This window comes from Pseudoalteromonas sp. PPB1, assembly GCF_015356275.1.
In the GTDB taxonomy this organism is placed as follows: Bacteria; Pseudomonadota; Gammaproteobacteria; order Enterobacterales; family Alteromonadaceae; genus Pseudoalteromonas; species Pseudoalteromonas rubra_D.
The window spans coordinates 173,015-288,357 of record NZ_JACEQV010000002.1 but is presented as its reverse complement, the minus strand read 5'-3'; the positions used below and the strand labels follow the sequence as shown (position 1 = coordinate 288,357).

General features: G+C 47.8%; 104 protein-coding genes and 1 other RNA gene (2 of these 105 running past the window's edge). 82 read left to right on the top strand and 23 right to left on the bottom strand.

Features of this window, described 5'->3' with window-relative positions; all coding sequences use genetic code 11:
• Nucleotides 1–269, bottom strand: partial view of a cytidylyltransferase domain-containing protein gene (locus tag IY568_RS03595; protein WP_125563847.1) — the start only. Its footprint begins 457 nt before the window's first position; the window shows 269 of its 726 coding nt (coding positions 1–269); it begins with the start codon at nucleotides 267–269; the stop codon falls past the left edge of the window.
• Between the two features lie 185 nt (nucleotides 270–454).
• On the opposite strand from IY568_RS03595, the gene pseI reads away from it, so the two are divergent.
• Genes pseI through IY568_RS03575 form a run of 4 tightly spaced genes read left to right on the top strand, consistent with a single transcriptional unit; the run spans nucleotide 455 to nucleotide 4,848 of the window.
• Nucleotides 455–1,495 (top strand): pseudaminic acid synthase, encoded by a 1,041-nt coding sequence (pseI, locus tag IY568_RS03590; protein ID WP_194866797.1) that lies wholly within the window; start codon nucleotides 455–457, stop codon nucleotides 1,493–1,495.
• Nucleotides 1,492–1,743: a phosphopantetheine-binding protein gene (locus tag IY568_RS03585; protein WP_125563843.1), complete on the top strand. Its 252-nt coding sequence runs from the start codon at nucleotides 1,492–1,494 to the stop codon at nucleotides 1,741–1,743. The genes pseI and IY568_RS03585 overlap by 4 nt, the downstream gene beginning before the upstream one ends.
• The gene (locus IY568_RS03580; protein ID WP_194866796.1) at nucleotides 1,740–3,320 is read left to right on the top strand and encodes a pseudaminic acid biosynthesis protein PseG; all 1,581 of its coding nucleotides are present in this window, start codon (nucleotides 1,740–1,742) and stop codon (nucleotides 3,318–3,320) included. The genes IY568_RS03585 and IY568_RS03580 overlap by 4 nt, the downstream gene beginning before the upstream one ends.
• A 10-nt stretch (nucleotides 3,321–3,330) precedes the next feature.
• Nucleotides 3,331–4,848: a class I adenylate-forming enzyme family protein gene (locus tag IY568_RS03575; RefSeq protein ID WP_323744712.1), complete on the top strand. Its 1,518-nt coding sequence runs from the start codon at nucleotides 3,331–3,333 to the stop codon at nucleotides 4,846–4,848.
• A gap of 14 nt (nucleotides 4,849–4,862) precedes the next feature.
• On the opposite strand, the gene IY568_RS03570 is transcribed toward IY568_RS03575, so the two are convergent.
• From IY568_RS03570 to pseB, 3 genes are read right to left on the bottom strand one after another with little or no spacing between them, the layout of a single operon-like run.
• Nucleotides 4,863–5,993, bottom strand: a complete 1,131-nt coding sequence (locus IY568_RS03570) for a Gfo/Idh/MocA family protein (RefSeq protein WP_194866795.1) — start codon at nucleotides 5,991–5,993, stop codon at nucleotides 4,863–4,865.
• Between the two features lie 6 nt (nucleotides 5,994–5,999).
• Nucleotides 6,000–7,190: a UDP-4-amino-4,6-dideoxy-N-acetyl-beta-L-altrosamine transaminase gene (gene pseC, locus IY568_RS03565; protein ID WP_194866794.1), complete on the bottom strand. Its 1,191-nt coding sequence runs from the start codon at nucleotides 7,188–7,190 to the stop codon at nucleotides 6,000–6,002.
• Nucleotides 7,191–7,207: 17 nt separating this feature from the next.
• Complete coding sequence (gene pseB, locus IY568_RS03560; protein WP_125563835.1) at nucleotides 7,208–8,209, bottom strand: UDP-N-acetylglucosamine 4,6-dehydratase (inverting); 1,002 nt, start codon at nucleotides 8,207–8,209, stop codon at nucleotides 7,208–7,210.
• 225 nt (nucleotides 8,210–8,434) lie between these two features.
• On the opposite strand from pseB, the gene IY568_RS03555 reads away from it, so the two are divergent.
• A complete protein-coding gene (locus IY568_RS03555) occupies nucleotides 8,435–9,220 on the top strand; it encodes a flagellin (RefSeq protein ID WP_125563834.1) in 786 nt (261 codons plus the stop codon).
• 369 nt (nucleotides 9,221–9,589) lie between these two features.
• Nucleotides 9,590–11,032: a sigma-54 dependent transcriptional regulator gene (locus tag IY568_RS03550; RefSeq protein WP_194866793.1), complete on the top strand. Its 1,443-nt coding sequence runs from the start codon at nucleotides 9,590–9,592 to the stop codon at nucleotides 11,030–11,032.
• A 146-nt stretch (nucleotides 11,033–11,178) separates the two neighbouring features.
• Here the strand turns inward: IY568_RS03550 and IY568_RS03545 are convergent, their stop codons facing one another.
• Entirely contained in the window at nucleotides 11,179–11,793 is a 615-nt protein-coding gene (locus IY568_RS03545) for a DNA-3-methyladenine glycosylase I (RefSeq protein ID WP_125563831.1), read from the bottom strand.
• A 182-nt stretch (nucleotides 11,794–11,975) separates the two neighbouring features.
• On the opposite strand from IY568_RS03545, the gene IY568_RS03540 reads away from it, so the two are divergent.
• From IY568_RS03540 to IY568_RS03395, 30 genes are all read left to right on the top strand, one after another.
• Entirely contained in the window at nucleotides 11,976–13,088 is a 1,113-nt protein-coding gene (locus IY568_RS03540) for a sensor histidine kinase (protein ID WP_125563829.1), read from the top strand.
• Nucleotides 13,085–14,494, top strand: a complete 1,410-nt coding sequence (locus tag IY568_RS03535) for a sigma-54-dependent transcriptional regulator (RefSeq protein ID WP_194866792.1) — start codon at nucleotides 13,085–13,087, stop codon at nucleotides 14,492–14,494. The genes IY568_RS03540 and IY568_RS03535 overlap by 4 nt, the downstream gene beginning before the upstream one ends.
• A gap of 185 nt (nucleotides 14,495–14,679) precedes the next feature.
• Entirely contained in the window at nucleotides 14,680–15,021 is a 342-nt protein-coding gene (fliE, locus tag IY568_RS03530) for a flagellar hook-basal body complex protein FliE (protein ID WP_010385672.1), read from the top strand.
• A 20-nt stretch (nucleotides 15,022–15,041) separates the two neighbouring features.
• On the top strand, nucleotides 15,042–16,763 hold the full coding sequence (fliF, locus tag IY568_RS03525) for a flagellar basal-body MS-ring/collar protein FliF (protein ID WP_125563826.1): 1,722 nt from the start codon (nucleotides 15,042–15,044) through the stop codon (nucleotides 16,761–16,763).
• On the top strand, nucleotides 16,756–17,796 hold the full coding sequence (gene fliG, locus IY568_RS03520) for a flagellar motor switch protein FliG (protein WP_010385674.1): 1,041 nt from the start codon (nucleotides 16,756–16,758) through the stop codon (nucleotides 17,794–17,796). Before fliF ends, fliG begins: the two co-directional genes overlap by 8 nt.
• Before the next feature lie 3 nt (nucleotides 17,797–17,799).
• Nucleotides 17,800–18,615 carry a flagellar assembly protein FliH gene (gene fliH, locus IY568_RS03515; RefSeq protein ID WP_125563824.1) on the top strand — a complete coding sequence of 272 codons (816 nt, stop codon included), beginning with the start codon at nucleotides 17,800–17,802 and terminating at the stop codon, nucleotides 18,613–18,615.
• Between the two features lie 97 nt (nucleotides 18,616–18,712).
• Nucleotides 18,713–20,056, top strand: a complete 1,344-nt coding sequence (gene fliI, locus IY568_RS03510) for a flagellar protein export ATPase FliI (protein ID WP_125563822.1) — start codon at nucleotides 18,713–18,715, stop codon at nucleotides 20,054–20,056.
• Entirely contained in the window at nucleotides 20,056–20,502 is a 447-nt protein-coding gene (gene fliJ / locus IY568_RS03505; RefSeq protein WP_125563820.1) for a flagellar export protein FliJ, read from the top strand. Before fliI ends, fliJ begins: the two co-directional genes overlap by 1 nt.
• 110 nt (nucleotides 20,503–20,612) lie before the next feature.
• Nucleotides 20,613–22,925, top strand: coding sequence for a flagellar hook-length control protein FliK (locus IY568_RS03500; protein ID WP_228553101.1), 2,313 nt, complete (start codon nucleotides 20,613–20,615; stop codon nucleotides 22,923–22,925).
• 44 nt (nucleotides 22,926–22,969) lie between these two features.
• The gene (gene fliL, locus IY568_RS03495) at nucleotides 22,970–23,494 is read left to right on the top strand and encodes a flagellar basal body-associated protein FliL (protein WP_010385679.1); all 525 of its coding nucleotides are present in this window, start codon (nucleotides 22,970–22,972) and stop codon (nucleotides 23,492–23,494) included.
• 9 nt (nucleotides 23,495–23,503) lie between these two features.
• Nucleotides 23,504–24,598 carry a flagellar motor switch protein FliM gene (fliM, locus tag IY568_RS03490; RefSeq protein WP_010385680.1) on the top strand — a complete coding sequence of 365 codons (1,095 nt, stop codon included), beginning with the start codon at nucleotides 23,504–23,506 and terminating at the stop codon, nucleotides 24,596–24,598.
• Nucleotides 24,599–24,626: 28 nt separating this feature from the next.
• Nucleotides 24,627–25,028 (top strand): flagellar motor switch protein FliN, encoded by a 402-nt coding sequence (gene fliN, locus IY568_RS03485; protein WP_010385682.1) that lies wholly within the window; start codon nucleotides 24,627–24,629, stop codon nucleotides 25,026–25,028.
• 10 nt (nucleotides 25,029–25,038) lie between these two features.
• Nucleotides 25,039–25,410 carry a flagellar biosynthetic protein FliO gene (fliO, locus tag IY568_RS03480; RefSeq protein WP_125563818.1) on the top strand — a complete coding sequence of 124 codons (372 nt, stop codon included), beginning with the start codon at nucleotides 25,039–25,041 and terminating at the stop codon, nucleotides 25,408–25,410.
• 4 nt (nucleotides 25,411–25,414) lie between these two features.
• Nucleotides 25,415–26,155 carry a flagellar type III secretion system pore protein FliP gene (fliP, locus tag IY568_RS03475; RefSeq protein ID WP_194866791.1) on the top strand — a complete coding sequence of 247 codons (741 nt, stop codon included), beginning with the start codon at nucleotides 25,415–25,417 and terminating at the stop codon, nucleotides 26,153–26,155.
• A 1-nt stretch (nucleotide 26,156) separates the two neighbouring features.
• Entirely contained in the window at nucleotides 26,157–26,426 is a 270-nt protein-coding gene (gene fliQ / locus IY568_RS03470) for a flagellar biosynthesis protein FliQ (protein ID WP_010385685.1), read from the top strand.
• Between the two features lie 6 nt (nucleotides 26,427–26,432).
• On the top strand, nucleotides 26,433–27,212 hold the full coding sequence (gene fliR, locus IY568_RS03465) for a flagellar biosynthetic protein FliR (protein WP_125563815.1): 780 nt from the start codon (nucleotides 26,433–26,435) through the stop codon (nucleotides 27,210–27,212).
• Nucleotides 27,213–27,233: 21 nt separating this feature from the next.
• A complete protein-coding gene (gene flhB / locus IY568_RS03460; RefSeq protein WP_125563814.1) occupies nucleotides 27,234–28,364 on the top strand; it encodes a flagellar biosynthesis protein FlhB in 1,131 nt (376 codons plus the stop codon).
• 60 nt (nucleotides 28,365–28,424) lie between these two features.
• A complete protein-coding gene (flhA, locus tag IY568_RS03455; RefSeq protein WP_125563812.1) occupies nucleotides 28,425–30,521 on the top strand; it encodes a flagellar biosynthesis protein FlhA in 2,097 nt (698 codons plus the stop codon).
• Nucleotides 30,522–30,541: 20 nt separating this feature from the next.
• Complete coding sequence (gene flhF / locus IY568_RS03450) at nucleotides 30,542–32,074, top strand: flagellar biosynthesis protein FlhF (protein WP_194866790.1); 1,533 nt, start codon at nucleotides 30,542–30,544, stop codon at nucleotides 32,072–32,074.
• Complete coding sequence (locus IY568_RS03445; protein WP_010385692.1) at nucleotides 32,067–32,927, top strand: MinD/ParA family ATP-binding protein; 861 nt, start codon at nucleotides 32,067–32,069, stop codon at nucleotides 32,925–32,927. The genes flhF and IY568_RS03445 overlap by 8 nt, the downstream gene beginning before the upstream one ends.
• A gap of 2 nt (nucleotides 32,928–32,929) precedes the next feature.
• Entirely contained in the window at nucleotides 32,930–33,664 is a 735-nt protein-coding gene (locus IY568_RS03440) for an RNA polymerase sigma factor FliA (protein ID WP_010385694.1), read from the top strand.
• A gap of 43 nt (nucleotides 33,665–33,707) precedes the next feature.
• Nucleotides 33,708–34,091 (top strand): chemotaxis response regulator CheY, encoded by a 384-nt coding sequence (gene cheY / locus IY568_RS03435; RefSeq protein WP_010385696.1) that lies wholly within the window; start codon nucleotides 33,708–33,710, stop codon nucleotides 34,089–34,091.
• A 19-nt stretch (nucleotides 34,092–34,110) separates the two neighbouring features.
• Nucleotides 34,111–34,881: a protein phosphatase CheZ gene (locus IY568_RS03430; RefSeq protein ID WP_010385698.1), complete on the top strand. Its 771-nt coding sequence runs from the start codon at nucleotides 34,111–34,113 to the stop codon at nucleotides 34,879–34,881.
• Between the two features lie 15 nt (nucleotides 34,882–34,896).
• Nucleotides 34,897–37,140, top strand: a complete 2,244-nt coding sequence (locus tag IY568_RS03425) for a chemotaxis protein CheA (RefSeq protein WP_138538175.1) — start codon at nucleotides 34,897–34,899, stop codon at nucleotides 37,138–37,140.
• A gap of 80 nt (nucleotides 37,141–37,220) precedes the next feature.
• Nucleotides 37,221–38,384: a protein-glutamate methylesterase/protein-glutamine glutaminase gene (locus IY568_RS03420; RefSeq protein ID WP_125563808.1), complete on the top strand. Its 1,164-nt coding sequence runs from the start codon at nucleotides 37,221–37,223 to the stop codon at nucleotides 38,382–38,384.
• Nucleotides 38,385–38,437: 53 nt separating this feature from the next.
• On the top strand, nucleotides 38,438–39,223 hold the full coding sequence (locus IY568_RS03415) for a ParA family protein (RefSeq protein WP_194866789.1): 786 nt from the start codon (nucleotides 38,438–38,440) through the stop codon (nucleotides 39,221–39,223).
• Entirely contained in the window at nucleotides 39,216–40,028 is an 813-nt protein-coding gene (locus tag IY568_RS03410; protein WP_125563807.1) for a chemotaxis protein CheW, read from the top strand. The genes IY568_RS03415 and IY568_RS03410 overlap by 8 nt, the downstream gene beginning before the upstream one ends.
• A 24-nt stretch (nucleotides 40,029–40,052) precedes the next feature.
• Nucleotides 40,053–40,550 (top strand): chemotaxis protein CheW, encoded by a 498-nt coding sequence (locus IY568_RS03405; protein WP_010385708.1) that lies wholly within the window; start codon nucleotides 40,053–40,055, stop codon nucleotides 40,548–40,550.
• Nucleotides 40,551–40,577: 27 nt separating this feature from the next.
• On the top strand, nucleotides 40,578–40,979 hold the full coding sequence (locus tag IY568_RS03400; RefSeq protein WP_416365153.1) for a DUF2802 domain-containing protein: 402 nt from the start codon (nucleotides 40,578–40,580) through the stop codon (nucleotides 40,977–40,979).
• A 335-nt stretch (nucleotides 40,980–41,314) separates the two neighbouring features.
• Entirely contained in the window at nucleotides 41,315–41,620 is a 306-nt protein-coding gene (locus IY568_RS03395) for a hypothetical protein (RefSeq protein ID WP_194866788.1), read from the top strand.
• Between the two features lie 110 nt (nucleotides 41,621–41,730).
• Here the strand turns inward: IY568_RS03395 and IY568_RS03390 are convergent, their stop codons facing one another.
• The 6 genes from IY568_RS03390 to IY568_RS03365 all read right to left on the bottom strand — a co-directional run bounded on the left by IY568_RS03390 (nucleotide 41,731) and on the right by IY568_RS03365 (nucleotide 50,513).
• Complete coding sequence (locus tag IY568_RS03390) at nucleotides 41,731–43,890, bottom strand: ATP-binding protein (RefSeq protein WP_194866787.1); 2,160 nt, start codon at nucleotides 43,888–43,890, stop codon at nucleotides 41,731–41,733.
• Between the two features lie 97 nt (nucleotides 43,891–43,987).
• Entirely contained in the window at nucleotides 43,988–44,716 is a 729-nt protein-coding gene (locus IY568_RS03385) for a hypothetical protein (protein ID WP_194866786.1), read from the bottom strand.
• A gap of 40 nt (nucleotides 44,717–44,756) precedes the next feature.
• Nucleotides 44,757–45,134, bottom strand: a complete 378-nt coding sequence (locus IY568_RS03380; RefSeq protein WP_010385715.1) for a hypothetical protein — start codon at nucleotides 45,132–45,134, stop codon at nucleotides 44,757–44,759.
• Nucleotides 45,135–45,382: 248 nt separating this feature from the next.
• Nucleotides 45,383–45,679 (bottom strand): EscU/YscU/HrcU family type III secretion system export apparatus switch protein, encoded by a 297-nt coding sequence (locus IY568_RS03375; RefSeq protein ID WP_010385716.1) that lies wholly within the window; start codon nucleotides 45,677–45,679, stop codon nucleotides 45,383–45,385.
• Nucleotides 45,680–45,789: 110 nt separating this feature from the next.
• The gene (locus tag IY568_RS03370; protein WP_194866785.1) at nucleotides 45,790–47,751 is read right to left on the bottom strand and encodes an amidohydrolase; all 1,962 of its coding nucleotides are present in this window, start codon (nucleotides 47,749–47,751) and stop codon (nucleotides 45,790–45,792) included.
• Nucleotides 47,752–47,876: 125 nt separating this feature from the next.
• Entirely contained in the window at nucleotides 47,877–50,513 is a 2,637-nt protein-coding gene (locus IY568_RS03365; RefSeq protein WP_194866784.1) for a flagellar hook-length control protein FliK, read from the bottom strand.
• A gap of 104 nt (nucleotides 50,514–50,617) precedes the next feature.
• Between IY568_RS03365 and ccmA the strand changes: the two genes are divergently transcribed.
• The 10 genes from ccmA to IY568_RS03315 are packed head-to-tail and all read left to right on the top strand — an operon-like array spanning nucleotide 50,618 to nucleotide 58,353.
• Nucleotides 50,618–51,241, top strand: coding sequence for a cytochrome c biogenesis heme-transporting ATPase CcmA (gene ccmA, locus IY568_RS03360; protein WP_125564107.1), 624 nt, complete (start codon nucleotides 50,618–50,620; stop codon nucleotides 51,239–51,241).
• Nucleotides 51,241–51,927, top strand: coding sequence for a heme exporter protein CcmB (ccmB, locus tag IY568_RS03355; protein ID WP_010385720.1), 687 nt, complete (start codon nucleotides 51,241–51,243; stop codon nucleotides 51,925–51,927). The genes ccmA and ccmB overlap by 1 nt, the downstream gene beginning before the upstream one ends.
• A gap of 1 nt (nucleotide 51,928) precedes the next feature.
• Nucleotides 51,929–52,666, top strand: coding sequence for a heme ABC transporter permease (locus IY568_RS03350; protein WP_058797778.1), 738 nt, complete (start codon nucleotides 51,929–51,931; stop codon nucleotides 52,664–52,666).
• A gap of 2 nt (nucleotides 52,667–52,668) precedes the next feature.
• The gene (gene ccmD / locus IY568_RS03345) at nucleotides 52,669–52,875 is read left to right on the top strand and encodes a heme exporter protein CcmD (RefSeq protein ID WP_010385722.1); all 207 of its coding nucleotides are present in this window, start codon (nucleotides 52,669–52,671) and stop codon (nucleotides 52,873–52,875) included.
• Nucleotides 52,872–53,351, top strand: coding sequence for a cytochrome c maturation protein CcmE (gene ccmE / locus IY568_RS03340; RefSeq protein ID WP_010385724.1), 480 nt, complete (start codon nucleotides 52,872–52,874; stop codon nucleotides 53,349–53,351). Before ccmD ends, ccmE begins: the two co-directional genes overlap by 4 nt.
• A gap of 1 nt (nucleotide 53,352) precedes the next feature.
• On the top strand, nucleotides 53,353–55,308 hold the full coding sequence (locus IY568_RS03335; protein ID WP_138538963.1) for a heme lyase CcmF/NrfE family subunit: 1,956 nt from the start codon (nucleotides 53,353–53,355) through the stop codon (nucleotides 55,306–55,308).
• Entirely contained in the window at nucleotides 55,308–55,880 is a 573-nt protein-coding gene (locus tag IY568_RS03330) for a redoxin family protein (protein WP_194866783.1), read from the top strand. Before IY568_RS03335 ends, IY568_RS03330 begins: the two co-directional genes overlap by 1 nt.
• Nucleotides 55,877–56,350, top strand: a complete 474-nt coding sequence (locus IY568_RS03325) for a cytochrome c-type biogenesis protein (RefSeq protein WP_010385727.1) — start codon at nucleotides 55,877–55,879, stop codon at nucleotides 56,348–56,350. The genes IY568_RS03330 and IY568_RS03325 overlap by 4 nt, the downstream gene beginning before the upstream one ends.
• A gap of 5 nt (nucleotides 56,351–56,355) precedes the next feature.
• Nucleotides 56,356–57,621: a c-type cytochrome biogenesis protein CcmI gene (gene ccmI, locus IY568_RS03320; RefSeq protein WP_125564117.1), complete on the top strand. Its 1,266-nt coding sequence runs from the start codon at nucleotides 56,356–56,358 to the stop codon at nucleotides 57,619–57,621.
• Nucleotides 57,622–58,353, top strand: a complete 732-nt coding sequence (locus IY568_RS03315) for a VacJ family lipoprotein (RefSeq protein WP_010385729.1) — start codon at nucleotides 57,622–57,624, stop codon at nucleotides 58,351–58,353.
• Between the two features lie 98 nt (nucleotides 58,354–58,451).
• Here the strand turns inward: IY568_RS03315 and IY568_RS03310 are convergent, their stop codons facing one another.
• The gene (locus IY568_RS03310) at nucleotides 58,452–58,955 is read right to left on the bottom strand and encodes a hypothetical protein (RefSeq protein WP_194866782.1); all 504 of its coding nucleotides are present in this window, start codon (nucleotides 58,953–58,955) and stop codon (nucleotides 58,452–58,454) included.
• An 11-nt stretch (nucleotides 58,956–58,966) separates the two neighbouring features.
• Nucleotides 58,967–60,382 (bottom strand): polymorphic toxin type 44 domain-containing protein, encoded by a 1,416-nt coding sequence (locus IY568_RS03305; RefSeq protein WP_194866781.1) that lies wholly within the window; start codon nucleotides 60,380–60,382, stop codon nucleotides 58,967–58,969.
• A gap of 460 nt (nucleotides 60,383–60,842) precedes the next feature.
• Between IY568_RS03305 and IY568_RS03300 the strand changes: the two genes are divergently transcribed.
• A complete protein-coding gene (locus IY568_RS03300; RefSeq protein WP_194866780.1) occupies nucleotides 60,843–62,459 on the top strand; it encodes a hypothetical protein in 1,617 nt (538 codons plus the stop codon).
• Between the two features lie 42 nt (nucleotides 62,460–62,501).
• Here IY568_RS03300 and IY568_RS03295 read toward each other — a convergent pair whose 3' ends face one another.
• Together IY568_RS03295 and IY568_RS03290 are read right to left on the bottom strand one after the other, a co-directional pair.
• Nucleotides 62,502–64,553, bottom strand: coding sequence for a TonB-dependent copper receptor (locus tag IY568_RS03295; RefSeq protein WP_194866779.1), 2,052 nt, complete (start codon nucleotides 64,551–64,553; stop codon nucleotides 62,502–62,504).
• A 183-nt stretch (nucleotides 64,554–64,736) separates the two neighbouring features.
• Nucleotides 64,737–65,960, bottom strand: coding sequence for an EAL and HDOD domain-containing protein (locus tag IY568_RS03290; RefSeq protein WP_010385733.1), 1,224 nt, complete (start codon nucleotides 65,958–65,960; stop codon nucleotides 64,737–64,739).
• A 270-nt stretch (nucleotides 65,961–66,230) separates the two neighbouring features.
• On the opposite strand from IY568_RS03290, the gene putP reads away from it, so the two are divergent.
• The 4 genes from putP to IY568_RS03270 all read left to right on the top strand — a co-directional run bounded on the left by putP (nucleotide 66,231) and on the right by IY568_RS03270 (nucleotide 69,178).
• On the top strand, nucleotides 66,231–67,709 hold the full coding sequence (gene putP / locus IY568_RS03285) for a sodium/proline symporter PutP (protein ID WP_125564098.1): 1,479 nt from the start codon (nucleotides 66,231–66,233) through the stop codon (nucleotides 67,707–67,709).
• A gap of 385 nt (nucleotides 67,710–68,094) precedes the next feature.
• A complete protein-coding gene (locus tag IY568_RS03280) occupies nucleotides 68,095–68,274 on the top strand; it encodes a hypothetical protein (RefSeq protein WP_125564096.1) in 180 nt (59 codons plus the stop codon).
• A gap of 21 nt (nucleotides 68,275–68,295) precedes the next feature.
• Nucleotides 68,296–68,850: a hypothetical protein gene (locus IY568_RS03275; RefSeq protein WP_125564094.1), complete on the top strand. Its 555-nt coding sequence runs from the start codon at nucleotides 68,296–68,298 to the stop codon at nucleotides 68,848–68,850.
• A gap of 1 nt (nucleotide 68,851) precedes the next feature.
• Nucleotides 68,852–69,178, top strand: coding sequence for a hypothetical protein (locus IY568_RS03270; protein WP_194866778.1), 327 nt, complete (start codon nucleotides 68,852–68,854; stop codon nucleotides 69,176–69,178).
• Between the two features lie 336 nt (nucleotides 69,179–69,514).
• Here the strand turns inward: IY568_RS03270 and IY568_RS03265 are convergent, their stop codons facing one another.
• On the bottom strand, nucleotides 69,515–70,396 hold the full coding sequence (locus IY568_RS03265; RefSeq protein WP_194866777.1) for a LysR family transcriptional regulator: 882 nt from the start codon (nucleotides 70,394–70,396) through the stop codon (nucleotides 69,515–69,517).
• A 126-nt stretch (nucleotides 70,397–70,522) separates the two neighbouring features.
• Between IY568_RS03265 and IY568_RS03260 the strand changes: the two genes are divergently transcribed.
• Nucleotides 70,523–71,221, top strand: a complete 699-nt coding sequence (locus IY568_RS03260) for an FMN-dependent NADH-azoreductase (protein WP_138538975.1) — start codon at nucleotides 70,523–70,525, stop codon at nucleotides 71,219–71,221.
• 81 nt (nucleotides 71,222–71,302) lie between these two features.
• Here IY568_RS03260 and IY568_RS03255 read toward each other — a convergent pair whose 3' ends face one another.
• Complete coding sequence (locus IY568_RS03255) at nucleotides 71,303–71,749, bottom strand: helix-turn-helix transcriptional regulator (RefSeq protein ID WP_125564086.1); 447 nt, start codon at nucleotides 71,747–71,749, stop codon at nucleotides 71,303–71,305.
• Nucleotides 71,750–71,967: 218 nt separating this feature from the next.
• Between IY568_RS03255 and IY568_RS03250 the strand changes: the two genes are divergently transcribed.
• The 4 genes from IY568_RS03250 (at nucleotide 71,968) to IY568_RS03235 (ending at nucleotide 77,248) form a co-directional block, all read left to right on the top strand.
• Complete coding sequence (locus IY568_RS03250; RefSeq protein WP_049865423.1) at nucleotides 71,968–72,267, top strand: helix-turn-helix domain-containing protein; 300 nt, start codon at nucleotides 71,968–71,970, stop codon at nucleotides 72,265–72,267.
• Between the two features lie 302 nt (nucleotides 72,268–72,569).
• Nucleotides 72,570–73,523, top strand: coding sequence for a heme-binding protein (locus IY568_RS03245; protein WP_194866776.1), 954 nt, complete (start codon nucleotides 72,570–72,572; stop codon nucleotides 73,521–73,523).
• A 221-nt stretch (nucleotides 73,524–73,744) separates the two neighbouring features.
• Nucleotides 73,745–74,944 (top strand): AraC family transcriptional regulator, encoded by a 1,200-nt coding sequence (locus tag IY568_RS03240; protein ID WP_194866775.1) that lies wholly within the window; start codon nucleotides 73,745–73,747, stop codon nucleotides 74,942–74,944.
• A 72-nt stretch (nucleotides 74,945–75,016) separates the two neighbouring features.
• Nucleotides 75,017–77,248 (top strand): TonB-dependent receptor plug domain-containing protein, encoded by a 2,232-nt coding sequence (locus IY568_RS03235; protein WP_194866774.1) that lies wholly within the window; start codon nucleotides 75,017–75,019, stop codon nucleotides 77,246–77,248.
• 53 nt (nucleotides 77,249–77,301) lie between these two features.
• Here the strand turns inward: IY568_RS03235 and dapD are convergent, their stop codons facing one another.
• The 3 genes from dapD to map all read right to left on the bottom strand — a co-directional run bounded on the left by dapD (nucleotide 77,302) and on the right by map (nucleotide 81,711).
• The gene (gene dapD / locus IY568_RS03230) at nucleotides 77,302–78,129 is read right to left on the bottom strand and encodes a 2,3,4,5-tetrahydropyridine-2,6-dicarboxylate N-succinyltransferase (protein ID WP_125564079.1); all 828 of its coding nucleotides are present in this window, start codon (nucleotides 78,127–78,129) and stop codon (nucleotides 77,302–77,304) included.
• 11 nt (nucleotides 78,130–78,140) lie between these two features.
• Nucleotides 78,141–80,759, bottom strand: coding sequence for a [protein-PII] uridylyltransferase (gene glnD / locus IY568_RS03225; protein ID WP_125564077.1), 2,619 nt, complete (start codon nucleotides 80,757–80,759; stop codon nucleotides 78,141–78,143).
• Between the two features lie 160 nt (nucleotides 80,760–80,919).
• Nucleotides 80,920–81,711 (bottom strand): type I methionyl aminopeptidase, encoded by a 792-nt coding sequence (map, locus tag IY568_RS03220; RefSeq protein ID WP_125564076.1) that lies wholly within the window; start codon nucleotides 81,709–81,711, stop codon nucleotides 80,920–80,922.
• Between the two features lie 340 nt (nucleotides 81,712–82,051).
• Between map and rpsB the strand changes: the two genes are divergently transcribed.
• The 19 genes from rpsB (at nucleotide 82,052) to IY568_RS03125 (ending at nucleotide 103,037) form a co-directional block, all read left to right on the top strand.
• Nucleotides 82,052–82,780 (top strand): 30S ribosomal protein S2, encoded by a 729-nt coding sequence (gene rpsB / locus IY568_RS03215; protein ID WP_049866374.1) that lies wholly within the window; start codon nucleotides 82,052–82,054, stop codon nucleotides 82,778–82,780.
• Between the two features lie 163 nt (nucleotides 82,781–82,943).
• Nucleotides 82,944–83,795, top strand: coding sequence for a translation elongation factor Ts (gene tsf / locus IY568_RS03210; protein ID WP_049866373.1), 852 nt, complete (start codon nucleotides 82,944–82,946; stop codon nucleotides 83,793–83,795).
• A gap of 150 nt (nucleotides 83,796–83,945) precedes the next feature.
• Entirely contained in the window at nucleotides 83,946–84,686 is a 741-nt protein-coding gene (gene pyrH / locus IY568_RS03205) for a UMP kinase (RefSeq protein WP_010385750.1), read from the top strand.
• 84 nt (nucleotides 84,687–84,770) lie between these two features.
• The gene (gene frr, locus IY568_RS03200; RefSeq protein ID WP_194866773.1) at nucleotides 84,771–85,328 is read left to right on the top strand and encodes a ribosome recycling factor; all 558 of its coding nucleotides are present in this window, start codon (nucleotides 84,771–84,773) and stop codon (nucleotides 85,326–85,328) included.
• A 77-nt stretch (nucleotides 85,329–85,405) separates the two neighbouring features.
• Nucleotides 85,406–86,179, top strand: a complete 774-nt coding sequence (locus tag IY568_RS03195; RefSeq protein ID WP_125564074.1) for an isoprenyl transferase — start codon at nucleotides 85,406–85,408, stop codon at nucleotides 86,177–86,179.
• An 11-nt stretch (nucleotides 86,180–86,190) separates the two neighbouring features.
• Nucleotides 86,191–87,057 carry a phosphatidate cytidylyltransferase gene (locus IY568_RS03190; protein ID WP_125564073.1) on the top strand — a complete coding sequence of 289 codons (867 nt, stop codon included), beginning with the start codon at nucleotides 86,191–86,193 and terminating at the stop codon, nucleotides 87,055–87,057.
• The gene (gene ispC, locus IY568_RS03185) at nucleotides 87,054–88,241 is read left to right on the top strand and encodes a 1-deoxy-D-xylulose-5-phosphate reductoisomerase (protein WP_194866772.1); all 1,188 of its coding nucleotides are present in this window, start codon (nucleotides 87,054–87,056) and stop codon (nucleotides 88,239–88,241) included. Before IY568_RS03190 ends, ispC begins: the two co-directional genes overlap by 4 nt.
• Before the next feature lie 8 nt (nucleotides 88,242–88,249).
• The gene (gene rseP / locus IY568_RS03180) at nucleotides 88,250–89,602 is read left to right on the top strand and encodes a sigma E protease regulator RseP (protein ID WP_125564069.1); all 1,353 of its coding nucleotides are present in this window, start codon (nucleotides 88,250–88,252) and stop codon (nucleotides 89,600–89,602) included.
• A gap of 67 nt (nucleotides 89,603–89,669) precedes the next feature.
• The gene (bamA, locus tag IY568_RS03175; protein ID WP_125564068.1) at nucleotides 89,670–92,141 is read left to right on the top strand and encodes an outer membrane protein assembly factor BamA; all 2,472 of its coding nucleotides are present in this window, start codon (nucleotides 89,670–89,672) and stop codon (nucleotides 92,139–92,141) included.
• A 10-nt stretch (nucleotides 92,142–92,151) separates the two neighbouring features.
• Entirely contained in the window at nucleotides 92,152–92,670 is a 519-nt protein-coding gene (locus IY568_RS03170) for an OmpH family outer membrane protein (protein WP_125564067.1), read from the top strand.
• Nucleotides 92,670–93,710 (top strand): UDP-3-O-(3-hydroxymyristoyl)glucosamine N-acyltransferase, encoded by a 1,041-nt coding sequence (lpxD, locus tag IY568_RS03165; protein WP_125564065.1) that lies wholly within the window; start codon nucleotides 92,670–92,672, stop codon nucleotides 93,708–93,710. The genes IY568_RS03170 and lpxD overlap by 1 nt, the downstream gene beginning before the upstream one ends.
• Before the next feature lie 11 nt (nucleotides 93,711–93,721).
• Entirely contained in the window at nucleotides 93,722–94,174 is a 453-nt protein-coding gene (fabZ, locus tag IY568_RS03160) for a 3-hydroxyacyl-ACP dehydratase FabZ (protein ID WP_125564064.1), read from the top strand.
• A gap of 2 nt (nucleotides 94,175–94,176) precedes the next feature.
• Nucleotides 94,177–94,947 (top strand): acyl-ACP--UDP-N-acetylglucosamine O-acyltransferase, encoded by a 771-nt coding sequence (gene lpxA, locus IY568_RS03155; RefSeq protein WP_125564063.1) that lies wholly within the window; start codon nucleotides 94,177–94,179, stop codon nucleotides 94,945–94,947.
• A gap of 100 nt (nucleotides 94,948–95,047) precedes the next feature.
• Nucleotides 95,048–96,202 (top strand): lipid-A-disaccharide synthase, encoded by a 1,155-nt coding sequence (gene lpxB, locus IY568_RS03150; protein WP_125564061.1) that lies wholly within the window; start codon nucleotides 95,048–95,050, stop codon nucleotides 96,200–96,202.
• Nucleotides 96,192–96,785 (top strand): ribonuclease HII, encoded by a 594-nt coding sequence (rnhB, locus tag IY568_RS03145; protein WP_194866771.1) that lies wholly within the window; start codon nucleotides 96,192–96,194, stop codon nucleotides 96,783–96,785. The genes lpxB and rnhB overlap by 11 nt, the downstream gene beginning before the upstream one ends.
• Nucleotides 96,786–96,787: 2 nt before the next feature.
• Nucleotides 96,788–100,279: a DNA polymerase III subunit alpha gene (gene dnaE, locus IY568_RS03140; protein WP_125564059.1), complete on the top strand. Its 3,492-nt coding sequence runs from the start codon at nucleotides 96,788–96,790 to the stop codon at nucleotides 100,277–100,279.
• Nucleotides 100,280–100,295: 16 nt separating this feature from the next.
• Nucleotides 100,296–101,252 (top strand): acetyl-CoA carboxylase carboxyl transferase subunit alpha, encoded by a 957-nt coding sequence (accA, locus tag IY568_RS03135; RefSeq protein ID WP_125564057.1) that lies wholly within the window; start codon nucleotides 100,296–100,298, stop codon nucleotides 101,250–101,252.
• Nucleotides 101,253–101,353: 101 nt separating this feature from the next.
• Nucleotides 101,354–102,721 carry a tRNA lysidine(34) synthetase TilS gene (gene tilS, locus IY568_RS03130; protein WP_194866770.1) on the top strand — a complete coding sequence of 456 codons (1,368 nt, stop codon included), beginning with the start codon at nucleotides 101,354–101,356 and terminating at the stop codon, nucleotides 102,719–102,721.
• Nucleotides 102,696–103,037, top strand: coding sequence for a hypothetical protein (locus IY568_RS03125; protein ID WP_138538987.1), 342 nt, complete (start codon nucleotides 102,696–102,698; stop codon nucleotides 103,035–103,037). Before tilS ends, IY568_RS03125 begins: the two co-directional genes overlap by 26 nt.
• A 159-nt stretch (nucleotides 103,038–103,196) precedes the next feature.
• Here the strand turns inward: IY568_RS03125 and IY568_RS03120 are convergent, their stop codons facing one another.
• Nucleotides 103,197–104,093, bottom strand: a complete 897-nt coding sequence (locus tag IY568_RS03120) for a GGDEF domain-containing protein (protein WP_010385773.1) — start codon at nucleotides 104,091–104,093, stop codon at nucleotides 103,197–103,199.
• Nucleotides 104,094–104,298: 205 nt separating this feature from the next.
• On the opposite strand from IY568_RS03120, the gene IY568_RS03115 reads away from it, so the two are divergent.
• Nucleotides 104,299–106,299: a monovalent cation:proton antiporter family protein gene (locus tag IY568_RS03115; protein ID WP_040644791.1), complete on the top strand. Its 2,001-nt coding sequence runs from the start codon at nucleotides 104,299–104,301 to the stop codon at nucleotides 106,297–106,299.
• A gap of 13 nt (nucleotides 106,300–106,312) precedes the next feature.
• Here IY568_RS03115 and IY568_RS03110 read toward each other — a convergent pair whose 3' ends face one another.
• Nucleotides 106,313–107,458 carry a patatin-like phospholipase family protein gene (locus tag IY568_RS03110; protein ID WP_194866769.1) on the bottom strand — a complete coding sequence of 382 codons (1,146 nt, stop codon included), beginning with the start codon at nucleotides 107,456–107,458 and terminating at the stop codon, nucleotides 106,313–106,315.
• 440 nt (nucleotides 107,459–107,898) lie between these two features.
• Here IY568_RS03110 and IY568_RS03105 point away from each other — a divergent pair, with 440 nt between their 5' ends.
• From IY568_RS03105 to IY568_RS03090, 4 genes are all read left to right on the top strand, one after another.
• Nucleotides 107,899–108,798 (top strand): DUF3014 domain-containing protein, encoded by a 900-nt coding sequence (locus tag IY568_RS03105; protein WP_194866768.1) that lies wholly within the window; start codon nucleotides 107,899–107,901, stop codon nucleotides 108,796–108,798.
• A gap of 157 nt (nucleotides 108,799–108,955) precedes the next feature.
• Nucleotides 108,956–109,052: signal recognition particle sRNA small type (gene ffs / locus IY568_RS03100), an RNA gene on the top strand.
• 481 nt (nucleotides 109,053–109,533) lie between these two features.
• Entirely contained in the window at nucleotides 109,534–111,189 is a 1,656-nt protein-coding gene (locus IY568_RS03095; protein ID WP_194866767.1) for a hypothetical protein, read from the top strand.
• Nucleotides 111,190–111,253: 64 nt separating this feature from the next.
• Nucleotides 111,254–112,186, top strand: coding sequence for a hypothetical protein (locus IY568_RS03090; RefSeq protein WP_194866766.1), 933 nt, complete (start codon nucleotides 111,254–111,256; stop codon nucleotides 112,184–112,186).
• 156 nt (nucleotides 112,187–112,342) lie between these two features.
• Here the strand turns inward: IY568_RS03090 and IY568_RS03085 are convergent, their stop codons facing one another.
• The gene (locus IY568_RS03085; protein WP_194866765.1) at nucleotides 112,343–113,239 is read right to left on the bottom strand and encodes a hypothetical protein; all 897 of its coding nucleotides are present in this window, start codon (nucleotides 113,237–113,239) and stop codon (nucleotides 112,343–112,345) included.
• Between the two features lie 352 nt (nucleotides 113,240–113,591).
• Here IY568_RS03085 and IY568_RS03080 point away from each other — a divergent pair, with 352 nt between their 5' ends.
• Both IY568_RS03080 and IY568_RS03075 read left to right on the top strand, forming a co-directional pair.
• Nucleotides 113,592–114,590, top strand: a complete 999-nt coding sequence (locus IY568_RS03080; RefSeq protein ID WP_194866764.1) for a sphingomyelin phosphodiesterase — start codon at nucleotides 113,592–113,594, stop codon at nucleotides 114,588–114,590.
• A 600-nt stretch (nucleotides 114,591–115,190) separates the two neighbouring features.
• Nucleotides 115,191–115,343, top strand: the 5' end (the start) of a protein-coding gene (locus IY568_RS03075) for a hypothetical protein (protein ID WP_194866763.1). 288 nt of this gene lie beyond the right edge of the window; 153 of the gene's 441 nt are visible here — the first part of the coding sequence; it begins with the start codon at nucleotides 115,191–115,193; the stop codon falls past the right edge of the window.

The following is a 115,343-nucleotide window of genomic DNA, read 5'->3' as shown; positions in this document are numbered from 1 at the left end:
GCACCAAACTGACGGGCTGCCAGATAGTAGCGACTCAGTACATCTTCCGTACTGCCCCGAAAATACTTCACTCCAAGACGTTGACACAGAGCGACGATAGGGTGTTCGCTGCCATCGTCGGTCGTTGCTACGATCACATTTTCCGTCAAATCTTGAAGTCGCTCCAACATCACTTGCAGCACAGTGCTAGTACACAGTGGCAGCAGTACTTTGCCGGGTAGACGAGTAGAGGTCATTCTTGCCTGAATAATGATCTGAACTTTATTCATTGAAGTCATTGTTATCATTGTAATTGAGATCAATATAGCAAATGATTACACTCAAAGACAGAGACAAAGTGGCGTTGAAGCGCGCGAACCTATTGACTTTGGACAATGTTTATTCATTTTTTCAAAAAGGGCGCACTTTTTGCTTAACTTGATAGAGATGCCAGCGTAAAACAAGAAGGCGTACAGTGAATTTTCAGAAACAGATTACCATAGCAGGTGACCAAGTTGGCCATGACCAGCCCTGCTACATCATTGCAGAAATGTCTGCAAACCATGGCCAATCTTTAACCAAGGCCAAAGAGTTGGTTTATGCGGCAAAAGAAGCAGGAGCCAATGCGATTAAGCTGCAAACCTACACCGCAGATACCCTGACCATGGATTGTAAATTGCCACATTTTGAGGCTACGGGCCCATGGCAGGGGCAATATTTGTATGACCTTTATAAAGGGGCCTACATGCCCTGGGACTTTCATGCTGAGCTGTTTGAGTTGGCTGAAAAAATTGGTATTACCTGCTTCTCATCCCCTTTTGACAAAACGGCCGTTGATTTGCTGGCTCAGCTGAATGCGCCGGCCTACAAAATTGCCTCGCCGGAGTTAATTGATCATCAACTTATCCGCGATGTTGCAGCAACCAACAAGCCTGTGATTATGTCGACAGGGGGAGCGACTTTGGTTGAGATTGCTGAAGCCGTAAAAGTGGCAGAGGAAGCGGGTATTAAAGAACTATGTTTGATGAAGTGCACCAGTACTTATCCGGCGCCTGCAGACAGCATTAATCTGCGTACCATTCCACACATGCGAGAAGCCTTTGACTGCCCTGTCGGCTTGTCTGATCATACTTTAGGTAATGACGTGCCTTTGGCATCCGTGGCTGTGGGCGCTTGCATGATTGAAAAACACTTTGTGATGAGCAAAGAAGACGATACCGCTGACAGCTTTTTCTCAATGACACCTGATGAATTAGCAGCCCTGGTGCATGGCGTGCGGCAAATAGAAATGGCGATGGGGCAGGTTCATTACCCGAGTGAGGCGTCCAAAGCACGCCGCTGTGTTTACATCGTTAAAGACATTCAAGCAGGTGAGCGGATCACTGCAGAGCATGTGGCACAGATGCGTCCGGGTGGCGGCGAGATCATGCCCAAATCGTTACCAGATGTGATTGGCCGCACGGTAAATAAGGCGCTGATACGCGGGATGCAGTTGAGCTGGGGAGATATGCTATGAGCATACAGCGTGAAGCCGTAGTGGTTTTGTTAAAAGAGTTTTTCGAAGCGCGCGCTGTGGTTGTAAGCGAAGCGGACTTTGAGTCCTTCGACTTTATTGCCGCAGGGGTGCTGGACTCTTTCGAAGTATTGTCGATGATCATGCACATTGAAGCGCATTTGGGGTTGTCTGTCCCACCGGAATTGCTGCTTGAGTCAAGCAATGCACAAGTGGGTAATTTTGTTGATGCCATAGTGGCACTCGCATGATAGCAATTCGTGTGGATACGCGCTGTGGCCTGGGCCACTTTATGCGCATGAAGTGGCTGGCCAAAGCGCTGATTGAGCAACATCAGCAAGTGGTAATGCTGGTGGACGAAAACACGGTGCCCGCGCGCTTTTATCAAGATATGAATATCGTATTGGTTGAAGTACCGCAGCAGCCGGATCCGGTCAGTGACGCGCAGTTTGCTCTGGATATTTTGGCGCATCGAGGTGATATGGTCAGTCGCTGGGTGGTCGATGGATATGGTTTCGATGTGCGCTGGGAATCACGCATCCGGCAAAGTGGCGTGCCGTTGTTGGCAATGGATGACTTAGCCCGCGAGCACGTCGCCGATTTAGTGGTTGATGCTAAATGGCAAGGGTCACAAACCGCTGTGCGTTATGATGGAAAGCTGGCAGCACACAGCCAGACTTTACTGGGGCCGGATTACAGCATTTTGGCACCAGAATATCACTGTCCAGCGGCTCAAACGCGTGATGGCGGACTATTATTTTCGCTGGGTGGCGGCGGAGATTGGCATGTGCCAGCTGCATGGATAGACCGTTTACTTAAAACGCCTCCACAAGGGCTTGAAACCACAGCGATAAAAGTGGTGATTGGACCTAAAGCGACAGGCACTGAACAGCTGCGCTCTTTGGCAGCACAACACCCACGGCTGACTTTAATTGAACAGGCAACTAGTCTCGCACAATATTATCAGCGCTGTGGCCTGTTTGTGGGGGCGCTCGGGACATCCCTATATGAACTGGCCGCAACACAAACGCCTGCGCTGAGTTTTAGTCTGGCCGATAATCAGAATAATGCCCAGGCAGATTTGGAAGCGCTGGGTCATTATCTCCATATTCCCAACCTGTTGACACATGCTACGCATAAAGTGGTTGAGTTGATCGCCTCGTTATTCAGTGCACATACTCGGGTGCAACAATTGTGTTCAGAGGCTTCTGTCATCGTGGATGGGATGGGGGCTAAACGTATCGCGTCTGTACTGTTAGGCAACGCTGTATCGGGTTTGACATTGGCGCGTAGCGCTTCGAGTGAGCCTGGAGTGAGCTGGGCGCTTGCAGATAACTTACACTTGTATCCTGTGACAGATAAACACATCAACAGTTACCTTAACGCACGTAATCGCAGCGACAATGCCTGGCGTATGACGATTACCGACCGCATTGATAAAGTTGATCATTATCGCTGGTGGTTCCGTCAAACACGTGACTCATTTGTGCTGTCGCAAGACGGTGAACCATTACTCTATGTCTGGCATCAATGTGCGGAAATAGCAGGGCAGACTTATCTGTTTGGTGGCTGGTTTGCAGCCAGTGATAAGGTGAATTTTGTGCATGCGCAACTGATCTTGCGATGGCAGCTATCACACACGGCTCAGGTTTATCCTGATGCAATTTGGGTGGCAGTGATCAACAAGCAAAACCGGTTTGTCAACTTGCTGAACGAGCGCGCCGGCTTTGTTGCGTTGACTGAAAATGAGCCCGGTCATGACGCCGCGCGGCTGCTTTTTCCCAATGCCAGTCCCGCAGACTTTAATTTTGTTGCCAAATATCCATAGAGGACAGATTGTGAGTAATATCTATCAAATTTTTGCACAGCATGTGCAGTCTCAGCCAGATAAAACCGCATTGGTGTTTGAGCAACAGACTTTGAGTTATCAGGCGCTGAATGCTCAGGTATTGAAGCTTTGCGTGCATTTTGGTCGTTTAGGGTTACGGCCTGGTCAACGGGTGGCGTTGTTTGCTCCGAATGGCCTTGAGTATCCGGTTGTTATGCTGGCGGCGGCCCGCCTGGGCCTGGCCATTGTGCCTTTGCCTATCAGTCTCAAAGGTGATGCGTTGTCGGTGGCGCTAAAGAAAACGCCGGTTGCGGCAGTGATCGCTTGGCCTTCTATTGGTCGAACTTTACTGGCAGACGCCGTCATTGACCCCACTAACTTAATCAGTTTGTCACAGCCTGTTGCGGATGAGCCCTGCTGGCACGACATTATGTCAGAGGAGTCGGTGGTGCAGTCGGTGAGTGCACCAGTGCAAAAGATTGATGTCAATGACCCCTATATACTAACCATGACATCCGGCTCCACAGGTCAGCCCAAACCGATAGTACTAAGCCAGCAATGTAAGATCAGCCGTGCCTATGACGCCACGATAAATTACTACGGGTTAACCCCAGACGAAGTCGTGCTGGTTGCGACGCCACTGTATCACTCACTTGCCCAGCGGGGGGTATTGATGCCCCTGATGTTAGGCGCAACCAGTGTGATCTTGCCTAAGTTTACGTTATCAAAGTGGCTCTGTGCTATTGAGACGCATCAAGTTAGTTTTCTGTTTGCGGTATCGGCTCAATTAGAGAGTTTGTTAAGCAGTGACGAAGAGGCTGATTTGAGTTCGTTGCGTTGTGTGGTGTCCTCCTCGGCGGTGCTGTCAGCTGAGTCCAAGCAGGCTTTGTTGCGCAAGTTACCCTGTCGTTTTCACGAGTGCTATGGTGCTTCTGAAGTGGGTGTGGTCAGTGATTTTTGTGTTAGTGAGCGACGAGATAAAAACGGCGCCGTCGGTGAGGCTTTGCCGTTTGTGCAGGTTAAGATCCTGGATCAGCAGGGACATGCCGTGGATGAGGGGGAAGTGGGCGAAATTGCGTGTCAGACGATAACCGGCTTCAGCGGTTATCTGAAAATGCCTCAGCAAACTCAGGATGCATTTGATTCGCAGGGCTATTTTCTGACCGGCGATTTGGGTTATCTGGATGGTGACGGGTTTTTGTATTATGTGGGGCGGAAAAAAGAGGTCATCTCCAGTGGGGGGATCAATATTTTTCCTCAGGACATTGAGGCAGTGGTCAGGAAGCATCCTAAAGTGGTGGATTGTGTGGCATTTGGTTGTGCGGACAGGCAACTGGGTGAGTATATCAAAGTGGTCTATGAGCAACAGGGTGATATGGATATCAGCCGGGAGTTAAGGCTGTTGTGTTTGTCTGAACTGACGGACTATCAGCAACCACGTTCACTTGAACGTATTAGTGCGCTACCAAGAACGCCGATGGGGAAGGTTCTCAGAAATGATGTGAAAACACGTTTTTCAGAAGTGTGATCCGGGTGTCAGGCTCAAACCTGACACCAACTGTGTTGCTCATTCGAAGTGACTGCTGCTTCAAACAGCGCCATACCTGCCTGAGCCTGAGCGAATCCAAACACATACTCGTTCTTAGGGGCTGTGCCTGCCTGATGTGCAGATAAAGCCTGATGAATGTCAGTGTATAGATTTGCAAACGCTTCAACAAATCCGGTCGGATGACCTGGTTTCATTCGATTGTACCGGAATTGATTGGCATACTGACACTGACCTGCACGGTCCAGTATCTCACGTCTGCCATCACTAAACTGTAGCTGCAACTCATCTGGGTTGAGTTGTACCCAGGTAGCACTACCCGTTGTACCATAGACCCTAACCTGCAACCCATTTCGGTGGCCGATGGCAGTTTTTGACATCCACATGCTGCCGTGGATCCCGTCAGGGTATTTTAGGAGCATTTGCACATCGTCAATTAATCCCGGATAGTCTGAGTGATTGGCAAACTGAGCACAGGTTTCTGTGGGTTCCCGTTCCAGTAAATAGCTCGACAAGTGATGTAAATGGACGCCCAAGTCAAGGCAGATAGTAGGGACCTGATAGTCCTGAAGTCGCCACGCCTGAGGCTTGGCTGGTTTGCCTGCGATATCGGGTGGGCGCTTGAAGCCTTCCTGGGGCATCTCCAGGTGAATTTTTTGGATCTGACCTAACTTTCCCTGAGCAATTAGGTGCTTGAGTTCACGAACCATAGCATAGCCACTGTAGTTATAGGTTACAGCCAGGAAATGTTTAGCCGGGTCATACACAGTAGCCAATGCTTGTGCTTCAGAGGTACCACAGACCAGTGACTTTTCGCAAATGATCGGAATATTTTCATTCAGTAATGCCGTTAGCACCTCCAAGTGATGAGGCGTGGGCGTAAGCACCACCACGGCGTCCACCTGATTTTTTTCTTGTTTAATAAGCGTGCGCCAGTCGCTATAGGTACGCTCAGGGGCAATGTCCCACTGCTGTGCGGTCGCTTCATTGGCGCTATGATCGCGACTGAAGGCACCTGCAACCACTTTGAAGCGATTGTCTAGTTGTGCAGCGGTAAAATGTACGTAGCCAACGGCCGAGTTCGTTCCTCCACCGATAAAGGCAAGGTTTAAAGGCTTAGTTGTCATGGGCTGCTACTCCTTCAGTGCTGTTTGAGTGTGTTGCCAGTCGCTGAGTAGCTGACTAAGGGTGTCAACGACCTGTTGTTGCTGTGGTGCTGTTAAAGACGGAAATAAGGGTAGAGTGATGGCACTGTGATAGTACGCTTCGCTGGCCGGGCAATAACCAGCCTTAAACCCTTGTTGTTGATAGTAAGGCTGCAAATAGATCGGGATATAGTGCACATGAGCAAAGACCCCTTGGGCTCTCAATTGAGTGACCAGATACTCATGTAATTGCCGGGTACTGTCAGCAATTCTGACGACATAGAGGTGATAGGCGCTGTATTGGTTATCTGATTGAGCCAAAGGGGTTACGCCTTCCACCTGCGCAAACAGAGCGTCGTAGTGTTGTGCCAACTTGTTACGCGTGGCAACAAATTGATCAAGCTGCGCTAGTTGGCTCAAACCCAATGCAGCATGCAGATCGGTCATCCGATAATTGAATCCTAGTGCTTGCTGTTGATAATACCAGGGCCCATGACTTGGCTCGGTCAGCAGAGCCGGGTCTGCAGTAATACCATGACTACGCAATGAGCGCATACGCTGCGCAAGCGCCTCATTTTGTGTGACGGCCATTCCACCTTCTGCCGATGTAATGATTTTTACCGGATGGAAGCTGAATACACAAATATCCGAATAGTCGCAGTGGCCGACAGGATTACTCTGATAGCGTCCCCCGATGGCATGGGATGCATCTTCGATGATTTTAAAACCATACTGCCTGGCTAACTTCGCGATGGCTTTCATGTCACAAGACTGGCCTGCAAAGTGTACGGGGATAACCACATCGGGTAAGCGGCCGGTTTCCTGTGCGTGCCGTAACTTTTCTGCCAATGCAAGTACACACAGGTTGCCCGACGTCTCATCGATATCCACGAAGTCGACGGATGCGCCGCAATAGAGCGCACAGTTTGCCGAGGCAACAAAAGAATTTGGCACCGTCCAGACCAAACTGTTTTGTGTGACATCGAGTGCCATACAGGCAACGTGTAAAGCCGACGTGGCACTATTTACTGCCACGGCATGTGGCGCTTGGCAATATCTGGCGACGGCTTGTTCAAACTGAGGTACAACCGGTCCTTGGGTCAAAAAATCAGACTGCAACACCGCGACGACTGCGTCAATGTCCTGTTGTGCGATGTTCTGTTTGCCATAAGGGATCATGCTGTCCTCCTGGCGTATTAAGCTAATGCCTGAGCATTGAAAGCTTTTATTTCTTCTATAGAGAGATAGTCTGGGTTACTGAGCGAATTATACTCAAAGTCTGGTGCGACAGCATGGCCTTGCTCGCCCAGGGCATTGGTATCGAAATCATTGCTGCGGCTACTGAATTTGATACCGGGTGCAATTACAAAATGGTCGCTAAATTCAAAGGTGTCAAAACAAAGGTCTTCGGGACACATCACTTCGTGCAATTTTTCTCCAGGGCGTATACCCACGATCTTATGCGGCAGTTGCGGTGCCATTGCAGTGGCAAGGTCAACAATACGAATCGAAGGTATCTTAGGTACGAAAATTTCACCCCCCATCATTCGTTCAAAATTCTTCAGTACAAAGTCGACACCTTGCTGGAGACTAATCCAAAACCGGGTCATGTCAGCATGGGTAATCGGGATATGGTCACACCCTTCATCGATAAAACGCTGAAATACGGGGACAACCGACCCTCGAGAGCATACCACATTGCCGTACCGGACGACTGAGAATAAGGTCTTATGCCCACCGGCGATATTATTCGCAGCAACAAATAGCTTATCAGAAGCCAGTTTAGTTGCACCATAAAGGTTAATTGGGTTTGCTGCTTTATCTGTTGACAGGGCGATCACTTTTTCAACATTGTTGTCCAGCGCTGCTTCAATGACGTTTTCAGCCCCATTGATATTGGTTTTGATACATTCCATGGGATTGTATTCAGCTGCTGGCACCTGTTTGAGTGCTGCCGCATGGATCACATAATCTACACCTTGCATCGCTCGATAAAGGCGGCTTTTGTCTCGGACGTCACCGATAAAGTAGCGCATACAGGGATCGTTGAATATCTGCTGCATCTCAAACTGCTTTAATTCATCACGAGAAAAAACAATAATTTTCTTTGGCTTGTATCGGGTTAAAAGCGTTTTGACATACTTTTTACCAAATGAGCCTGTGCCGCCTGTGATGAGAATAGTCTTATTGTCAAACATAAAAGTCCACCTAAAGGTGCATTGAATTCTTTACAGTATAGAAAAAGGTATGACTGTAACAAAATTCCCTTAAAAAGATAAAAAAGCGATTACTCAATACTTTATATCAGATATTGATAATTTGCAGTAAATATACATAGACTGCTATTCAATTTCTGACAATAGATGACTTTTTGAACACAAAGGGGTAGACTTAGAGGTAATAACACCTGATGGGGAGGCGTTATGCAGATAAATTCTCAAAGTACTAGTTTTTTTAACCGGGTTGATCAAACCAATAACAAGCTTAATCAACAGCTTGCAAGTGGTAAAAAGGTCAATTCAGCAGCCGATGATGCGGCAGCGTTGCAGATAATCAACCGTCTGACATCTCAGCAGGAAGGCTACAATCAGTCTATCCGCAATGCTTATGATGGTATTTCTTATTCGCAAACAACCGATTCTGCCTTGTCTGGCGTGAACGATGCTGTATCGCGGATCCGAGAGTTGTCACTTCAGTCTGGCAGTGGTGCGCTGACAGACAGTGACAGGCAAGCTTTGCAAGACGAAGTGTCGCAGCTTCAGTCGCAGATCTCAGATACCTTCGCTAATACAACGTTTGGTGGACAGGCACTGTTTGATGGTAATCAGACAAGCTTCCAGGTAGGGCCAGATGCAAATACAACGCAAGGTTTCACGGCGTCTGATGGCAGTTTCGCTAACCCGATCCTGAGTGTAGACATTTCGACTCAGGCCGGCGCACAAACGGCGATTGATGCGGCAGATCAAGTGTCGGAGGCGCTCAATACACAAAGGACTCAGCTGGGGGCGTTTGAAAACACACTCAATAGCACCATACGTGGCCTGGGAACACAAAGAGACAATATCGCAGAAAGTCAGAGTCGTATTCAGGATACTGACTACGCAAGTGCGGTTGCCGAACAAACGGCCAACGATATTTTATCTCAGGCGTCCATTGCATTGCGCGGACAGGCAAACCAGTCTGCTTCATCGGTGCTCGGGCTGCTGTAAGTCAAACTTTGGCTAGTACAATGTTTTAAAAGAGCCGGCAATTTAATGCTGGCTTTTTTATTGTTTTTCGCGCCTCAGACGCGTTGAGCTTATCGTCGTCAGCATGCGGCTGTTTTTAAAATAGTACCAGGTTCCAGAGCGCCATTGTTGCGACGTTATAGGTTATTCTGAGGCGTTCAACTCGTCCCTTATAAAAGTACACCTCTCTGATTTTTCTAAATTTTAATCCTTAAGTATTGATTTGGCGCATAGGCAGCGGCGTTTTTTTGGCGTTGATGTCAAAAACTTGCCACTTAGGTATTGCATCCCCATGTCACTGACTTACAATCATTACTATTGATATATACGAAGAAGTTGGATCTTGCGGGCATGATTACGATCCTGGATAACAATAATAACAGAGCAGCCGGGCTGGCAGCGGCATTGAGTTTCGTTGGACAGCCAGCACAGGTGATTGCGGAGTCGGAATTTTCCGCCGATCTGTTGAATAACCTACAAGAGCCAGTGGTTATCTTGGGGGCTCTGTCACAACTAAATCATGAGGCGTTGATCAAATCTTTGCCCGCAGTACCGTTTTTGCTGATTGGCGAAACTCTAAGGCCGCTACTATCGTTGGCAAACGTGATTGGTCTTATCACGGAGCCATTTAGTCAGGAAGTGACCATGCAGCTATTGCATGATTGTCAGCAATACCAGCGCATGTTGCCGGGTAAGTCGACTCAGCTGAATGATGCTAAATCGTTTGACGGCCTGGTGGGAGATACAAAAGCCGTCAAAGAAGTGCGTTTTTTGATATCTCAGGTTGCGAAAACAGACGCCAATGTCCTGATCCTGGGCGAATCCGGAACCGGTAAAGAGGTGGTTGCGCGAAATGTGCACTTGCTATCCAACCGCAATACAGGTCCCTTTGTGCCTGTTAACTGTGGCGCTATTCCCGGAGAGTTACTTGAGAGTGAATTATTCGGACATGAAAAAGGAGCCTTCACCGGTGCTATTTCTGCACGTAAAGGACGTTTTGAATTAGCGCAAGGTGGTACATTATTCCTCGATGAAATCGGCGATATGCCTTTGCAAATGCAAGTTAAGTTGTTACGTGTCTTGCAGGAACGCAGTTATGAGCGTGTTGGTGGTACTAAGCCTATCCAGGCGGATGTACGGGTTATTGCTGCAACGCACCGTAATCTGGAAATCATGATTGAAGAAGGTAAATTCCGCGAAGATTTGTTTTACCGTTTAAATGTGTTTCCCATTGAAAACCCCTCCCTGCGTGAACGTGCTGATGATATTCCTTTGCTATTAAAAGAGTTATTACGTCGTGTTGCTGAGCAGGGCGGGAGCACGGTGAAGTTCACTGATCGCGCGATTGACAGTCTTAAAGCACATAGCTGGCCCGGGAATATTCGTGAGCTTGCAAACCTGGTGGAACGCATGGCGATTATGTTTCCTGAAAAAGTGGTCGATGTGACCGACTTGCCCAGTAAGTATCGTTATATCGAAGTGGAAGCCTATGAGCCGGAATATCCGGAAGAGCTGCTTGAAAAAGACGTCTTTAATGAGTTGTTCAGTGATGGCTTCAGTGACTTTGAAGATGAAGAAGAAACACTCGATCAGGATAATATGGAACCGGGCCTGGGGTTACTGCCTGATGAGGGTATCGAGCTCAAAGAGTATCTGGCTGAGATGGAAATTAGTCTTATTACTCAGGCTCTTGAGCGTTACGACTATGTGGTTGCCAGAGCGGCTGAGATTCTCGGTGTGCGCCGTACAACCCTGGTCGAAAAAATGAAGAAGTACAATCTGAATCGCGATTAGAAAGAGTGACTAATTGCGTAATTACGGCACCCTGGAGGTGCCGTTTTTTATGGGGGCTAAAATGTGATGTGCCACACTTATGTGTTTGTTATGGTGTTCGTGAGCTAAACACGAAGAGCTTGGCTGCGGTTAAATGATAAGGCGCCTCACATCATAGCTTGAAGCTGCGCTTTAATATCCAGCGTCTTGTTTGCCTCTAATATGGGTGCCTTGCAAAAACAGTCATCATGATGATCATTGACCATGCCACAGGCCTGCATATGCGCATAGACTGTGGTGGGCCCAAGAAATTTGAAACCACGCTTTTTTAAATCTTTGGCAAATTGTGCGCTTATCTCTGTGGTTGCCTGATAGTCTTCGGGACTGTGAATGGTGTTTATGATTGGCGTAAAGTGGACAAATTGCCACTGATAGTAAGCAAAGCTGCCGAACTCCTGTTGAATTTCGATAAATCGTTTTGCGTTATTAATGGTTGCCTGGATCTTCAATTTATTGCGGATGATCCCGGGATTGTCCATCAGCCTGGTCACATCGTCCTCTGTCATTGCTGCAACTTTGTGCGGCTCAAACTGATGAAACGCCGCTCGATAGTTATCACGTTTTTTTAATATGGTATACCAACTGAGTCCTGCCTGAGCAGACTCCAGAGTAATAAACTCGAACAGTTTATCGTCATTCAGTACCGGCTTTCCCCATTCTTCGTCGTGATACGCAACGTAATCAGGCTTGCTTAAATCGACCCAGTGACAACGTGTGGTCATGATATTGTCCTTAATGTTGACAGTGATTAGAGTCAGTTTAGCGCATTATTAATCGCTGTACAAATAAACAGTGTCAAACTTTTGAAGGCATCCTTACGATTTTAATTTATTGAATATATTGAATTTTAAAGTTGGCATGGCAATTGCTTTTTCTTTGTATCTAGATTTATGAGAGCAACGTCATGGCATTAGCAAAAGTGATTAATCCACAATTTGTGCCAACCACTCAATACAACCCTTGCTTATTACAAGAAGCGTATATGGGTGAGTTGAGCGATTTGCGGCAACAAGCCAGTTGGCTGAGTCATCTGGTCGATACCATGCCAGCGGGTGTGGTGGTATTAGATGGGCAGGGTATGATAGCCAAAGCCAATCAGATAGCCATTGATATGCTGGGTGAGCCACTGGAGGGGGAAAAGTGGTTTAATATTATCCAGCGTTCTTTTTGTCCACAGCAGGATGATGGCCATGAAGTGTCTCTCAAAGACGGACGTCTGATCAAACTTGATATTACCGCCCTGACGCCGGAGCCCGGTCAACTGATCCTGATGACGGACCTGACAGAAACGCGACGCCTTCAGGCCCGTGTTGCACATATGCAGCGTCTCAGTGCTTTGGGCAAAATGGTGGCGTCTTTGGCCCATCAGGTACGTACACCTTTGTCTGCAGCGATGCTGTATGGTGCAAACCTGGGCAGCAGCAAACTACCTGCACAGTCACGAGATAAATTTCACACTAAGCTGATGTCGCGCCTAAAAGACCTTGAAAATCAAGTTAACGATATGCTGTTGTTCGCAAAAAGTGGCGAACAGCAGGTCATTGAACGTGTGTCGATGCAACAGCTATTGAGTGAGGTCAAAGCCGGCGCAGATGCGATGGTGTCATTGCACAAAGCCGAATTGACAGTGACTTTACCTGAGCCGGATATTGAAATTCTGGGCAATAAAACGGCACTGGCAAGCGCTATTCAGAATCTGATCCATAACAGTGTGCAACACATTGGCGCAGGGGCCCAAATAGAGATTTGCGCCCAGCGTGATGCCGGAACAGACATTGTGCGTATCAGTGTGTCTGACAATGGCCCAGGTGTTGACCTGAGTCAGGCAAGCAAACTATTTGAACCTTTTTACACGACTAAGTCACAAGGCACAGGCCTGGGGTTAGCCGTTGTGAATTCTGTCGCCCACTCCCATAAAGGTCGGGTTGACGTTAGCAATAATGAAACCGGAGGCGCATGTTTTAGCATGTTATTGCCTATTACCAGCGAACATTCATCATTACAGGAGGCCGTATGAGCAGCAAAATTTTAGTTGTCGAAGACGATGCCGGATTGCGCGAAGCACTTATCGACACACTTGAAATGTCGGGGTTTGAGTGCGTCGAGGCGGATAGTGCTGAACAGGCAGTGATATTGTTAAAACAACAAGTGTTTTCACTGCTTGTCAGTGACGTACAAATGGGCGCTATGAGTGGCTTAGACCTGCTCAGGACGGTGAAGCTAAATTACCCAGATTTACCTGTGCTGATGATGACGGCCTACGCCACCATAGACGATGCGGTTGAAGCGATGCGCCTTGGGGCGATTGACTACATGGCAAAACCTTTTGCGCCCGAAGTATTGCTGAATATGGTTAGCCGCTACATGCCTGAAAAAGCGAAAGAAACCGATGGTCCGGTAGTGGCAGATAGTAAAAGCCTGGAGTTACTTGAACTTGCCAAAAAAGTGGCGCGCTCAGATGCCAGTGTGATGGTGCTGGGTCCCAGTGGTTCTGGTAAAGAGGTTCTTGCGCGTTATATTCATGACCGTTCAGAACGTGCTGATCAGCCATTTGTGGCAATTAACTGTGCTGCCATTCCCGAAAATATGCTTGAGGCTACACTGTTTGGATATGAAAAAGGGGCTTTTACCGGTGCGATTACAGCTTGCCCAGGTAAGTTTGAACAGGCACAGAAAGGAACCATATTATTAGACGAAATCACTGAGATGGACTTGGGTCTACAAGCTAAGTTGTTAAGAGTATTGCAGGAAAGAGAAGTCGAGCGGCTGGGTGGTCGTAAAACCATTGAATTGGATGTTCGGGTTCTGGCAACCAGTAACCGTGATCTTAAAGAAGCCGTGAATGACGGTGTTTTCCGGGAAGACTTGTATTACAGATTGAACGTCTTTCCATTGACCTGGTTGCCGTTGTCAGAGCGCAGCGGAGATATCGTCCCACTTGCAGCGCACTTGTTACAGCGTCACTGCGATAAAGCCGGTAAAGAGACTCCTGTATTGTCTCACTGTGCCAAAGACAAACTACTTAGCCACGCTTGGCCTGGTAACGTCAGAGAGTTAGATAATGTAGTTCAGCGGGCGCTTATTTTGCAGCAAGGGTCGGTCATTGCAGCTGATGATATTTTTATCGAGAATTTTGCGCCAATGCTCACAACCGCAACACAACCGTCACTTACGGAGCCTGCTGAATTTACCACAGGTGCTCTTGAGCCGGCTGGCGAGATTACAGTGAACATGAACGAGGATGCAGAGGGGCTGAGCTACAAAGAAGAGCTGCAGGATAAGGAACACCAAATTATTCTCGATACGTTGAACCGTTGTAACGGCAAGCGCAAAGACGTTGCTGAGTTACTTGGGATCAGTCCCAGAACACTTAGATATAAGCTGGCCAGAATGCGCGATTTGGGTTTACCTGTGCCGGCCTAAGTATTTAACTAAGACATCCGGGCAATTACTTGCCCGGATTCATGACCTTCCTGTGACCGGTTTGTGTCACTGTCAAAAATTCGACCCTCAAAAACCCTTCGTAACCTATTGTTTTAATTTGAGTTTAATTTGGCATGCTTTGTGCATTATTCATGTTATGTATAACTCACAAAGTGAGCCAGACCATGAAAATTCAATCTACCGGACTTTATCAGGAAATGCAGGCAATGGCCTCAGAGGCCGGCCGTGTCAGACCCCAGGACCCGAATAAATTGCCTGTCCAGGCAACGGCGGCAACCTCAAGTGCCCAGTTTGGCGATTTACTCAGTGATGCACTTAATACGGTTGCTGGACTACAGCGAGATGCCAAAGAGAAAGTGACCGCGGTTGAAATGGGTGACCGCAGCGTCTCTCTGGCGGAAGCAATGATAGCCAAAAACAAATCATCAGTGGCCTTTGATGCAACCATGCAGGTCAGAAATAAGCTCATAGAAGCATATAAAGACATCATGAGCATGCCGGTATAAACAGAGTTTAGTGGAGAGTAATCGTGGCTACCAATCAATCAACCGATCTGGCACTTGCTGATGGACAATCCGTTCCAGGAGCTGGTGCTGATGCAGATACGCAACAAGAGCAAAAATCAGGCTACTTTAGTGCTTTGAGCGGTGTTGATATGCTCCGCCAGATTACTTTGGTGATCGCACTGGCTATCTGTCTGGCAATCGCTATTTTCATTATTATCTGGGCACGTCAGCCAGATATGCGTCCGTTAGGTCAGTACCCAACCGAAGAGCTTGTTCAGACACTGGACTTTCTGGATGCACAGAAAATCGAGTATGACCTGGATGGCAATACCATCATGGTTGCAGAGTCTGACTATCAAGATATTAAGCTGAGAATGGCCCGTGACGGGTTCAGTCAGGCACCGAGCAGTGGTACTGATATCCTGATGCAGGATATGGGGTTTGGCGTGAGCCAACGTCTTGAGCGTGAACGTCTTAAGCACAGCCGGGAACAACAGTTAGCGCGTACCATCGAAGAGCTGCAAGATATTAACCGTGCGAAAGTCCTGCTGGCGATTCCAAAAGAAAACGTATTCGCGCGACGTGAAAAGCAGCCGTCAGCGACAGTGGTGCTCACATTAAAACGTGGTCGTACACTAGACAGTGAAGAAGTTGATTCAATCGTTGATATTGTTGCTTCAGCGGTACAGGGCCTGACGCCGGCACGTGTTACTGTGACAGATCAGAATGGTCGTTTGCTTAATTCTGGCTCCCAAGACTCTCTGGCTGCACGCTCTCGTAAAGAATATGAAATCGAGCGTAAGCGTGAGCAGGAATATCTGGAAAAAATTGACAGCATCATGATCCCAGTAGTAGGGCTGGGTAAGTATACCGCTCAGGTTGATCTGACGATGGACTTCAGCGCGGTGGAAGAAACCCAAAAACGTTTCAACCCCGACTTACCCGCGGTGCGCAGTGAAACCACCTTTGAAGAAAATAATGTCGGTGGCCTGGCTGTAGGTATCCCAGGTGCACTTACTAATCAGCCACCGGTGAACTCCAATATTCCTGAAGTGGCAGGCCAGGGCAATGGTTCCGGCACGACACCGTCACGTGTCCACAAAGAGGCCACACGTAACTATGAACTGGATACCACCATTTCACACAAGCGTCAGCAAACTGGCGTGATCCGTCGCATCAGTGTTTCAGTGGCGGTGGACTACATGAATAAGCCAGATGCCGAAGGCAACATGGTAATGACTGCGCGCTCACAGGAAGAGCTCAACAACATACGTCGTTTATTGCAAGGTGGCGTAGGCTTCGATATGCAGCGTGGTGATGCGCTGGAAGTGGTGACCGTACCTTTTGTACGTGAAAATATTCTGGAAGAGAGTGACTTGCCACTGTGGGAGCAGGAATGGTTTATGAAAACCATCCGCCTGGTTATGGGCGCGCTGGTTATCATCGTACTAATACTGGCGGTTGTCAGACCTATGCTGAAGCGTCTGATTTATCCAGAGGATACGCTGGAAGATTATGATGAAGATGCGCTAACCTCAGGTGTAGACCTTGGCGACAGTACTTTAGATATGCTAAACAATGACTTTGATGAATCAGCAGTTGGCTTCTCTTCCGATGGTACATTACAATTGCCAGACTTACATGGCGATGAAGATTTGCTTAAAGCTGTTCGTGCACTGGTTGCCAACGAGCCAGAGCTGTCTTCTCAAGTAGTCAAAGCATGGTTAACTGAAGATGAGTGATGAAGAACAAAAACAACTGCCGCCGGCGTTTGATGTAGATAAACTGGATGGGGTCGACAAAGCCGCCATCCTGCTACTCAGCCTGACGGAAGAAGATGCCGCCCAGATCCTGAAGCATCTTGAACCGAAGCAGGTTCAGAAAGTGGGTATGGCGATGGCGGCACTCGATGACTTATCGCAGGCCAAAATCAGTGCGGTACATAATCTGTTTATCGAGCAGATCCAAAGCTTCAGTACCATAGGCTTCCAGTCAGAGGACTTCATTAAGAAGGCACTGACCGCCGCACTTGGTGAGGACAAAGCCGCCAGTCTGATCGATCAGATTGTGATGGGCTCTGGCGCCAAAGGTCTGGACTCTTTGAAATGGATGGATTCTAAGCAGGTGGCGAATATCATCCGTAACGAGCACCCGCAGATACAAACCATCGTACTGTCTTATCTTGAGCCGGAGCAGTCAGCTGAAATATTGTCGCAGTTCCCCGAGAAAGTGCGGCTTGACTTGACAATGCGGATCGCAAACCTTGAAGAAGTTCAACCTGCGGCATTGCAAGAACTGAACGAAATCATGGAGAAACAATTCGCAGGTCAGGCTGGTGCGCAAGCTGCGAAAATGGGCGGCCTAAAAGCCGCTGCGGATATCATGAACTATCTGGATACCAACATCGAAGGTCAGCTCATGGATTCAATCCGTGAGCATGACGAAGAAATGTCTCAGCAAATTCAGGATCTGATGTTTGTCTTTGAGAACCTGATGGATGTAGAGGACAGAGGCATTCAGGCTATTCTGCGCGAAGTTCAGCAAGACGTCCTGATGAAAGCCATTAAGGGTGCCGACGATTCGCTGAAAGAGAAGATCATGAAGAACATGTCTAAGCGTGCAGCTGAAATGATGGCTGACGATCTGGAGGCAATGCCACCGGTACGGATCAGTGAAGTTGAAGCAGCGCAGAAAGAGATCCTGGCAACAGCCAGACGTCTTGCCGACTCGGGTGAAGTCATGCTCGGTGGTGGTGGTGGTGAGGAGTTCTTGTAAGCCATGGCTGAGAAGAAGTTATATCGTGGTAAGCCAGTGAGCTCAGAAGCACTGGATGAGCTGCTTGAAAACTGGCCAATCCCTAATGTGGATGAGGATCTGAGTAAGTACTCCGGGCGTTCGACCGCCATGGGCACCCCACTTGAAGAGCTCTATCAACAAAAAGTCAGCCAGCCAGAGCCAGAGCCTGAAGCCGAAGAAGTCCCTATGCTCACACTGGAGGAGTTGGAGCAGATCAGACAGGATGCCTATGAAGAAGGCCTGAAACAGGGCCATGAACAGGGTTATATCGAGGGATTTGACAAAGGCGTTAGTGAGGGGAAAGAAGCGGGCTACAAAGAAGGGGTAACGCTCGGTAAAGAGCAGGGGATAGAAGAATCAAAGCCGCTGATTGAAGAGCGATTACACTCTTTGTCTGCATTACTTGAAGCCACTCAAAAACCCCTTCGTCAGATAGATGAAGCTGCCGAAAAACAGTTATTGCAACTCGTCAATTTATTGGCAGAGCAAGTGATCTTTGAGCAAGTTAAAACTCGCCCTGAGCTGATTTTACAGGCCCTGAAGAAAGGCATTGATGCTTTACCGCTGCATGACACACAGATGCGGATCAACCTGCACCCGGAAGATTTAGCCCTGGTTAAAGAAGCCTATGGTGAGGAAACCATCGCTGAGCAACACTGGCAGTTAGTGCCAGAGCCGACGCTTGAACGCGGTGGCTGTCATATCAGAACACCAGAGTCGTCAATTGACCTGAGCCTTAAAAATCGCATCGCTGAAGTGCTTGGCAGTTTTCTGCAAGCCAGTGGTGCTGACACCTGAATCTAAGCACAACGCGGCGTACTGATTTGGTCGCCGCAAAAAATGTTGGAGAGATTTTTGCATAAGTGAATTATCTGAATTTTTTCACTGACAGCAAATGACCGTATCTAGTTCGACAGAGCAACCCTTGGCTGAGCGCCTGCAAAAGTTTCAAAAACATATCCAGCCTTACGGTGTCGCCGTTGCGGGCAGTTTGACTCGGGTCGTTGGTCTCACGCTTGAAGCCAAGGGCCTCAATGCCCCGGTTGGCAGTCAGTGTAAAATTGAAACCATCCGTGGTTTTGTCGATGCCGAAGTAATCGGCTTTAATCATGACACCCTCTATTTAATGCCCAATGATCATATATCCGGCGTGTTACCTGGCGCCCGTGTTATCCCGCAAATCAAAGAAGCAGGCTTACCTGTTGGGATGACTCTGTTGGGCCGGGTTGTAGATGGCTTGGGTCGTCCTTTGGATGGGCTCGGGCCGATTGAGGCAGAAACCCACCTGAAATTTGCACAGGCTGCAATTAACCCTCTGGCCAGAAGGCCAATTAAGGAACCAATGGACGTTGGCGTGCGTGCCATTAACTCCATTGTAACGGTTGGACAAGGGCAGCGAATGGGTCTGTTTGCGGGCAGTGGTGTCGGTAAATCAGTGCTGCTAGGTATGATGACGCGTGGCAGTGAGGCAGACGTCATTGTGGTTGGTCTGGTTGGCGAGCGGGGCCGGGAAGTTAAAGAGTTTATAGACGAAATACTCGGTGTTGAAGGGCGACAACGTTCCGTCGTCGTCGCAGCACCAGCCGATGCATCACCCTTGATGCGATTGAAGGGATGTGAGAGTGCAGTCACGATTGCTGAGTATTTTCGTGATCAGGGGCTGAACGTATTGTTGCTGCTCGACTCGGTGACTCGTTATGCCATGGCGCAGCGTGAAATCGCGCTGGCAGTGGGTGAGCCTCCGGCAACCAAAGGTTATCCACCTTCGGTGTTTGCTAAATTGCCGGCTTTGGTCGAACGGGCGGGTAACGGTGGGGAAGGTCAGGGGTCGATCACGGCTTTCTTCACGGTATTGAGTGAAGGGGACGATATGCAAGACCCGATTGCAGATTCCGCTCGGGCAATTCTTGATGGGCACATTGTTTTGTCGCGGGAGCTGGCTGACAGTGGTCATTATCCGGCCATTGATATTGAGAAGTCCATTTCACGGGTAATGCCGCAGGTGGTCTCGGAAAGTCACATGCAGCAGGCGCGTGTGCTCAAACAGGTTTATTCTATGTATCAGCAAAATAAAGATATGATCACATTGGGTGCTTACCAGCAAGGGAGTGATCCCATGTTGGATCAGGCTATCAATATGATGCCCAATATCAATGCCTTCTTGCAGCAAGGAATGAAAGACGTGTTGCACTATGATGAATGCCTGCAAGGTCTGGCACAACTTCTGGGACAGGGCTAATGGCAAATAACAAACTTGACTTATTGTTCAAACTTGAAAGTGAGAAAGAAGAAAAGCTACGCCTTAATTTTATTCAGGCGGAGCAAAACTTTCATGCGAATCAACAAAAGCTCAATGGCCTGAATGATTTTCGTCTTGAATATAGTCAACAGCTTCATCAAAAAGCGCAGCAGGGTCTCTCGAGTGCAGGGTTTGGCCAATATCACGCTTTTATCAGTAAGATTGAAGAGGCCATTCGGCAGCAGGCTAATACCGTTGCCACCGCTAAGCGGGTGGTGGATCAGCGTCGTAAGTTATGGTTAGAGCAACAAGTGAAAGCCAAAGCGATTGCCAAGCTGATAGAGAAAAAGGCGCTTGAAGAACAACAAAAGCTGGCCAAAGCAGAGCAGAAAATGCTTGATGAGTTTGCTACCAATATCTTCATGCGTCGCAAGCTTGCACAATAATAAAAGGTGTCAAAAATAATTCATTAATGGCGTACTTTTTGCAGTGTTAATCCAGTATATCAATTTAATCCGGTTAGCGGCGCAAACTTGCCGCACATAAAGGTGAAAATATGGTCAATGTTTCGCTAGAAGTAGCAATCAATAACGGAGTTTCGGCGAAGGGAAAAGATCAAACGGAACAAGCGGAAGAGTCAGGGTTTCTTGCCATGCTTGCTCAGGCAGAGCAAGACAGTGGTGATGAAACATCTCAGTCGGATACACAAAGCGCGGGTGAATACACCCCGTTACCTGAGGGCCTGGACCGCCGTTTAGGTCTCGATGATAGCCATTTGCCGAAAAAACAAAATACCGCGCCGGATGAACCTTTGCGGCTTGATGATTCCGAGTTACCCGGCAAGGGAAGTGCGGCAGCAGGTAGTGGTGCAAACACCAGTGATGCTGATGAGCTGCTTGCTCAAATCACTTCCTCTAACGCGCAAAGTACAGACGTTGCCCACAATTTGGCACCAGTTCCCAAAGCGCTAAAAGATTATTTGGGTAAAGAAACGCTGGTGGTGCCACCTGAAACGAAAAAACCGCTTGATAACATTGGACCTGGACCGGTTGTACCAGCTCCTTTGGGTCAGGAGGAGTTGAATCAGACTGACGATGCTGTGGATCCTAAGCTGCAAGAAGCGACATCTAAATCTGTCACCGCAGGCGCAAATGCGCTTCCCGATGGTAATCATCTGAAAGGCAAAATTCAGGTGGAGAGCGTGGATGAGTTAGTTATTCATAAACGGATTGATCGTGTGGGGCCTGGTATCACACAACCCAGCGATTCGTCTGGACCGGTGGCTGATGAGCTGCTTGCCAAAGGCGAAGGAAAACCGGCCAGTATCATGGAAGCGTTAAAATCTGACAATGCTGAAATAAATTTGAAAAGCAGTGACAAGGCGCAGGCCCAGGCCAAGCCTGTGAACGCAGAACAGCCGCTTCCAGGCGCTAAACCGGTTACTACGGAAGCTTCGTCTGTGCAAGCGAATCCATTACAAACAAAACCTGTAAATGCGCAAGAGATTTCATCGCAGCACGAACAAACGCCTGAACAGGTTGCCGTGCATAAAGAGGTAACAGAAAAAGTGCCGTTCGACGGTAAAATCGCTCAGCGCCCGGTTGACCAGGTAGGCCCGGTGATAACGGCACCTCAGGGCGACCAGAAAGAGGCCAAGCTCAGTGATAAAGTTCAGAGTGAGCAGAGCGAGTTTTTGCGCAATAGTAAATCTCAGGTGTCAGTCGCTGATAATGTGACTAAAGCACAACAGCCTGTACAGCCACCTCAGGGCGCAAATGTAAACAGCACAGCTGACTTGAAAGCCATGGTTGACACACTTACTCCGCAGCAAAAGCAAACTCTTGCGGCAAATTTACAGTCACAGCTAGATAGTAAAGAGCTCAGTGATCCTGAACATCGTGCAAAAGCGGAGCAGTTGTTGCAGCAGTTGGGTGTCAAACCGACTGGGACAACGTCCGGCAAGGCAGAAGGTGTAACAGCACCAGTTGTGTCAAATGTGGAGCAGTCAGGTCAAGCTGAGCAGGCCAAAGTGTCTGATAAAGACAATAACACTGCCAGAATAACTGATCCGATAGCGCCAGAAAAGGTTAACAAACAGGCGGCGACAGTGAGCCAGTCTGGAGCAAATAGCGTAGATCAGAAACCGCAAAGTAAAGAAGCTCAACAGCAGACGACTGTTACTGAGTCACAAGAGAGTGAGCATCCGGAATTAGCCCAGCTTAAAAAAGACGGTGGACAGTCCGAACAGCAAAATTCACAACAGCGTAGTGCTATGGCCGCACCGGTAGAAAATATCTTTAAAGCCATTCGTGGCGAGCGCATAGATGATGGACTGAAGCATGAATTTAATGAAGTGCTGGCACAGGTAGAGCAGGTTCGCCAGAATCAACAGGTTAATCAACAAAGCGCAGTAAATCAAAAAGCCATGCAAACCGACCCAGCTGTTAGTCAGGCCATCAACATTGCCCGCAATGATGCTGTGAAAGCATTGCAAGAGCGTGTGAACATGATGCTGAATATCAACAATAAAGAAGCAGAAATTCGTCTGGACCCACCCGAATTGGGCAGTATGCAGATCCGAATTCGTTCTGAAGGCGAGCAGGCTCAGGTAAACTTCGTGGTGCAAAACCAGCAAGCCAAAGAGCAGTTAGAACAGTCCATGCCCAAGCTCAGAGAGATGCTTGCTGAGCAGGGGATCCAGCTCGGAGAAAGCAATATTCAGCAGGGGCAGGGAGGAGAGCAACAGCAACAGGAATCATCCCAAGGTCATGGAACACTTGCTAATAATGGCAGTGAAGCGCAAAATAACGGCCAACAATCAACGACTAGCAGACGGCAAAGTGATTCAGCAATAGATTACTATGCATAACAGCTGCTATGATTAAGGTTAAAGTGATTTAAAGAAGCGCGAATATGGCAGAAGAAAGCGATTTAGAAATAGAAGAAACTGGTGGATCAAAGAAAAAGTTGATCATCATTATTGCCGCTGTGGTTGTTGTTTTAGGTGCAGTAGCAGGCTACTTTTTATTTGCAGGGTCAGATGACGCGCCCGAATCGCTGGCAGAAGAGACGACTGAGCAGCAAGAGCAGGCATCGCAGGAAAATGCGGCGCAAACAGGCAGCGCACTGTATGTTGCCATGCCTCGTCCCTTTGTATTTAACGTACCAGGCGCCAGTCGCGACCGCATTGTACAAATCAAAGTGCAACTGTTGGTACGCGGTGACGTCAACGAAGAGGTTGCAAAGAAGCATATACCTCTGATTGAAGGGACACTGCTAAGTGTGTTTTCGACCACAACCGCTGATGAACTGAGTACCAGTGCGGGTAAAGAAACTCTGCGCCTTGGTGCACTGGACAAAGTTCAGGCTGCAATGGAAAGCGTTGAGGGCAGCAAGGTGGTCGAGCGCGTGTTATTCACCGGTTTTGTAATGCAGTAGGAAGAGTCAGTGAGCGACTTATTATCACAAGACGAAATCGATGCCTTATTGCATGGTGTCGATGAGGTCGAAGAAGAAGAAGTCCCGGATAGTGACGATGGCGGCACCAGTAACGCCTTACAATATGACTTTTCGTCACAGGACCGTATCGTCCGTGGTCGCATGCCGACTTTGGAAATCGTTAATGAGCGATTCGCGCGGCACATGCGGATCAGTTTGTTTAACATGATGCGTCGTACTGCCGAGGTATCAATCAATGGCGTACAGATGCTCAAGTTCGGTGAGTACATTCACACGCTATTTGTTCCTACCAGTCTGAACATGGTACGTTTTCGTCCGCTCAAAGGAACAGGGTTGATCACTATGGAAGCCCGCCTGGTGTTTATCCTGGTGGATAACTTCTTTGGTGGGGATGGGCGCTACCATGCGAAAATCGAAGGGCGAGAATTTACGCCTACAGAGCGGCGGATCGTTCAGATGTTGCTCAAAATCATTTTTGAAGATTATAAAGAAGCCTGGGCACCGGTTATGGATGTGTCGTTTGAATATCTCGACTCGGAAGTGAACCCGGCGATGGCGAACATAGTCTCTCCAACGGAGGTTGTGGTGATCAGCTCATTCCATATTGAGCTGGATGGCGGGGGAGGAGACTTCCATATTTCCTTGCCTTACTCAATGCTTGAACCTATTCGTGAACTGCTAGACGCGGGTGTTCAGTCTGACACTGAAGACACCGACCTGCGTTGGAGTAAGGCGCTGCGTGACGAAATTATGGATGTTGAAGTGGAGCTGTCTACACAATTACTCGAAGTAGACTTATCGCTTGACCAAATCATGCAGTTAAAAGCGGGTGATATTATTCCTGTTGAGATGCCCGAGCATATCACAGTATTTGTGGAAGAACTGCCGACCTTTAGGGCTAAAATGGGGCGTTCTCGTGACAATGTTGCGCTACAAATCAGTGAGAAGATTAAACGTCCAGAATCTGTGAAGTCAGAACTTCACGTGTTTACGAAGGGCGGCAAGAAGCTGGACTCGGATGCTGAGTTGGCGGAGTTAGAAGAAGATCTGCACCTGTCTGAAGGTGTGGATTTAGATTGGTGATGAAGAAGTTAATTAAGGTAGTCAGTGCATGAGTGATGATCAAGATACAATGGACGAATGGGCGGCTGCACTCGCAGAGGCCGAGGAAGCTGACCAGGACGGTGCTGAAGCCGAAGTTGCGGAATTGGAAGAGTTGCAAGACAGCGGCGCTTCTCTGAGCGCTGATGAAAAGCGTAAGCTCGATACGATTTTAGACATCCCGGTCACCATTTCGATGGAAGTTGGGCGCTCTAAGATCAACATACGGAACTTACTTCAGTTGAACCAGGGGTCTGTTGTTGAACTGGACCGAGTGGCCGGTGAGCCTCTGGATGTGCTGGTCAATGGCACCCTGATTGCCCATGGCGAAGTGGTTGTTGTTAACGATAAGTTCGGTATTCGCCTGACTGACGTTATCAGCCAGGTTGAACGTATCAAAAAGCTTCGCTAACAGACCGCTAATGAGTGCTTTGATATTCTCCAGTGTGGCTGCGGTGCAGCCACCAGGTGGGCTCAGCAGTGAGCTGTTGTCTATGGGCCTGTCTTTGGCGTTTGTGGTGGTGGCAATCATTGGACTGGCCCTGCTTGTGAAACGCTTCAATCCCAATCTCGGTAATAGCCAGGATTTTAAAGTGATCCGCAGTCTGCCGCTTGGCAGCAAAGAGCGATTACTGGTCATTGAAATAGACGATAAACAACACTTGCTTGGTGTGACACCACACAGTATTAATTATTTATATCAGTTAGAGTCGCCTTTAGAAGTGACACCCACAGCCCCATTTGCTCAAGAACTCAGCCGCTTAATGTCTGGCGCAAATAACAATAAGAAATGAACCTATGATCCGATTTTTACTCCTTATCACAGTGTTGTGCTTTGCTCCGGGGGCGTTAGCTGACGGCATTGAGGCACTGAGTGTGACAACCAATCCGGATGGCTCTCAGGAATATTCAGTCACGCTGCAAGTACTGGCTATCATGACGGCGCTGAGTTTTATCCCTGCTGCTGTAATTATGATGACTTCCTTTACCCGCATCATTGTGGTTTTGGCTATCCTGCGTCAGGCGATTGGCTTGCAGCAATCACCGTCTAACCAGGTATTGGTGGGAATGTCTTTGTTTCTGACCTTTTTTATTATGGCACCTATCTTTAACCAGATTAATGAGCGCGCGGTACAGCCTTATCTGAATGAAGAAATGACGTCAATTCAGGCGCTTGAGCAAGCCAAGGAACCGATCAAAGCGTTTATGTTATCGCAAACGCGGATAAAGGATTTGGAAACATTCGCTAAAATAGCTGGCTACGATAAGCTGGATAGCCCGGAAGATACCCCGTTTGTGGTCATTATTCCGGCGTTTGTGACCAGTGAACTGCAAACCGCTTTTATCATCGGCTTTATGTTTTTCATCCCCTTCCTGATTGTGGATCTGGTGGTTGCCAGTGTATTGATGGCGATGGGTATGATGATGCTGTCACCTATGATAGTGGCCTTGCCTTTTAAGATTATGTTGTTTGTGCTGGTCGATGGCTGGTCTCTGATCATGGGTACCCTGGCTCGCAGCTTTGGCTTAGGAGTGTGACATGGAACCAGAAGTTTTTGTCGATATTCTGAGTGATTCGCTTTTTATTGTTATTAAACTGGTGACCGCCATTGTATTGCCGGGCCTGATGATAGGTCTGGTCGTGGCGGTATTCCAGGCGGCAACCTCGATCAACGAACAAACCTTAAGCTTCCTGCCCAGACTTATCGTCACCATTGTAGCCCTGATTTTCGGTGGTCACTGGATGACTCAGGTACTGATGGATTTTTTCAACCAGTTGGTGCTTCAGATCCCAGAAATCGCAGGGTAACGTGCCATGGAGTACCCCTTCGAACTCATTATTCAGGCGCTCAGTGACTATATGTTGCCGTTTATCAGGATCAGTTCGATGATTATGATAATGGCAGGTTTAGGGGCACAGAGTGTCCCAACCCGTATCAAGCTTGCTATGTCAGTTGTTGTGACTGTTGCGGTTGTTCCGGCTATTCCTCAGACCCAGTTCACCGACTTATTTTCTTTCGCCATGGTACTGGTGGTGATGCATGAAATTATAGTCGGGGTCTCAATCGGGTTTGCTTCTATACTGCTGCTCAATACGTTTATTGTTGCGGGTCAGATTCTGGCAATGCAAACGGGGCTAGGCTTTGCTTCCGTGGTTGACCCGGCCAATGGATTGAGCGTACCGGCAGTCGGTCAGTTTTATCTGATTCTGGCGACATTGCTGTTTTTTGTTTTTAATGGCCACCTGATGATGATCAAGATGGTGGTGTATAGCTTTCAGAGCTGGCCCATTGATGGCAGCTGGTGGGTCGTTGATAATTATTGGCAGATTGTGACCTGGGGCAGCTGGCTATTTGCCACTGCGCTGGCATTGTCGCTGGCACCACTAACCGCCATGCTACTGATAAACCTGTCATTCGGTATTATGACGCGTGCAGCACCGCAGATGAATATTTTCTCTGTGGGGTTTGCTTTTACTATGGTGTCGGGTTTGTTGATCATCTGGGCAACGATGGGGAACTTTGTGATTCAATACGAGTTTCAGTGGCTGAAAATGACAGAATTAATGTGTAACCTGATCGGGTGCACGGTGTAATCGAGTAGCGGGAGCAAAACGATGGCAGAAGATTCTGGTCAGGAACGTACAGAAGAACCCACGGATAAGAAAATTGCAGATGCCCGTAAGAAAGGGCAAGTTGCCCGCTCAAAAGAGTTGGGCACGACATTTGTACTTATATTTTCTGCTGTGTCATTGTTGCTGTACGGCCCGGACATTGCCAAGGGGCTGTACAACATGATGGGTCGAATGTTTACACTGAACCGTAATGAAACCTATGACACCACCAAAATGTTTTCTGTCTGGGGGGATGCATTTTCTGAAATCATTTTTCCGCTGAGTATGTTTGTGTTGATCATTATGGTGGCTGGGATCATTGGTAATACACTGTTAGGTGGCTTTAATTTTAGCTGGCAAGCAGCGGCACCCAAGCCAAGTAAAATGTCCCCAATGAAAGGCATAAAACGGATGTTTGGGCCACAGGCTGCGGTGGAGTTGGTTAAGTCGATCCTCAAGTTTGTACTGGTGGCCGGGTTTGCGATATTACTTATTAAGGTATTCTTTTACGAGATACTGCATCTCAGTATCGAGCAAATTCCGGGCAGCATTATGCACTCCCTGGAAATTTTGGCCTGGATGTTTCTGGCGCTGAGTTGCACCATGATCATTATCTCGGCAATTGATGCGCCATATCAGAGTTACAATCATCATAAACAGCTCAAGATGACGCTACAAGAGGTCAAAGATGAGTATAAGAACTCGGAAGGTGATCCTCAGATTAAAGCCCGTATCCGGCGCACACAGCGTGAAATGTCGCAACGACGGATGATGCAGGAAGTGCCTGATGCCGATGTGGTGGTCACCAACCCAACTCATTACTCTGTGGCGCTAAAATACGACACAGAAAAAGCGGGCGCGCCCATGGTGATTGCCAAAGGCGTTGATGAACTGGCGATGCAGATCCGTAAAATTGCTAAAGGGAACGAAGTCCCCATTGTTGAATCACCTGTTTTAACCCGCTCTTTGTATCATACGACCGAAGTGGGCGACCAAATCCCACAAAAACTATTCACCGCCGTGGCCCAGGTGCTGGCCTACGTGTTTCAATTGAAGAAATTTAACAAGGGCCGTGGTAAGCGCCCGGTTGAATTAAAGAAAGACCTGCCCATTCCAGATGAATTGAAACACTAAGCTAATTGGTATCAAACTTGCTTTAATGTAACTGCGTCAATAATTTGTGGTTTGTAAGTTATGGATTTTAAAGCGGTTTTACAACAAATTAATCGAGATAAAAAAGAATATGCAAAAGGGGTCGGTACACCGGTACTGGTTCTGGCTGCATTGGGCATGGTGGTGTTACCTATGCCGCCATTTTTGCTCGATATCTTATTCTCATTCAATATCGCGCTGGCCCTGGTGGTTCTGCTGGTGACGGTTTACACCATGAAACCGCTTGAATTCGGTATGTTTCCATCAGTGCTACTGATTGCGACCATTTTGCGATTGGCGCTGAACGTTGCCAGTACCCGGGTGGTTTTGTTGGAGGGTCATAACGGCGGTGACGCAGCCGGTAAAGTGATCGAAGCATTTGGTTCCGTTGTGATTGGCGGTAACTATGCGGTGGGTCTGGTGGTCTTCCTGATTCTAATCATCATTAACTTTGTGGTTATTACCAAAGGTGCCGGTCGTATCTCTGAAGTATCTGCACGTTTTACCCTGGATGCAATGCCGGGTAAACAGATGGCGATAGACGCAGATTTGAATGCCGGATTTATCTCAGCAGACGAAGCGAGAACACGACGTGAAGAAGTAACCCGTGAAGCCGATTTTTATGGTTCGATGGATGGTGCCAGTAAATTCGTAAAAGGGGATGCCATCGCAGGCATCGTTATCCTGGCAATTAACATCATTGGTGGGTTGTTTGTAGGTATGGTTCAGCACGACCTGACGTTTAGCAGAGCCATGGAGGTATATACCTTACTGACAATCGGAGATGGTCTGGTTGCCCAGCTTCCTTCACTGTTACTGTCGATTGGTACTGCGATTGTGGTGACGCGTCAGAATGAATCGCACAACATGGGTGAGCAAATGACGCAGCAGCTGGGCAATGAGAAATCTTTGTCTATCGCTGCGGGGATCCTGATTGTTATGGGACTCGTACCTGGTATGCCTCATGTTGCCTTCCTCGGTCTGGGTGCCCTGATCGGATATCTGGCTTATTACTCACATCAACAAAAAATTAAAGCACAAGAACAGGAAGCTGAAGAATCGAAAGGTGGCGCGGTTGCGTCTCAACAGCAGGAACAAAAAGAGCTAGGCTGGGATGATGTACAGCCAGTCGATGTGATTGGCCTGGAAGTGGGTTATCGCCTGATCCCGCTGGTTGATCAGTCGCAAGGTGGTGAGCTGTTAAATCGAATTAAAGGGGTGCGTAAAAAGCTATCTCAGGAACTGGGCTTTTTGGTACCGCCCGTCCACATCCGCGATAACCTGGAACTGGACCCAAATGCATATCGCATCACCTTGATGGGTGTGGGTTCTGGAGATGGTGAGCTGAAGCATGGTGATGAGCTGGCCATCAACCCTGGTCAGGTTTTTGGTCCAATTAATGGCGTGGCGACCAAAGATCCTGCGTTTGGCCTGGAAGCGGTATGGATCAAACCAGAGCAAAAAGATGAAGCACATTCTCTGGGCTACACAGTGGTTGACGCAGCGACGGTCGTGGCGACACATATCAGTCAGCTGTTGACCAATAACGCGTCTTTACTGCTGGGGCATGAAGAGGTGCAGAATCTGCTTGATATGCTGGCTAAGAGTCATCCTCGTCTGGTTGAAGGTCTGGTACCAGATATTTTGCCACTCACTACGATTGTGAAAGTACTGCAAAACTTGCTGAATGAAGGTGTTGCAATTCGTGACATGCGCTCTATTGTTCAGACCCTGGTTGAGTACGGTCCACGCAGTCAGGACCCGGATGTACTAACGGCTGCAGTGCGTATTTCATTACGTCGATTGATCGTTCAGGATGCGGTAGGTGGGGCTGAAGAAATCCCTGTCATAACATTGGCGCCTGAGTTGGAACAGATGTTGCATAAGTCTCTACAGAACGCAGGTGATGAGGGGGCAGGCATAGAGCCAGGCCTTGCAGAGCGGCTTCAAGGTTCATTAAGAGAAGCCCATCAAACGCAAGAAATGCTCGGCGAGCCGTCCATCTTATTAACCTCAGGTATGTTAAGAAGTGTGCTGTCAAGATTTGTAAAACACACCATACCGGGACTGAGAGTGATGTCATATCAGGAAGTACCGGATGAGAGACAAATCAAGATAGTGAGCTCAGTTGGACAGTAGAGGACTAGAAGGGGCTGACCATGAAAATTAAACGTTTTTTTGCAAAAGATATGCGTACTGCTTTAAAAGAAGTGAAAGAAGAGCTAGGTGCAGATGCAGTGATCATGTCAAATAAGAAACTGGCAGATGGCGTTGAAATCGTCGCTGCAGTAGACAATGATCGGACACCCGCTCCACAGCCTCAGGCGGCGCAGTCAGCTCCTCAGCAAAGCGCAGCGCAGGCTGCACCTCGCCAGGCAGCCCCAGGGCAAAGTGCTCAGCATAGTTACAGCCAGCCTGCCAGAATGGTTCGTCCTCAACCTCGCCGCGCAGAGCCTCAGAAGCAGGCGCAGGTTGCAGACAGTCTTGAAGCCTTGCTTGAGCGCCAAGCCCCTCGTCCAAAGTCGCCCGAGCTTGCTTCTATGTTTTCTCAGTCTGGCATTAACACCGATGACATGTTCGGCGCTCAGCAACGTAACGAAGCACCGGCAAAAGCAGCGCCCCAGGCTGCACGTCAACCGCGTTATGAAGCGCAAAGTCATGACTTTGATGGCGGTGATGCAGCCACTTCCTGGGAGTTTGGAGATGACCTCGATCAGGGCTTTGGTGACGAACCAGCGGCGCAGAAAAAAGCCAACGATGATGAAATGTCTTCTATGCGTGATGAGATGAACGCCATCCGCCAGTTACTCGAGTTTCAGTTGTCTGGGCTGATGAATCAGGAAATGGCACGTCGTGATCCAACCCGCGCTTGTCTGGTTGAGCGTCTTAAAGGCATGGGGATTGGTGCGGAAGTCGCAGAGCAGATGGCTTGCTTCATTCCTGATGACGTTTCTCGTAAAGAAGCGTGGAACGCACTGCTGAATATGGTTGTCAATCAAATGCATACAACAAACAACGATATTCTGCGTCAGGGCGGTGTATATGCGATGGTCGGACCAACAGGGGTTGGAAAAACCACAACAGTTGCAAAATTAGCAGCGCTGGGCGCACAGAAATATGGTGCAGACAATGTGGCACTGATCACAACGGATACCTATCGTATCGGTGCTTACGAGCAATTGGCGACCTATGGTCGGATCATCGGCTGTCCTGTTAAGCAAGTAAAAGATGCCAATGAACTTGCAGAGGTTCTTTATCATTTACGCAATAAGCGTCTAATATTAATAGACACGGCGGGAATGAGTCAGCGTGACTTGCGTCTGACGGAGCAGCTAAACACCCTGATGCGTAGTAGCCGTGTTGACATTCGCAGCTACCTGGTATTAAGTGCGACTGCGCAGATGCATGTACTGCAAGAAACCGTAAACCACTTCAAAAAAGTCAATTTAAGTGGTTGTATTTTTACAAAACTTGATGAAAGTCTAAGTTTAGGTGAGATAATTAGCATAGCGATTCAAAATCGTCTGCCAATAGGGTATCTTACCAATGGTCAGCGAGTGCCTGAAGACATTCGCGTGGCAAACGCTCAGAAGTTAGTCAAAAAGGCTGAGCAATTGTATTTAAAGAGAACAAAAGCACAACATTCGCGACGTGTACCAGTGGCGTCCCAGACAGTAGGAATGTATGATTAATACAGTTTTAGATCAAGCAAGTGGCCTGCGGAGAATGAACCAAAAAAATAACCACAGTGTAAAAGTAATCGCAGTGACTGGTGGTAAAGGTGGAGTAGGTAAAACCAATGTATCCCTCAACACTGCCATCGCATTAGGACAGCAGGGTAACCGGGTCTTGGTGCTTGATGCTGACTTAGGTCTGGCTAACTGTGATGTCATGCTAGGCTTGAGGGTCGAGAAGAATTTATCTCATGTATTGTCCGGCGAATGCGAGCTAGACGAAATTTTGGTAGAGGGTCCGGCTGGGATCCGTATCGTGCCTGCAACGTCAGGCTCACAAAATATGGTCGAATTAACGCCTGCGGAGCACGCTGGTTTGATCCGTGCCTTCAGTGAGCTGAGCAGCGAATTTGATATTTTAATCGTCGATACGGCGGCTGGTATTTCAGACATGGTGCTGAGCTTCTCTCGAGCTGCACAGGATGTACTGGTTGTAGTGTGTGACGAGCCGACTTCTATTACCGATGCCTATGCGCTTATCAAAGTATTAAGCCGTGAACATGGCGTCTACAAATTCAAAATTGTGGCCAACATGGTACGCAGCTTAAGAGAAGGGCAGGAGCTATTTGCTAAGCTGTCCAAGGTTACAGACCGATTCTTAGATGTCGCTTTAGAGCTGGTTGCAACGATCCCATTTGACGAAAATATGCGTAAGTCTTCGCGTCGTCAAAAAACCATCGTTGAGCTTTATCCTAATTCACCTGCTGCTGTGGCATTTAGAGGCCTGGCAAGCAAAGCTGTCAAGTGGCCCATTCCCCACCAACCTTCAGGTCATTTGGAATTCTTTATTGAGCAATTGGTAAACGGTTAAAGATGGCTTCACCGGTCAACCGCATGGCGGGATATAAAACGACAGACCACCTGCATAAGGTGGTGGAACGTCATACGCCTTTAGTTAAAAAGGTGGCCTGTCATTTGTTAGCCAGATTACCAGCCAGTGTTCAGCTCGATGATTTAGTCCAGTCAGGTATGATTGGACTGATCGAAGCCTGCAAAAATTTTGACGCGAGCAAAGGGGCAAGTTTTGAAACCTTTGCAGGAATTCGAATTCGTGGCGCAATGATTGACGAGATCCGCCGTGGTGACTGGGCGCCCCGCTCGGTACACAAAAACGGTCGTATGGTTGCAGAGGCTATTGCTGAGCTAGAAGCACAGCTTGGGCGAGAACCAAAAGATACTGAAATCGCTGAAAAACTTGATATTACGCTAGATGAGTACCATCATATTTTACATGATGTCAATGCAAGTAAAGTGATCGGCATCGAAGACTTGGGGGTAGATGAAGACGTAATTTCTCCCGCAGGCAACGATTTTGCGCTAGACAAACCATTCAATAATGTTAAAAATGAGCGCTTTAACGAATCGTTAGTCAATGCGATCAAGACTTTACCTGAGCGCGATGCTTTGGTGTTGTCTTTGTATTATAACGATGAGATGAATTTAAAAGAGATTGGTGCGATCTTAGAGGTCAGCGAATCTCGAGTGAGTCAGATTCACGGTCAAGCAATGATCAAGCTTCGTGCGAAGATCAATGACTGGATCAATTAGAGTTAGTTTTACAATATAGGTTCAAACCTCACCGGAGGAAGTTTTGGATAAGAACATGAAAATTCTCGTGGTTGATGATTTTTCTACGATGAGAAGAATAATCAAAAACCTGCTAAGAGACTTAGGCTTTACCAATGTTCAAGAGGCTGATGATGGCAGTACGGCACTTCCAATGTTGCAAAATCAGGAATTCGACTTCGTCGTAACTGACTGGAATATGCCAGGCATGCAAGGTATCGATTTGCTTCGTGCAATTCGTGCTGATGATAAGCTTAAACACATCCCAGTACTCATGGTTACAGCGGAAGCGAAAAAAGAACAAATCGTAGCTGCTGCCCAAGCTGGAGTTAATGGTTATATCGTTAAACCGTTTACGGCAGGTACCCTGAAAACCAAACTAGAAAAAGTGTTCGAACGTTTAGGCTAGTATTGATAAGGGTAGGCTTATGTCAACATCTTCTGTGCCACAGATAACTCTGGAACAGGCTAAACTGCTCGTTGAATACCTTGAACAAGGTGAGCAGGAAAAGGCTGATGAGATATTAATTGAGGCCACCAATAAAGAACAATCAGAGCTTTTTGCTGAAGTGGGCAAGCTAACTCGACAACTTCATGAATCGTTGAAGAACTTTGAGTTAGATACCCGTTTATCTGATCTCACGACAGAAGCCATTCCAGATGCCAAGCAGCGCCTTAATTACGTCATGGAGATGACCGAAAGCGCTGCCAATAAAACCATGGATGCCGTAGAAGCAAGTCTTCCCTTAGCCCAAGAACTAGCCGATGAACTCTCTGAAATTAAGCCCACCTGGGACAGATTAATGAGCCGGGATATCCAGCTTGGAGAGTTCAAATCCTTGTGCCACGATCTTGACAGTTTTATGCAGTCGTCAAAAGGCCGTACAGATGAGTTACAAAATCTGATGACCAATGTGTTGATGGCACAAGATTATCAAGATTTAACCGGACAGGTTATCCGGCGTGTCATTGAGTTGGTTCGTGAAGTTGAAGACAGCCTAATTCACTTGTTGACCGTATTCGGCAGCGCAGATGAAAGTCAACAAACTGCAGCCCAACCACAGGCACAAACTAAAGCCCCCGCCGTTACTGATGAGTTATCAGGTCCTGAGGGTCCAATTTTGGACGCTGAGTCTCGAGATGATGTCGTATCCGGGCAGGATGAAGTTGATGACCTGTTGTCTAGTTTGGGCTTCTAATAGGAGAGTATGCGAATGAGCTTTGAAGTCGATGAAGATATCTTACAAGACTTTCTTGTTGAAGCTGGGGAAATACTCGAACTGTTATCTGAGCAGCTTGTCGAACTAGAAAACAACCCGGAAGATAAAGAGCTGTTAAATGCGATTTTCCGTGGTTTCCATACCGTTAAAGGGGGCGCAGGCTTCCTTAGCATGACTGAGCTGGTAGATGCTTGTCACGGTGCGGAAAACGTGTTTGATGTCCTGCGTCAGGGGCAGCGTCAGGTAACACCAGAATTGATGGATGTGATTTTACAATCACTCGATACCATCAATGAAATGTTCTCGTGTATTCAAAACAGAGAGCAACCAGACCCCGCTGATCCACACTTACTGGAAGTTTTACATCAGCTCAGTCAGCCACAGTCAGAAGACGAAGTGATTGATGCACCCGCTGCAGCAGAGCCTGAGCCTGAACCGGTTGTGGCGACACCCAGTGCTGATGATGTGCTGTTCGATGCGCCAGCAGATCCTGTTGATGAACCTGCAAGTGACGGTGCTGACAGCATAGACGAGATTTCTGAAGAAGAATTTGAGAGCTTGCTCGATGAGTTACATGGCTCAGGTAATGGACCCTCAGTCGCATCGCAAGAACCTGCCGCACCGAGTGCAACACCGGCTCCATCAAGCAGCGATGATGGCGACATTACCGATGATGAATTTGACAGCTTGCTGGATGAGTTGCACGGAGTCGGAAAATTTGGTGCGACACCAGAACAAGCGCCAGCTGAGCAGCCTAAGGCGCCGACCCAACCTGCAGCGTCAGAGCCGCCGAAAGCATCTGGCGGTGATGACGATGAAATCAATGATGACGAATTTGAAGCTTTACTGGATGAGTTGCACGGAAAAGGGCAAGCACCAAAATCAACGGAAGAGGAAGTAGCAGCAGCGCCGAAAGAAGCGCCCAAAGCACCTCCTAAACCTGAGCCTAAACCAGCTGCACCTGCGGCTAAGGCGCCCGCACCTGCTGCCAAACCGGCACCTGCTAAACCAGCAGCTGAGAGCAAGCCTGCGGCCGACAATAAAGCCGCCGCGAAAAAACCAGCAGCACAGGCAGAAACAACCGTTCGGGTTGATACTAAGCGCCTGGATGAGATCATGAATATGGTCGGTGAGCTGGTATTGGTGCGTAACCGGTTGGTTAGCTTAGCCAATAACTCTAACAGCGAAGCCATGGGTAAAGCCATTTCCAACCTCGATGTGGTGACCGCAGACCTTCAGGGCGCGGTGATGAAAACCCGGATGCAGCCAATCAAGAAAGTGTTTGGTCGTTTCCCTCGAGTGGTTCGGGACTTGGCTCGTAGCCTTAAGAAAGACATTAGTCTGGTGCTGGAAGGGGAAGACACCGATCTGGATAAAAACCTGGTAGAAGCCCTTGCGGATCCTTTGGTTCACTTGGTTCGTAACTCAGTGGACCATGGTATTGAAATGCCGGATGTTCGTGAAGCTGCAGGTAAATCAAGAACCGGTACTGTGACCTTATCTGCCTCTCAGGAAGGTGATCATATTCTGCTGACCATTCGTGATGATGGTGCAGGTATGGACCCGGAGAAGTTGAAGAAGATTGCGATAAGCAAAGGGGTTATTGATTCTGACCAGGCAAGTCGCTTGTCAGATAATGAAGCCTACAATCTGATCTTCGCACCAGGTTTCTCAACGAAAGAACAAATTTCTGACATCTCTGGCCGAGGTGTTGGTATGGACGTGGTCAAAACTAAAATCACCCAATTAAATGGTTCCGTCAACATTCAGTCAGAGCTGGGTGTGGGTACCATACTGGAAATTAAAGTGCCACTGACATTGGCCATTCTGCCAACACTGATGGTGATGATTGGTCAGCAAACATTTGCACTGCCGCTGGCTGGGGTAAGTGAAATATTCCACCTTGATTTGACCAAGACCAACGTGGTTGATGGTCAATTGACTATCATAGTGCGTGAAAAAGCAATTCCATTGTTTTATCTGGAGCACTGGTTAGTAAAAGGTGCTGACAGAGGCGCCCGGAAAGCAGAAGGGCACGTGGTAATCGTCCAGATGGGGACTAAGCAAGTAGGCTTTGTGGTTGACTCTCTGATAGGCCAGGAAGAGGTGGTGATTAAGCCGCTTGATGCCTTATTGCAAGGTACTCCGGGTATGGCTGGCGCGACTATCACATCTGATGGTGGCATCGCGCTGATTCTGGACGTCCCCAGCATGTTAAAATATTACGCCGGCAAGTAAATTCCCGGCGCATTTATACCGACAAAGTGGTGTCAAAGACACCACTTTTCGGATCTGTAACGAATAAAAGAGCAATGCCAATGGCAGTTAAAGTATTAGTTGTAGATGACTCGAGCTTCTTTCGTCGTCGAGTGAGTGAAATACTAGAAAAAGATCCTGAAATCAAAGTGATTGACTTTGCGGTAAATGGTCAGGAAGCGGTCGATAAAGCTGCTAAACTGAGGCCAGACGTCATCACAATGGACGTGGAAATGCCGGTAATGGATGGGATTAGCGCAGTAAAGCAGATAATGCAGAGTTCCCCCACTCCCATTCTGATGTTTTCGTCATTGACCCGTGAAGGAGCCAGCGCGACGTTAGACGCGCTGGATGCCGGTGCGGTCGACTTCTTACCGAAGAAGTTTGAAGATATTGCCCGTAACAGTGAAGAAGCTATCCGCTCTTTACAGAACAAGGTCAAAGAAATTGGCCGACGTCGTGTGAGCCGCTTTACCCGACCTATTGGTTCGTCATCAGCACCTGCACCTTCACCAACACGTAGCGCGCCAAGTGCATCTTCAGGCCTGCGTCCTGCAGCTAAGCCAATTGCACAACCAGATCGAACTTTTTCACGTCCTGCATCAGACACACCAAGTTCAGGTGCGTCGTTCAAAGCGTCTGGCAAAAAGTATCAAATTGTTGCTATCGGTACATCTACCGGTGGCCCGGTTGCACTGCAAACCATTTTAACTCAGTTGCCTGCAAATTTTCCGCACCCTATCTTATTGATCCAGCATATGCCAGCAGCATTTACGCCAGCGTTTGCGCAACGTCTGAATAGTCTGTGCAAAATCAAAGTAAAAGAAGCGGAGCAGGGGGATCGTTTGCAACCAGGTGTCGCTTATTTGGCGCCGGGAGGCCAGCAGATGTTGGTTGAAGCCAGAGGCGGTAGTAAAACCTTAAAGGTGTTTGAGGATGACAGCCCTCGTATTACCTATAAACCCAGTGTAGATGTTACTTTTGCCAGTACAGCCAAAGCATATAACGGAGATGTGCTCGCGGTGATACTGACTGGTATGGGTGCGGATGGGCGAGACGGTGCCAGAATGTTGAAACAAAACGGTGCGACTATCTGGGCACAGGATGAAAAAACCTGTGTGGTGTACGGCATGCCACAAGCTGTTGCAAGCGCGGGAATTTCAACTGAAGATATCGCTTTGCAGGATGTCGCACTGAGAATAAACAAAGAAATAGGCTGCGCATAATAGATGTTAGCCTGAATGCGATCTGTGTTTGGCCGAAGGAATAAAAAAATAACGTGAAAATCTGGACGGTAGCGAACCAAAAAGGCGGGGTGGGTAAAACCACCACCACAGTTAGTCTCGGCGGGATCCTGGCGCTCCAGGGGAAACGTGTATTATTGATAGACACAGATCCGCATGCCTCATTAACATACTACTTTGGCATTGACTCGGAAGAGTTAGAAGTCAGTGTGTACGATATTTTCATTCGCGGTTCAAATATGGCCAGCGAAGAAATTCTTCAGGCGCTTTGTCCTTCAACTGTCGAGAATCTCGACATATTACCGGCGACTATGGCTATTGCGACACTGGATCGCAGCATGGGCAATCGCTCGGGGATGGGGCTCATTCTGAAAAAGGCGCTTGCCAAGATCAGTGAGCATTATGACTATGCCATTTTGGATTGCCCGCCTGTACTTGGTGTGCTTATGGTGAATGCTCTCGCTGCAAGCGAGCGCATTCTCATCCCTGTACAAACAGAGTTTCTGGCATTGAAAGGGCTGGATCGTATGATGCGGACAATGTCATTAATGCAAAGTTCGCATTCCAAGCAATATCAATATACTATAGTGCCAACTATGTATGATAAGCGCACTAAAGCATCTCTCGAAGCCTATAAGTCTTTGGTAGAGACTTATCAGGATAAAGTTTGGCCTGGTGTGATCCCGGTTGATACCAAGTTCAGAGATGCTAGTTTAGCGCAGCAAGTGCCGGTGCAGTATTGCCCTAAATCGCGTGGCGTCTATGCATATCGTGCCTTATTAGAACACCTTGCAGAAGTTGATAGAGGTAGTAATGAGTAAGCATCTGTTTGCCAATGAACAGGTCATGAAACAGTATCTGGGTGCCTTGTTACGCGAAGAAGAGGAAGATGAAGTCGCGCTTGCACCTGTGGCTAAATTGTTGGAGTCTGTGCCTGAAGCACAGGAAGACAATGCCGCAGCTCCCAGTGTTGTTGAGCGCTCAGAGACTGCTCATACTGAAGCACTCGCGGAGCAACCCATTGCTGAACCTCCGACTGAACCCGTTGTTGAGCAGGAAACCGCTCAGGACGTGCAGGTAATAACCCCGGCCGATGATCTTGAGATAACTGAAAATACTACTATTATCAAAGAAGAAGCTGAGCAGGCTGTGCCAGCTCGCGCGCGTGATGCTTATCTAGAAAATGAATTTCAGGCGCTGTTTTTCGAAGTAGCGGGGCTTACTTTGGCTGTGCCATTGAAGTCACTGGGTGGTATACATCAGCTTACTGAAGTTAATCAATTGTTTGGTAAGCCAAAATGGTTTAAGGGTGTGATGCTTAACCGGGAAGAAAAACTCAATGTGGTGGATACAGCCCGTTGGGTGATGCCGGAAAAATTCACGCCTGAGCTGGAAGAGAACCTGGACTACCAGTACTTGATTATGCTGGGCGATAGTCAGTGGGGTTTGTTAGCCGAAAATCTGGTCAATAATATTACGTTGAAGCCAGAAGATGTGAAATGGCGAACAGCCGATGGCAAAAGGCCATGGCTGGCGGGCGTCATTAAAGAAAAAATGTGCGCACTGATAGATGTTGAGAATTTAAATCGATTGCTAGAGCATGGCCTCGATAGCCGAGAGCAGTAGCTAGCATCTAACTGGAGTAAAATCATGAGTCAAGAGAGAATACTTTCGGCTGATAAAAATGCAGATAGTAATGATGAAGTCCTTCAGTGGGTTACCTATAAGCTAGAGGATGAAACCTACGGCATTAACGTAATGCAGGTGCAGGAAGTATTACGCTATACCGAGATTGCCCCTGTACCAGGTGCACCAACCTATGTGCTTGGTATCATCAATCTACGTGGTAATGTTGTGACTGTCATCGATACCCGCTCTCGTTTTGGGCTACCAAGCTCTGAGGTCACAGACAACTCTCGTATCGTGATCATCGAGGCAGAAAAGCAAGTTGTTGGTATTCTGGTCGACAGTGTTGCTGAGGTAGTGTATCTGCGCAGCTCTGAGATTGACAGTGCACCAAATATTGGCACAGAAGAAAGCGCTAAATTCATTCAGGGTGTTTCTAACCGTGAAGGTGAGCTGCTGATCCTGGTTGATTTAAATAAACTACTCAGTGATGATGAGTGGGATGAGTTGAGCCATATTTAACCCGTGCAAGCAGTAACCCAAAACGAGATTTTATTGCTCCTAGTAATCGCCTCAAGCCTGCTGTGTTTAGTGTGCTTGGGGTTTATTTTTGCGCTAAGCAAAAAAGTACAAAAGCAAAATAACGAACATGGTAAGTTGCTTCAGCACCTCAAGCGTGAAAATGAACAAGTTGCTATCCTACGTAGCGAAATTGCAGAAGTTCGCGCCAGTGTCCTGAGTATTGGTAAGCGTCTGGTTGCTTGTGAAAATTATGCCAAGGATCTTGCCCAGCAACAGGCCGCTCAAAAGTATGACGATCCTGATGCGAAGATTTATTCCCGCGCGGTCAAGATGGTCGAACTGGGCGCCGACATTGAAGAGATAATGCGAGAGTGTGAACTGCCTCGTGCTGAAGCAGAACTGTTAATGTCCCTACATAACAAACAATGAGATGGTTGCTCATTGTCAGCCAACGACGAACCGGCATGAATAAACTGGCTGTGCGTTGGCTGCCTTTCCTCAGGCTGAGAAGGCCTTAAACGTTTTACTGATAAACAGATCTTTTTGTTTAATATTAACCAATGCCTTACAGGTTGACACCATAAAGGGCAATTGCACCACTCCGGCCCACTGTCCAGTGGGCACTAACGCTATAAACGCCACTCGTTTACAGGGGTTGACTTGTTTGCCGCGATATTGGTGTGTGATCAAGTCTGCCTGCTACTTGCCTTGCTCAACCGCCAGGTAGCCTAGTTTGGTTTCGCCAACATCTGCAATGTCGCCCAGTGCAAACGTATATTGACAGTTATGGTATGCCGACTGCCGACACATTGCACCAACACAAAGTTATCGCGCTGAATGAGCGATTGGCACATTTACCCTGGAACGAGTGGATCCATACGCATGCAGCAGTCGAAAATATCTCACTTTCCAGCTCGGCTGCGCAGATTATCACGGCTGCATTACACCAGAGCTTGGGTATCTCAGTATCCACGGTACAGGTAATTGCACAGTACGAGCAGTTGATCGTGCTTGGCTTACATGACCCCGGACACTGGATTGTTGGTTGCTTGTACACAGGGATATCCTGAATATCCTCAAAGTGCGTAAGTTTATTGGTCTGATTAAAGAGAGCCCGGCACCAGACGGTTCCTTGCTGGGCTAAACTGGGCTCATATATTCAGGATGGACTTCAAAGCGCTTAAGGGCGCTCGGATTGCAGATGAAACTGGCTAGGCGCGACGCCATATTGTGCTTTAAAACACAGGCTAAAGTAGCTTTGCGACGAAAAACCGCATTCAAAGGCAACCTGAGTCACACTCATACCACTTGCAAGCATTTCGGCGCCTTTATTGAGCCTGAATTTTTTGACGTACTCAGAAAAAGTATGCCCTAACAGGGCTTTAAACTTTCTTTGTAGCTGACGTTCACTCATGGCAACCGTGGGCAGAAGTGATTTGATCGTTAAGCTTTGCTCTGCAAAATGTGCAGCCATCCAGTGCTCTAGCTGGTCGATAAACTGAGCATCTTTGCTACTGATCCCTGCGTACCTTTCACGATGCGTTATGTTAGAGGTAAGGGCGCTAGGTTGTTCGCCCACTCTTTGACTGATTAGGCTGCGTATGTTGAGCAAGTTATGGATCCGGGTTCGTAATCGCTCTGCGTTAAAAGGCTTACTCATAAATGCATCAATGTCCATTTTCCAGGCTAGTGTCTGACTGTCTTCGTCGCCCTTTGCTGTGAGCATGAGTATTGGGATATGGCAGGTTGTGAGTTCTTCACGCAGTTTTTGTGCTAACTGAAATCCATCCACATTTGGCATCATCAGATCAGTCAAGATGAGATCGGGCACATGTGTTTTTGCCAGGTTGAAACCGTTTTCTCCCTCATCAGCAAACAACACCTGGTATGTGCCGTGCAGGCAATCCGCTATGTAAGCACGCATATCAGGATTGTCCTCGACAATCAGTATGCTGGGCTGATGTTGTACATCTTCATCGGGGCATTGCGGCGCACTGGGCGTGATTTGATGTTGCAGATTAACTTGCTCCAGCGTAACCACATCGCTTGTTTGCAAAGGATAATCTGTATTGGATGTGTTGTCGCTCAGTGGGAAGGTGACGGTGAACTGCGTGCCCGAAACCCCATCGCTACACACTGTGATGTGACCATGTGCGCGCTGCACCAGATCTTTGACGAGGGCAAGGCCAATGCCAGTGCCCGCAACTGTGTTAGCCATATCTGTGTCAAGACGCACAAAACGTTCAAAAATACGGTGTTGATCCTGTGGCGCAATGCCAATGCCGGCGTCGCTGACGCTAAGCTGCACGGTATTGTCGACCTGTTCACACCGGATCTGTATTTCGCTGTCAGGTTTAGAATATTTAATTGCATTGGATATCAAATTACAGAGGATGGCTTCAGCATCTTGTATTGGTATATCAACCAGGCATTCGCTGTGCGTATGGCACTGAATGTCTATCTTTTCTTCCCTAGCCAGGGCGATAAAAGCAGTACTTACTTGTTCAGCGATATTGTCTAGCGCCAGTGTATGCCTATCCTCAGGCAGGATGAAATCAGATTTGGTCAGCTCTAAGGTTTGTTCTACCAATCTTTGCAGGCGCTTTGCGTTGCTCAGGATTCTTTTCAGAGATGCTTTATCCGGTGTCTCAGTGCTTGTGATAATGGATTCAAGAGGGCCAGTTATAAGCGTTAGCGGGGTTCTGAACTCATGAGAGACGTTGGCGAAAAAGGTGTTTTTCTTTGCAAGTGCTGCTTCGGTCAGCTGTACTTTCTCTGCTGCCATCTTGGCAATTTCTTGCTCTGCTTCCATGGTGGCATTGTAAAAATGAAAGCAGGTGAGACCCAGTGCCATAAACGCAATGATCAGATTGGATACATGAATATAGGGCAGCAGTGCTGAATAGGCATATGTATACTCAATGTCCTGAGCAAACAGGTAAAACGCTACAAACAGCCCCATGCAAGACACTGTACAGGTGACAATCCCCCATAATGGAATTTTTCGATAAAACAGGATGAAGGGGACTGCGGCCCATAAATAGTGTTGAAATCCGGGTGCCAAACCCAGATACAGGACCACAATTGTAGAGTGGACAAGCACCTCGCCGACCATCAGCAATACGGCACCTGACGTGTTATTCGTGCGATTTAATCGCAGTGCAACATACCAGGCAATGGTGCTACACACTTCCAGTGCAACCAGCTCGGGGATCGCCAGAATAATAAAATCGACTATCAGTAAGGCGTGTACAACCAGACCCAGTATACCCACCGCGTTGATGATGGTTTGCATCCGGGTATGACTTACGGTGATGAAGGGGTTCTGTGCAGCGTCCATAATGTCTCAGCGATGAAATTCAATAATTAAAAAATAACCCAGAATAACATAGCGCAAAAGTGTGTAACAAAAATGGAGTACAGGCAAAGCTGCCCGATCATTCTGATGGCAAGGCTTTCATGGGCAAACGAGTATGCAGCATTGTGAGCTGTTTGTCGGCTTCTTCTCTCACCCAAAGGGTTAACCCATAGTTGGCCAGATAACTCAGGTGCTGTTCAATCTGAGGTGCATCCTTGATTTCCAGTAATCTAACTAATGCTTCCTCCTGCACATCTTCGTATTGTGATGTCAGATAAGGTATGAGCGCGTCGAGATGTTCAGGTTGCAGTACATTTTCCAGTGAGATCAGTAAATCTTCTTGTAACAGGGCATCAAGTGCTTGTGATTGGTTCAAAATCTTATTCGCATGCGCGAAGAGTAACTCTGGTTGTTTTAAGAGTAACGCTTGCTCGGTTAAGGTCAGTAAATCATGGGGTTGTTCAGCGGAGGCGAGGCGTTTATTCAGCTCGTCTTTCAGATTTGTGAGCGACTGACTGATCAGCTGAGCAGACGGCACTGAAGCGAGTTGGGCTGTTTGTGGATCAAGCATGATGTTGGGTTGCTTGACCGTGTTTTTCTGATCCATAGGCACTGGTTGTTGAACAACAGGGTTGTCAATGGGCGGACGGAAAACACTATGGCAAGTATGATTATTTGATGTGATCGGTTGCGTGGCGGGCGTTACCCAGTTGAGTGCCATGAGTCCATGAATAACCAGACTCACTACGGCGATAAATGCGACTTTGCTCATCAGGAATACTTTGAGTTGTTTTCGTTTGAGTGACACAGGGAAGCACATTGACGAGTCTGCCCTGTGTGGTTAGCTATTAGCACTGTGGCTCATTTTTACTCACAGAGACGTAGTAATAGTTTTGCATATTACCATGTCGGGTAATGTCCAGTTTTAGCCATTTTCGTTTGCCAATCTTCCCCTTGCGGTAACTAAACCGTGTGTCCTGTACATCGAAGCGACAACGATTTGAGTCACATTTTAGCTGTGCAGTTTCTCCGGACTTAACTTGCTTTTTACTGTGGGGTGAAAACATCGAGCTGTCTGAACTGTTGTAAGAGGCTACTTGCACCCACTCAATAGTTGTGCAGTTTTTGACTCTGAAGCGCTTTGCTTCTGCCGGAGCTGAGGTTGCCAGAGTACCCAAAGCGCCAATCACCAGCGCTGTATTTATGAATAGTTTGATGTGTGACATGGTATTTTCCTCTACCGTTTTTGTTTTACGTGATATGTCCTGTGGGACGCAGCAAGCTTATAAAAGCCGGGTAGCAGGCGCATTCAATTGACCGACAAACTCAGTCAGTGACACGCCAGGAAAAGAAAAAATTACGATATATGTCAGGATTTTAAATGAGATGTCGTTAATTTATATGCGGTGCAGAGGGGCCTGGAGCGTGAGCAAGACGCGCGCATTTCGATATGTGGTGTTTGATAATGGCATGCTCAGGCTTTGATATTCAATTTGCCCTGAAAGTGTTTCCAGCCTGGAGGAAATTTACCACGCAAAACGTAGGAAAAAGCGATGAGCTCTGCAATCACATAATACAGTTCTTTGGGGATTTCTTCGTGCAGGTCGAGCTGACTGAGCGTCTGAACGAGCGTCGCATCTTCGTGGATCATGATGTCTTTTTCTTTGGCGAGTGCAATGATCTCTTCGGCCAGTTCGCCAAAGCCCTTACAGACGACTTCGGGTGACTTACCGGCTTCATATAACAAGCCAATGGCGGTTTTTTGTTCCATAAGGTTCAACTACATACACATCACTTTTATCAAAGTAGCATGTAACACGCGGGGAGGCCATTAGTTTACGAGCCCTTACCCGGAAAAACGGCCGGATAAGGGCAAACAATTTAGCGCGGATAACACAGTCGGCCATTGACCCAGGTCTGATAAACTGGCACATCCCTCAGCCCTTCGGCGGGACGTGTTAAGGGATCTTCATCAAGTATCGTCAGATCGGCTTGTTTACCCACGACCAGCTCCCCAATCAGGTGATCCATATGACATTGCCAGGCGGCATCATAGGTTGCGGCACGCAGTGCCTGCGCCATAGTTGCACACTCCTGCTCATTGAGGATAGGAGGGTGGCCATTTCGATAGGCCTCTTCCGGGGCGTCTTCCATCATGCGGGTTACCGCTTGTTCCATCATACGCAGTGGTCCAATAGGAGAGACAAAATGGTCACTGTGTAGGGTATAGCGAAGAGCGTGCTGGCTTGCGGAGGCTGTACGGTCCAGGTGTTCAACCACTGGCTGCTCAGGAAACACTTTATGCTTGAAAGTGTAACCCCAGTAACCCACATGCCCGATCAAGAAGCTCGGTGACAGCCCAAGGTATTCCATATCAGCTAAGTTTTGGTCACTCAGTAAAGAAGCGTGCTCGATACGGTGGCGTTTTTCTAGGCCTGATTTTTCCTGGTTGTTGAGTACATCACGATAAGCCAGGATGGTGTTGTTTATGGCATGCGTTCCATTGGCGTGGATCATCAACGGCCAGCCCCGCTCGGCTAATTCGGTCACAAGGACCCTGAATGGAGACTCTACTTCATGATCCGCTTCGCCTCCGGGCGGGTTGAAATTCCATACGCCATTGGGGTAAGTGTCATTGATATTGCTGTCTGGGAATTGATACTTGGTAAGCTGATACCCGGTCAGACCCTGATTAGACCCATCACTGACGATTTTTGCATTAGCAATATTGAACCAGTCTGTATGGTAATGGGCAGGTTTGGTTGGGGTGATCTTAGTCCACTGATCGGGGCAGGTATAAAACAATGCACCGCCCAGTCGTAACCCGGCAAGGCCACTGGTGGCCATCTTGCTCAATATCTCCAGTTCCGCATTTTTTAAAGACGCACCGAGCGCGGCATCCCACATCAGGGTTACGCCCCTTGACAACGCGAGTTTAAAAATCTTTTGTAGATTACCAAATAGGTCCGTAAAACCTTTAGGGTGCTCCAAAAAGTACTGCTCCAGAGCAATTTTAATGACCGGACCTATCTCATCTGATTCCAGCAATATACCATTTCCACTCGTGGATTGCTTGGTTGCATTCAGTGCATTGGTATTGACGTAAGCAACGTGGCCGGATGCATTCATAATAAAAATGCACAGGTCTTTTCTGCCAGCCTGATCATTGATTTTATCCAGGTCATCTTTTGTGAAGTCCTGCCAGGGAGTTGGACTCACTGTTCCGTCAGCAGACGTTGTCGTAATGGGGTTGAATTGACTGGGATCGACGCCAAAAGCTAACAGCCATTTACGGTTTTTTGGCAACTCTCGGGCGGCTTCAATCAAAGTCGTGCATACCGACTGTTTGTTGTAGTCCCTGCCTATCAAATATTGGTCGTCACCATCTCCGCCACTTTCAACCCCTTTTCTGAACGGTGCCAGCTGCACCCAGGCGTTAAAGGAGGCTGTGGGTGTCAGGTGGACATGGGGTTCTATCAGTCCGGGTAGTAGACACGCCCCCTGTAAATCTTCCGGATCAGCGTCTGGGTACAGGCTTTGACATTGATCCCGACTGCCCGTGTGGACAATCTGACCATGCTTGATGACCACCGCTTCAACGGTCTTGGTTACATCGCCGTTTTCAAGTGTCCGGATGGTACCACCGAAAAAAATCTTGTGTTGCTGGGGTGGCCTGACAAACTTATTGGTAATGTAATCATCGATATAGTGCTCTGCGGCAATCAGTAATTTATCGAGATTGAAAACCCCTTTTTCTGATTGGCTGCTATCCCCTTGTACTGCATGACCAAACAGCTGGTAATTACAACAGGCGCAGCCAAGGTGCGGATGATGTGAAGACATAGCGTTCTCCTTTGCATATGTGATGTAGTGTTAGGCAAGTGAATTCTTGCGCTATAAACGTAGAACATCTAAGCAAAAGTGAAAGCAGGTCGATTTTCTTTTGATCTTGGGTAGTAAAAATTGAGTTACACCTGAATACTGACGATGGCATGGCTGTCGTAAAAGCGCTTTACCTGCGAGGCATCTTCGCGTAATTCGATTTCACCAACCTGCAGACCATGTGCGGCAAGTTTGCTACGCAGCGCATCCAGGTGCGGCTGTGCCAGCTGGCAGACAGAGGGGCTGTCGCCCACTATCTCGCAGTCAACGGCTTTGTCCATCAACTCAGCCTGAACGCTTAACTGGCCGAGTTTAGCGTAATCAAAGTTGAGCCGCACAAACCAGACTTGTTTTTCCGGCATATTGGCTTTGGCCTGTTTCTTGTATTTGCCAATCTGTAGCTCACTTTGGCGACATTCCTGTGGCAATTTGAGCGGCATAAACAAGTTGATCAGCAACTGGCTCTCGCTGTCAAATTTCTGTGCCAACGGTGCCGGGCCGGCATTCGTAGCCAGGTTGTTTTGCAGCAGTGCCAGGTCGTCCATCAGGCTTGACTGTGCCTGTTGAGTTACCGCCTGAATAAACTGACTGGGCGCAGAGAGCTTGGTGCCGGGTTGCAGCGTTTCAACCAACGCGGCAACGCGCTGCTCTATGCTGGTTTGCGGCGTCATAGTCTGAGTTTTGGCTACAAGTTGGGTGCCCAATAAGGTTACTATGAGCTTGTCCAGCGCCTGTGCAAAGCTGCTATTGGGCAGGGCAGTTTGAAGCTGGCTGGCCAAAGCGGGAAGCCGGGCAAACAGCTCATGACTTACTTGCTCTGGTGAGTGTCGCGTTTCGTCCATCATCTTACTGAAGGCCTGATGGACCAGGCGCATCAGGTCGGCAGACTGTGGGTTACGAAATTGCTGGGTTGCTGACAGGGTTTCACTGAGCTGCTGCTGCAGCGGTGGGCCCGATTGATTTGGGGCTGCCTCAGCCTGGCGTAAGGTTTTACTCAGGATCTGGGCAATAGGCAAAGATAAACTGGGCTTTGCTGCGGCCAGTTGCTCTGCTTTTGTCTGGTTCATCTGACTCATCTGGCCCTGCTGGTGGTCAAGGGGTTTGCCTGGTATCTCAGCTTTAACAGGCTTATCAGTTGCACCTTCAGCTAAAGCCATAGCTTGTTGTACTTGTGGGTTGATTATCTGCTGGGCATTGTACGGTTTTGACTGCTGAGGTACGACAGCCGAAAATACCTGCTGTAGCAGTGCCAGGCGCTGGGTAAAGGCGTTTGACGCTGAGGCCGCAGGCTGGGCTGGGGTCACCGGTTTGTCATTTACAGAGTGACCAGAGGTTAGCGGGTTTTTAGTCTCTGTGGCAGGGGCCGTGCTGCTTAATGCCGCAGTCGTTTGCGGTGATGCTTGAGTCGACTTGCTTTGAGGGCTGGTTGTTGGTGTCGGCGGCACGCCGCGTTCAGCAGCTGGATTGTTTTTGGCTGCAGTAGACGGTGCAAGCAAGTTGTCTTTAGTGTGGCTTGCCTTTGTTATGTTAGTAAATACTTGCTCTACGCTATCGAGCAGCTGCAATAAAGGCTGACTGTGTACCGGCGTCATACTTTTCAGAACCAGGGCGGTATTATTCGCGGCTATCTGAGGCAAAATGGCGCTGGGTGATTGAGGTTTGGCTTGTGGCGCTTGCGTGGTGGCCTGTGTTAGAGGCGTGCTGTTAGCTGAGTGAGCGGGTGTTGCATTGAAAAAGGGCCGTGACAGCCACTGACCTATGGCTTGTTTAACCGTCTGTTTTATGTCTGCCATCGACACATTGAGCAAAGGTTTGTCGTAATTCAGTGTCGACTTGGATCCTGCGGCGGTGCTGGTTGCCTGCTCCAGATCTGCGGCAAAACGGTGTGTGGCCAGGTTGGGCAAGGCCTGTTGCAACGATGTGCTCAGTTTAACCTGTGTTGACTGCTTAGCAACACCGATTTGCAACCCGTCAGGTTGTGCTTTTAACTGGGCGTTAAACCAGCTATTAAGTTTCAGTCCACTCTCTGAATGTGGGGTTTTTACTTCAACCTGCTGGTTGGCAAGCTGGAGTGTCGCACTGTTGCGACCCAGTTTAATCTTGGGCTGTTCCTGGTTACCAAGTTGGGCAAGTAAAGAAGTAAGTTTGTGTTTACTTACTGGCGCTTTCATCAGCTCATCACCGAAGGCATTAAAAATTTGTAGCAGCAGGGTATTCTGCCGGGTACTCAGATTCGCGACGAGTTTATTTTCCTGTTTGAGTAAGTCAGCCAGGGCCGGGGGAACGGGTAACGCCAGACCAATTTTGTCCAGCATTAAAGTCGCCTGATTGCTGCCTTTGAGTTGTGCGTCGAGCTGCAAGGCGCTTTGGCCACCCAGCCCTTTGATCAAACTTAACAGGCTCAGTAACGTTTGCGCGGGTTTTATTTGCAGTTTTAATTCCGGGGTGCTGACCGTCAGTAAGGTACCGTCAGCACTGAGTTTTACTTCGGCTTCAGGGAGTTTGAGTGGCTGCTGTAACTGGCTCTGGCTCGCCAGTCGTACGCCTTGCCAGCGACCATCTATGGTGACTTCCATCTGAATGCTGTCGGGTTTTATTACCAGGTTGCGCGCATTGAAGGTTTGTTCAGCTGCCAGGGTGGGGTTTGCTGATGATCCGCGCTCATTAAGCTGTGAAGTGGCTAAATTTGCATTGTTTTGAATAGAAATCGTCGGCTTATTCATTATTTTAAATCAAATTTTCGTTGATCGGTCGCATCCAATTATTCGTATTACCCTACCATTATGATAGACTAACGCCCAATTTTTTAGCGTCAGAGAGTCGCGCCTTGCTAGAGATAAAGTCCGTCACGTGTGTTAAACAGGACCGCTGTTTGTTTGAGTCATTGAGTTTTTCGCTTCAGGCGGGTCAAATCATGCAAGTTGAAGGCCCAAATGGTGCAGGTAAAACGTCTTTATTACGTATCATTGCGGGTTTCGCCCGAGCCGACGAAGGTCAAATCTGTTTTGAAGGCCAGGATATCAGTCGCGATTACGACACCTTTGCAGAGTCCTTGCTGTTTATCGGTCATAAAACCGGGGTGAATCAGCAATTGACGGCCTACGAAAACGTACAATACTGGTTGCAGGTACATGGCTACGGGGCTGACGAGGATGAAGTTTACCCCTTATTAGGTCAGCTTGGACTGGTGGGTTTGGAAGACGTGCCGGTGCGAACCCTGTCGGCAGGACAGCAACGCCGGGTTGCGCTGGTCAGGTTATGGCTGAATAAGGCCCGCTTGTGGATCCTTGATGAGCCTTTCACTGCACTCGATAAAAAAGGCGTGGCGCTGCTGCAACGGCAGTTTGAATCGCACTTGGCAAATGGCGGCGCCATTTTACTGACGACCCACCAGGATCTGACCACTCAGTTCAGCTCCCTGAAAACCCTGGCTCTGGAGTACCGCCATTAATGAAGGTTGAGCATTCTTATTGGCATTTATTTGTCGCTGTTTATCGTAAAGATGTGACTTTGGCGTTCCGTCAACGCGCCGAAATCGTTAACCCACTTCTGTTTTTTCTGATAGTCATTTCGTTATTTCCGTTGGCAATTGGACCCGAACCGGCCTTGCTGGGGCGCATGGCTGCGGGTATCATTTGGGTAGCCGCGTTACTGTCTACCATGTTGGGTTTGGACAAGTTATTTCGCGATGATTATGCCGATGGATCGCTGGAGCAAATGATTGCTTCGCCATATCCTTTGTCTTTGTCTGTGTTGGCCAAGGTCGCCGCACACTGGACCATCACCGGATTGCCTATGGTGCTGATGGCACCTTTGTTTGCGCTGTTGATGAATCTCGACAGCCAGGCGTTGGGCGCAACCATTCTGACTTTGTTGATTGGAACGCCCTTATTAAGTTTTATCGGTGCCATTGGCGCCGCGTTAACCGTGGGTTTGCAAAAAGGGGGCATTCTGATGAGTCTGCTTGTTTTACCTTTGTATATTCCGGTTCTGATTTTCGCAACCTCTGCCATTGATACCGCCAGTATGTCGGTCGCCTATGGCGGACAACTTGCGATCCTTGGTGCCATGCTGGCCGTCGCCATTGTCACGGCACCAATTGCTATATCGTCAGCTTTAAGAGTGAGTGTAAGTTAAAATGTGGAAGTGGTTACATCCCTATGCCAAAGCGGAGCGTGCTTACCAATTGTGTAACACCTTGCTTCCGTACTTTGTTACCGTAACGGCGGTGTGTATCGCCGTCGGATGGATCTGGGGCCTGGCATTTGCCCCAGCAGATTATCAGCAAAAGGACAGCTATCGCATTATATTTATCCACGTGCCTTCGGCTATTTTGTCTATGGGTGCGTATTCTTCTATGGCCATTGCTGCGATTGTTGCCCTAGTCTGGCAGATCCGTAATGCAGAACTCGCTGTGGTTGCGATTGCGCCAGTTGGTGCAGCTATGACCGCCATTGCACTTATCACCGGTGCTGCCTGGGGTAAACCTATGTGGGGTGCCTGGTGGGTATGGGATGCACGTTTAACCTCTGAGTTAATCCTGCTGTTTTTGTACTTCGGGGTGCTGTCTTTATATCATGCTTTCGAAGACAAGAAGTCTGGTGGCAGAGCGGCCTGTATTCTGGCCATTGTCGGGGTGATTAACCTGCCAATTATTCATTTTTCTGTTGAGTGGTGGAACACCTTGCATCAGGGGTCAACCATCACCAAGTTTGATACGTCAGCCATCGATCCGTCTATGTTATGGCCGTTACTTATCAATATTTTAGGATTTGCTGCATTTGTCGGGGCACTCTCACTGGTACGCCTTAAAAATGAGATCCTTCAGGTCGAGAAGCACCGCCCCTGGGTGCGTCAGCTAGTTAGTCGAGGTTAAGTATGCAGTTTGAATCTTTGAGTGACTTTTTTCATATGGGTGGTTACGCCTTTTATGTGTGGCTGTCTTTTGGCAGTTGTGCCTTTATCTTGCTGGGATTAGTGTGGGCGTCGCTAAATGATGCCAAGCGCATTAAGCGTGAAGTAGCAGCACAAATTAAGCGTGAAGCGCGCATCAAGCAGGCTCGCGAAGAGGAGGTAAAAGCATGAACCCAAGACGTAAAAAACGCCTGTTTGCCGTTGTAGCCGTGATCTTTGGGATCGGCTCTGCCGTAGGTCTGACCCTGTATGCGTTGCAGGAAAACATCAATCTTTTCTATACGCCCAGTGAGCTAATTGAAGGTAAAGGGCCAGAGAAAGAGCTGCCTTATATCGGGCAAAAACTGCGCATCGGCGGTATGGTTGTGCCTGGGAGTGTCGATCGAGTTGAAACGTCTCTGGATGTGACCTTCAAGCTCATCGATACTGGTCCTATGGTAACCATTAAATACCACGGCATTTTACCTGACTTGTTCCGTGAAGGTCAGGGGATTGTAGCGCAGGGGACACTGGTTGAACCTAACGTCATTGAAGCATTTGAAGTGTTGGCAAAGCACGATGAAGAGTATATGCCAGCTGAAATCGCTGAGGCAGTGAAAGGGATCAAGCATGAAAAACCTAAGTATAATTTAAACAGCGAGAACTAATATGATCCCTGAGATAGGTTATTTTTCATTGGTTCTGGCCATGGGCCTGAGCCTGCTGTTGTGTATTTTTCCTCTCTGGGGTGCTTATACCGGCAACTTGCGCCTGATGCGCACAGCCCCTTCGCTGGCTGTGGGTCAGTGCTTACTGGTGTTGTTCTCTTTTGGTGTACTGATTTACATCACATTGACTGATGACTTTACCGTTGCTTATGTAGCGCATCATTCTTCCAGCACACTGCCTTGGTACTACAAAGTCACTTCGACCTGGGGAGGCCATGAAGGCGCTATCCTGTTGTGGTTGGTGATGCAGGCGAGCTGGACGGCACTGGTTGCTATGATGTCTAAGTCCTTGCCTTGGGTGCTGCGGGCGCGCGTACTGGGCGTGCTGGGCTTCCTGGGTGTTGGCTTCATGCTCTACACCTTGTGGATGTCGAGCCCGTTTGAGCGACTACTACCTTATTATCCGGTTGAAGGCCGTGACCTCAACCCTCTATTGCAAGACCCGGGGATGATCATTCACCCACCTCTGCTTTATATGGGCTATGTGGGATTATCTGTGTCTTTCTCTTTTGCTATCGCAGCCCTTTTGACAGGCAAGCTGGACAATACCTGGGCTAAATGGTCGCGCCCCTGGACAATGGCAGCATGGGGTTTCTTAACCTTAGGTATTACCATCGGCAGCTGGTGGGCTTATGCAGAGCTTGGCTGGGGCGGCTGGTGGTTCTGGGATCCCGTTGAAAATGCTTCTTTAATGCCCTGGTTGGTTGCAACCGCGTTATTACACTCTCTGGCTATAACAGAGAAGCGAGGCGTATTTAAGTCCTGGACTGTTTTATTAGCCATCGCGGCCTTTAGCTTATGTCTGTTAGGCACTTTTATCGTTCGTTCCGGCATTATTGTCTCTGTACACGCTTTTGCGACAGACCCGGATCGTGGTTTGTTTATTTTATCTTTCCTCGCCTTAGTGGTTGGCGGTAGTTTGGCACTGTACGGGCTGCGTGTCAGCCAGGTTTATAGCGAAGGTCGTTATAAACTGGTGTCACGTGAAGTCGGGCTATGGGTGAATAATATTTTCCTGGTTGTGGCAACACTGATTGTATTACTGGGTACCTTATTGCCCATGATCCATAAAGAGCTGGGGCTGGGGTCAATCTCCATTGGTGTGCCGTTCTTTAATCAGATGTTTGCGATTTTGATTGTGCCGTTTGCCATCTTAATGGGTATGGCGCCCATGCTGCGCTGGAAACAGAACAAGTTGCCACCTTTGGCTAAAAAGTGGGCGGGTATTTTTGTTGCGACCATAGTGATCACCAGTGCCTGGTTGTTCTCCAGCTTTGATGAAATCAGCACGCTGACCTATCTGGCTACGGCATTGGCGGTGTGGATCTGTATCGCCACGGTAGTCGACCTGGTGGAAAAAGTCAGTGTTCACCCAAGTACAGCACAGGGCCTGAAGCGTCTGGGCATGAGCTATTGGGCTATGGTGCTGGGCCATGTAGGTATCGCGTTTGTGATTGCCAGTGTGACTCTGACCTCTGCTTATTCAGTAGAGCGCTCAGTGGTGATGAAAAAAGGTGAAACCGCAACGCTCAATGACTACGAGTATCGCTTTGAAGGGGTGAACGAGATCCGTGGCCCTAACTATGGTGGCCATGCTGGCGAAGTCACCGTATTTAAAGACGGTGAGTACGTGACCTTACTACACGCAGAAAAGCGCTTGTACGATGTGGGTATGCAATTTATGACTGAAGCTGCGATTGACGATGGTTTCTTCCGCGACTTGTATCTGGCGCTGGGCGAATCTATGGGCAATGGTGCCTGGTCACTGCGTATCTATCACAAGCCTTATGTTCGCTGGATGTGGCTGGGTGGTATCCTTATCTCCGTGGCTGGTTTCATTGTTCTGGCTGATAAACGTTATCGTCGTCGCAAGCAAACCTCTGTGGAGCATGCATAATGAACAAAAAGTTTTTAGGCCTGGTGCCACTACTGATTTTTGTGTTGCTGTGCGTGTTCTTGTATCAGGGCTTGTTTGGCAATCCAAGAGAGCTGCAAACCGGCCGACTGGGCCAGACTATGTCTGCGTTTGAGTTGCCAGACTTGATGGATGAACAAAAACGCTGGACAGATCAGGACTTGCTGGGCGAGGTTTACCTGCTGAACGTATGGGGCACCTGGTGCCCAACCTGTATTGCGGAGCTTGGCTATCTTACTGAGCTGCGCGAGCAGGGCGTGCGGATCATTGGCTTGTACTACGAGCAGGCCTATGATCCCGATTTCGGCGATCAGTTTGATATCAATTACCTGCGTACCGATGTCCAGCAAATGTTGGCACGGGCAGGGGACCCTTACCAGTTCAATATTCTGGATTTAGAGCGCACTTTAGCGCTGGATTTAGGGGTTTCCGGCGCACCGGAAACTTTCCTGGTAGACAAAAACGGTAAGATCATTTTGCACCACACTGGCGATATTAATCCTCGGGTATGGCGCAGCAAATTTGCTCCGGCAATTCAGGAGTTGCAACCATGAAAAAACTAATGCTGGCATTGGCATTACTGGCTGGCCTGTGGTCGCTCAGTGCCAATGCTGTTGAAGATAAGTACCAGTTCAAAGATGCGGAAAGAGAGCAAACCTTTAAAGAGCTGGTGCAGGAACTGAGATGTCCAAAGTGTCAGAACCAGAACATAGCTGATTCTGATGCGGTGGTCGCAAAAGACCTACGTGACCGGGTTTTGGACATGGTTCATGAAGGTAAATCTAAGCAGGAAGTGATTGATTTTATGATCGATCGTTACGGCTACTTTGTTCATTACCAGCCACCCGTTACACCTGCCACGATTGTACTGTGGGTGATGCCTGTGGTGATCCTGGTATTGGGTTTTGGTTTTATTGTATTCAGACAGAAAAAAGCAGCACGTAAACAAAGCTGGAGCCCGGAAGATGAGCAAAAGCTCGCGGAGCTTATCAAACAAAGCCAGCGTAAGGAGCGTACTTCATGAATGAAATGATGCAAATGTGGGGTCTGTTTGCGCTCTTGACCGTGTTGGCAGCGTTGTTTGTGGTGATGCCGTTTTTCCGTCGCGATAAACTGGTTGCCGTGGATCATGATGCCAATGCTGAACGTATTGATATCTATCAGCAACGTTTACAGGAGCTGGCGGACGAGCTGGCCAATCAGCGCATCGATCAGAGCAGTCATGATGAATCTGTGCTGGAAATGAAACGTCGTTTGCTCAACGAGTTGTCACCAGAGCGTACACTGGATACTCGGGGTAATAATCTGGTACTGGCAGGCACTGGCGTGGCGTTTTTGTTGGTTGTCAGTGCGGTATTTTACTCTTTTACCGGCAGCCAGAAGCAAATCGCAGATTGGTATAAAGCCATTGATATGCTCCCTGAATACGGCCAGCGTGCTGTGATGCAAAGCGGTGATCCTCTTAGCCCGAATGAACTTCAGGCGTTTGCTTTGGGTCTGCGCACTAAGCTGGCAAACAGTGGTGATGATGCCGTTGCCTGGATGCTGTTAGGTCGTGTTGCAATGTCGCTCAATGACTTCGAAATGGCGATGCAGGCATTCGATAAAGCGCTGGAGATGCAACCTAATAACAGTAATGTGAAGGTGAGTTATGCTCAGGCGTTATTGGTTGAAGGATCAGAGAATGCGATGAACCGTGCCGCACGTATGTTGTCTCAGGTACTGCAACGTGAGCCACGTAATATTGATGCAATTTCTTTACTTGCGCTGATCGCTTATGAGCGTCAGGACTGGAAAGAATCTAAAGCGGCGTTTGAAGTCTTGCTGGCATCGATGACGCAGGATGATCCACGTTATACGATGATTAAACAGCGTATTACGGACTTGGACCAGAAGCTGAGCAGCGCGCAAGTTGCACAGCCAGCAATGCCTGAAAATGGCTTGCAAGTGTCGGTTTCCCTGGCAAACGAGCTGGCTGACAAAATTCCTGAGAATGCGACTTTGTTCGTCTTTGCCAAAGCGGCACAGGGACCACCTATGCCATTAGCTGTGGCTAAACTTACAGATTTTAACTTGCCATTGAGTGTCAATTTGGACGATAGTATGGCGATGATGCCTAACCTGAAACTGTCAGGGTTTAAAGAAGTGATTGTTACAGCGCGTGTTTCAGTGGATGGCAACGTGGCTCTGCAGAGTGGTGAGCTTGAAGGCGCGACTCAAACTATTACTTTGACCCCAGAGGCACAGCAGGTTTCGGTCACTATCAGTCGTGTTATAACCAGCACAGGAAGCTAAATGTATAAAAAACTCGTTGGCGCCGCTTTGGCGCTAATTTTATCCGGGTGTGCGCAAGTCCCCGAAGAAAAACAAGATCCGCGCGATCCACTGCAGTCGCTCAACCGACCGTTGTATGACTTTAATATGGATGTACTGGATGCCTATATCCTGCGCCCGGCTGCGAAAGGCTATATTGCCATTACGCCTGCGCCGGTCCGCAGTAGCCTGGTAAACTTTACCACTAACCTGTCAGCGCCTACGGACGCGGTTAACGCGGCCTTACAGGCAAAGCCTGGTGATGCGGGTGTCAACGTGGCGCGTTTTTTGGTTAACTCAACGGTGGGTATTTTCGGCCTGTTTGATGTCGCTAAATCGCTGGGTTTGGAACACAAAGACGAAGATTTTGGTCAAACCCTGGGTGTCTGGGGTGTAGGTGACGGCGCGTATTTGATGCTCCCGGGTTACGGTCCTTCAACGGTGCGTAATCTCTCCGGTGATATCGTCGACAATGTCGTTATTCCCAAAATTGCACTTACAACACCAGAAACAATTCTGGTATTTGCATTGCGTGCAGTGGAAGCCAGAGCTAGCCTGATGTCACAGGAAAAGCTCCTCAATGAGTCACTTGATCCTTATATTTTCTTTAAGGATGTCTATTTACAGCGTCAGCTTTATGAACTCCACGACGGCAACCCGCCAATCGAAGAGGAGCCAGAAGAGTTTGATGAGGATTTCCTCGAAAACCTGTAAATGAGCGCCTTGTAGCCAAGCCCGATAATACTGGGCTTGGCTAAGTATTCATATCTTTTATTTCCTCTCGTTATCTCGAGCTTATGAGGCGCACAGGCTCATGGAGCATGAAGAAAATATATAGACCAGTTATTTGCCAGGGGCTTTGAGAACTCGAATGACCGTTGCCAGTTTATTTTAGTGAAATCATGAACATCTGGGTTGAACTGAGTTAACGTGTTGCTGTTATAAACGAGGCTGTAGTATTGTCCTGACGATCCCCACCAATTATCCCAGTAAGGAAGAGATAGTAGGCAGCCTTGCTGAGTCCTTTCAATTCTTAAGCTATCAAAATTCAATGCTTTAATATTAGAAACCAGTTCATTAAGCTCACTTTTGGCAACCTGGTTCAACTTAGTTTGAGCCTGATCTAAGCGAAAGTAGACAAAGTTAATCTTGTACTTTTTCTGCAGAGCACACGCTAGCTTCTGCACAGAAGCTAGCTTGTCTTGATTGCGAAAATAAAATGCTTCCATCTCACCGAGCTCAGGCCTATGCCTATCACAGCCTGTGAGCAAGGTGATGAGTACAGCCAGGCCGACAAGAGGTTTTTTGCTCTTCATCGGCGTTTTCCTTAATGACACGGCACCATATCTCGCCAGTAGTTACAACCGCCAGTCGTACACACCTGGCCATATTGTGTGCAAAACTCCCAGCCCCCGCCGTAACCACCATAGCCACCGTAGCCGTCATAGCCGCCGTAACCACCATCGCCACTGCCACCACTGCCACCTGAGTTGCTGTTTCCATTACCACCTTCAGCATTCACGGTTTTTTGATCTTTGCATGAGCTGGAGCGTTGGTCGGATTTATTATTTTGATAGACTTCTTCAGCATAACGATAACCTCTGGATTCCAGTGCGGCGTCTCCAGGACCATTGCCGCTTTTTGTTACAAAATTGATTAGGCCCTGTGCTAATATCTGGGCCATGTTTTCACCATTGGCTTTGCCATTTTGCAGTGCCTGATAGGCCGCTGCATACCTATGGGTTGAATCTAAAGAAAAACCATGTACTTGCATTACCGCACCATACAAAAAGTTACCTAAGTCCTCGTTACCAGCCCATGGGCTTTCTGAGGATTTTACGTCTAATGCGCCACCCATCTGATGGTTCGTATAGAGGCGATAATACGTTGCGGTCGTTGCTGCTCCTGGCTGCGTTGCCAGCATACGACTTACTGTTTTTTGCCATCTTTCCTCTTGTCTTAATAGCTTGTTTAAGTCGAGCTGCTGATGTTTGTTGTCCTCTTTACTACCGTAGGGCATCGCTTCAGGTGGTCGATTACTATTGTTACATTGGCTAGCTTCTGATTCGCTCGATCTTGCTGCAGTGTTAGTGGCATACCCCTCAATCGAAAACTGAGGTACTTTAGAATACTGCTGTGAGTTTGAAAAACGAACATCATTTACAGTGATGGTTGAGCGTAATGATTGTGGCAATTCGCCATGCAAGTCAACATAGTATGCGACAGGGTCAAAGTATGCGATGGGAATGGTAATGCCATTACTGTGTATAAAGACCAGTTTATTTTTAAGGTCTCCCGGATCTTCTTTGTGAATAGCACGCAGGGAAATATAAATGATGTTCATTCCCTGGTCGTCATTACCGTGAATGATGTTAAATGTGTAGTGGTGATCTTTTGCACCGTATTGGCTGTCTGGAACTATGGTCAGCTTTGCATTCTTCCCACGCATACCAGACTTGGTAAAGTAAAAACCGTCTTGGTGTGTACGTCCGCTTTTTCTGAATCCATCTGTAGTAAAGGTGGTAGTATAAGCAATTTGATTGGGTGACGTGAAACCACTGATAACAGGGTCTGCAGCAATGATAACCTTATCGTTGCTAAAGTTCGAAAAGTCCAGGCACAGTGATAGCCCACTTTCTGCGGGTATCACATATTGTATTTGTTTATTTTCACTTAAAGTGCGGCACTCTGCTTGTGCAAAGCCTGACATGAGCAATAGAATTGCCGATAGTAGTATTTTCATGATCCTTATCTATACCTAAAATAGGTACTCTACTACGGTTTAATCTGTTCTTCAATGCCCTGTTTGGCTTAACAATGGAGGCGCCTGGTGGGAAGGCAAGCTTGATGCATTAATTTAGGACACTGAACAGTCTTTCTTTATTATGGTCTGCAAAACGTTTCTTCCCTTGTGAACGGGCGGTATGCCAGATATTGAGCGTTTTACCTAAAAAGGGTAGTCCATTTAGTAACCAAAAAGCAAATAAGTCTTGTCAAATAGCTGTATTTACGGATATTGCATCCGATCGCAGACAACCTGCGTTGTAGCTCAGTATAAACTTGCTTTTATACAGTTGTCGCCTGTATAGAGACGGTGATATTTGCTGCTCTTTCTATACCTTATCAAGTTTCAGCCTATAGACACTTTGTTGACATTCAGCGCGCTACAGTGACTGCAATTTCACTCAACAAGGAACTATGACATGAAATACCTAAAATCACTTCTGGCCGTGTGTATTGCATTAAACCTGAGCGCTTGTGGCGATGATGACAAAATTAATCCACCAGGTGGAGGTGGTGAGCAGCCAGCACCTGGTCGTGTTGTGCATGATTTGGCACTCATTGCACCTCAAGCAGGTCGTGAACTGGTTGAAGACTTTCCGGTCTCAGAATATCTCGATTATGCACCGGGCGCGCAGCCGCTCACCAATCTGACAAGTTTGGACATCAATGGCCCGGACCTGCATACATTTCAGCAAGGCATTGAGGTGGGTAGCATTGATATAAGTGCTTCACCGCGTGTTTATCAGCCGCTGGCGCTGAGATTAACCGCACTGGATAGCATTGTGGCTACAGAACAGTATGAAGATGAGCTGTGGTATGTCACGGGCACCAATGAGATTTTCCAGCGCCATCTGACAAGTGATGAAACCACATCCTGGCGTTTAGAAACGAGCTTAGCAATCACCGAATTAGGCCTGGACAGCGATGACAACAGTGATATCTGGGGCTACGACGCGAATGCCCATCAGGTGATCCGATTTAAACCAGAAGACGAACAGCTATTGCTGTACCCGTTGTCGGATAATATGACTATTCAGGGCGTGTCTTATCTTGGGCAGGAGCTTTGGATACTGGCCTCAGAGTCCGGGCAGCCTGTGGTCATGCAGTTTGACGTATCAGAAGAGCAGGTAACACAGCTTAATGGCTGGTATGTTACCGGGTTTGGTCAAGCGGAAATAACTGACTTAACGATATTTTCTGGCGAGCAGGTTGTGATCACCACCAATGCCCAACAGAATAACCTGGTACTGCTGGCCGACAGGGACAAGTTGCTGGGAGACGGGCCTATTGAAGATACCGGTGAACTGGTGGTGCAGAATCGTTACACGTTACCAGACGAGATTAAGCAGCCATCCGGACTTTGGTACACGCAGCAAGGGGGGTGGGAAATCGTCACCGATCAAGCTGAAGTCTACTCTTTGAATGCGGATTTGCAGATCCAGACCCGCACTGAACTGGCGTTTGCCTCGATACACTGTGGACAGGGTTGTACTGAAGCGGTAACAAGCAAAGACGGGGAGATCTTTGTGTTAGCTGATTCTAAGCTGATAGGACATTTTACATTGTCAGAGCAGGGGTATCAGCTGGTGCAAGAATACCCATTAGCACTGCATGAAGAGGGAGAGCCGCCTTATGAATTCTTAGGTTTAGCGTACGACCTACTCACAGACCGTTACTTCCTGGTATCCAATAGCGATGACGCGTCACAACAGGACTGGTTATTTACCCTGGATAGCCAATTTAATCTTGTATCTCGCCAGCCGCTCAGTTACACCGGGGAGACAGAAGGGAGTCTCAATGAATATACTGCAATGGGCCTGTATTTCGCTGAAGATGCGTTGTGGATGGTATCTGAGCAATTCACAAAAGTGCTTAAGTTGACGCTGAGTGGTGAGATTGTGGCCGTCTACGATCTGCTGCCAGAGGATATGACTATGCCCAGTGATCTGGTTGTCAAAGATGGCAAAGTATACTTGATTGGGGATCACGAAAATGGTGAGCCGGTGCCACCGCTTATCGAGTTGATGATTGAATAAGCAGTGGTACAGGGGCTGGCATTGCCAGCCCCATTAGCTCAATCAGAAGCGCCAGTTGACGTTGGCCCACAGTGTACGGCCGGCCTCATTCACTTTGTCGATTTGCGCATAGCCACTGACCATAGCGCCTGCGCGACTCAAATGTTCGGCATAGGTTTTATCCAGCACATTATCTAGCCCGAGACTCAATAACAGCTCATCTGAATGGCTATAAGATAAGTTCAGTGCCAGTGTGCCAAAGCCATGGCTGGGTCCGACATCCTGACCGGCAATGTTACCCTGGCCGATAGCAACGCGGTTCTGGCTTTTTACGAGACGCCATAAACCGCCTACTTGCCATTTATCCAGCGTGTAATCCATGGCGAAACGTGCCTGCAGGGGAGGCTGCTGTGCCAGCGCCGTATGATCGGCTTTATTGCTGCCACGCACATAGTTGATGCTGGTTGTGAAATTCAGTTGTTTGCTGAGCTCAACCCGGGTTTCCATTTCCAGCCCCATTGTTTGCGCATCAATGTTCCGGGTCACGGCCAGCGTTTTGTCCATCACTTCGTACTGATTATCGGTGAGTAAGTAATCATCTATGCGGTTGTAAAACAAGGATACAGAGGTAGTCATAGCGGATTTTTGTAGCATCCAGCCGATATCCAGCTGGTTTGTTTTCTCTGTCTCCAGTAAGAAGGCACTCATGCTATCTATACCCCGGCGTCCGCCACCCATTAACTCCCAGTAATCGGGGAAACGTTCACTGTGCCCGGCACCGATGTAATAGCTCATATCTTTATGCTGGACCTGATAGCGTGTAAATCCGCTCCAGAGGGTGTCATCACGCGTCTGGTCGGCCGTTGGGTTAGGCATTGGCATCATCATGGAGCCAAGTTGCTGACGCTTATCAGTTGCTGACCAGTCATCAATACGCAGCCCGCTGACCCACTGGCTGCGCTTTGGGCCCTCTGTGTTGAGTGCGTATTCAAACTCGCCAAATAGCCCGATTTGTTTAAACTCGGCATTATCACGGCGAGGCAGCGTTTCCACCGGCATCATTGGCTGGTTCATGCTGACGCGAATGCGGTGGCGGTTTTGCTGATGATCGACCCCGTAACGCAATGTGTGCTCTGTATTGATGGCAGAAGTGAGCATCAGTTTGCCACCCCAGGTGCGACGGTCGGGATTCGATGAGGTTGGGGTTTTCATCATCATAGTGGGCGTAAATGTGCGCAAGCTATGATTATCCATGATGTGATCTATGTTGTTGTAATACACATTGGCTTCCAGCGCTTGGATAAACCCGGTGAGTTCATCCAGTTCAACGCTGAGTGCAACATGATTACGGTCAAACTTGCTGCCATCCATCATGCGGTCAGCATAGGCGACCTCGCCATCACTGCGACCCAGGCTCAGGCTATAGAGGCTGTCATCATCGGGCGTGTAGGCAAACTCGGAGTCGAGGTTCCACTTGTCATATGCCGAGTGAATGGAGTTACCTTCGCCGTCCTCATAGTCATCGGCGTCGCTTTTACTGGCAGCAAGGCGTGCATAGTAATCCTCTGTGCCCCCCTTAACGTCTGCATTTATCATACGCTTACCAAAACTGCCCAGAGTTGCATTGGCAAACCCTTGCCAGCCCGTTTCGCTCAGGCGCTCAGATTCACGCTCAAAAATGACAGTGGCGGCGCTGTTACCGGGGCCATAAAGGACGGTTTGAGGTCCTTTAATCACCGTTAAGGTATCGTAGGTTTGCGGTGTAATGTAAGCCGTAGGTGGATCCATACGGCCACCGCAGCCGCCAAGCGTCTGGCCGCCATCAGTAATAATGTTCAGACGTGATCCGGCCATTCCCCGAAAAACAGGGTCGCTGCTCGCGCCGCCTTTTTTAACTAAAGAAAACCCGGCAATACTGGATAGCAGATCTGCACCATCCTGTGCTGGCAAAGGTTGCCTTGGGGCTTTAGGATCGGTTTTGATATCTAAAGGACTGTGCATGGGCGCGATAACGACGATGCGCTCTAAACTGTCAGAGTGTGTGTCGTGCTGTGCATCCTGGCTGTGTGCAGAAAAAGCGGCCGTAACAGCAAGCCAAATAAGGTTTCTGGTCATGATTCTTCCCAAAGTGTTTTCACGTTGTTATTGAGAAGAATTTTACTTGTCAGGCAAAAGGTTGGGATGTGACAAATTGTCGCACTTGCGTAAGATGTAGGGGAAAATATCGAAAACTTTGACCTAAAACAAAAACAGCCACCAAATGGCAGCTGTTTTTTGGATGATAAAATGCAGTGCAACCTATATGGCCATCACTTCCATTTGTTGATCACACCATTGCAGGGCTTCGTGGTAATAATCAGGCAACAGATCAGGGTCAAGTCCCAGTTGTTGCGCCAGCTCATTGGCCCCCTGCCAGTCGGCTTGCTCATAGAGTTTGATGAGCGCAAGGTAACTGGCCAACAGACCTTCTTGCTTCAATAGGGCATCTTTGATTTCAATGGCCAGTGGCAGCTTGCTCATTACACTGTCCATGCTTTCATCTAAAATTGCGTCCATCAGTGACATCATACCTGCCAGGAAGGCCATGCCGGTATCTTTTAGTTTTCGGTGTTTAACCGCTAATAACTCGGCAAAACGCGCGCGAGTCAGAGACAGACGGACCAGTTCGAGTGGTTTCTCTGAAGACACCTGAGAGGCGAAGAGTAAAGAAAGAAACTTTTTCAGCTCCTGATTGCCAAGTACCACCAAAGCTTGCTTAATGGTGGAGATCTCGGCACGACGTTTAAACGCGGCTGAATTCGAGTAGCGTAGCAGCTTATAGCTGAGGTTAACGTCGCGCTCGAACACTTGTGTGATGCGCTTTAAGTCGACGTCAACACTGGATGTTTCGTATAGCAGTTCGGCCAGTGCCATCTCTGAAGGGGGCAGGGTTTTACTCTGAACCACTTCGGGCTTAGCGAAAAAGAACCCCTGGAAATAGCTGAATCCAAGATCGAGGGCCTGTTGATACTGTTCATGTGTTTCGACTTTTTCGGCAACCAGTTCAATGTTTTTAAACGGCGCAATGGCTTCTTTGATCTCTTCAATGGTCGCGACATCTGTGGTCAGCATGTCTATCTTGATTTGATCAATGAAGGGATAGAAATGTCGCCACACTTTTTGATGCTGATAATCATCAAGCACTATAGTGTAGCCTTTTTGCTTCAGGTCCTGCACTGCACCCAGCAGGCGTTTGCCCGGCTGCACGGTTTCAAGGATTTCTACTACCAGTTGTTCGCGCCCCATCATGGTGGGGTAACCTTTCAGCAAGGTGTCGAGTGTGAAGTTGATATAAGCCGGTTTATTGTCGGTTAAATCTTCCAGACCAAAGTTAAACTGACTGCCTTCGATCAATCTGGAGGTCGCTTCTGAGCCATCTATTTCAGGGAAGACATTGTCTAAACCATCGCGAAAGAGCAGCTCGTAGCCCACGAGTTCTTTGTTTTTGTTTAGGATTGGCTGCCTGGCGGCATAAAAATACATGAAAGATACACCTGACTGAATACTTCTACTGTTCATCAATATAAGGCAATCTCAGGCATATTTCATTAACTAATTCAGCTTGTTTCAGCTTTTGGTATTAAGGTATGAGGTTGTTTGCGCGCAATTCATAGGCACTTCACCTTGTGTAACTTGGGTGGCGATCTTTGCCATGTTATAGTGGCCCTTTCGCAATGGCTTTTGTCCCAATCTCAGCTAACAACAAAACAGCATCTGATATTGTGGAGAGGAGCCCGACTATAGGAGGTAATTTTGGAAACTGGCACTATGATCTCTCTTGCCATGTATTTCATCGCCATGTTGGGTATTGGACTGTACGCGTATCGTAAGTCTACCAGCGATGTGTCGGGTTATATGTTAGGTGGAAGAAGCCTTCCACCCAGTGTCGCGGCCCTGTCTGCGGGTGCCTCGGATATGAGTGGTTGGATCCTGATGGGTCTGCCCGGCGCCATGTTTGTAAGCGGTTTTAGCAGTACCTGGATTGCCATAGGCCTGTTGATTGGCGCATTTTTAAATTACTTGCTGGTGGCACCGCGTTTACGTGTGTATACCGAGCTGGCGAACGACGCGATAACCATTCCGGACTATTTTGCCAATCGCTTTGAAGATAAAGGCAATGCGTTGCGTATTGTATCCGCGTTGGTGATCATTGTTTTCTTCACGTTGTACACCTCTGCTGGTGTGGTTTCAGGCGGTAAGCTGTTTGAAAACTCCTTTGGTATGAGTTACGAAGCCGGTTTGTATATCACGACTGGCGTGGTTGTTTTGTATACTTTGTTTGGCGGGTTTCTGGCGGTTAGCCTGACTGACTTTGTGCAGGGGTGTATTATGTTCCTGGCGCTAATTCTAGTGCCTGCGGTGACTTATTCTTTACTGGATAACCCGCTGAGCGTTACGCTTAATGAAATCAACCCACAGTTACTGACCTGGATTGGCGCAGGTGGCGCAATCGGTATCGTTTCTGCCATGTCCTGGGGGTTGGGTTATTTCGGGCAGCCACACATTATCGTGCGCTTTATGTCAGTGCGCAGCGTTAAAGATATGCCAACGGCGCGTCGCATTGGCATGAGCTGGATGCTGGTGGCTACTTTAGGTGCCATCACAACGGGCCTGTTTGGTGCAGCGTATGCCCACGAAAAGGGCATTGTGGTTGAAGATCCCGAAACCATTTTCCTGATCTTATCTGAATTGCTCTTCCACCCGCTGATTGCTGGTTTCTTACTGGCTGCGATTCTGGCGGCGATTATGAGTACCATTTCGTCTCAGCTGCTGGTGAGCTCCAGTTCATTGACTGAAGACTTCTATAAGATCTTCCTGCGCAAAGAGGCGTCAGATAAAGAGCTTGTGCTGGTAGGGCGGATCAGCGTGGCGCTGGTTTCCATGTTTGCAATCTATCTTGCATACGACAGAGACAGCACCATTTTAAGCCTGGTGAGTAATGCGTGGGCTGGTTTTGGTGCCGCATTCGGTCCTCTGGTACTGCTTAGCTTATTCTGGAAGCGTATGAACTTTGCAGGCGCATTGTCGGGCATGATAGTGGGCGCAGCAACCGTATTGTTCTGGATCTATGGCCCGGTAACGGTAGATGGCCAACCGCTTAGTGCGCTTATCTACGAAATCGTACCTGGGTTTATTGCTTCAGCCATCGCGATTGTTGCCGTGAGCCTGGCGACATCCGAGCCCCGTGCTGAGATCACAAACAAGTTCGAAGAAATGCAAAAAGCACTTTAAAGTGTTGCATCGACTTCAATAGCCGCAGCGTTTTAGCTGCGGCTTTTTTGTATTTGATTTCTGACACAGACGGATTTTTCTACCATTCAGCCAGAAAATCTGACAGTTGAGCAGATTTATAGTCTCGCCAGTTTTGACCAGGTACAGTTTTCGCATGTCCGATTTGTCGTATTGTTGTTCCAATTTTTCTAATTTTCCTTATGATGGACACTATCGTGATCCGGTCAGTGGTAGGCTTGTTGGCCAATGTCATGGTGCAGGAGATCATCCGCAATAATGTGAATTTAAAGCAATTAATGCTTGTTACTATATGTCAATGAGGTTAACATGTACGCAACCTTTTGTGGGTGGTCCTTTTAAATATCAAAGAAGGACGGAAATTATTATGAAGTTTTTTATAAAACGCTTAAATAACAAACCAAAAATGAACCAGCTAGACAGCTCTCTGAATTTAACTGTAGAAAGTGTACGCCTGGTAGCTGGTGGGACTGGTGGTGGAAATGGTGCACAACCAAAAATGCAGCGTTTTTCCCCTGAAGCTAAAACGGTATTTTTTGGCGGGTAAATAGTAGGATTTTTGCCGAGCATGAATGAGTTTTTTATAGTTACTGGGTGGGTAATAACAGCGTTAGAACTATTCGTTGTTTTGTTCCTGCTTTATTGTTTTAAGCAGCACCGCTTTGATCTGTTTTTTGGGGGCAAAAAGACCCTGAAAAAACAAAGTGACCATGAGCTGCATTCATGCTTTCTATCTTCTCTTGCAGTGCTTGTGTTTTACACCTCCAGCTCTAGCTTAGGGGCATACATTTTAGGCCTTCCATTCGAGTCGGTGCAAATGCGTCAAGTTTATTATTTTGCTTTGGTGTGCACAGGAGCTGGATTTATAACAGTTTTATACCTCTTACATGCCATTCGAGGGTGCTGTTTTTCTGCAACTACAAGGATTGTAGCCTACATTGCACTTGCGGTAATGTTAATGAATTTTAGCCAGTTGGTTTTACGAGGCTACTTAAATAATGACATCTTGTTTGATATCTACGGGCCATTTGTAGTGATGTGCAACGTTGGTACATTTTTTATTTTAGCTAAGTATCCATTCTATAGAATAATGGAATCTAAACTTGCCAAAGGAGAGATATGATATGGAACTCATCTTAATAGGTAGTATGTTAATTGTTGTGGCGTTGATTTTTATTCTGGCCATGATTGTGAGGGGGCTTCGACTTCAGCCTGTTGAGCAACGTGTTAAAAATTTGGTCAAGGTTGCAAAAGACAATGACGAAGAAGTCGAAGACAAGTACAGTGAAGCCTATGAAATTGTGATGGAGTTTGGCGACTTGCTTGCTGCTGAAAAGAACCTTGAACAATATTACGGTGTTAAAGATATTTACGACCGCGTTGAAGAATTCAGAGCGGAGAACAATCAGGCCGTTGATAAAGGCAAAGTCATCCTGAAGGTGGTTAAATAGGCCTGTTACGCCGCGCGCTTTCCCATGGTTGTTTTACACGTATTTCCAGTGGTATTCGCCACGGTATCAGGCGCTCTCGATTGCTGATAGGCGAGTAAATCTCGTGCTCACACCTTGGCGCAATCATTAACCCATATTGTTAGACCAATTTCACTTAATACCTGTTCTATTTGAAGGATCAAATATGACGCTAATAGCGTTAACAGTTTCTCATTTAGAACCTTAGACATAGGTTCACAAATTTTTTGCCTGCCTATATGGATGTAGATGCCTCAGCGATAGCAGGGCGCGGGAGCGGTGTTATCGACCCTATTTTCTCTCCTCAAAATAGAGCACTTAATCAAGCAAATTGGTATTACTCTTTAGTCCCACTAAATTCTGAACCCATTCAATAAATTTTACGGCGTTGTGCGTTCTGAATCGCGATTTATTGGGGATGTAGTAACACAATGACGAAGCAATGCTTCTTCCTCCTACTGGAGTTAACTGGCCGGCTGAACACATACCACGGACCAGTACCTCTGAGCAAAACACCAATGCGTTTTCTATCACTGCCTGCTGTATACCAAACAACTCCTGATCAAACTCTCGGATAACAAAGTCTTCCTTATTCAGCTCGTTGTGTGCCAGCCAGTCATCCAGTGGTGGTGAGCACAGTGCGCGGTTTTTCCAACGTGTTGTATAGATTACTGGTCGGTCCGCTGAGTTTTGTAATGCTCCGAGCGCTTTGTTTCCGAACAGATTATATTGTTCCTCGCTCAGGCGATCTTCGAGCGGGACATCTTTTATATTGCCCAGCCTTACAGGGATTGAATTGGGCAGATTGTCCGTCAGCTCTCCGCTTGAAACCTGCATCGAGATGTCCGGGTAACGTGCTGAGAATGCGCCTTGTGCAGGCAATAGCACCAGCGCCGCAAATGAAGAAGTGGTGCTCACCTGGACGACTTCATTGAGTTGCTGAATGTCTGCCAGCGCACTTTCAATTGTTGCAAAGCCCTCGGAAGTCGCATTGGCCAGCAACAAGCCTGTTTCTGTGAGTAGGACCTTTCTGGGCAAGCGTTGAAATAAACGCACATTGAGGCGGTCTTCAAGCTTACTGATATGATGAGAAATCGCTGTAGGCGTCAAAGAGAGCTCTTCTGCGGCGCGTTTGAAGCTGCCATGACGTGCTGCAGCGTCGAACGCCCTGAGTGCCTGTAACGAAACAGATAGTGCCATGGTAGTCATCCAATCAAAAAATATATAGATGATTTTAACTCATCTATAGGTGCAAGAGTATCGTTTGTTCAGTTGATTGCCTTAACGCACACTATGACGCGTTCAGTAATTAAAAAGGTAATTAGCATGAGTACAATTTTGCACATAGATTCAAGCGTCAGAGCGATTGACAATGAAAACCCCTCACATAATTCACTGTCAAAGCAGATTGCCCAACAGTTTGTTAAAAGCTGGCAGAAAACCTCTTCAATAGATGAATATATCTATCGTGATGTGGGATCTCATCCTCCACACTTTATCACTCAGGATTGGATTGGGGCTGTATTCACCCCGGAAGGTAAAAGAACTCGGGAGCAGAGGCAGCTATTGGCCTTATCCGATACGCTGATCGATGAGCTGACTCGCGCTGATATTATTGTTATTTCAACACCTATGTACAATTATGGTATGCCAGCACAACTCAAGGCCTGGTTTGATCAGATTGTTCGGGTTAACAAAACATTTGATTTTGATCTCAAGCGAGGAGACTTTCCGTTAGCGCCATTATTGTCTGGCAAGACACTGGTTGCCATAGCCTCATGTGGCGAATTTGGCTTCGAGGAGCCCGAGATCAGAGCTAAGAGTAATCATCTGATGCCACATTTACGCACGTTAAGTCGTTATCTTGGAGTTGAAACTATGCATGAAATAGTGAGTGAATATCAGGAGTTTGCCGATGACAGGCATCAGGCGTCGCTCACACAGGCTTTTGAGCAAGCGCAAAGCCTGGCAGTTGCACTGGCACGGAGTCAGCAAGTGCAACACACCGATGTACAGTTTGTATGAGCGTGATCACTTAGATTGACCCGTCAAACTACAAAAGTGGTCGCTTTGGGTTACTTTTGTTTTATTCAATAACGCGCTTTGTTAAGCCCGTCTTTTTTCATTGTGTGCGACCGAACTCTGCTGGAGGATGGGTTTCAGGTCGCGCAAAATAATATGGCCATAATCCTGATATCCTGCCTGCGTGCCAGGTGTAAACCACTTCATATGGGAAATAAACTCAAGGGAATTGGCAATGCTGGTGATCAGGCTTTGTTCCATGTCAGAGTGGTAAGCCATCGGCGGCTCTACAGGGGCTGGAGGCGTATGGGTCACGTTTTGATGCTCTCCGGTCAGCAGCCATAATGCACTGTCTTTAGTCACCGGATGTAAAAAGAATTTGCTTACTACCGACAGGGTAGGTTCCCTAACATCTTTCTCATACTTTCGATACGAAGCAGTGGGAATATCCAGCATTTCTGAAAAGCCAACCTGAGAATAACCCAAGTTGATACGTAACTGTTTTAATCTTGTAGCAAAAGTATTTGACATATGACCCAATCCGGTTAATTATTTATCCACCTGACCCGTTCAGACTACATGACTCTCAGTCAAATGTCTAACCGGGACGAAAAATTAAACACTTGGCCGGAACGCTCTCCGGGTAGGTGTAGGCTCAGACCTGTGTTTAGACGTTTGTAAATTTCATGGCTTTAAACACGTTGCTTTAGGTTTGTAAGACACTGTGATTGATAATAAGCGGATATGTTATGACTACTGTTAAAAGAAATGAATCTGTGCGTAAAGCACACACCATAGCAGCCAGGAAGCAAATTCAAACTGCTATTCGTCGCCTACGTAGAGAAATGAACTTAACTCAGGCTGAGTTAGGTAAAAAGCTTGTTACGCCTGTTGATCAGGCAACCATCTCTAACTGGGAGTGCGGTAAGTCTGACTTATCTGCCTGTCAATTACTGGATATTATGATGATTTTTGGCCAGCCAAACTTTATGAGCTTGCTGGAGCAGGGAGCGCAAAGCGACCTGGTCGACGAAAAGCAGTCGGCCTAACGCAATTATTCACTGACAGCTCCTCTGTCAGATAAGCCTCCTAGCTAACATATCGTGTTGTCTGGGCACGCTCGTGCCCGCTACTCTTTTTTATTCGTCTAATTGCTGATCTTGTACTAGCTTTCCATTGGGAGCGAGAGTCCTGACTCATGCGATTCTTATCTGGTCAATGGCCAAAGTGCACTGTTTTTAAAAAGAGCAGGCTCTTCTGCTGGTGGTCCCGCCTCGTCACGCCCAACATACCTGTATTGCTTTTTCTATGGTGCGCTGGGTGCAATTAAGCAAGTATAAGGAACCATTTTATGTCGTCAGTTAAATCGAAGTTAGGGTTTGATCAGAACCAACGTAAGATTATTATTGGGGAACAGCAGGACTCTGAACTAGGGCCGTTATGCCACCTCCCTGGCACCTGGAAAAACATAGGTAATCTTGAAGGCCATGGCTGGAATATGATTGCTTTGCCTTTTGCCGCGGGCGATCTGGATTATCGGCTGCTCATGAATCAGTATGACGAAGAGCTGACTTTCAGCTTGGTGGACAAAGGCGTGCCAAACCGGGGTATTCCGGAAGATCAATCTGTCGCTACGCTCGACTACACCCAAATCATTAACCAGATTGCTGCGCAAGACTATCCACATTCCGGGCTTGAGGGTAAACCTGGCCTGGCAATTCACCATGAACCTGGTCTGTGGTTGCATATGCGTGATCAGTTAACCGATGATCTGGATATCGCCCGGCTGTCCAGTATTCCCCATGGCGATGCGGTGATCGCATTGGGTAAGAGTGCACATTCTCAGTCTGGCTTTGAGATCCCTGCACTGAATGGCTTACCTATAGGCGTATCGGGCGATATAGACACCAACCCCTATCTGGCACCTTATAAACACTTCAGAGATCAGCCTTTTGAAGGCCTGTTTGATCCTACCCAGGCAAATGCTCTGCTGCAAAAAGCGATTGCTCCTTTACTCAGCGCTGGCAAAGTGAAAAATACCACTAAGCTGGAAGTACGTACAACCGCGGCGTCGGGCTCTGTAAACAATATTCCGTTTGTCACACGCCAGGCGAATGCCGCTGAAGTACATTCCACATTTTTGATCTACGAATTAACGGAGACTGACCAAAACGGCAATCCAAAGCTTTGGTTACAATATTCTCAGAACGTGATCCTGGACTTTTTCAATCGTAAGGACAGACCAGGCGAATTAATTCGCTGGCCACACATCAGCATCAACACGCTGGAAAAAGTCGACACCTGATAGTCGCAGTCGCTGCTGCTTACTTTTTTGTTTGCAGCAGTGGTGTTTTCTCGCCATGTTGTGGGGTCATTTGGATTTTACGTGTAAAACGAGGGGGCACCGACCCATTGCATCTTGCAATTTAACTAATAAGGGAACACACTAGGTGTAAATAATTAACAATAAAGCCACAAGCTAATGGCGCGATTTGCGCCTCAAGCAACACGTCGGTTAGAATTAACATGTTTACACTGGTCATATTATCTTTGGGTTGCCTTCATGGTCTGTATCTCAGTTACGAGCTGATACGGAAGAATACGGCGAATGATGCAAACAGGATGCTTGCTTTGTGTATTCAGTGCTTTGTTGCACTGTTGTTTTTTATACTGCTTGATGAAAGTGGGGCGTTTTACTATTTGCCTCATCTGATTGGATTTCAGGAGCCTCTGACTTTTCTGTTGGCACCGTGTTTTTATTACTACGTACTCAGATTAACATCGCCCGCCTATATTCCGTTTAATCGCGTTCATTTACTCCCGTTTGTTCTGGCGCTGCTCTGTGCCATTCCTTTCTTTTTGCTTGATGCACGCAGCAAATGGCAGTTTTTGTACGGCGATATGTATGCCCCTGACCTGCCATCCTGGTATCTGGCAGGGTTTGAAAATGTCTTTATATTTGGCGCTATGTTGCAGGTTGCAGTGTATCTGATATTTGCGTGGCGCAGGCTCAATGCCTACCAGATCCTGTCAGCCAATAACTTTTCATCCCTTGAACTGATCAACCTGAACTGGCTAAGACGCTTACTCATGATGTTGTTATCGCTTTATGGGCTGTGGTTCATCGATGAAGCGATAGAAGTGAATGCTATGGCGTGTATTGATCACGACAGTGGGTTTGGCTGTAAGTATGACTGGTTGATTGGCGAGCGCTGGTTCTTTTTCTCTGAGTTGGGCGTGGTCATTGTTTTTTATTTGATGAGTTATTACGGCTTGCGTCAGCCAGAAATATTTATCCAGAGTAATCAATATGTTGAACTGGATAAGTCGAACAGTGAAAAGTACTTAAATTCAGCACTGTCAGAATCACTGGCTGTGCAGCTTTGTGATCTAATTGAAGAGCAGGTGCAGGACGAAAAGCTGTATCTTAAAGCGGATTTAACGCTGCACGACCTGGCCTGTGCATGTGGTCATTCCCGGCACCACGTTTCCCAGGCGATTAATCAAAGTAAAAACATGAGTTTTTTTGATTTTATCAATCAACTCAGAGTGATGCATGCCCAGCAGCTGCTGTTGTCCCAGCCAGACAGAAGTATTCTGGATATCTCTTTGGACAGTGGGTTTAACTCCCGCTCTGCGTTTTATGGGGCATTCAAACGTTATACCGAGTTAACACCAGGCGCTTATCGAAAACAAAGTAAAATATTGGCAGAAAATATGTCCTGATCAGTCGGTCAGGACGACAAGCAGCCCTCGCTGCGCAAGGATGTCATTGTTATTTCAATGGAGAAAACAACAATGACAAGACAAATACCCGTTCAGCAGGACAGGCTTTTACGACCGCGGCCATTGCCTTTTTTACTGCCCGGTGCGCCATCAGATCATGGCACTCACCCCGAACAAGCAAAAAATATAACTCAGGTGACTGGCAAGTATCTGGCGCAAGCATCAGGATCACCGATTGTTCTGTTGATTTGTGCCTTTTTAAATACCGCTGTGGTACATGCCAATGCTACACCGTCTGATCTGGAGCGCATAACGGTCACCGGCAGCCAGTATACGTTAGCCACCCGGCACAATACGCACTTCCTCTCCAAAGAGCGTATTGAGTCAATGCCGCACATTGCTGATGATATTTTTCGACTGATGCCTGCTTTACCGGGTGTTGCCGCAGGTGATTATTCTGCTAACTTTTTTGTGCGCGGTGGGCATTCGGATGAAGTTCTCGTGTTACTGGATGGTCAGCAGCTTTACCGGCCTTTTCATATGAAAAGCTTCAATAGTGCGTTTAGCATTGTCGACACGGACAATGTAGGCGCGATGGACTTTTCCAGTGGCGGATTTACGGCGCGTTATGGCAATAAAATGAGCGGTGTCATGGCGATAGAAAGCCTCTATGACATGCCCCAATACAAACATAGTCTGGGTGTAAGCTTCATTAATGCCAGAGCCGGGTCGCAGGGCACATTTGACGATGATAAAGGCACCTGGCTGGTATCAGTCAGACGTGGTTATCTTGATCTGGTACTGGATGCGGTAGAAGATGAATCGAACAAATTTGAGCCCATTTATGCGGATTTATTTGCGAAGGTCAGTTATGAGCTGACGGATACCCAGTCTTTGTCAGGACACTTTCTTTATGCCTGGGACGATGAAATACTTGATGACACCTTTACTGAATGGGATGGAGTCCGGGAATATCAGGTGAAGGAAAAGGTCAGTGGCGAGTACAGCAGCGCCTACGCGTGGGCGGTCCTGCACTCAGACTGGCGTGAGGATCTGAGCAGCCAGACGTTATTGTCAGTCGCCAGAGTCGAGGAAGACCGTAGCGGCGGTCAATACGACCCGACCGAAGTGTGGCTTACCCTGGACGATAACAAGTTCTTTTATGCCTACTCACTGAAACAAGACTGGCAATGGCGTGTTAGTGACAGTCATTATCTGGAGTCGGGTTTTGAAGCCAAATACCTGGATGCAGAGTATGATTACTGGCTGGAAGCCTGGTATCAGGTGAACTATGACGGTGAAGACTATCGTCAGCAAAAAACACAGCTAACTGCATCCGGTAATGTGTTTGGTGCCTATATCAGTGATCGTTGGCGACTTAACCCTGACTGGGTAGCTGAGCTGGGTTTGCGCTGGGATCAGCAGGATTATTATGGGTTTACCAAAGCGCAATGGAGCCCGCGAGTTGCGCTCTTGTATCAGCCAGCCGACGAACAGCGGGTTTCCCTGAGCGCCGGAGATTATTACCAGCCTGAGGATATTCTCAGCTTGCAGGTCGCTGATGGCACCACTGAGTTTCATGGCGTAGAGAAAGCGCGTCATGTCATTCTATCTTATCAGCATGCGCTGAGCCCGGCTTTTCAATGGCGCGCTGAAGCGTATCTGAAAAAACTGTCACAGCTGCGGCCCTGGTATGAGAATGCGTTTGATCTTTATGAATTCTTACCAGAAGGGCAGGCCGACAGGTATCGGGTTGCCCCGGACTCAGCCAGAGTTAAAGGCGTTGAGCTGAGTTTTCAGCATCACATTACTTCTCAATGGCAGTGGCAGGCGAGTTACAGTTGGTCTAACGCACAGGACAGCATTAGCGGACGCTGGTATCCGCGTAGCTGGGATCAAAGGCATGCTGTCAAGCTGACGAGTCGTTATCAGTTCGATAATGGCTGGCAGATCAGTGGGCTGGTGTATTTTCATTCCGGCTGGCCTATGACTGGCGAGTCAGGCCGTTTGGTAAAAAATACGCCCAATGGCGGTTACGAAATCCAGCGTAGTCTCAATGAGCGTAACCAGCTTAAACTGGGTAACTACAAACGTATAGATATGAGAATTCATAAAATCTATCCATTATCAAACAGTGGGTTAACTGTTTTCTTTGAAGTTTCTAATTTACTGAACTTTGACAATGAATGTTGTATAGATAGAACCAGCTACTCAGTAGATAGACAGGGAAAGTTACGTAAAAAAGAAGAGCGCGGGCACTGGTTGCCGATTATTCCGTCGTTCGGAGTGAAGTGGGCATTCTGACTTTTGGTGAGATAAAGCCCGGTTTTTACACCGGGCTTAAATCAGACGGTGGATCAGTCCTGAACTGAGCGAAGCAGGGCGTTGATCCCTACTTTTTCACGCGTTTGCTGGTCCACTTTCTTAACTATGATCGCCGCATACAGGCTGTGAGTACCATCTTTGCTTGGTAATGAACCTGGGACGACAACGGCACCTGCTGGAACTCGGCCGTAGTGGATCTCGCCGGTTTCGCGGTCATAGATACGCGTACTTTGTGAAATGTACACACCCATTGAAATTACCGCGCCTTCTTCAACAATGACCCCTTCAACAATTTCAGAGCGGGCACCGATGAAGCAGTTATCTTCGATAATGGTTGGGTTGGCTTGTAATGGCTCCAGTACACCGCCGATACCTACACCGCCAGAGAGGTGTACATTTTTACCGATCTGAGCACATGAACCGACTGTGGCCCAGGTATCAACCATAGTGCCTTCGTCGACATAAGCGCCAATGTTGACATAAGACGGCATCAAAACCACATTTTTGCCGATGAAGCTACCCTGACGTGCAACGGCGTTGGGGACCACACGCATGCCACCTTGCTGAAACTGCTCTGGTGTATAGTCGCTAAACTTTAGCGGGACTTTATCGAAAAACTGGTTTACCCCGTCATGCATAGGCTGGTTATCGCGAATACGGAATGACAGCAGAACCGCCTTTTTCAGCCACTGGTGCACAACCCACTCGCCACTGACTTTTTCAGCAACGCGTGCTGCGCCTGAGTCCAGTAAAGCCAGCGCATCAATGATGGCATTTTTTACCTGAGGTGACACATCACTGGGTGTGATGGTATCGCGTTGTTCCCAGGCTTGTTCAATTGTGGTTTTTAAATCCGACATAGTGTCCTCATTTATTCAGATTCTGCATTGAGTTTTTTCATCAGTGAGCGATGTAACGATGCTTTGGCATCTTCACTGAGACGTTGATAATCTTTGTCCGAGACCACAAAGAAATCCTCCGCGCGTTCGCCCACTGTGGTAATACGTGCGGCGTGAATATGCAGTGAATGGACTTGAAAAACTTCGGCTATTTTAGTCAATAAGCCTGGAATATCCACTGCCTGGATCTCTATTAGGTTTCGGTCACTGCGGGCGTGGGGACGTACCACGACCTTAGGTTTAATATTAAAGTCTTTAAAACGTTGCGAGCGGTTTTTCTTCAGCCGGATTTTCTTCTTCGGATCTGTGAGGATCACTTCCAGGCTGCGCCGCAAAGCTTTGGCGCGGGTACCGCTGATGGGGCGACCATCTACTTCTAGTATGACAAAGCTAAAGACCACATAACCGTCTTTAGTTGTCAGTACCTGAGCATGCTGGATCTGGGCCTTTTTGGAACCAATTACTGCCACCAGTTTGGCAAACAAACTGGCTTCATAAGGCGCGTAAACAAAAACCTGGGTTCCGCCATGCATCGGCTGTTCTGAGACAACCACGCAGGGCTTGCTCAGGTCATCTCGGCCGAGTAGATATTCAGTTTGCCAGGAAATTTGTTGTTCGCTGAATGCGGTAAAGTAGTTGGCTTTAAAGCGCGCCCAGATCATGTCAATCAGGTCTTCGCGATAGTCTTTATTGATCAGCCGCTGTTTTGCCTGTTGTTTCTTATCGCGGATCTGATCACGCATATCCATGGGATTTTCCAGACCCAGACGCAATGCTCGCTGCGTGAGCAAGTAAAGCTCCCGCAACAGGGTGTTTTTCCAGTCATTCCACAAGTTATCATTGGTTGCACGAATATCGGCAACGGTCAGACAATAGAGATAGTCGAGCTGGCGTTCATTCTTAATGCGCGAGGCAAATTCGTTGATCACTTCCGGATCATTGATGTCTTTACGCTGCGCGGTGACCGACATCAACAGGTGATTCTCGACTAACCAGGCAACAAGCTTGCAGTCGGATGAAGAGAACCCATGCATTTGTGCAAACGCAGATGCATCAACGGCCCCCAGCTCAGAGTGATCGCCACCCCGGCCTTTGGCAATATCATGGAAAATGCCTGCCAGATACAGCAACTCAGGTTTATCCATGCGCGTGACGATTTCAGTACACAGCGGAAATTCGCCCTGGTGCTCATGACTAAAATAGCGATAAATATTGTTGATGAGCTTGTGTGTGTGCTCATCAACGGTATAGGCATGAAATAAATCGAATTGCATCTGCCCGAAGATATTTCGCCATTGTGGCAAGTAGGCTGCAATGATCCCATGTTTGTGCATCAGGGTAAACGCGCGGCCCATGCCGTTGGGGTGTTTAAGCAGCCGCATTAATGCATCGCGGCAAGCGGCATAATCTTGCAAATCACCCAACAGGCGGCGTCTTACCTGGCGCACAGTGCGAATGGTGCTGGGATCGATGTCGGTAATTTCCGGGTTATCGGCAATATGTTCAAACAATAAAATGAGATTTTCCCGGCGAAAGAACACTGAAGGATTCTTCACCCGAATTTTATTGCCAACACGCTCAAAGTGGTTATCGAGCGGTATCACGGTTTGTTCGCTTTGATCTGGTAAAATGCTCTGCTCAAAATACGCCAGTAGCATCTGGTTCATTTCGCGCACACGACTCATGATCCGGAACAGACGTTTCATCATGCGTTCAACGGAAGCCTTGCCCTCGGAACCAAATCCTAACAGCTCAGCGGCATGAGGCTGGTAATCAAACAGCAAGCGATTTTCACTGCGTCCGGCTGCCAGATGGAGTGCAAAGCGGATATTCCAGAGGTTTTCCAGGCATTCCAGCAGTTCCTGATACTCCTCGTGAGTCAGATAACCATGACTAATCAGCTCTTCGAGTGTTTCTGCATGAAAGTGTTTTTTAGCGACCCAGAAGATGGTCTGGAGATCGCGCAGGCCACCCGGATTTTCTTTGATATTCGGCTCAAGGTTATAGGCGGTACCGTGACACTTTCTGCGACGTAGTCGTTGCTCTTTGACCTTGGCGATAAAGAATTCATCTGATTGCCAGATGGGCGTCTCAACAATGTGACTTTTGAGGCGTTCAAACTCAACATGATTGCCGCAAATTAATCGGCTCTCAAGCAGGCTGGTGGTGAAGTGTACGTCTTCACGTTTTTGTTCGAGTACCTGCTCGTGGGTTCGGACACTGTGACCAATATCCAGGTTGAGGTCCCATAACAAGGTCATGAATGACTCGAGAGACTCTGTCAGTTCAGGTCCGGGTTCTTGTTTGCACAGCAGCAGAAAGTCAATGTCGGAATATGGATGTAATTCTCCACGACCATATCCGCCAACCCCTATTAGAGCCAAATCCGGGAATTGGGCCAGCCCGGTGTCGGAGTATAACTTAATCAATAAGCGGTCAATAAACTCGGCCCGGGCATTGATCAGCTGTCTGACGGGTTGCTTAGAAAACTGGTTGTTCAGCCACTTGTAAAAATAGGTCTGACAGTTTTTGTAATCGTTCAAGGTTTGCGCTTCGTCGAGAAGCGTTTTTACTTTGTTTGGTAGTGCCACCTGGGCTCCCTATGTTGCGCGCAAAACTCACAGCTCAGTTTTACACTAAGTGACAAAAAAATGCGAGGTTGTGATTGGCGAAGGGCGTTTAACTGGATGAAAAGGCAGCATAGTGGATTAATGACAACGCCACCGCAAAGGTGGCGTCGTTTTGGAGTGATTAAGCGCTGTGCTCAATTACTCGCTCAATGGTGTCGTCGCTGCGTAATGTCAGGATCTCTACACCGTTTTCTGTGACCAGCAGCGTGTGCTCCCATTGCGCAGATAAGCTGCGGTCTTTGGTCACAACAGTCCAGTCGTCTTTCAGTAACTTACAGTGGCGTTTTCCGGCATTGACCATAGGTTCAATGGTCAGACACATACCTGCTTCAAGCGCTTCTCCGGTGCCTGCTTTACCATAGTGGACGATTTGCGGTTCTTCGTGGAATTCCGCACCAATGCCATGGCCACAATATTCACGGACGATAGAGTAATTAAAGCCTTCCGCATATTTTTGGATAGCAGCGCCGATGTCGCCAATGCGTACGCCAGGTCTAACCATACGAATACCAATGTACAGCGCTTCTTGAGTGACTTCGCTCAGACGCTTACCCTGAATACTCGGTTTGCCAACGAAAAACATTTTTGAGGTATCGCCATGATAACCATCTTTGATAACCGTCACATCAATGTTGATGATGTCGCCATCTTTGAGTGGCTTGTCGTTTGGAATACCATGACAAATTACGTGGTTTACTGAGGTACAGATCGACTTCGGGAAACCGTGGTAGTTAAGAGGGGCAGGGACGGCTTGCTGCACATCTACAATGTAGTTATGACAAATGGTGTTTAGCTCATCGGTCGTCACCCCTGGTTTGACATAAGGTTCAATCATTTCCAAGACTTCAGCGGCTAACTTACCGGCAACACGCATCTTTTCGATTTCTTCAGGGGTTTTGATCACTGCACTCATTGAGACTCCAAGTCATAGTTTCGACGCAACAACACCGGGCTAGTTTATGAACGATTTTTAGCCCAAACGTTGAGTTAATTTCTTTTATATGGTATAAAGCGCGCCGTCTTTTTACAAATAAATCTTTTCGCCTTTCTGGTGGTCCAATTGACCACTGAATGATGCAAGACGGTTTTTTGTAACGAAGACAACACGAAATTTAATTTTAACACACACACATATCGACACATACACTTGGGTGCAGGCGAGGGGCAAATAACCGGGTTACCGGATTACCGAACTTGTTGGTGTTATGGGATATGTGGAGGCCTAACCCTACTTAATTTAGAGGAAAATACAAATGGCAAACGTTTCAATGCGCGATATGCTTCAAGCTGGTGTTCACTTTGGTCACCAGGCTCGTTACTGGAACCCTAAGATGAAGCCTTTCATCTTCGGCGCTCGTAACCGTGTTCATATCATCAACCTTGAAAAGACAGTTCCTATGTTCAACGATGCACTTAAGTTCCTTTCGAACGTTGCATCTAACAAAGGTAAAATCCTTTTCGTTGGTACTAAGCGCGCTGCAAGCGAAGCAGTTAAAGAAGCAGCTATTCAAAGCGAGCAGTTCTACGTAAATCACCGTTGGTTGGGTGGTATGTTGACTAACTGGAAAACAGTTCGTCAATCAATCAAGCGTCTTAAAGACCTTGAGACTCAAAGCCAAGACGGTACTTTCGAGAAGCTGACTAAAAAAGAAGCTTTGATGAAAACTCGCGAAATGGAAAAGCTTGAGAAGAGCCTTGGTGGTATCAAAGATATGGGCGGTCTTCCAGACGCTATCTTCATCATCGATGCTGACCACGAGCACATCGCTATCCGTGAAGCAAACAACCTGGGCATTCCAGTAGTATCTGTTGTTGATACTAACTCTAACCCAGACGGCGTTGACTTCATCATCCCAGGTAACGATGACGCGATCCGCGCTATCCAGCTTTACACTGGTGCTGTAGCGACTGCTATCACTGAAGGTCGTGAAAGCAACATCGTTGCTCAAGCTGAAAGCGACGACTTCGTAGAAGCTGAGTAATTGATTGCATACCGCGCCACTGGCAACGCCTAGTTTGCGGGTGGCCGGTCGCAACGCACTAAGCTGTCATCAAGTCTTCATCTTATTTTTCTGAAGACTTGATATTCTTTACAAGCGGTAATTCGCTTATCAAAAAACCGAATTCAGAATTGAGGATATTCTAATGGCTGTAACTGCTGCCCTAGTTAAAGAACTTCGCGAGCGCACTGGCGCTGGCATGATGGATTGTAAAAAAGCACTAACTGAAACTAACGGTGACATCGATCTAGCTATCGAAAACATGCGTAAGAGCGGTGCTGCTAAAGCGGCTAAAAAAGCTGGTAACATTGCTGCTGAAGGTACAATCCTTATCAAGCAAGGTGAAGGTTTCGCTGCACTTCTTGAAGTTAACTGTCAAACTGACTTCGTTGCTAAAGACGAAAACTTCCTGGGTTTTGCAAACACTGTTCTTGACGCTGCTGCTGAAGCGAAAACAGACATCGAAACTTTGAAAGCTAAGTTCGAAGAAACTCGTGTTGCACTAGTTGCTAAAATCGGTGAAAACATCAACGTACGTCGCGTTGAGTACATCGATGGTGCAAACATCTCTGCTTACCGTCACGGCGACCGTATCGGTGTTGTTGTAACTGGTGAAGCTGACGAAGAAACGCTGAAGCACGTTGCAATGCACGTTGCTGCTTCTAAGCCTGACTACCTAAACCCAGAAGATGTACCTGCTGAGGTTGTAGAGAAAGAAAAAGCGGTTCAGGTTGAAATCGCTATGAACGAAGGCAAGCCTGCTGAAATCGCTGAGAAAATGGTTGTTGGCCGCATGAAGAAGTTCACTGGTGAGATCTCTCTTACTGGTCAGGCTTTCATCATGGAGCCTAAGAAGTCTGTTGGTGAGTACCTGAAAGAAAAAGGTGCTTCTGTTTCTTCATTCATTCGCCTTGAAGTAGGTGAAGGTATCGAGAAGAAAGAAGAAGACTTCGCTGCTGAAGTTGCTGCTCAAATCGCGGCTGCTAAAGGCGAATAATCACGCTTAGGTGATTAAGTGATGCAAAAGCCCCCTCGAGATGAGATTTGCTTTTGCGTCACTGCACAAAATTCTCTAAAATAACCGCGCATTTATGTCTTTCATAAGCGCGGTTATTTTGTATCTCACTTTTAATTTGGCCCGGAAATTATGACTATCAATCGAAAACCTGTTTTTAGACGCGTTCTTCTTAAACTTAGCGGCGAAGCTTTGATGGGAGATGAAGGCTTTGGAATCGATCCTAAAGTATTGGATCGTATGGCCCAAGAAATAAAAGAACTTGTAGAACTCGACGTAGAAGTGGGTTTGGTTATCGGCGGCGGTAACTTCTTACGTGGCGGCTCGTTAGCCGAAGCGGGCATGAATCGCGTAGTGGGCGATCACATGGGAATGCTGGCAACTGTGATGAACGGCCTGGCAATGCGCGATGCGCTGCACAGAGCGTTTGTGAATGCACGCCTGATGTCTGCCATTCCTCTAAATGGTGTTTGTGATGCGTATAACTGGGCAGAAGCAATCAGCTTGCTGAAATCAGGTCGCGTGGTTATCTTCTCTGCGGGTACCGGTAACCCGTTCTTCACAACTGATTCAGCCGCCTGTTTGCGCGGTATTGAAATTGAAGCAGACACGGTTATCAAAGCGACCAAAGTAGACGGCGTATTCAGTGATGACCCAGTGAAAAACCCGGATGCAGAATTACACCGTCACCTGACGTACAATGAAGTGATTGAAAGAGAATTAAAGGTTATGGACCTTGCGGCATTCACGCTGGCCCGTGACCACAACATGCCTTTGAGCGTATTCAACATGAACAAGCCTGGCGCACTAAAGCGGGTTATCATGGGTGAAGAAGAAGGTACGTTAATCAGTACACAACCAGCTGCAGAGTAAGCGCTCTGGCGCATTGGCTGGCTACACCAGCAACTTAACCTGCAAGCTGAGTCCGATTAATACAGTAAAGAATAGGATAGCACTGTGATTGATGATATTAAAAAAGATGCGCAAGAGCGCATGACAAAAAGCGTAGCTGCGCTGGCAAGCCAGCTATCTAAAATCCGTACTGGCCGTGCACACCCGGCATTGCTTGATGGCATTTCTGTGTCTTACTACGGTGCTGACACGCCGCTTAACCAGGTTGCTAACGTGACGGTAGAAGATTCACGTACACTGGCTATCAGCGTATTTGACAAGTCTTTGGCACAAGCGGTAGAAAAAGCGATCATGGCGTCTGATTTGGGTCTTAACCCAATGTCTGCGGGTACGGTTATCCGTGTACCACTTCCTCCGCTGACAGAAGAGCGTCGTAAGGACCTGATCAAAATCGTACGTGGCGAAGTTGAAGGCGGCCGTGTTGCAGTGCGTAACATTCGTCGTGATGCCAACGGTGACGTGAAATCACTGCTGAAGGATAAAGATATTTCTGAGGACGAAGCACGTCAGGCAGAAGACGAGATCCAGAAGCTAACTGATAAGTTTATCAAAGAGATGGACACTCAGCTGAGCGCTAAAGAAGCAGAGCTGATGGAAATCTAAGCAACCACAAATTTATTAGGTTTGCAGCGCCGTCTAAGGTATACTAGACGGCGTTTTTTTTTACTTAAATAGGCATTATGATTTTAACCGCTGACGCAATTTCACAGCAATCTCTGCCCAAACATGTCGCTATCATTATGGATGGAAATGGCCGCTGGGCTCAGGCGCGTAAGCGTCCCCGTGCATATGGACATAAAAAAGGGGTAGATTCAGTTCGCAATGCTGTGCAGTTTTGCTCTAAGCTAGGGATAGAGTCATTGACGTTGTTCGCTTTCAGTAGTGAAAACTGGCGCCGTCCTGAGGACGAAGTCAGCACTTTGATGGAATTATTCCTGTTTGTATTGAGTAAAGAAGTTAAGAAGCTCCATAAGAACAATGTGAAGCTGTCAATCATCGGAGATATCTCGCGCTTCCCAGCCGGGTTGCAGCAAAAAGTGGTCGATGCAGAACAATTGACCGAGCATAACTCAGGATTAAAGTTGAACATTGCGGCCAACTATGGCGGTCGCTGGGATATTATGCAGGCGGCTCAAGCCTTGGCTGAGCAGGTCGCTGAAGGCGCCATCCAGGCGAGCGACATTACAGAAGAGGCGATTTCGTCACAGTTGACGATGGCGGACCAAAGCCCGCTTGATCTATTGATCCGCACCGGTGGAGATTACCGCATCAGTAATTTCTTACTGTGGCAGGCAGCGTATGCTGAGCTCTACTTTACCGAAACATTATGGCCAGACTTTAATGAAGAAGCGTTTTCAGAAGCGCTTGCCTGTTACGTTTCGAGAGAACGACGTTTCGGTTGTACCGGCGAACAAATAAAACAATTACTCGCCGAGAGCAAAACAACAAGTTAAAGGTATAAAATTTGTTAAAACAACGTGTTATGACGTCGGTGGTGCTGGCGCCACTGGCTTTACTATTGGTATTTTTTACACCGCTGAATTTATTTAGTGTGATTGCCGGCGCCATTATCCTGATGGGTGCCTGGGAATGGGCTGCCTTTATTGGCCTCACAAATCGCCTGCACAAAGGCATTTATGTTGTCATGATGGCAGCAGTTCTGGCGGGCCTTCATACCCACTGGCCGATCACAGAGCTTTGGCATCAGGGACGTCTGGTCGCTGATGCAAACTACGTCTTTACCCTTGCCGCTGCCTGGTGGCTGGTTGCAACCGTTCTGGTTATGAATTACCCGCGTATGGCCAAAGCCTGGAATGAAGGCATGATCATGCGTACCATTGCCGGCTTTTTGACCTTAATTCCACTTTGGCTGGCACTGAATGTGCTGCGCAGCGCTGAGTATCATCAGGCAGAGCAATACGGCTCAGTGTTAATCATGGTGGTGCTGGGCATCGTGTGGAGCGCAGACATAGGTGCTTACTTTGCCGGTAAGAATTTTGGCAAACACAAGTTAATGCCGAATGTCAGCCCCAATAAAACCATCGAAGGCTTGATCGGTGGCTTACTGACGTCTGTCGTGTTTGTGGTCATTTTCTGCTACTGCAGTGACGTAGCGCAACATCAGTGGCTATTGTATGCCGGATTAACCGTTGTGATTGCGTTGTTTTCCGCTGTCGGTGATTTGCTGGAGAGCATGTTTAAACGTGAAGCCGGGTTAAAGGACTCAGGTAAATGTCTGCCGGGACACGGCGGTATTCTTGACCGTATCGATAGTTTAACTGCGGCTGCGCCGATTTTTGCCTTGCTTTACGCCTGGACGGTGACACTATGAGTGATAAGCAAAACCTGGTTATTTTAGGGTCAACTGGCTCTATTGGCACATCAACGCTGGATGTTGTCGAGCGAAATAGCACACAGTATCAGGTTTTTGCGCTGGTTGCCGGACGTAATGCACAGCTGGTTATTGAGCAGGCGTTGAAGCATCAGCCTCGCTATGTCGTGATGGGAGCTAAAGACGCAGCCACAGAGGTAAGGGAGGCACTTAACAGCCAACAGACTGAAGTGCTTAGTGGCACTCAGGCCATGTGTGACATCGCCGCTCATACTGACGTAGACATTGTGATGTCGGCCATTGTCGGTGCGGCGGGGTTATTGCCAACACTGGCGGCGGTAGAGCAGGGCAAGAAAGTCCTGCTGGCCAATAAAGAATCTCTGGTCATGTCCGGGCAGTTGTTTATGGACAAAGTAAAGCGCCATGGTGCAACTTTGCTGCCCATTGACAGTGAACACAATGCCATCTTTCAGTGCTTACCTGGTGCCTTACAAAAGGGCGACAGCACGGCACTTGATACTCAAGGGATCCGCAAAATTCTCCTGACAGGCTCCGGCGGACCATTCCTGACACGCGCCATTGATACGCTGGCCGATGTAACCGTTGCTGAGGCCGTCGCACACCCTAACTGGTCAATGGGACAGAAGATCTCTGTAGACTCCGCGACCATGATGAACAAAGGGCTGGAGTTCGTCGAAGCAAAATGGCTGTTTCATTGCCAGGCTGATGACATTGAAGTGGTTATCCATCCACAGAGTATGATCCATTCCATGGTGCAATACATAGACGGCTCTGTGATTGCGCAAATGGGCCAACCAGATATGCGAACTCCCATTGCTTATGGTCTTGCTTACCCAGAACGGATAGAAGCGGGCGTTAAGCCACTCGATTTTGCGGATATTGTCGATTTCACCTTTACCAAACCTGATTTCAATCGCTATCCCAACTTAAAACTGGCAATCGATGCGTGTCGTAGCGGCCAGTCAGCTACAACGACACTGAATGCGGCGAACGAAATTGCCGTTGCGGCCTTTTTGAATGAGCAAATTGGCTTTTGTGATATTTATCGCATAAATGCTGAAGTGCTTGAACGTTGCCACCTCGAACCTTTACACTCTGTGGACGCGATAATGGCACAGGATGCGCAAGCCCGCAGACTTGCCAGGGAACTGATCAGTAAGTAGGAGTCACTATGTTGGAATTTTTCTGGAACCTGGGTTCTTTCATTGTCGCACTGGGGATCTTGGTGGCTGTACATGAATATGGCCACTTTTGGGTTGCCAGAAAAGCTGGTGTGAAAGTACTCCGGTTCTCAATTGGTTTTGGTAAACCTCTGGTCCGTTGGTATGACAAGCTCGGTACTGAATATGTCATTGCCGCCATTCCTTTGGGTGGGTACGTTCGTATGTTGGATGAGCGTGTGGATGAGGTGCCTGTTTCAGAACAACATCTGTCATTTAACAACAAACCCGTACTTTCCAGAATTGCCATTTCAGCCGCCGGACCCCTTGCGAACTTTCTTTTCGCTATTTTTGCTCTCGCACTTATGTATATGGTTGGCGTTCAGAATGCCAAGCCTATTGTTGGAAATGTGACCGACAGCAGTATTGCGGCTCAGGCTCAGGTGCAGCCGGGCGACCGTATTATCAGTGTCGACGACGAGGTTGTTCAGTCCTGGCAGGAAGTCACCTTTGCGTTGATGGGGGGACTGGGCGAATCGCAAGTTATCCTCAAAGTTCAGGACAGTCAGGGTCAGCTCGCTTTGCGTCAGCTAGATACTCGTGAGTGGCGACTGGATGAGCAAGATGTGCCACCTTTGACGTCTGTGGGTATCCAACCGTACCGCCCTAATCTGAAACTAGAAATTGCGCAAATAGCGTCAGGCTCTGCTGCCGAGCAAGGCGGTTTAGCGGTGGGTGATAAACTGCTGCGTTATAACAATGAAACGCTCGACTCATGGGAACAATTTGTTCAGCTAGTACAAACCTCAGCGCAACAACGCAGTCATCTGGTCGTGCAAAGAGCAGGTGTTGAGGTTGATCTTTACCCTACGCCACAGGGCCGTGAAGACAACCAGGGGGTACTTATTGGCTATTTGGGCGTAGTACCAGTGCTTGAACCCTGGCCGAAAGGGTATATTGAAACTAGACAATACGGGGTATTCGATAGTATCGTGCTGGGCGTTAAAAAGACCTACGACTTAACTGCGCTCAGTTTTGAGATGATTGGTAATTTGTTGACCGGTCAGGTATCGGTTAAAAATCTCAGTGGGCCGGTTGGCATTGCTGTAGGGGCCGGAAATAGTGTGAGTTATGGGTTTGTCGCATTTTTAGGCTTTTTGGCTTTAATTAGCGTCAACCTAGGGGTTTTCAACCTTTTACCCCTGCCGGTCTTAGATGGCGGGCACTTAATGTATTACTTTATTGAACTTATTCGCAAAAAACCGGTCTCTGAAAAGACACAAGAGTTAGGCTATAAGGTGGGTGCAGTTGTGCTCCTGGCGCTAACTTGTTTTGCACTACTTAACGATGTATCGAGGCTTTAGGCCGCAAGGTGCGATAGCAATTGAGGCGCACTGTTCGCCGTAAGCTGTAAAGGATAAAGATAATAAAATGCCTATAAAAAAACATTTAGCTGTAACGAGTTTACTGGGCGCGAGCTTTGCTGCTCTGGGGCAAAACTCCTTTATCGTAGAAGATTTGAAAGTTGAAGGCCTGCAGCGCGTTGCGCTGGGCGCTGCGTTAACACACATTCCTATCAACGTGGGTGATCAAGTTGATGACTATACAGTGTCCAAGACGATTAAGGCGCTGTTTGCATCTGGCCATTTTGATGATATTGCTGCATATAGAGATGGCAATCAGGTTATTTTCAAAGTTAAAGAACGTCCGACGATTGCTTCGATTGAATTTGATGGCAACAAAGACATCAAAGATGAGCAGCTTCAGGAAAGCTTAGATCAGCAAAATATCCGTGCCGGTGAAACTTTAGACAGAACGGTTATTGATAGCGTAGAGAAAGGCCTTATCGAATTCTTCCACAGTATCGGTAAGTACAACGCTAAGATTGAGATGACCATTGTTGAGCTGCCACGTAACCGGGTAAGACTGAAGCTGGACTTTAATGAAGGTGACGCGGCGTCGGTCAGGCAGATCAACCTGGTTGGTAACGAACTTTTCTCAGATGAAGAGCTGTTGAAATTGGTTGAATCGCAGCAGGATTTACCTTGGTGGAAATTCCTCTCTAGTGACCGCTATCAGAAGCAAACCATTGAAGGCGACTTGGAAAAGATCCGCAGTTACTATCTGGATCGTGGTTACCTGCGTTTCAACATTGACTCTACCCAGGTTTCCGTGAGCCCAGAGCGTGAGTCAGTCTATGTGACGGCAAACCTCACCGAGGGTGAGCAGTACATGGTAAAAGACTTTGAGTTTATCGGGGACTTGCTGGGTCGTGAAGAATTGATCCGCAGTGTTGTACCGTTAAGAAGTGGTGAGCTGTATAACGGCTCAATCGTCACTGCCACCGAAGAATTTATCAAGAGTTATCTGGCACGCTTTGGCTATGCCAATGCTGAGGTACGTACCGTGCCTGACATTGATGACGAAAGCAAAGAAGTGAAGCTGACCCTGGCAGTTGACCCTGGCAAGCGTGTTTACGTACGCCGTATTGCAGTCAATGGCAACCAGGTTACTGCTGACCACGTTGTTCGTCGTGAAATGACGCAGCTTGAAGGCGCCTGGCTATCTAACCAAAGCCTTGAACGTTCTAAGTTACAGATCCAGCGTCTGCCGTATATGGAAAGCGTTGACTTTGAAGTCAAGCCAATTCCGGGTGTTGACGATCAGGTCGATGTTGATTTTAAAGTTAAAGAGCAGCCAGCAGGTAGCTTCCAGGCCGGTGTGGCTTATGGCTCATATGGTGGCTTGCAGTTTAACGTGGGTGTGAGTGAGTCTAACTTCCTGGGAACTGGTAACCAGCTTGCCTTTAATATAAATACAGGCCGAGGGTCGAAGCGTTATACCGTTTCTTACACAAACCCATACTTTACGCCAGACGGTGTGTCACAAGGTAGCAGCATTTTCTACAGCGACTTTGATGGTAGTAAGCTGGGCCTGATTGATTATGACCAGACCAACTATGGTATTGGTACTAATTTTGGTTTTCCAATTGATGCCGTTAACCGAATCAACTTTGGTGTACGCTGGATTGAAGAAGAGCTGGATCGTATCCCGGATTATGAACAATCTCGGGTGATGCGATTGGCGTTTACCGATCCGGAAAACCCGGATGCTGGTTTTGACTTTACTAAATATGAGTTGAGCGTTGGCTGGTCACGGATCACTGTTAACCGCGGTATGTTCCCGACAGACGGTTCACGTCAAAGTGCCACTTTCAGAGTCACGACACCTAACTCAGATCTGAATTTCTTCAAGCTGAATTATGACTCGCGTTTTTACTGGCCAATCAGTAATGACCATCGTTGGGTGTTCTCGGCGCGTGCCGGCCTTGCTTATGGTAATGGTTACGGTGAAGTCAATGGCTTTGAGCAAACCTTGCCGTTCCAGGAATTTTATCGCATCACAGAAATGGAGCTACGCGGCTTTGATCGTAATACGATCCTGCCACGTGCGTTGCAGCGTTCACCTTCCTCAATTGGTGGCACGCCACTGCCGGATGGCACAGTACCAGGTTCGATTGGCGGCGATCCGCAGTTTGACAACCTGATCCAAGGTGGCCGTATCGGTGGTAACGCAAAAGCCCTTGCAGGCATTGAGATGATTGTACCGACGCCTTTCCTGGAAGAGGAAAACACCAGCTCAGTGCGTACCAGCTTCTTCATTGACGCTGCGAACGTCTGGGACACGGAGTTCGATGCTGATCGTTATACGAACTTGTCGCCGGATGTATATAAAACACTATCAGATTACTCTGATCCAAGTCGGTTCAGGGTATCTACAGGCCTATCTGTACAGTGGATCTCGCCAATGGGACCAATGCTGATCAGTTTTGCCTACCCACTGAAAAAAGAAGAAGATGATGAAACTGACTTCATCAGCTTTAACATAAGTAATACGTTCTAAGGAGCTAATTGTGAAAAACCTTTTTAAAACTTCGGCCATGGCGCTGATGGCTACACTCATGATGGGGGCTTCTGCGTCTGCGTTTGCACACAAAGTTGGCCTGGTCGACATGCAAAACATCTACTCAAAATTGCCACAAATGGCAAAAATTGAGCAGACTTTACAAGCTGAATTTGCAGAGCGTCGTCAAGAATTAGAAAAACTACAAGGTGACATCCGTTTCGAAGCTGAAAAGTTCAAGCGTGAAAGCGCGACAATGAGTGAAGATCAGCAAGTTGCATTGCGTGAGAAAATTCAGGGCATGCAGCAAGAACTGGCTACAAAGGGTCGTCCTCTAGAGCAGGAAATCAAAGTACGTCAAAATCAGGAACTGGCAAAAGTACAGAAACTGATCGTTGATGCCATTGAAGAAGTTGCCAAAAAAGGAAAATACGACGAAGTTCGCGTAAAAGATACGACAATTTACTTCAACCCTGATAAAGTTTCTGACCTGTCGGATAAAATTGTTGAAGTAGTCAGTAAAAAGTAATGACCAAACACTACACTTTGTCGCAGTTGGCTGAAGCTGTGGGCGCCGAATTGCAAGGCGATCCGGCTCAGCCAATTGGGAAAATTGCCACCTTGCTTAGTGCGGGTGGTCAGGACATCGCGTTCCTGGCAAATAAAAAGTACCGCAGCCAACTTGCGTCAACGCAAGCGGGTGCCGTGATCCTGGCACCTTCTGAGGCTGAACACTTCTCTGGCAATAAGCTAGTCTGTGACAACCCTTATGTTGCGTACGCTAAACTTGCGCAATACATGGATACCACACCCGATTCAGCTCAGGCGATCCACGAGCGCGCGTCAGTGCATGAGTCTGTGAAGCTTGGCAACAATGTCAGTATCGGTGCCAATGCTGTGATAGAAGCGGGCGTTGAGCTGGGTGATGATGTACAGATTGGCCCAGGTTGTTTTGTTGGTAAACACACGCGCATCGGCGCAAAAACAAAACTTTGGGCAAATGTCACGATTTATCATGAGGTCGTGATTGGTGAATCCTGTTTATTTCAGTCAGGTGCTGTGATCGGCAGTGATGGCTTTGGTTATGCCAACGAAGGTGGAGAATGGGTTAAAATTCCTCAGCTTGGCAGCGTCATTATCGGTAACCGCGTAGAAGTCGGGGCGAGCACGACGATAGACCGTGGTGCGTTAGACGACACGGTGATCCATGATAATGTGATTTTGGATAACCAAATTCAGATCGCACACAATGTTGAAATTGGCTACGGCACAGCGATTGCGGGCTGTAGCGTTATGGCCGGCAGCGTTAAAATCGGCAAGTATTGCCAGATTGGCGGTATGGTGGCTGTCAATGGACACAACGAGGTGTGTGACGGAGTCGTCATTACGGGGATGAGCATGGTGACAAAAGGGATCTCCGAGCCGGGGATTTACTCATCAGGTATGCCACACACCACTAATAAAGAGTGGCGTAAGAACATTGCTCACCTACGAAACCTTTCGGATTTTAAAGCGCGACTAAAAGCGCTGGAAAGCCTCACAGAACAGCTTAAACATACTGATAACTAAAGGATGTTATTTTGGCCAACGAATTAAATAGCTTCGATATTCAAGAAATCCTAAAGCTACTGCCGCACCGTTACCCGATGCTGCTGGTAGACAAGGTCATTGATCATAAGCCTGGCGAATACTTACATGCAGTTAAGAATGTAACTGCGAACGAGCCTATTTTTACAGGCCACTTTCCCGATCAACCTATTTTCCCAGGTGTGATGATTTTAGAAGCGCTGGCTCAGGCAACAGGCCTGTTGGGCTTCAAGACCGTCGAGAATCGCGGTGATAATGAACTATACTTGTTTGCAGCGATTGATAATGCGCGCTTCAAGCAGCCTGTTGTGCCTGGTGACACCATGCATTTACACGTTGAATTTGTTAAAGAGCGTCGTAATATCTGGAAATTTTCTGGTGTTGCAAAAGTTGACGATAAAGTCGTCTGTAGCGCTGAATTAATGTGTGCAAGAAGAGAGTTTTAAGCGTGATCCATCCTACTGCAATTATTGAGTCAGGTGCTCAGCTGGGCGAAAACGTATCGGTTGGACCTTATAGCTATATCGGTAATGATGTTGTTATCGGAGACAACTGTAAAATTGAATCTCACGTGGTAATAAAAGGACCTAGCGTGATTGGTTCTGGTAACCATATTTTTCAGTTCGCATCAGTGGGCGAAGCCTGCCAAGATAAAAAGTACAAGGATGAACCAACCAAACTCGTGATTGGTGACAACAATATTATCCGAGAGTGTGCCACTATCCACCGTGGAACTATTCAGGATAAAGGGATTACTGAGATAGGCAGCAACAACCTGTTTATGGCATACACCCATGTCGCACACGATGCCATCATTGGCAACAACGTGATTTTTGCCAACAACGCAAGCGTTGCAGGGCACGTTCACATCGGTGACTTTGTGATTTTGGCGGGCAATTCAGGTGTGCATCAGTTCTGTAAAATTGGTGCGCATGCCTTTGTTGGCATGTATAGCGGTGTGAATCAGGATGTCCCTCCATTTGTGACGACGACCGGCACACCGGCAAGACCTGCGGCGATTAACACAGAAGGGTTAAAACGCCGTGGTTATGAGTCAGATGAGATTATGGCCATTCGTCGTGCATACAAGACCTTGTTCCGCAAAGGCCTGAAGCTGGACGAAGCACTGGAAGCCATGCGCGAAGATGCGGCAAAATTTGCTGGGGTACAGCAAATGATCGATTTTATTGCGACTTCTGAAAGAGGATTGGTACGTTAAATTTATATAACGGTCGATAACCTTTCTACATCGCATATCTGTATCTGATATACTAACGCCATACAGCCTGTATGGCGTTTTTTTATTCTAAAAGAATCACATGGCCAACGAAAAAGAAATTACGATAGGGATTGTTGCCGGCGAGCTGTCTGGTGACATCTTAGGTGCGGGTTTGATCCATGCACTGCGTGAACATTATCCTAATGCTCGGTTTATCGGGATAGCCGGTCCAAAAATGCTTGATGCCGGGTGCGAAACTTTGTTCGATATGGAAGAGCTGGCCGTGATGGGCCTGGTGGAAGTCCTGGGGCGTTTGCCACGATTACTGAAAATACGTAAACAACTGGTCGAACACTTCATTGCCCAAAAGCCAGATATTTATATTGGTATCGATGCACCCGACTTTAACCTGCGCGTAGAAAAACCACTCAAAGCAGCCGGGATTAAAACGGTTCAGTACGTTAGCCCCTCAGTGTGGGCATGGCGGCAAAAGCGAATTTTTAAAATCGCAGAAGCGACCAACCTGGTGTTGTCTCTTTTACCATTCGAAAAAGCTTTCTACGACAAGCATGAAGTGCCGTGCACCTTTGTCGGGCATACACTGGCAGATGAGATCCCGCTGGATGTGGATGTCACAGCCGCGCGTGCGCAGCTGGGGTTAAAGGACTCTGATACGGTGCTGGCTCTGTTACCGGGTAGCCGTGGCTCTGAAGTAAGCCAGTTGAGCGAAACCTACTTGCTCACAGCCAAAGCACTGGCTGACAAAATCCCCAACCTGAAAATTCTTGTGCCCCTGGTGAACGAAAAGCGCAAGGCACAGTTTCAGGCAATCAAAGCGCAGGTGGCCCCCGAGCTGAGAACCATTCTACTGGATGGTCAGTCTTCTTTAGCGATGACAGCGGCCACCGCGGTATTACTGGCGTCTGGTACAGCGACACTCGAAGCCATGCTATACAAAAAGCCAATGGTCGTTGGTTATAAGCTCAAGCCAATGAGCTATTGGATTTTCAATACCTTTTTTACTTTCAATATTAAGCACTTTTCTTTGCCAAACTTGTTGGCGGATGAAGCGCTGGTTGAAGAGTTTTTACAACAGGATTGTAATCCAGATGCACTCACGGACGCCTTGCTACCTCTGCTGAGAGGCGATAACTCAGCCCTGATCCAAAGATTTTATGATATTCACCAGAATATACGCCGCGACGCCAGTAAGCAGGCTGCGCAGGCAGTAGTGGAGTTAATGAATGCAAATTGAACGTCCTGATGTGCAGTATATTGCAGGCGTAGATGAAGTAGGCCGTGGCCCTCTGGTAGGTGACGTGGTAACAGCAGCCGTGATTTTAGATCCGGCCAACCCGATAGCCGGGTTGGCAGATTCCAAGAAACTCACCGAAAAAAAACGCCTGCTACTGGCTGAAGAGATTAAACAAAAGGCGCTGTGCTATCATGTTGCACGTGCCACTGTGAGTGAAATTGATGAGCTAAATATCCTGCATGCCACTATGTTGGCTATGACGCGTGCTGTTGAAGGCCTGGCCGTTAAAGCACAGTTTGTGTTTGTCGACGGCAACCGTTTGCCCGAACTGAGCGTCCCTGCGCAGGCCGTGGTCAAAGGAGACAGCCTGGTTGCAGAGATCAGCGCTGCGTCTATACTGGCCAAAGTAACGCGCGATCAGGAAATGCTCGACCTGGACAAAGAGTATCCTCAGTATGGTTTTGCTGTACACAAAGGTTATCCGACCAAAGCCCATTTTGCGGCGCTGAGTGAGTTTGGTGCAACACCGCATCACAGAACCAGCTTTAAACCTGTACAGCGCATTTTGGCGGAGAAGCAGTAGTTATGGCAGCACCTGAGTTTGTTCATTTAAGAGTACACAGTGACTTTTCTATGGTTGACGGGCTGGCTAAAACTAAGCCCATTGTGGCGCGTGCCGCTGAACTGGGCATGCCAGCCTTTGCAATTACCGATCAGATGAACTTGTGCGGCCTGGTCCGTTTTTACGGTACTGCGCATGGTGCGGGTATTAAACCTCTGGTGGGGGCGGATTTTTGGCTGAAGAGCGATCAGTTTCCTGATGAGCCGAGTCGCATTGTGGTGCTGGCAAAAAATAATGAAGGCTATAAAAACCTTACTTTACTGATCTCCGAAGCCTATTTACGCGGGCATGTATTTCATCGGCCCGTTATTGATAAGGCGTGGCTTGCCAAATACAAAGAAGGCCTGATCTTACTCTCAGGTGCCAAAGATGGCGATGTCGGTAAAGCCCTGCTCAAGGGTAACCCGCAGCTGGTTGCCGATACTGTTGAATTTTACGAGACCCATTTCGCCGATCATTATTATCTTGAACTGCATCGTACCGGCCGTGAGCAAGAAGAAGAATATCTGCATGCTGCAGTCGCACTGGCCACACAAAGAGGCTTGCCTGTCGTTGCAACCAACGAAGTGGTGTTCCTGCATGAACAGGATTTTGAACCACACGAAATTCGTGTGGCCATCCACGACGGCTACACACTGGAAGACAAAAACCGACCCAGACGTTTCTCCAAAGAGCAGTATCTAAAAACCCCTGAGCAAATGCAGGAGTTATTCAGTGATATTCCAGAGGCGTTGCAAAATACCGTTGAGATAGCTAAGCGCTGTAATGTTACGGTGCAGCTTGGGACCTACTTTCTGCCTGATTACCCAACTGGTGAGTTAAAGATTGAAGACTTCCTGGTCAAGGTATCCCGCGATGGTCTGGAAGAGCGACTGTTATTCTTATTCCCGGATGACGCGGAACGCGCCGAAAAGCGTATCCCTTATGATGAACGTCTGCAAATTGAACTTGACGTAATCAACCAGATGGGATTCCCGGGCTACTTCCTGATCGTAATGGAGTTCATCCAGTGGAGTAAGGATAATGATATTCCGGTTGGACCGGGGCGGGGCTCCGGTGCGGGTTCTTTGGTTGCTTATGCGTTAAAGATCACCGATCTGGACCCACTTGAATTCGACCTGCTATTCGAACGTTTCCTTAACCCTGAACGTGTCTCGATGCCCGACTTCGACGTCGACTTCTGTATGGACCGACGGGATGAAGTAATCGACCACGTATCTAAACTGTATGGTCGTCAGGCGGTATCTCAGATCATCACCTTTGGTACGATGGCGGCTAAGGCGGTTATCCGGGATGTCGGCCGGGTGCTTGGACACCCTTACGGTTTTGTTGACCGAATTTCTAAGCTGGTGCCTGGTGACCCGGGTATGACACTGGCCAAAGCGTTTGAGGTTGAGCCTCGGCTGCCTGAAGTGTATGACGGCGATGAGGAAGTCCGCGAGCTGATCGACAAGTGTCGTATTCTCGAAGGTTGTACCCGTAACGCCGGTAAGCACGCCGGGGGCGTGGTTATCTCGCCTACCAGCATAACCGACTTCGCTGCATTGTATTGTGATGAAGAAGGTAAATTCCCGGTCACTCAGTTTGATAAAAACGACGTTGAAACGGCCGGTCTGGTTAAATTCGACTTCCTGGGTTTGCGTACCTTAACTATCTTGCAGTGGGCGTTGGACATGACCAACGAGCGACTGGCGCGCGACGGCATTGAGCCGGTCGATATTGCGGCCATCCCACTGGATGATCCGGCCAGTTTTGAAGTGTTACTCAGAGCCGAAACCACCGCAGTATTCCAGCTGGAATCACGGGGGATGAAAGATCTGATCCGTCGCCTGAAGCCGGACTGCTTCGAAGATATGATCGCACTGGTTGCCTTGTTCCGTCCGGGCCCGCTGCAATCGGGGATGGTAGATAACTTCATCGACCGTAAGCATGGTCGCGAAGACATTTCATATCCGGATGCGCAATACCAGCACGAGAGCCTGCAACCCATCCTGGAGCCGACCTACGGGATCATCCTATATCAGGAACAGGTAATGCAGATTGCCCAGGTCCTGGCGGGATACAGCCTGGGTGGCGCGGACTTGCTGCGTCGAGCCATGGGTAAGAAAAAGCCCGAGGAAATGGCGAAGCAGCGAACGACCTTTGAAGACGGTGCGAAAGACAATGGAGTTGACGGCGAACTTGCAATGAAGATCTTCGATCTTGTAGAGAAGTTCGCAGGTTACGGCTTTAACAAATCTCACTCTGCTGCTTATGCACTGGTGTCATATCAGACGCTGTGGATGAAGACCCATTATCCGGCCGAGTTTATGGCTGCGGTAATGTCGGCGGATATGGATAACACCGACAAAATCGTGACCCTGGTCGATGAATGCGAAAACATGAAGTTGACGCTGCTTCCACCAGACGTCAATGCGGGTGTCTACAAGTTTGCTGTAAACCGTCAGGGTGAGATAGTTTACGGTATCGGTGCCATCAAAGGGGTGGGTGAAGGCCCGGTAGAAGCCATCCTGGAAGCTCGGGAGCAGGGCGGTCCGTTTAAAGATTTATTTGATTTCTGTGCCCGGGTTGACCTGAAACGCCTCAACCGCAGGGTTATTGAAAAGCTGATCTACGCAGGCGCGCTGGATCAGCTGGGACCAGAGAAGACACAACCAGGCCGTGCTACTTTGCTTGCGAGCCTCAAAGATGCTATGAAGTCAGCCGAGCAGCATCACAAGGCTGAATCGCTGGGGCAGAGTGATTTGTTCGGTCTGCTGGCCGTTGAACCCGACGAAGTAGAACAAGCGTTTGTCAAAGCCATTGGGCTGTCAGACGATGAATGGTTGCAGGGTGAAAAAGACACTTTAGGCTTGTATCTGACGGGTCACCCGATCAATCAGTACAGAAAAGAGTTAAAAAATTACACTTCTGGTCGTCTTGTAGAATTACAGCCGACGAATCGCGATGTGCAATCGACGGCTGCCGGACTGGTTATCAATGCAAGGGTGCTGATCAATAAGAAAGGCAAACGCTGGGGTCTGATAACTTTAGATGACAAGAGCGCACGAATTGATGTACGCTTATTCCCTGAACAGTTTGAAATGTACCAAGATATGCTGCAAATGAACCAAATCTTGGTAATATCCGGACAGGTCAGCTTTGATAACTTCTCCGGCGGCATTACAATGACCGCCAGAGAAGTCTGCACCATAGCTCAGGCCCGCGAAAAGCGGATCAGTGCGATAAAAATGACATTGAATATGGTGCAAATAGACGCGAATTTCATAGATAATCTGAAAAAAGTACTGGAACCGTACAAATTCGGAACGTGTCCGGTAAAAATCCAATATCAGCGCCCAGACGCGATAGCGGAAGTGACATTAGGTATGCAATGGTGTGTGACGCCCAGTGATGATCTCCTCAGACGATTATCCAAGATGGCGGCGCAGGAAATAGAACTAGAATTTAATTAAACAGGTAGTTTAGAGCATGAGCCTCAATTATCTTGAATTTGAGCTTCCGATTGCAGAATTAGAAGCAAAAATCAATGAATTACAAAACGTAAGCCGCTCTGGCAGTCTTGATCTCAGCCTTGAAGAAGAGATCAGCCGCCTCAAGGAAAAAAGCGTAGAGCAAACGAAAAAGATCTTCGACAACCTGGGTGCCTGGCAGGTATCTCAGCTGGCGCGTCATCCGCTTCGTCCATATACTCGCGATTATATCGAGCGTATTTTCACTGAATTTGACGAGTTTGCGGGTGACCGTACGTTCGCAAACGATCCGGCCATTCTGGGCGGTGTAGCACGTCTAGATGATAAGCCAGTGATGGTCATCGGTCAGCAGAAAGGCCGTGATACCGCTGAGAAAATCAAGCGCAACTTTGGTATGCCTAAGCCAGAAGGGTATCGTAAAGCATTACGCCTGATGGAAATGGCTGAGCGTTTTAAAATGCCAATCATCACCTTCATCGACACGCCGGGCGCTTACCCGGGCGTTGGCGCTGAAGAGCGTGGTCAGAGTGAAGCAATCGCACGCAACCTGAAAGTGATGGCTGCACTGAAAGTACCGACCATTTGTACTGTCATTGGTGAAGGTGGTTCAGGTGGCGCACTGGCCATTGGTGTGGGTGACCGCGTTAACATGCTGCAATACAGCACTTACTCAGTTATCTCGCCGGAAGGCTGCGCGTCGATTCTGTGGAAGAGCGCTGAAAAAGCCCCATTAGCGGCAGAAGCTATGGGTGTTTCGGCAACGCGAGTAAAAGAGCTGGATCTGATCAATACCATTATTGACGAGCCTATGGGCGGCGCACATCGCAACTACGATACGATGGCGAAAAACCTTAAAGCACAGCTGAAGCGTGATCTGGGTGAGCTTGAAGCGCTCAGTACAGAAGAAATGCTGGAACAACGCTACCAGCGCCTGATGTCATTTGGTTACTGCTAAACCAGAGCGACACAGCAAAACCGAAAAAAGCCGCATCGCGGCTTTTTTTGTGCCTGCTAAATCGGGATAATACTGCCTAAGTACCTACAACACCCGTGATTATGACTCAGACACCGCTTTATAAACGTTTTTCTGCCAGCTTAGACGCCTTACTGGCAAACAAGGTAGCACGTGAAGAAACGCATACGGTAACGCATACGGCAACACGTGGCCTCACCGTTGCGCTCTCGGGTGGTGTTGATTCAATGGTACTGCTGCACTTGTGTCACCACTACGTGCAAATTCATCCTCATCTGGCCCTGCAGGCGATTTATGTTGATCATGGCTTGTCGCCTAATTCTTTGCAGTGGCAGACATTTTGCCAGGCACAGTGCGATGCATTGGCGGTTGCGTTTACCCCCGTCTCCGTCAAGGTCTTGGCACAAAACCGGCAAAGCCTCGAGGCTCAGGCCCGCACAGCACGGTATGAAGCATTGGACAAACGGGCGGATCAGGGGCATGCACTGGTGCTCGGCCAGCATGGTGACGATCAGGTTGAGACCTTTTTACTGCGTCTGAAACGGGGTTCAGGTCTGAAAGGGCTCGGTGCCATGCACGCGCACAGTATGCTGCCATCTGGGCGCGTCTGTTTAAGGCCTTTGTTGTCATCAGAGCGCGCCGACATAGAGGCGTTTGCACAGACATTTGGCATTGCCCACATCGAAGACGAGTCAAATCTCAGTGATCGATTTGATCGCAATTTCTTGCGTAATCAGGTACTGCCTTTGCTAAAATCCCGTTTTTCGGGATTTATTCCCAGCGTTATGCGCACCGTTGAGTTGTTGCAGGGGCAGCAGGCCTTACTGGACGAAATCACCCAGGCTGATCTGGCGCAATGTCGCAGTGAGCTGAGTTTATCTATCAGCCGCCTTGCACAATTTGCCCCATTGCGGCAACAAAATCTGGTACGTGCCTGGTTAGCGGAGCTGGGTGTCCAGATGCCATCGCAGAAGCAGCTTGATCAGATCCTGAGCCAGGCACTTAATGCACGGGCTGACGCACAAATGACGGTTTCACTGCCTGGCGGGCAGGTCCGGCGCTTCAGAGATCAGTTACATTGGGTGACTGAACAGCCGCCGCGACAGGTACAGTGTGATGTTGGCCTGAAAAAGGTGGCGCTGGATGACAATACAATCCTAAGTGTAATTGAAGGTCAGGGAGTTCGTCACCCGACTGCAGATGAGCAGGTGTCAGTGCGGTTTAATTGCCTGAATGAAAAAGTGAAACCGCCCGGGCGCAGTGGCCGTAATACGCTTAAACATTGGCTCAAAGACTATGATGTACCCACCTGGGAGCGCAGTCGCGTGCCTTTGATTTATTATAACGACGAGCTGGTGCAGGTCGTTGGGTTTTTCGTCAATGAGGCGTATGCATCGTCTCAGGGACTTAGCTGGAAGTTAGAAGATGCAAGAAACACAAAAAATCGGTGAATCGCTGGCAAATAAGGCCATCTGGGCAGTACTGGGTTGCGGTGCCTTGTTTATTGTTTTGGTGATGAACGGGGGTCTGAATATTGGTAATGTTGTGCTCAGCCTGAGTGTCGGCGCGCTCAGTGCGGCATTGCTGCTGGCGTACTGGCACGGCAAAGGTGGCAGCTTTTTTATTTTTGGTCTGGGTGCGCCCATGCTGGCAATCATTTTCAGTGACCTGCCTAACTTTTTATCACTGGCCTGGGTGATCAACAGCTTCTTTTGCGGCTTCTCTGCATTGTTATTGCTGTATAAATTGATTTTGCTGCGTAAGTAAAATTACCTGCAATACACGTTAAATGTCAGGTGGAGAAATCCTTTTACTAACCTTTCGTGATGGTGTTTGACACCGTTAGTAAGTTAATTAAATCCCTGAGGCAGGTGGGGATAAAGGCCATATTGCGTTAGGGGACGCAATATGGCGAGGTTGTCTGACTTAGATTGTACGGGCGCAGTTTCGACCGGCGTCCTTGGCGCGATACAGGCCTTTATCTGCTCGTGAGAAAATCTCGTTCGGGCAATCCTTGCTGGTTGCCAGTGTAAAGCCGATACTGGTGGTCACGTCATGATTCTTCATAATCGTACAGGTTCTGACGGACGCCATAATGCGCTCTGCAATTACCTTATTGGTGGTGAACGCCGGGTCGTCTATCAGTATCGCGAACTCATCGCCACCAAAGCGGAAGACCGTATCGGTCGCACGCACCGAAGACTCCAGAATGCGGGCAAATTCAATCAACACATTGTCGCCCATTTTGTGGCCATAAAGATCGTTAACTTGTTTAAAGTTATCGAGATCCAGTAGCATCAGGCTAAAGTTGCTGTGATGACGACGACTGCGCTCCAGCTTTTTGGCCAGAAACTCATTGAACTGGCTGCGGTTCGACAGGCCCGTCAGTGAATCTTTGGTTGCCAGCTTCAGAACCCTTTGATACATCAGGGCATTTCTCAGCGGATACAATAAGCAGGTGTGCAGCTGGATAAGCCGGGCCTGCAGAGCCTCGCTGAGACGATATTTACTGAAGTACACAATCTGACCCAGATGCTGGCTGTTTAACTCCAGATCAAAGGTATACGGACTGAGCTGATTGTTGCTCTGTTGCATCTGAAACACCCCTTCGCTGGAGTGAAACTGTAATCCGGCCAGGTTAATAATACGCTTGATGTAACCTGCAAAGATGTCGAGCAGCCCGTTGACATCCAGCGTTGTTTGTAATTTTTCAGTCAAACTCATCGGGTTTTCGGGGACGTGCGACATTTGCATTTGTGCATTAAACGGCAAAAAATCCCCGCGCGTCGGCGCCCGTTGAGTCAAAATATGGACATTTTCCATCTAGTATTCCCCTAAGTACAACATTCGAACTGTTCTAAGCGAGTTTCATGCCAAAAATTTAAACTGGCTGAAAAACAGCTGCTTGCTATATTTAATAGTGGATAAAAATTGCTCAACACTATTTTATTGACGCTTGGGAGGCGGTTTGCAGCAAAATTTTGCCGGGTTTTTAGGTGAGGATGTCACCAGTACGCTAGTTGCCGCCCTGGAAGGTCAGTTTGCCGGGTTGATAGCCTTATTGCTCTGCGCCGTTGTTTTGGTGTGGTCATTTAAGCGGGTTGGGCTACCGCCTATTCTGGCTTATCTGCTGACGGGCCTGCTGGCTGGTAGCTATGGCTTTGGCTGGATCAGCAACAGTCACGAGATCCAGCTGATTGCCGAATTGGGCATCGTTTTTTTACTGTTTAGTCTTGGTCTGGAATTCTCTATTCCCAAATTAATGGCTATGCGCAGCGTGGTGTTTGGTCTGGGCAGCTTGCAGGTGCTGGTCACCACTGTGGTGTTGGCGGTGATATTAAAGTACCTGGGGTTTAACTGGATAGAGGCACTGATCATCGCCAGCTTAATTGCGCTGTCTTCAACCGCCGTGGTGGTTAAAGAACTCAAAGAGCGGGGAATATTGAATATTCGCCGGGGTCAGCTGGCTGTGGGGGTGTTGTTGTTCCAGGACATTGCCGTGGTGCCTTTGCTGATCACCATTCCTTTATTAAGTCAGTCTGATAATCAGGTGCTGGTGGGGGCACTTATACTGGCTCTCGCCAAAGGCGCATTCGTGTGTATGCTGTTGTGGGCCATCGGCAAATGGGTCTTACCCAAAGTGTTTAATGAAGTGGCCATGGCACGCACTGATGAGTTATTTGTACTGACCACCTTAGTGGTCGCGCTGTGTGCGGGTGCACTGACTTATGCATTTGGCTTGTCTATGGCGTTAGGGGCATTTCTGGCGGGAATGATGCTGGGCGAAAGCCAGTTCAGGCACCAGCTGGAAGCCGAGATCCGGCCATTTCGCGATATTCTGATGGGGCTGTTTTTTGTTACCGTTGGCACGCAACTGGATGTGTCTTACGTGATCCAGTCCTTTATTTATATCGTGCTGGTGCTGGCGCTGCTCATTGTTCTTAAACTGGCCATTATTTTCCTGTTGGCACAACTGATGGGAGAGCGTCGCAAAGACGCTTTTGCAGCCGGGATCTTGCTATGGCAGATGGGTGAGTTCGGTTTTGTACTGGTTGCTCTGGCCGGCAAGCACCAATTGCTCAGTGCAGAAGTAGCGTCGTTCCTGATAGCGCTGGGGGTGTTGTCTATGGCGTTAACCCCGTATTTGATCAGCGAAACAGACAGGCTCATTAAGCTGCTACGCATAGACAGCGAAGGTCGGCCAGAGCCACACGAGCAGGGTTTTATTACCTCCAGTAAAATTAAAAATCACGTGGTTATCTTTGGCTATGCCCGCGTCGGCCAGACCATAGCCCGCTTTTTGCGCCCGGAAGCCATTCCTTATATTGCCGTGGAGCGTAACCCGGCCATTGTTCAGGAGGCGCTGACCGCCGGGGAGCCCGTGGTGTTTGGTGATCCGACCCAGCACGAAGTGCTTAAGTCGGCCAATGTCAGTGAAGCGCGTCTGGTAATTGTGTCATTAAATGATTTTGACAAAGCTCAGGCCGTGATAGATGCGGTTAAACGCTTTGCGCCCGAGGTCAAAATTTTGGTCAGAATGAAGGACGATACCCATCTTGAGGCGCTCAAAGAACTCGGAGCCACTGAGGTGGTGCCAGAGTCACTGGAGGCCAGTTTGATGATGGTGTCGCATGTATTGTATATGTCTGGCGTACCCATGCGGCGGATCCTCAAGCGGGTGAGCATTGAAAGGCAAAATCGCTACGAATATCTGCACGGCTTTTTCACTGGGGACAGCCAGGAAATGAAAGAGTATTCGGGGGCTGAAGGATCAAGTTACAGTTCAGACCGGCTTGAATACCTGCACGCCATAGCCTTGCCGGACGAGGCCTTTGCGGTGGACAAATCAATCGCCGAGCTGGATCTGGCACGGCACAAGGTGGTGGTGAAAGCGCTGCGGCGCAACGGCGAAGAAATCTCTATGCCGGATGAAGAGATCACCCTGTGTGCCAGCGATGTATTGCTGCTCAAAGGCAAGCCGCGCCGGGTAGAGCGCGCGGAGCAATTTTTGTTAGATGGCCTGCCATAACGCAGGCCTTAGGTTAATCCAGCTCCAGAAATGCCCGGATCTCATCCAGCCGGGCCAGTCCATCCTGATAACCATACTCTATCAGCTCCCGGGTATAGGCTTTTTCGAACAACAGATAACTGGTTAAACTCGACGGAGAATGCCGTTTAACCCCGATGGAGCGGAGTAAGAGTTTAATGGCCAGCGGCAGTTCATCGTAATAATGCAGCGCCAGTTCATTGAAATTATGCGTGGGGTTAACCACCAGAGTCTCGATGTGTTTAAGTTCTTTGTGCTTGTCTCTGGCGGGCAGTAATCCCACGGTGCGGTTAACCCGCTCCATGCGCTCCAGATCGGACTGCAATGTATCGCTGAACACGCTATCGAGTAAATGACCCGCAACCACCGACATGCCGGGAAAGTGTGGCTCATAGCCAATGGGCGTGGGGATTTTGGGCTGCTCAACACCAATGACAAAAATTTTCTCGGCGCCCAGGTGGATTGAAGGGCTTAATGGTGACAGCTGGTGGATAGAACCATCGCCGTAATAATGGTGCCGAACCCGCACACTGGGAAATACCATGGGAATGGCACTGGAGGCCATCAGGTGGTCCAGTGTAATGTGGTCGGGCACACCAATGCGCTTGGCACGTTGCCAGGGGCGCGCATCTTTCGCCTGATAAAATGCCACCGAGCGGCCTGTAGAGTAGCTGGATACCGTCACCGACAGCGCATCCAGGTAGCCGCGCTGAATGTGGCGGTCGATACGGGATAGATCAAGCACATCATTCAGCAGCTGACGTAGCGGCGTGTTGTCCAGCAGGCTCGCGGGGGGCTGGTTGATATATTCAGCCTGAAAGCTGCGCATCATATTGCCCAGAATATGACCGAATGCTCCCACAAAACCGCTCTCATACACCATATCGGTATGAAAGTTCTTCCAGATTGATTCAATTTTGCGTATCGCCAGATGCATATTCGAGGCGTAGCAGGCCAGGCCGGCGGAATTAATGGCGCCCGCCGATGTACCATTAATAATGCGAAAGGGCAGCGGGGCGGTTCTGGGCAGGCTGTGTGCCAGCGCTTTCAACACCCCAATCTGGTAGGCTGCACGGGCCCCGCCACCGGTTAGCAGCAGTGCCGAACGAGGACATGAACGCGAACTGTGATGCTTACTCATATGCTTCCTTAACCGCTTACATGATTTGGGTTGATTTGAGAATTATTTGCCAGCCTGCACAGGCTGGATACTGTTACTATAACGATTTGTTTAACTTAGTAAAATAGCAATACATCGTGGCTTTGGACCAAATTCATAGGCGATTCATATTGAGTCCATATGCTCACTAAGCACGAATTGGTATTGCACCTTGTCACGGATGCGATATCTTTTAATGGATACTCACCAATATTGGATGCATTTGTGAGTATACGCGTTTAAAGAGACTAAAAATGCCATAGGTTGCAGCTGCAAAGGTCGTAATAACGACCAGCAATAAGCTATAATCTTTTGTATATTATAGATTATTTTTGTTGCCTTACTATGCGGCGATACGCCTTGATGGCATTTTAATCACCGTATGTGCAACTTATTCGTTTAGAAAAATTAATGGAGCTTCCATGTCAGAGCACAACTCAGCAGAACCAAGGAAAAGCAAGCCGTCTAACAGCCACTTATTGCTTGCCGTGAGCGTGGTTATAGCCCTCGTTATCGTGGCCATATTTGTGCTTTCAAACCGGGATAATCAGCAGGAAAACACCAAATTTAAACAAGATGTCGTCGTACCGGATAAAACACCGACGGAAGTGGTTAATACTGCCCGTCCGGAGCCCGTGCAAGAAGTCCAAGAGCCCGTTGAGCCAGAACCAATTGTTGAGCCTGAACCAATGCCAGAGCCAGAGCCGCTGCCACAGCGTGAGCCCGAGCAACCTGTTGTTGCACCGCTACCATCACTGGATGACAGCGACGTGGCCCTGAGCGAGCAAATTTCGAATTACCTGAATGATACCGCGATGGATTTAGTGGTGACGGAAGACATGATCCGCCGCAGCGTGGTGTTTGTTGATAACCTGGCACAGGGTAAAGTGGCTAAAAAGCACTTCCCGGTCAGCAAGCCTAAAGATAGCTTTATGGTTATTGAAGATGACATCATCATCACCGATCCAAACAGCTTCGAGCGCTACACGCCTTATGTGAACATGCTGAATGCCATGAGTACTGCGCAGCTGGTACGTACGTACAACAAATTCAGACCCTTGATAGGTGAAGCCTATGAAGAAATTGGCTACGACAGCGGCGAATTCGACCTGACGTTACAAGAAGCCCTGGGCGAGCTGCTGGAAACCCCAATCCCGGAAACCAGCCTGCCGCTGCTACAAGAGTCTGTGACCTACAAATATGCCTATGCAGAATGGGAGCAATTATCCGATGCACAAAAACTTTTCCTACGCATGGGCCCGGAAAACATGAAAAAGATGAAGAAACGTCTGCAAGACCTAAAAGTCGCGCTGGCAAAGTAAGCTAAAACCGAAGAAAAAAACCAACCAAAACAGCAAAGCTCGTCTAATTGTATATTCACTATGCAGTTAGCCGGGCTTTTTAATATTTCCCCTTGCAACCAGACGCGAAACTCGCGATAATCCCTCCCGCGCCAAACAAGGCCCTCAATGGTAGTCTTATTGGTCCTCTCGCAACGATAGTTCGTGAACCTGGTCAGGTCCGGAAGGAAGCAGCCACAGCGAATGACTCGTGTGCCGGGATGTGGCTGGTAAGACTGCCACCCAAACTTCAAAGTTTGCGGTGTCAGAATTCACTTCATAAAATTCACATATCATCCAGATTACAATTCGTATTTTTAATACGATACTCAATCATTCTCTAAATAATTTAATCCTGTATACCATCTGGTAAGGTTTTACATCGAGTCAATCGGTGAACATAGCTTCTAATATTCCTTATATCGCTATATTTAAGAGGCTAGCACAGGTCATATATCCCAACTACATAGTATTACGCATGGAAATTGTGTGATTAGCTCCTACACTAAATAAGCACAACACGCATTAATGTCTTATGGCCCCATCATGAATGCTATTAAGCTATGCACTTGAAATTACACTAGTGGTAGTCATAGTAGTTGTGTCTACGCTTTAAACTTACTTTTAGGAAAAACCACAAAATGGAATTACTATCCCCTTGGGTATCAGTTAAACGCTTTTCAGAACATTCACTTTCTTGCTTTTCGGTAGAAAATTATGAATGACCCAATCAGAGATTGGATATCACACCAAACCTTATTTAAAGAAGCTATTGTTGCCTTTCATCCTGAAGCAGGAAAAGACTACTACTCGAACAACTTAGTATCTAGACTCAGTATGCTAAAGCAACAAGAAGGTGCAGTTAATGGCCGTTTGTTTGGTTATATTTCTTTAGACTTCAAACTGACTAGCGACTGGAAGTTGCCCGAAGGTGTTATTGTTGAGCCTTCTATTATTGTAAATCATGGAATCAAAGACTTAAACGGTCAGGAATGCGTTCAATCTTTCATATCACCCGTACTCTTACCTGAGTGGGTACCTACCTATTGTCGTCAGCTATTTGTACAGGGGTTAGCGGCAGTGGTCTCGTTTACGACATCTAGATGTGTTTATGTGCATGGAGGCACAATTGAAAGTGTAACTTTGGATGAACTTGTTCCGCTTGAGGAGTTCATTGCTGACAACCGTGGCGACAATTTTGCAAATATCGAGAATGCTAAAGTGGTTATCAAAACTGCCCGTGGTGATATTTGGGGGCGCTTTTGGAAGTTCATGCCAATAGATCGACCTGAAGCCTTCCCTCGCTTAACCGCGCAAATGGATGATGCCGGTGAGCCGTTTTTAAATGTAGAGCTAGATAACGATCTTAATTTCACAAGTGTACTCAATACACTACCTTATAACGCTTCAACTGACGAAGTTATGGTACTGAAAATAAAAGATCTTCGACAGGTAGCGGCTATGCACCCTGTGAACATGGGTGGTGGACCAATAGTTGAAATACATAAGGATGTGCTTGATGAGTGGAATATTCAACTATCAGATGCGATCTCAAACTTATGGCAACTTCCCTACAAAGCAGGAAGTAAAAAGTTTGATTACAAGAAGTGTATGCAAGCTATTAGAATGGTGCAGCTGGCCCACCATAACTATAAAGAAGACTTCGACTTGTCTTTTTCTACGCTAGTTTCAGCAATAGAAAGTATAGCGCAAATTGCCATGCCAGAGCCTGATAAGCATGTACGCCATAATGAATGGAAGAAATTAACAAAGGATGATCCTGAACTTAATGCACTTTTTCAACACTATTGCACATTGCAGGGTAACGATAAACGCCTGAAAGAACGTTTTGCAGATTTTGTTTTTAAGTATTGCCCTGTTGAACTGTGGGGGAACTTATACGACGACGGTATTCTTCAGCACGGGTTTAATTCGCATTGGAATAGTGGCGTAGAATTCAGCAGAGAAAAAAATGAATTTACACCGGCTTTTTTTAAGGCTATTCAATTAGAGAATATAGTCAAAGATACATACAAATATCGGTCAAACTTTGTTCATAGAGGTGAGTCCGCTCCACATAAACACCCTGTGCTGAGCTCATTACAACGATTTTTTGAGTTGCAATTTAATCACGATGGAATTGAAAGGTTGGAGCGAAAATTGTGCAAGGAGGATCGGGGGAATAGGGAAGATAAAGATATTTATCCTTTTACATGGACCTGTGGTACGGGTGAAGAGAGAAAGGTTCACAGTGTGACTGAAGAGGAGCTATTTTCAACTAAACGAGTTTTAATTAATCGTGATCTAATGCGTGAAATTGCAATCAAGTCCATAAGTCGTTATTTATCTGAACAAGCTGAACTACATAAATGATTTAAAAAAGATTAATGAACTGACACTATTTGTGGAGTTTGGCTAAATTCTTCTAGGAGGGAGTATGAACAGTGTAGGTAAGACCTATTTCAAAAGCAGAGCTGTAGGAAGGCTTTCATCAAAAAATTTAAATGAACTCAAATCTAATCTTACTGACATTGAGGTAGGGAAGGAGAAGCTCCAAAAGGAAATTAACTCTACTAATGAAAAGTTGAGAAAACAAAAGTCTGAGCTTTCTTGGATCAATTGGTTTCCTCTGAAACTCGCTTTGCAAACAAAGATCGAATCTATGAAACAAGTTGTGGAAGAGACAAATGAGACACTGAGTAAGCTTGAACGAGACTATGATAAACATAAGTTAGGGCTCGAAATATCTCTTCCTGAACAACTTGAAGCTGCTTTTGGTACTCTTGACGATAGGTTTTCTGAGATGATTGATGCGGAGAAGGTGTGGGATGTAACAACGTCTCAATCAATAGATCGTGTTGCAGAGAGAACTACAGCAGATAACGCAATTGAACGAACCGAGGTCTGTTTAAGAAGGGCACACAACAGTAAAATACAATGTGACTACAAAGCTCTTCATCTAGAAAATGCTAATGGTGGAGATCTGCATATTTACCCCCAATTTTTTTTTATTGAGAAAGAGGATGATTTTGCACTGATTGATTTGCTTGATGTTAATATGGATTTTTCTCTGACTAATTTTATTGAAAGCGAATCCGTGCCGATTGACTCAGAAGTTATCGACCATACATGGGCTATGTCAAATAAAGATGGCAGCAGAGATAAACGTTATGCCGACAACTATGAAATTCCGGTAGTTCAGTATGGAAAACTACACCTGAGCTCAAAGTCAGGCCTAAATGAGGTCTATATGGTAAGCAATTCGGAGTCAGCGTATGGCTTCAAAATAATGTTTGATGAATACAAAGAGGTATTAGCGAGCTCCGAAACTAGCAAGAATTCTGAACATACAGGGCGGCTTTTATCATAGCGGGTTGTAGCTCCGATTGTTTCTTCTTTTTAAACGTATGCAAACTACCGAAAACTCTATTTTCCAATGTCTTAGTCAAAAAGGCGCACTTGCCTTTAAAAGCACAAGTGCGCCGTATATTGGTTTAATCAATAAAGTGCGCTAATCATAAATGTATCAATAACACTCGACCGCAACGGTGTTCCAGGTATTCTGGCTACCATCGACGTATTTGTTGCAAATGCCTTTGGCAAACAGGTTTTCCAGGTGGTAGCCAAAGCTGGTGAAATGGACCAGGTTGCCGAAGAAGGGGAACTGGCCGTAGAATTTCAGTTCGGCGAGCATGTCGTCGAGGTTATAGTTCGTTTGCTCTGCGATAAAGCTCTGATCAATGGCTTGCAGGTTGATGATGGTTGGATCCGGGAAGCCGGGAACTACGACATGCAGGTATTCTTCATCATATTGACCGTCGTAAAACTTCACCGTTTTCATCATTTCGGTTGGTGACAGCTGAGTCATGGCTTGTCTGAAGTCGGTGACTTCGAACACTTCCCGAGTCAGGTTACGGTTCACGTTGATTTTGCCTGGCAAAATATCATGCAATGCGCGCATTACGCCTTGCTCATCATCCGTGACGCTTTGCGCCAGTGCATAGTCAGGGAATCGGGCATTGGTGAAGCGTTCATAAGACTCTTTAACCATACCCATAAAGAAGGCAACCGTTTGCTGGCGCGCGATGACGTGCGCCTGTTCCTCGGTGACCGTTCTGGACATGAGCAATGCCGCTTTTTTACCCGTATAGAAGCTGACCAGGTTCTGGGTGATTGAATACACCGCTGCATTTGACGAGTTTTTAGGGTTACCGCCCTGATGAATGCGGGTGCCATCGGCGTAATCAAAAATCGTGCTCAGGTCAAAACGACCGTTTTCTTCATTTTCGCGGGTGGCGGTATTCCACTGGAACAAGTCGTGAGAGGCAAGCCCCATAACACCCACATCAACCACACGGATTGGCTTTTTAGCAAACGCTGGCAAGGAGCACAGCAAAAGCAACAGGACAGAGAGTATTTTCATTTTGTAATGTTTCCTTTTATGCAAATGAGAATCATTATTGTATTGCGTTTTTCTGTGTGGATCAATCTAAGTGTCTGAGTAAATGCGAAGTTAATTACGCTTAAGGTGTAAAGCTAATCGACCGCCTGTTCGGCTTTGGTTTTCTCTCTTCCGGTCATTAAAAAGCCTTAAAAGCGTCATGTCATTCCAATAAAACCTTAATCGAAATAATGGTTTGTCGAAATTCAGGTGTCATTTTTTATCACTAATGTGTGCTGCGAAATTTTTTACTCACGGGTCTGTCTGTGCGGAACCTGGGTGTAAAAAATCATTAACAAAGACAAAAACAATAATGAGATTTCGGAGACGTAAAATGAAAGCTAAGCATGCGCTGTTATGTGCACTGATGCTGAACAGTACACACAGCATGGCCGATTCACTGAAAGTAATGGCATACAATATTATGCAGCTCAATGTGCAGGACTGGGATCAGGAGAACCGGGCGGAGCGCTTGCCTTCTGTACTGGCCTCAATGAGCGACAGTCCGGATGTAATTTTGATCAGTGAAGCTTTTAACAGCGATGCCGAACAGGCACTGGCTGAGCTCTCTGCACTTTACCCTTATCAGACGCCCAATGTGGGTCTGGACTGTAGTGGCAGCGGTTGGGATGGTCTGACCGGTAACTGCTCAAACAGCCCGTTTGTGATCCGTGGCGGTGTGGTGATTTTGTCTAAATACCCGATTATTACGCAAAAAGCCCATGTGTTTGAAAACAGCCTGAATGGCAGCTGGGATTATCTGTCAAACAAAGGTTTTGCCTACGTAGAAATCGAGAAAGACAGTCAGCGTTATCACCTGATCGGCACACACTTGCAGGCAACCCACGACGGCGATACGGCTGAGGAGCACCGCGTGCGTATGGGTCAGTTAAGTGAAATTCAGTCGTTTATCAGTGCCGAAAACATTCCGGCCAGCGAGCCGGTTATCATTGGCGGCGACATGAATGTTGAGTGGAGTAAGCAGGATGAAGTGGCCGATATGCTTGCAACCTCACGTGCTGAGTTAAATTTTGAGACGCCTGAGGTTGGCTCATTCCCGGCAAAATACAACTGGTTTACCAAAGCCAACGCGTACTACTTTGATTACAGTCTGGATTACAACGATACGCTGGACTACGTTTTCTGGCACCGTGACCACAAGCAGCCAACCAATGCACCAAGCATGGCGGTACGCTACCCGAAAGCAGAGCAAAACTGGTACTGGAGCTATCTGCGTGGCAACTGGCGTTTAAGCGACGGCCGTTATTATCACAATGGCTACTATAACGAATTATCAGATCACTACCCGGTACAAGTTAACTTTGAGTTTTGATAAGTATCACTCGCTGAATAGAGCCCCATTGTCATCCCGGCCGCGTGCGAGCCGGGATCTACACACATTCAGCACAGTTGTATCCGCCAAAAGCAATACTGACAGTCGTTACCCCGGGCGCGTGCAAGCCAAGTTTGCATAAATACAGCATAGCAACATCCGTTGCAAAGCAAGGCAGACAGCCTCAATCGTCATCCCAGACGCATATGTTCGGGAATAAACTTGAGCGCGCTGTTATTCCAAATGGTACCAAGAAGCCAAACTAAAAACTGTTTATAGATACAGATCTAAATGAATGTGACCAATAGTCATGTCTAATTTCTCGTTTTCTCCACGCATTCAGATCTCGTTTAAGTCAGCCATCATTTTTAGTTACATAGATTCAATAAGTTAGTAGTTCTACATAACGAGACCCCAAATCTCGCTATGATCACGGCTCGGTTTTAACAGCACTGTTTTGGCTTGAGCAACTAGTAAAATAGTGGTAGGTTGTTGTTCTTATTATGAATAAATATTTTTTAGTGGTGGATTAGGGTGGCTTTGGGAACGGGGTTTAACCGGTATTCACGCTAATAAGCTGTTATGTGCATAGGAGGCTCGGTGAACAAACTGCTGTTAATATTTTTTGTGCTTTTGTTGTATTCTCCAACTAGCTTCTCATGCTCGTGTAAATTGAAGTCAGTGGCAGAATCCTTTTCTGATTCAAAAGCCGTTTTACTTATTGAAGTTCAAAAACTTGAAGTGTTTAGGAAC

Coding starts and splice junctions, on each gene's coding strand:
- IY568_RS03585 (WP_125563843.1), top strand. CDS start 1,492: ATGAGCATACAGCGTGAAGCCGTAGTGGTTTTGTTAAAAGAGTTTTTC.
- IY568_RS03580 (WP_194866796.1), top strand. CDS start 1,740: ATGATAGCAATTCGTGTGGATACGCGCTGTGGCCTGGGCCACTTTATG.
- IY568_RS03570 (WP_194866795.1), bottom strand. CDS start 5,993: ATGACAACTAAGCCTTTAAACCTTGCCTTTATCGGTGGAGGAACGAAC.
- pseC (WP_194866794.1), bottom strand. CDS start 7,190: ATGATCCCTTATGGCAAACAGAACATCGCACAACAGGACATTGACGCA.
- pseB (WP_125563835.1), bottom strand. CDS start 8,209: ATGTTTGACAATAAGACTATTCTCATCACAGGCGGCACAGGCTCATTT.
- IY568_RS03555 (WP_125563834.1), top strand. CDS start 8,435: ATGCAGATAAATTCTCAAAGTACTAGTTTTTTTAACCGGGTTGATCAA.
- IY568_RS03550 (WP_194866793.1), top strand. CDS start 9,590: ATGATTACGATCCTGGATAACAATAATAACAGAGCAGCCGGGCTGGCA.
- IY568_RS03545 (WP_125563831.1), bottom strand. CDS start 11,793: ATGACCACACGTTGTCACTGGGTCGATTTAAGCAAGCCTGATTACGTT.
- IY568_RS03540 (WP_125563829.1), top strand. CDS start 11,976: ATGGCATTAGCAAAAGTGATTAATCCACAATTTGTGCCAACCACTCAA.
- IY568_RS03535 (WP_194866792.1), top strand. CDS start 13,085: ATGAGCAGCAAAATTTTAGTTGTCGAAGACGATGCCGGATTGCGCGAA.
- fliE (WP_010385672.1), top strand. CDS start 14,680: ATGAAAATTCAATCTACCGGACTTTATCAGGAAATGCAGGCAATGGCC.
- fliG (WP_010385674.1), top strand. CDS start 16,756: ATGAGTGATGAAGAACAAAAACAACTGCCGCCGGCGTTTGATGTAGAT.
- fliH (WP_125563824.1), top strand. CDS start 17,800: ATGGCTGAGAAGAAGTTATATCGTGGTAAGCCAGTGAGCTCAGAAGCA.
- fliI (WP_125563822.1), top strand. CDS start 18,713: ATGACCGTATCTAGTTCGACAGAGCAACCCTTGGCTGAGCGCCTGCAA.
- fliJ (WP_125563820.1), top strand. CDS start 20,056: ATGGCAAATAACAAACTTGACTTATTGTTCAAACTTGAAAGTGAGAAA.
- IY568_RS03500 (WP_228553101.1), top strand. CDS start 20,613: ATGGTCAATGTTTCGCTAGAAGTAGCAATCAATAACGGAGTTTCGGCG.
- fliL (WP_010385679.1), top strand. CDS start 22,970: ATGGCAGAAGAAAGCGATTTAGAAATAGAAGAAACTGGTGGATCAAAG.
- fliN (WP_010385682.1), top strand. CDS start 24,627: ATGAGTGATGATCAAGATACAATGGACGAATGGGCGGCTGCACTCGCA.
- fliO (WP_125563818.1), top strand. CDS start 25,039: ATGAGTGCTTTGATATTCTCCAGTGTGGCTGCGGTGCAGCCACCAGGT.
- fliP (WP_194866791.1), top strand. CDS start 25,415: ATGATCCGATTTTTACTCCTTATCACAGTGTTGTGCTTTGCTCCGGGG.
- fliQ (WP_010385685.1), top strand. CDS start 26,157: ATGGAACCAGAAGTTTTTGTCGATATTCTGAGTGATTCGCTTTTTATT.
- fliR (WP_125563815.1), top strand. CDS start 26,433: ATGGAGTACCCCTTCGAACTCATTATTCAGGCGCTCAGTGACTATATG.
- flhB (WP_125563814.1), top strand. CDS start 27,234: ATGGCAGAAGATTCTGGTCAGGAACGTACAGAAGAACCCACGGATAAG.
- flhA (WP_125563812.1), top strand. CDS start 28,425: ATGGATTTTAAAGCGGTTTTACAACAAATTAATCGAGATAAAAAAGAA.
- flhF (WP_194866790.1), top strand. CDS start 30,542: ATGAAAATTAAACGTTTTTTTGCAAAAGATATGCGTACTGCTTTAAAA.
- IY568_RS03445 (WP_010385692.1), top strand. CDS start 32,067: ATGATTAATACAGTTTTAGATCAAGCAAGTGGCCTGCGGAGAATGAAC.
- IY568_RS03440 (WP_010385694.1), top strand. CDS start 32,930: ATGGCTTCACCGGTCAACCGCATGGCGGGATATAAAACGACAGACCAC.
- IY568_RS03430 (WP_010385698.1), top strand. CDS start 34,111: ATGTCAACATCTTCTGTGCCACAGATAACTCTGGAACAGGCTAAACTG.
- IY568_RS03425 (WP_138538175.1), top strand. CDS start 34,897: ATGAGCTTTGAAGTCGATGAAGATATCTTACAAGACTTTCTTGTTGAA.
- IY568_RS03420 (WP_125563808.1), top strand. CDS start 37,221: ATGGCAGTTAAAGTATTAGTTGTAGATGACTCGAGCTTCTTTCGTCGT.
- IY568_RS03410 (WP_125563807.1), top strand. CDS start 39,216: ATGAGTAAGCATCTGTTTGCCAATGAACAGGTCATGAAACAGTATCTG.
- IY568_RS03405 (WP_010385708.1), top strand. CDS start 40,053: ATGAGTCAAGAGAGAATACTTTCGGCTGATAAAAATGCAGATAGTAAT.
- IY568_RS03390 (WP_194866787.1), bottom strand. CDS start 43,890: ATGGACGCTGCACAGAACCCCTTCATCACCGTAAGTCATACCCGGATG.
- IY568_RS03380 (WP_010385715.1), bottom strand. CDS start 45,134: ATGTCACACATCAAACTATTCATAAATACAGCGCTGGTGATTGGCGCT.
- IY568_RS03375 (WP_010385716.1), bottom strand. CDS start 45,679: ATGGAACAAAAAACCGCCATTGGCTTGTTATATGAAGCCGGTAAGTCA.
- IY568_RS03370 (WP_194866785.1), bottom strand. CDS start 47,751: ATGTCTTCACATCATCCGCACCTTGGCTGCGCCTGTTGTAATTACCAG.
- IY568_RS03365 (WP_194866784.1), bottom strand. CDS start 50,513: ATGAATAAGCCGACGATTTCTATTCAAAACAATGCAAATTTAGCCACT.
- ccmB (WP_010385720.1), top strand. CDS start 51,241: ATGAAGGTTGAGCATTCTTATTGGCATTTATTTGTCGCTGTTTATCGT.
- IY568_RS03350 (WP_058797778.1), top strand. CDS start 51,929: ATGTGGAAGTGGTTACATCCCTATGCCAAAGCGGAGCGTGCTTACCAA.
- ccmD (WP_010385722.1), top strand. CDS start 52,669: ATGCAGTTTGAATCTTTGAGTGACTTTTTTCATATGGGTGGTTACGCC.
- ccmE (WP_010385724.1), top strand. CDS start 52,872: ATGAACCCAAGACGTAAAAAACGCCTGTTTGCCGTTGTAGCCGTGATC.
- IY568_RS03335 (WP_138538963.1), top strand. CDS start 53,353: ATGATCCCTGAGATAGGTTATTTTTCATTGGTTCTGGCCATGGGCCTG.
- IY568_RS03330 (WP_194866783.1), top strand. CDS start 55,308: ATGAACAAAAAGTTTTTAGGCCTGGTGCCACTACTGATTTTTGTGTTG.
- IY568_RS03325 (WP_010385727.1), top strand. CDS start 55,877: ATGAAAAAACTAATGCTGGCATTGGCATTACTGGCTGGCCTGTGGTCG.
- ccmI (WP_125564117.1), top strand. CDS start 56,356: ATGATGCAAATGTGGGGTCTGTTTGCGCTCTTGACCGTGTTGGCAGCG.
- IY568_RS03315 (WP_010385729.1), top strand. CDS start 57,622: ATGTATAAAAAACTCGTTGGCGCCGCTTTGGCGCTAATTTTATCCGGG.
- IY568_RS03310 (WP_194866782.1), bottom strand. CDS start 58,955: ATGAAGAGCAAAAAACCTCTTGTCGGCCTGGCTGTACTCATCACCTTG.
- IY568_RS03305 (WP_194866781.1), bottom strand. CDS start 60,382: ATGAAAATACTACTATCGGCAATTCTATTGCTCATGTCAGGCTTTGCA.
- IY568_RS03300 (WP_194866780.1), top strand. CDS start 60,843: ATGAAATACCTAAAATCACTTCTGGCCGTGTGTATTGCATTAAACCTG.
- IY568_RS03295 (WP_194866779.1), bottom strand. CDS start 64,553: ATGACCAGAAACCTTATTTGGCTTGCTGTTACGGCCGCTTTTTCTGCA.
- IY568_RS03290 (WP_010385733.1), bottom strand. CDS start 65,960: ATGTATTTTTATGCCGCCAGGCAGCCAATCCTAAACAAAAACAAAGAA.
- IY568_RS03280 (WP_125564096.1), top strand. CDS start 68,095: ATGAAGTTTTTTATAAAACGCTTAAATAACAAACCAAAAATGAACCAG.
- IY568_RS03275 (WP_125564094.1), top strand. CDS start 68,296: ATGAATGAGTTTTTTATAGTTACTGGGTGGGTAATAACAGCGTTAGAA.
- IY568_RS03270 (WP_194866778.1), top strand. CDS start 68,852: ATGGAACTCATCTTAATAGGTAGTATGTTAATTGTTGTGGCGTTGATT.
- IY568_RS03265 (WP_194866777.1), bottom strand. CDS start 70,396: ATGGCACTATCTGTTTCGTTACAGGCACTCAGGGCGTTCGACGCTGCA.
- IY568_RS03260 (WP_138538975.1), top strand. CDS start 70,523: ATGAGTACAATTTTGCACATAGATTCAAGCGTCAGAGCGATTGACAAT.
- IY568_RS03255 (WP_125564086.1), bottom strand. CDS start 71,749: ATGTCAAATACTTTTGCTACAAGATTAAAACAGTTACGTATCAACTTG.
- IY568_RS03250 (WP_049865423.1), top strand. CDS start 71,968: ATGACTACTGTTAAAAGAAATGAATCTGTGCGTAAAGCACACACCATA.
- IY568_RS03245 (WP_194866776.1), top strand. CDS start 72,570: ATGTCGTCAGTTAAATCGAAGTTAGGGTTTGATCAGAACCAACGTAAG.
- IY568_RS03240 (WP_194866775.1), top strand. CDS start 73,745: ATGTTTACACTGGTCATATTATCTTTGGGTTGCCTTCATGGTCTGTAT.
- IY568_RS03235 (WP_194866774.1), top strand. CDS start 75,017: ATGACAAGACAAATACCCGTTCAGCAGGACAGGCTTTTACGACCGCGG.
- dapD (WP_125564079.1), bottom strand. CDS start 78,129: ATGTCGGATTTAAAAACCACAATTGAACAAGCCTGGGAACAACGCGAT.
- map (WP_125564076.1), bottom strand. CDS start 81,711: ATGAGTGCAGTGATCAAAACCCCTGAAGAAATCGAAAAGATGCGTGTT.
- rpsB (WP_049866374.1), top strand. CDS start 82,052: ATGGCAAACGTTTCAATGCGCGATATGCTTCAAGCTGGTGTTCACTTT.
- tsf (WP_049866373.1), top strand. CDS start 82,944: ATGGCTGTAACTGCTGCCCTAGTTAAAGAACTTCGCGAGCGCACTGGC.
- pyrH (WP_010385750.1), top strand. CDS start 83,946: ATGACTATCAATCGAAAACCTGTTTTTAGACGCGTTCTTCTTAAACTT.
- IY568_RS03195 (WP_125564074.1), top strand. CDS start 85,406: ATGATTTTAACCGCTGACGCAATTTCACAGCAATCTCTGCCCAAACAT.
- ispC (WP_194866772.1), top strand. CDS start 87,054: ATGAGTGATAAGCAAAACCTGGTTATTTTAGGGTCAACTGGCTCTATT.
- rseP (WP_125564069.1), top strand. CDS start 88,250: ATGTTGGAATTTTTCTGGAACCTGGGTTCTTTCATTGTCGCACTGGGG.
- bamA (WP_125564068.1), top strand. CDS start 89,670: ATGCCTATAAAAAAACATTTAGCTGTAACGAGTTTACTGGGCGCGAGC.
- lpxD (WP_125564065.1), top strand. CDS start 92,670: ATGACCAAACACTACACTTTGTCGCAGTTGGCTGAAGCTGTGGGCGCC.
- lpxB (WP_125564061.1), top strand. CDS start 95,048: ATGGCCAACGAAAAAGAAATTACGATAGGGATTGTTGCCGGCGAGCTG.
- rnhB (WP_194866771.1), top strand. CDS start 96,192: ATGCAAATTGAACGTCCTGATGTGCAGTATATTGCAGGCGTAGATGAA.
- dnaE (WP_125564059.1), top strand. CDS start 96,788: ATGGCAGCACCTGAGTTTGTTCATTTAAGAGTACACAGTGACTTTTCT.
- accA (WP_125564057.1), top strand. CDS start 100,296: ATGAGCCTCAATTATCTTGAATTTGAGCTTCCGATTGCAGAATTAGAA.
- tilS (WP_194866770.1), top strand. CDS start 101,354: ATGACTCAGACACCGCTTTATAAACGTTTTTCTGCCAGCTTAGACGCC.
- IY568_RS03125 (WP_138538987.1), top strand. CDS start 102,696: ATGCAAGAAACACAAAAAATCGGTGAATCGCTGGCAAATAAGGCCATC.
- IY568_RS03120 (WP_010385773.1), bottom strand. CDS start 104,093: ATGGAAAATGTCCATATTTTGACTCAACGGGCGCCGACGCGCGGGGAT.
- IY568_RS03110 (WP_194866769.1), bottom strand. CDS start 107,458: ATGAGTAAGCATCACAGTTCGCGTTCATGTCCTCGTTCGGCACTGCTG.
- IY568_RS03105 (WP_194866768.1), top strand. CDS start 107,899: ATGTCAGAGCACAACTCAGCAGAACCAAGGAAAAGCAAGCCGTCTAAC.
- IY568_RS03095 (WP_194866767.1), top strand. CDS start 109,534: ATGAATGACCCAATCAGAGATTGGATATCACACCAAACCTTATTTAAA.
- IY568_RS03090 (WP_194866766.1), top strand. CDS start 111,254: ATGAACAGTGTAGGTAAGACCTATTTCAAAAGCAGAGCTGTAGGAAGG.
- IY568_RS03085 (WP_194866765.1), bottom strand. CDS start 113,239: ATGAAAATACTCTCTGTCCTGTTGCTTTTGCTGTGCTCCTTGCCAGCG.
- IY568_RS03080 (WP_194866764.1), top strand. CDS start 113,592: ATGAAAGCTAAGCATGCGCTGTTATGTGCACTGATGCTGAACAGTACA.